A 115343-nucleotide genomic window follows, 5' to 3' on the forward strand; every position below is an offset into this window, starting at 1 on the left:
CCCGAGCATTGTGAAGGTCTCGTTCAGCGGGCCGATCGTCTGGCCGGAGGTGATGAACCAGGCCACGTTTCTCCACACCAGGAGGCCGCCCAGCGTGACGATGAAAGCCGGAATGCCGAGATAGCCGATCATCCAGCCCTGGAAGGCGCCGATCGCGACACCAACACAAATCCCGGCGATAAGCGCGAGAACCCAGATCGCCGGATGACCCAACCCGAGCACATCGGGATGTGCAAGAAGATCCGTCTGCACCACCGCCATGACAGCGGCAACGGTCGCCAGAAGGGAACCGACAGACAGATCGATGTGGCGGGTCACGATGACAAACACCATTCCTGTCGCCATGATCGCGACGGAGACGGTCTGGATCGTCAGATTGAAGATATTTCGCGGCGTCAGAAAGCGGCCGTCTGTGAACACGTTGAAGACGAGGCACAGGACAACAAACGCGCCGATCATGCCCAAAAGACGCGTGTCGAGCTGCAACGCGGCAAACAAGTTTCGGGCCGCCGGGCGGTTCGAGCCGGGCAGAGCGGTGTCGGACATCAGGGTAACTCCTGCTTGGAGACCATTTCGCAAGTGTGCCGGGTGGTCTGCCCGCGGTGCCTTGATGCACCCGTTTTATTGCGGCCCCGATCTTACGTCCGGGGCCGCGCTTTCGGCAAGTCTATCAGTTACAGGGAGCCGGTCCGCCGGACACGCCCTGGCACAGATCGTCCTTGGAGATCCAGCCCGCATCGACTACCGCGCTCAGATTGTCCTTGGTGATCGGAAGCGGCGCCAGGAACTTGGCGGTCAGTTCCGTGCCACCCGGCGACGTCCAGCTGCCGGCACCGTCCACGGCCGACATTTCCGAACCGCCGGCAAGCGCGACGGCGATTTCGCCGGCAGCCTTGCCGAGCTCACGCGCGTCCTTCCAGACCGACACGGTCTGCGTGCCCTTGGCAACGCGGTTCAGGGCCGCATGATCGCCGTCCTGACCGGAGACCGGAATGCCTTCCATGCCCTGTGCGGTCAGTGCAGCGACAACGCCGCCGGCTGTGCCGTCATTGGAGGCGACCACGGCATCGACGTTGTTGTCGTTGGCCGTCAGGATCTGCTCCATGTTGCGCTGTGCGTTCGCCGGCAGCCAGCCATCGGTGTAGGCCTCGCCGACAATCTTGATGTCGCCGGAATCAAGCGCTGCCTGCAGGACTTCCTGCTGACCGCCGCGGAGGAAGTCCGCGTTCGGATCGGTCGGGGAACCCTTGATCATGACATAGTTGCCCTTGGGCTGGGCCGCGAGAACGGCTGCGGCCTGCATGCGGCCGACCTCGACGTTGTCGAAGGTCAGGTAGAAGGCGCGGGAGTCGTCGATCAGACGGTCGTAGCCGACGACCGGGATACCTTCATCGGCAGCAGCCTGGACAGCCGGGCCGATCGCCTGGGCGTCCTGCGCCAGGATGATCAGGGCCGTTGCACCCTGGGCGATCAGAGCTTCGACGTCGGACAGCTGCTTCGCGGAAGAGCTCTGCGCGTCGGCAGAGATGTACTTCGCGCCGGCCGCTTCCAGAGCGCCCTTGATGGCTGCTTCGTCGGTCTTCCAGCGCTCTTCCTGGAAATTCGACCAGCTGACGCCAACAACAATGTCGTCTGCCTGGGCGGCGGTCAGAGCGGTCGCGGACAGCAGAGCGCCCGCCAGCAAAGTGGTAATTTTACGCATTGCGATGTTTCCTCCAGTTGGCGCGGCCTGCGTGTCAGCCGAACCGAAAAATGCACTTTGTCAGTCGGCGCTTTGTTGCAGCGCCGCAAAAGGGACAGCCTTGTTGTTATTTTTTTTGGTGTCCGAAAAAAAGTTGCAGGAAAGCGTCGCTCCTGTCAACATGGTTTTGCAAAACTCTGTCCGAAGCGGCTATAAAATGCCGACGGAACAGAGAAAAACCGGGAGAAACCCGGGACAGAGGAAACACCTTGAGAAGAGCTGAGCGAGCATGACACGCAAGGCGGACCGGGACCAGATCCGGCGGCAAAACCGAAGCATTGTACTCCAGGCGCTGCGCAGAAGCGGCCCGATGGCGCGGATCGATCTCGGCCAGATCACGCGCCTGAGCCCGGCAACCGTGACCGCGATCACCTCCGATCTTCTGGATCAGGGACTGATCGTCAGCCTGGAGAGCGAAGAACCCAAGGCACCGCAGGCGCGCGGCCGTCCGAGAACCCTGCTGAAACTTTCTCCAGGGGCCGTTTTCATTATCTGCGCCCGCCTGTCGGTCAACAATATCGACCTCTCGCTGGTCAATTTCGCCGGTGAGGTTGTCCTGGACCGGCGAATCAAGTTCGACAGCACGGCCGCGGACGCCGGCAGTTTTCCGCAGACCATCATCGCGGCGATCCGAAGTTTCCTCGACGAGGCGGGGGTCGACGCCGCGCATGTCTGCGAGATCGGTGTCGCGGCGCAGGGGGTCGTTGAAACGGAAACGGGGCAGGTCGCCTGGAGCCCGGCCTTTTCGGGGCGCGGCATTCCGGTTGTTGCACCGCTGCAGGAGGCCTTCGGTGCCGAGTGCTACATCTCCAATGATACCAACATGATAACGGAAGCCCTGCACTGGTCCGATCCCAATCGCTATAGCGGCACCTTCGCGGTGATCATGCTGGACTACGGTGTCGGCATGGGCCTCTATCTCAACAACCAGCTGTTCTCCGGTGCCAGCGGCACCGCCGCGGAGTTCGGGCACGCGAATCACATTCCGGGCGGTGCCCTTTGCCGCTGCGGCAAGCGTGGCTGCCTGGAAGCCTATCTCTCGGACTATGCCCTGATACGCGCCGCCAGCCATCTTCCCGAAGACACCGACCCGGTCAGCATCAAGGCCGGGGTGCGTGGCCTGGCGCAGCTCCTGGAGCGCGCGGCTGCAGGTGACCAGGATGCTCTCAAGGCCTTTCAGGACGCCGGCCGGGTTCTCGGCTACGGGATTGCCCGGGTGATCGCGATGATCGATCCGAAACGCGTCGTCCTGACCGGTGCCGCCGTACGCGCCTTCTCCTTCATGGAAAAATCCATGTGGGAGGGTCTTGAGGAAGCGCTTGTCGCCGATCTCAGGAACAATTTCTCGCTCGACGTCATGCCCTGGAACGAGGACTTCATTCGAAGCGGTCTGATCGCGCAATCGATGGAGCGTCTCGACAAGGATTTTCTCGGCGCAGCGTCAACCCGCGGCAATGCTGCCGGGCGTGAAGACAGTCAGGAGTTATCGGCGTGACGGGCCTTTCGAGACTTGCCCTGACGGCGGCCCTTGCCGGGCTGGTCTGGCAGACACCGGCGCTTGCGGATCCGGACCTTCCTCCCTGGAGCGAGAAGGCGATCCAGGAGGATATCGACATCAATCAACTGGCCGCTTCCGGCCAGGACCCCATCGAGGTGCTGCAGCCGCTGGGAGAACATCTCTTCGCCGCCAAGTTCACCAGCCTCGACGGGGCGGGCCGGCCGGATGCGACCGGGGCCATTGTTCCGACCAAGGTCCGCCGCCAGTCGCACCTCACGTTCCAGCGGCTCGCAGGTCCCGACGCCAATGCATGCGCTTCCTGCCACAACGAGCCGGTTGTCGGCGGGGCCGGGTCCTTCACGGCCAACGTCTTCGTTTCCGAGGGGTTCGAAAGCGCCGATTTCGATACGATCGACCCGCAGTTTTCAAACGAGCGCAACACCAACGCGCTCCAGGGCGCCGGCCTGATCGAGCTGCTGGCCCGGGAAATGACAACCGAACTTCGTGCGCAACGAAGCGCCGCGCTGAAGGCTGCACGGTCCGGCGGACAGCCGGAAACGGTTTCGCTCTCCACCAAGGATGTTTCATTCGGCAGCATCACCGCCTATCCGGACGGCACGCTGGACGTTTCCGCGCTCGACGGCGTCGACGACGACCTGACAATCCGGCCGTTCAGCCAGAAGGGCGTGATCGTGTCGCTGCGCCAGTTCACGGTCAACGCGATGAACCATCACCACGGGATCCAGCCGACAGAGCGGTTCGGGCCGATGTGGACCGGCACCGACGATTTTGACGCTGACGGCTATGCCGCCGAGATGTCCGCCGGTCAGATTTCGGCGCTGGTGGCCTGGCAGGCAACACTGCCCGCACCGACGCGCAAAAGCGGCCTGCCCGACATCTGGCAAAGCGCCAGCGCAAAAGGCGAACGGACCTTTGCTGACATCGGCTGTGCCACTTGCCACAGGCCGTCCCTGCCGCTGGACTCGCTGGTTTTCCACGATCCCGGCCCGTTCGACACGGCCGGCACGCTGCGCCAGAGCGACCTGGAACATCCCCTGGCCCTTGATCTTGCGACGCTGGACTGGGTCCAGGCGCTGCCGAAGGACGACAAGGGACGGGTTCTGGTTCCTCTTTTCGGCGACCTGAAACGCCACCGGATCGCGGATGCCCAAACCGATACCTTCGGCAACGAACTCCTTGCGCAGCGGTTCGTTGCACGGGATGTCTTCATAACCGCAGAGCTCTGGGGCATCGGCAGCACGGCTCCCTATGGACACCGGGGTGACCTGACGACCCTCGAAGAGGCGATCCTGGCGCATGGCGGGGCTGCGAAAGCCAGCCGCGATGCCTATGCCGATCTTGCGGAAAGCGACCGTCAATCGATTATCGCCTTCCTGCGCAGCCTGGAGATTGCGCCATGAGGCCCATCGCTCAAGGAAGGCCGGCCTTTCTGGCGTTCGCCGCCTGTGCCGCAATGACGCTCCCGTCCAAGGCAGAGGAAACACGAGGATCCGTGGCCCCTGTGCCGACATTTGTCGAAGAGGCAAGAAGTGCCGGCATTGATCACAGCTACGACGGCGCATGGGAATATTTCGTCGGCGGTGGCTCCGCAATCTTCGACTGCAACGGCGACCGGCGGCCGGACCTTTTTCTGGCTGGCGGGAAAAACCCGGCACAGCTGTTCGTGAACCGGAGCCCGACCAGCGGCGCCCTGCGCTTTTCCGCCACCGACCTGTCCGTCGACGGCAAGAGCACGGCCAAGGTCCTTGGTGCCTATCCCCTCGACTTCGACAATGACGACATTCTCGATCTGGTGCTTTTGCGTCTTGGCGAGAACCTGCTGCTGAAGGGCAAGGGCGACTGCAGTTTTGATGTCGCAAACCGCTCCCTGTCGTTCAACGGCGGACGCGAGTGGACCACCGCCTTTTCCGCGACCTATGAAGCGGGTCTTGAGTTTCCGACGCTCGCCTTCGGCAACTATGTGGATCGCTCGCAGCCCGGTGCGCCCTGGGGCACCTGTCACGACAATTTCCTGTTCCGTCCGGAAAAGGGGGACAACGGCGCGCTTTCCTACCCGGAACCGGTGCGCCTTTCGCCCGGATATTGTGCGCTTTCGATCCTCTTCACCGACTGGAACCGGTCTGGTGAACCATCCTTGAGGGTCTCCAACGACCGTCATTACTATCGCGGCGGCCAGGAACAGCTCTGGGCAGTACCCCCCAATCGGCCGCCGCGCCCCTACCGCAAGACGGACGGCTGGCAGCATCTGAAGATCTGGGGCATGGGCATCGCATCCGTCGATCTGGACGTGGACGGCTTTCCAGAATACGCGCTCACCAGCATGGGCGACACCAAGCTTCAGAAACTGGACGTGGAAACGGATGAGACCGTTCCCGTCTACCAGGATATCGCCTTCGATCTCGGCGTGACGGCGCACCGTCCTTATGCGGGCGAGGATCTCAAGCCATCCACGGGCTGGCACTCCGAGTTCCAGGACGTCAACAATGACGGACTTTGGGATCTCTACATTGCAAAGGGCAATGTAGAGGCCATGCCGGATTTTGCGGCCTTCGATCCTGACAACCTGCTTATCGGTCAGTGGAACGGCAAATTCGTCGAAGCGGGCGATCTTTCCGGCATCGGACTGGACCGACGGGGACGCGGGGCCGGACTTGCCGATTTCAACGCGGACGGCCTGCTCGATCTGGTCGTGGTCAACCGTGCCGCGCCCGTGAGCCTGTTCCGCAATCTCGGGCACGGGTCGGAAACCGGGCCGCGTCCGCTCGGCAACTGGCTGGCGGTCGATGTCCGTCAGCCAGGCAAGGTCAACACGCGCGCGGTCGGCGCAAAGATCAGTGTGAAAACCGGCAACCGGACGGTCGTGAAGGACATCCAGGTCGGCGGCGGGCATGCATCCGGGCAGATGGGCTTCGTGCATTTCGGCCTGGGCGTTGCAGAAAGGGCGAATATCCGGATCAAATGGCCGGACGGCGACTGGAGCCATGCCTACCGCGTTTTCGCCAACGGTCATGTGATTATCGAGCGCGGCGCGGAAAAGGCCCGGCTCTGGTATCCGGAGTAAGCAGTTTCCCCCTTATTGGCCAAGGGAACGTCTGATGGAGTTCAATTTTTTCCATTCCAAACTTGAAGGCGCCGACGCCGAAACGCCAGTGCTGGCAATTCCCGAGATCGGACTGAAGCTGACGGTCCGCATGGAGCCGGCGCAGAGCAACGGCGCAATGAGCATCATCGAAACGGAGAACGCGCCCGGGTTCGGGCCGCCGCTTCACCGTCATCCGGAAACGGAAATCTTCCGCGTGATCGAGGGCCGGTACCTCTACGAAATAGACGGCAAACGTTTTTACGCTGAAACAGGGGATGTCGTGACCATCCCGGGCGGCAGCGTCCACGCGTTCCGCAATGACGGCGACACACCGGCCAGGCAGTTCATCATCATCTGCCCGGCGCTCGACGCGTCCCGCTTCTTCGCAGGCCTTGCTGACGTCATGAAAGGAGGGCGGCCTGACACCGAGGTGCTCAACGCTTTCAGCCGCAAGTGGCAAGTCGAGTTTCTCGGTCCGCCGCTGAAATAAAACCGTCTTTTCTGTGCAAAAAGCAGAATGACCTGTGCGTAAACCTGTCCTTACGGCACTTGAACCACATTCCGCGATAACCTTCACGGGTGCAATGTGGTCGGTGGATGATCGCAGCCGGGCTCGTGGGCGACTTGTCCGTGTTGCGATTGCGTTTCGCCGGAAGTGGGTAGCAAAATGATTATCGGATTTACGATCGGCGCCATGGTCTATGGTGCGGTGACCCTCGTGATTCTGATCCGTTCGACATCCGGGTTTCTGGATGACTTCCAGAACACGCACATCCGTTTCCTCCGGATCTTTTGCGTGTCCGTGTTCTGGCCTTTGAGCCTGCCGGTCCTGGCTGTGCGAGGCCTGGGCGCTCGACTTGCCGCTATGCGGCAAACGCTCATCAGCCGGCGCAGCATCAATGCGTCGCGGCCGCTGCACCATCCAGCCTCATCGGCATGAACCGGAAATTGCGTCTTCTCCTCTGATTTTCCTACCCAATTCGGCCCCATGCCATATATTTGTGCAGGCTGAATTTTTCACCTAACTCCCTGCGACTAAAGCAGTTTATTTCTGACTTTTTTCTTCAAGTTTTTAATTGTTCTAAAAAAAATTTGACTAACTGTTCAAATTTTTGCCCAATACCCCCAGAGCTTCCTCGAAAGAAGGAGGCCAAACCGACATGTGATCGCCAACCTTCCGGAGATCGAAATGACCCAGACCAAAGCCGGCCCGGATATTGCCGCCGGACGCCTGCACCAGGATGCATACGCGGAGAACTTCAGCGACCTTCACCCGCTGCTGGAACCGCACGAAGCGCAGGTCGAAGCCGACCGGTGCTATTTCTGCTACGACGCGCCCTGCATGCAAGCCTGCCCGACAAGCATCGACATCCCCCAGTTCATCCGCCAGATTTCGACCGGAAATCCGGACGGCTCGGCCAAGACGATCTTCGAGCAGAACATCCTTGGCGGCATGTGCGCCCGCGTCTGTCCGACGGAAACGCTCTGCGAGCAGGTCTGCGTGCGCGAAGTCGCGGAAGGCAAGCCGGTCAAGATCGGGCAGCTCCAGCGCTACGCGACGGATCACTACATGTCCGGGCATGACGAAACACCGTTCACGCGAGCGGCTTCGACCGGCAAGAAAGTTGCCGTCGTGGGGGCCGGCCCGGCGGGTCTGTCCTGCGCGCACCGGCTTGCGGTTCATGGCCACGATGTCACGCTTTTCGATGCGCGCGACAAGGCCGGCGGGCTGAACGAGTACGGAATCGCGTCCTACAAATCAGTCGACAATTTTGCCGCACGCGAAGTGGAGTTCATTCTCACCATCGGCGGCATTGAGTTGAAAACCGGCATGCGCCTCGGCGAAAATCTCGACCTTGCCGAACTGCGGGCAACCCACGACGCCGTTTTCCTGGCAGTCGGTCTCGGCGGCGTCAATGCACTCGGCAAGGAGAACGAGAACCATGGCGGCGTTCTGAACGCGGTCGACTACATCTCCGACATCCGGCAGGCAGAAGAACTCGGCAAGCTGCCGGTCGGACGGCACATCGTGGTGATCGGCGGCGGCATGACGGCGGTCGATATTGCCGTTCAGAAGAAGCTTCTCGGCGCCGAGGACGTCACAATCGTCTACCGGCGTGGCCAGGATCGCATGAACGCCTCGAAGTTCGAGCAGGATCTCGCGCAGACGTCAGGTGTGAAGATCCTGACCAATGCCCAGCCGCATGCGCTTTCGGTCGAAGACGGACATATCAGTTCGATCGAGCTTGAGCGCACGACGACCGGCGCAGACGGGTCGCTCCAGGGAACCGGCGAGATCGTGTCGCTGCGCGCCGACATGGTGTTCAAGGCCGTGGGCCAGACGCTCGTCCATGACGACCTCGACGCCTCGCTTTCGCTTGAAAAGGGCCGGATCGTCGTCGATGTGGACCGCAAGACAAGCCTTGGCGATGTCTGGGCTGGCGGTGACTGCGTTCTGGGCGGTGAAGACCTCACGGTTACCGCCGTCGAAGACGGGAAAATCGCCGCGGAAAGCATCAACGCCGCCTTGAGCGCGTAAGCAGCGCGCCGCGTTTCGGATTTAGGGGAGAGGCAAAATGGCTGACCTTCGTACAGATTTCATCGGAATCAAATCGCCCAACCCGTTCTGGCTGGCCTCCGCGCCACCGACGGACAAGGAATACAACGTCGTCCGCGCCTTCAAGGCCGGCTGGGGTGGCGTCGTCTGGAAAACGCTCGGCGAAGACCCGGCCGTGGTCAATGTCAACGGCCCGCGCTACGGCGCCATTCACGGCAAGGACCGGCAGCTGATCGGCCTCAACAATATCGAGCTGATCACCGACCGTCCGCTGGAGGTCAACCTTCAGGAAATCAAGCGGGTCAAGCGCGACTGGCCGGACCGGGCCCTCGTGGTCTCGCTGATGGTGCCGTGCGAGGAACAGAACTGGATCGACATCCTCAGGCGTGTCGAAGAGACCGAAGCCGACGGCGTGGAACTCAATTTCGGCTGCCCGCACGGGATGAGCGAGCGCGGCATGGGCTCCGCTGTCGGCCAGGTACCCGAATACATTGAGATGGTAACGCGCTGGGTCAAGAAACACTCGCGCATGCCCTGCATCGTGAAGCTGACACCGAACATCACCGATGTGCGCAAGCCGGCACGCGCCGCCAAGGAAGGCGGGGCGGACGCGGTGTCGCTGATCAATACCATCAATTCGATCATGGGCGTCGATCTTGACGAGATGGCGCCGTCGCCGTCGGTCGACGGCAAGGGCGCGCATGGCGGCTATTGCGGCCCGGCGGTCAAGCCGATCGCCCTCAACATGGTTGCCGAGATCGCCCGCGACCCCGAAACGCACGGTCTGCCGATTTCCGGCATCGGCGGCGTGACAGAGTGGAAGGATGCGGCCGAATTCATGGCGCTCGGCGCCGGGTCGGTTCAGGTCTGCACAGCGGCCATGACCTACGGGTTCAAGGTCGTCGAAGACATGATCGAAGGTCTCAGCGACTGGATGGACCGGAAGGGCTACACCTCCGTCGACCAGTTCGTCGGCAGCGCGGTTCCGAATGTGTCGGACTGGCAGTATCTCAACCTGAACTACATCGCCAAGGCCAAGATCGACCAGGACCTCTGCATCAAATGCGGCCGCTGCCACATCGCCTGCGAGGACACCTCCCACCAGGCGATCACCAGCATGGTCAACGGCGAACGCCGCTTCGAGGTGATCGACGAGGAATGCGTCGGCTGCAACCTGTGCGTCAACGTCTGCCCGGTCGAGAACTGCATCACCATGGAACCGATGGCCGCAGGCAGCATCGACCCGCGCACCAAGAAGCCGGTCGAGAAGGACTACGCCAACTGGACGACGCACCCGAACAACCCGATGGCCGTCAAAGACGCGGCCGAGTGACCTTGTCCAAAAGAACCGGAGCGCAGGCAAATCCCTCGTTCGCCTGCGCTTTGTCGTTTGTAGCAAGATTGAAGTCTGACGATCAGCCCATTAGCCTAGTCTGCGAATAATCAGGGTGGGCCTTCATGAACGATTCCCGTGTTCTCCTCGCAGCCTCGATCGGCCTGTGCGCCGTCATCGGCATCTGGGGGGTCGCCGATCCGGCCAGCCTGCAGGCGATGGCCAAGGAGATCGTCGATCAGTATTTCATCAGCCGCGGCTGGTTCGTGATGCTGTCCGTGACGATCATGCTGCTCTTCTGTCTCGGTCTCACGGTAACGAAATTCGGTGACATCCGTCTTGGCGCCGATACCGACAGACCGGAATACTCGACGCCGACCTGGATCGCGATGCTGTTCGCCGCAGGCATGGGCGTCGGGCTGCTGTTCTGGGCCGTCGCGGAACCGCTCACGCACTTTTACCTCGCCAGCCAGGCCATCCCCGCACCGATCGCGGCGGAACAGGCGCTGCTGGCCTCGAATTTCAACTGGGGCATACATGCCTGGGCGATCTACGGCACGACCGCACTGACGATTGCCTATTTCAGCTTCCGGCGCGGTACGCCCATGCTGGTCAGCGCGCCGGTCAAGAACCTGTTTCCGGGTGAAACATGGGCAAGTGCAGTCGGCTGGTTCTCCGATTTCATGGCAATCGCGGCGATTGCCATCGGTGTCGGCGGATCGGTTGCCATGGGGGTTTTCCAGGTCGCCGACGGCGTCACGGTCCTATTTGGCGGTGGAGCGACACCCGCCTATCTGGTCTGGGGTGTTTTCCTTGTCATGATCGCGGCCTATATCCCGCCGCTGCTGGTCGATCTGGGCAGCGGCATGGCCAAGCTCTCCAACATCGCGATGGGCCTCGCGATCGCGCTTGTCGCCTACACGATCATTCTCGGGCCGTCCGAGTTTCTGCTCAATTCCGTCGTCAGCGGGATCGGAATGTATGTCGCCGAGGTGATCCCGCGCGGCCTGCAAACCTTCACGTTCTTCGGCGACGAGACGACGCAGTGGTTCCGGGACTGGACGCTGACCTACATGGTCTGGTGGATTGCATGGGGACCGTTTGTCGGGGTTTTCGTCGCCCGTATTTCAAAGGGCCGCACGATCCGCGAATTCGTGCTGGGGGTCCTGATCGGGCCGACCCTGTTTTCAACGATATGGTTCGGTGCCTTCGGCGGCGTCGGCCTCTATGAAACGCTCAACGGCCAGGGCGAACTGCTCGCGATGACCCAGACCAACGTCGAGCGCATGACCTTCGCGCTGCTCGACCGTTTGCCGTTCGCGACGATTACGACGCTTGCGACGATCGCCGCGGCGTTCCTGTTCATCGTCACGAGCGTGGTGAGCGCCGCCTTCGTGCTCGGCATGTTTTCAACCGGCGGCAATCCCGATCCGAGCGCGAAGGTCCGCGTCATCTGGGGCGGGCTTCTGGGGATTCTGGGGGCAGCCATGATCCTCTCCGGATCGATGAATGCGGTCAAAACGCTGATCGCGCTCGGCGCATTGCCGTTCGTTTTCATTACCGTGCTCCTGATGGTCTGCCTGACGAAGGCACTCCTGCAGGACAGCAAGAAGGAGCCAGACCATGCTGATCGGTGATCCCGTCGATACGTTTCTCAACCTTGGGACCTTCGCCTTCATCGGCGCCATGGTCTGGATCCTCATGCGCCGGCCTTCCGAGTGACCAACCGAAGGTCCTTCAAAGCCAGCCGGACAGGTCGGGGCGGGTCAGCATCAGCCAGACAATGGCAAGCACTGAAATAAAGGCCGGGAAACCGAAAGCGAACCAGACCCGGTAGAGCCGGTGATAGGCCGCGGGAAGTGCTTCCGCGTTCTGCGCGGCAAGGACGGCCAGATTGCGCATCCGCAACTGGATCAGGACAACGGGCAGCCAGAAGATACCGACAATCACATAAAGGCATAGCGACAACAGCACCCAGCCTTCCGTAAGCGGCCAGCCGGCCTCACGTGTCAGCAGGTATCCGGTGACGGGCTGCAGGATCGCAGCCGTCGCGGTGAACACCGTGTCGGCGAGCACGACGATACCGGCGACATGCGCGATCAGGGCCGGATTGCCGGAGCGGTTCGACATGACCATGAAAAAGGCGATGCCTGCACCCGTGCCGAGCAGAACGCAAGCCCCGAGCACGTGTGCGAACCGCAGCAATTCGTACCACATCAGCGCTCCTCCAGAACGAGGGAGACGACGAGTGCCAGCACGATGGCCGGCAGAACCTTGACGAAGACCCCGAGCGGGTCCAGCCAGAGATGCGGTGTCAGCACCGTCCCGGCGCCGAGGTATCCAAAGGACACCGCGATCATCCCGATGCACGCGGCCCTGGTCCACTTGCGGAAAAGCACGGTGATGCCGAGGATCAGATCGATGATCGAGCCGCCGATGACCGCCGTTGCCGCAAGCGCTGAAGAAACGCCCTGATCCGTCAGAACAGCTTTTGCGGCCCCCAGCGAAACAAGGCCGAATGCACCCGACAGGATCCAGAACAGCGACAAGCACCCGATCGCAAGCGGAAGCAACAGGTAGAGCCGAGCAAAACTGCGTTCCTGTGCCGTTGACGGCAGGTCCGCCAGCGTCTCGTCCAAGGGTCTGAGAGACGCACCGCCCAGATCCTTCCAGGCGGCAGGGTCTCCGGTAATGCCGCCCTGGAGCGACAGGAGCGCATTCGTCCTGAGCGGCGAACGCCAGCCCAGCCAACCAAGGGCATCCGCGGCCCTGCCCGCAAGCCTGAGCGACCAGTCCGGCAGTGCCAGCCGATACCGCCAGGCCGGATATCCAAGCCAGCTGCGAAAGGTCTGCGTCAACTCCGAAAAGGTCTGCGTTCCGTCCTCGGTGAGATCGGCAACGAACCGGCTGCCGAGCCCGCCATCCGATGCCTCGGCAACGGCCGCTGCCAGATCCTCGACACTGACGGTTTTGATCTCCGCTTGCGGCGCGATCATGGTCTGAACGAACGGAAAGGCCGCCGCCGCGCGCAGAAGGGCCGTGCCGCCATAGGCCTGCGCCCCGATTACCAGAACGGGCCGCAGGACAATCCAGTCCATGCCGGATGCCATCAGGACCGCATCGCCGCGCGCCTTGCTGCGGAAGAAGTCGGTGGGGGATTCTTCGGAAACACCGGCGGCCGAGATCTGGACGAACCGTGTGTCGCTGTCCTTCAGAGCCTCACAGATATTCCGGATCGCCGTTTCGTGGATGGCCGTCAGATTGTCGCGCGCACCATCCTGCAAGGCACCGGACGCATTGACGACAACGTCCGCATTCCGAAGAAGGGTTCTCCAGTCGCTTACGGAGACGTCGGCGATGTCCCTGAAGACCCAGTCGATGCCGGGCAAAACCTTTGCCGCCGCCGTTTTCGACCGGCCAACACCCGTGACGGAAAAGCCCCGGCGTTGCAGCGCCTTCGCGCAAGCCGCTCCGATGAAACCGTAGGCACCGAGTATAACAGCAGTCTTCTTCATCATCGGCATTGCCCCCACGGCGATGTGTGCATGATCATTCGGCTGCGCGCGTGATCCTGTATAAAGCAAAAAGGCCGCCCGGGCAGGCGGCCTTTTCGTCGCTGATGTCAGGTTTTCAAAACCGTCTCAGAGCTTGTCCGTCACCGCCGTGGACGTCGCTCCCTCCGGCTCCTTGGTGATGACCGGATCGGACCCGCCGGCAAGCAGCGACTTGACCGTGCGGTCATAGGCGCTCATGTCCAGCTTCCCGTCGGAGCCATCGACCAGCTTGATGATCTCACCGACCATGCGGATCTGGTGCTTTTCGGTCTGGGCACCCGTTGCGTCGTTTTCAAGGACGATTTCCGCAGCTTCTTCCGGATTATCAGCCGCGTAGGCCCAGCCTTTCATGGACGCGCGCACGAAACGGGCGAGCTTGTCGACCATCTCCGGATCTTCCAGGCTGTCTTCCAGAACGTAGAGACCGTCTTCCAGTGTCGCGACACCCTGGTCTTCATATTTGAAGACAACGAGCTCGTCCTCCGGAATGCCCGCGTCGATCACCTGCCAGAATTCGTTGTAGGTCATCGTCGAGATGCAGTCGGCCTGCTTCTGCAGGATCGGATCAACGTTGAAGCCCTGCTTCAGAACCGTCACGCCGCCATCGCTGCCATCGGTCGGAATGCCGAGCTGGCTCATCCAGGACAGGAACGGGTACTCGTTGCCGAAGAACCAGACACCGAGTGTCTTGCCCTTGAAGTCCTCCGGCGACGCAATGCCCGTGTCCTTGCGGCAGGTCAGCATCATGCCGGACTTCTTGAACGGCTGTGCGATGTTGACAAGCGGCACGCCCTTCTCGCGCGAGGCCAATGCCGACGGCATCCAGTCGATGATGACGTCGGCGCCACCGCCGGCGATCACCTGCGGCGGCGCAATGTCCGGTCCGCCCGGCTTGATGGTCACATCAAGCCCTTCCTCATCATAAAATCCCTTGTCTTTCGCGACGTAGTAACCCGCAAACTGGCCTTGAGTGACCCACTTAAGCTGCAAAGTCAGCTCGTCCGCGGCCTGGGCCGCACCTGAAATCAGGCCTGCTCCCAATGCAGATACAAGCGCAAGACTTTTCAACGTCTTCATTGCCATTCCCCTACTGGTTATGGATCCTGCTCATCCGGCCGGACCCTTCTCTGGTTATGTGCACCACTGCGAACCGCCTGGACGAACGGGTCCCAACCGTCGTCGCGGGCCGCAGCAAATTGGTCAAACCCGACCGTAGGGGCATTTTGCCTTCTCGACAATCGATCTGACCAAATGGTCAAGAAAATTTAGAAAGCTGCCGCACTGCTGGTCAAGGTTATTTTTTGGTCAAGCCCCATTTCCATGCAATTTTGCACGCCGGACGGTATGGCGCGGGGAATCACCCGCCACCCGGACACGCATGACTGCCCTTGCGATCAGGCAGAGGCGGCTGCATCCAGAACGCCCTGAGCTTCCTCCAGCAATGCTTCAATGCGCCCGAGCATTTCCTTGCGCTCGTTGCTGCCATCCGCGGAATAGTTGAGGTTCTTGAACAGGGATGTTTGCTCGGTGAAGAACTTGCGCACGGCGTCCTTGTCCTCGAACGCGAAGCCGGTGGTCGCGATCCTGTACACGAGATTGAACGTCTCCTGCTGGCGCGTCAGGGGCGCGGAGACATCGACGTCGTCGAACGCGTCCTGCTGGAGATAGACCATGTCGAGGAAGAGGGCTTTTTGCTGCAGCACGAAATCCTCGGTGGAAACGCCCTCCTCCCCGGTCACCTGCATCATGCGGGTGATCTCGTCTCCCCGGCGCAACAGGTCGATCATCTCCTCCACTCTCGGCACCCAGTCGGGACCGATGTTGTCTGCGTACCAGTCACCAAGCTGTGCGTGATAGCGGGACCAGGACAGAAGCGGATCGACCGCGGGGTAGAAGCGCTTGTAGGCCCGTTCCGACGAGAGCCCGAGGAAGGTCTTGACGGTGCCGAGGGTCGACTGGGTCACCGGCTCCTCGAAATTGCCGCCCGCAGGCGACACCGTGCCGATCATGGTCAGGCTGCCCGTATCGCCATTGGCCGTCTTCAGGACACCGGCCCGCTCATAGATGCCCTTGATCGAGGAATCGAGATAGGCGGGGAAGGCCTCCTCTCCCGGGATTTCCTCAAGGCGTCCCGAGGTCTCGCGCATTGCCTGGGCCCAGCGCGAGGTGCTGTCGGCGATCAGCAGGACGTCATATCCCATCTGACGGTAATACTCGCCGAGGGTGATGCCGGTATAGATCGACGCCTCGCGCGCCGCCACCGGCATGGACGAGGTGTTGCAGATGATGACGGTCCGGTCCATCAACGTGCCGTCGCCGGACGGGTCCGGCTGATGCGGAAACTCGGTAATGGTTTCGACCACCTCGCCCGCGCGTTCGCCGCAGGCAACGACGATGACAATGTTGACCGCGGAAAACCGCGAGATCAGCGACTGCAGAACCGTTTTTCCGGCACCGAAGGGGCCGGGGATGCAGCCCATCCCGCCGCGGGCGATGGGAAAGAACGTGTCGACGAGGCGCAATGTCGTGATCAGCGGTTCGCTCGGATAGAGACGTTCGCTTTGCCCGGCCTTGACCAGTCCTTCGGGAATCGCGCGCCGCACCGGCCAGTGCTGAACCATGGTGAGGTCCCGGGTTTCGCCACGGTCGTTTTTCAGCGTGACGACGATCTCGCTGATCGTGAACGTGCCTTCGCGAATGCGCTCGACCGACCAGTTTCCGCGCAGCGCAAACGGGACCATGACCCTGTGTTCGAAACGTCCTTCGGGGACGGTGCCGAGCGTGTCACCCGCCTTGACCGGGTCGCCGGACTTCACCGCCGGTTCGAAGGCCCACTTCCTGTTCTCGTCGAGCACGTTGGTCAGAACACCGCGCGGCAGGAAAAACCCGTGTTCGGCGGCGATATTTGCCAGCGGGTTCTGCAGGCCATCGAACACGGTGCTGAGCAGGCCGGGCCCCAGGGCCACGGACAGCATTTCGCCGCTCTGGATGACCTTGTCGCCAACCCTTACGCCCGCAGTGCTTTCAAAGACCTGTGCCTCGGCCGACTTGCCGCGCACGCGCAGCACTTCCGCCTTGAGATACTCGCGCGGTTTGCCGTCGCGTTCGGGACCATGCGGAATGATGTAGACCACTTCGTTCTTGATCAGCGGTGCATCCTCAAGCGGGGCAAGCGTCACCAGATCATCCTGAACGGCAATGATCTGGGCTGTGGGCTCCGGAAGCTGGACATGGCTTGTCATGAAGAGGCTCCCTCAAATGATGGCGTCTTGTCTGAAAGAAAATCGTTTTCCGCTGCAATCGGTGTTGGCGTTTCGGTTTCGCCGAGCGCTGCTGCAACCAGCGCCTGCAGCCGTGCCTTGGCATCCTCTTCGCCGTATCTGGACCAGCGTTCGACGATCACCCAGCGCAGCACATAAATCGCCACGGCTTCGAAATCGAATTCGTGCAGCGCGCCATAATGATCAAGCTGCCGGAACACCTGGGTCAATGTCAGGCGTTCAAGAGCGATGTGGTCCCCGGCCCGCATCAGCCGGTGCGCCTCCGCGATCCAGGGCATGAAGTGCCCAAGACCGAAGGACGGGTCGCTCCAGTTGGCCCTGATCCGGCCCGACCACCGGCCGTAGCCCCACGCGGCAACATCACCCGGCGTTTCCTGACCCGCGTGCCGCCGCCGCAGGGCTGCGATCAGCGTGCGGGTTTCCATGCGGGTGCCGACCAGGTGCTGAAGGTCCGGATAGTCCCTGAGATCGTCCATCACCTGTTTCGCGCGCGCGATGACCTCAAGGTCCGCGTCGTATTTGGCAACCCCCGCCCAGGCCGTGATTTCGACCAGTTCCTTCAGCAAACGCTCGTGCGCCTCCTCGAGCATCGAAAGACGTTGCTTCAACCGGAACTGTGAAATCGGCACTTCCTTCCGCGTGAAAAGTTCCCCCAGATGCGGCAGGCTGGTGACGAGCGAAATGTACTGGTGCGGGTGGGACATGACTACCTGAGCACCCCTTCCATCACCGCCCGCAGACGCGGCTGCAGATGGCGCTTCAACAAGGTGGCGATCGCCTCTTCGGTAAGATCGATCGAGACATTCCGGTCTGTCAGCTTCACCTTGATCCCGTCAAAGCCAGGGGCCGTGGAGAAGGTGACGCCGTCGCGCAAGGCCTCTCCGGCCAGGGCAATGACAAAATGCGTCAGGGTTCCGGGCTCGACCGCCTCCGGCGACTGCTTCAGTTCCTCGAATGTGACCACCTTCTCGGGAAGCACGATCTCCATGGGCTCGGTATCGACGACCGAGGCGTTGTCCTTCGCGTTGGCTGCCATTGCCAGGATGAGTTTCTCCAGGAACTGCTCGTCGCCGAGCGTTGTGCCAACAAGGCGTCCGGCTTCCTGCTGGATCCGGTCGCCCAGTTCATTCCTGAGGCTCAGGACCAGATCGCGCGCCGCGACCTTGAGGCCGTCTTCGGTCGCCGCCTTTTCCTTTGCCGCCTCCGCCCTGGCCTCGGCAAGCAGTGCGTCGGCGCGTTTCTGCGCTGCCGACACGATCTCGTCCGCCTTGGCCTTGGCCTTGGAGAGGATCTCGTCGCCTTCCGATTGTCCGGCGGAGACCCCTTCCGACTTCAGGCGGTCAATCAGGGCCTGAACACCGGCCCCGGCGGCATTTTCCAGATCTGCCGATCCGTTTTCCTTGGACATGACCGCCTCCTAACTCGGGATCGAGCCGGCCAGAACCAGCGCAAAGACCAGTGCGAAAACCGAGAAGCCCTCCAGCACTGCCGCCGGCGCCAGCGATATGCCGAAGATCTCCGGCTTCGCCTTGGACGCGTGGATTGCCGATGCAAGAACCTCGCCCTGGCGAATGCCCGTGATCATCATCGTGAAACCCGACAGCACGCCGATCCCGAACAGCGCCGCTCCGTTCGCCGCGTCCACGCTCGACTGTTGCAAGGAGAACATGATGACGATGCCGTAGATCACCTGCGACGACGGCATGAGCGAGACGCCGATGAACCGGCCGTAGCCGCCGTCGCTGTCAAGCATGGCGCCGATCGCGGCGCTGCCGCCGAGCGCGCACCCCCAGGCGCTGCCGATCGCGCCGAGCGCCACCGGCGCGTAAAGTCCAAACCAACCGAGAGCCACAACGAATTCGTTCACAGGCGTGTCTCCTCTTTCTTGAAAGACCGGAAGGGCTTGCCTTCGTCTTTCAGACCCCAATTGAAAAACTCAATGACATTCAGGCGCAATCCGTGGACGCAGCCCGCGATCAGGCCAAGCCCGATATTGATGGCGTGGCCGATGGCCAGAACCAGGATGGCGATCAGAATGCCGACCCCCGGCACGGCCTGGTTCAGCTGCCCGGACAGCGAATTTATGGTTTCCGCCAGCGACGCGGCCGCCAGGCCCAGTGCAAACAGGCGCATGTAGCTGAGGACGTCGGAAAAGATGTTCACGATGCGCGCCAGCGCCGCCAGGCCGTCAAAGAGCCGCAAGCCGCCGGCCTTGACCGAATCCACCTTGCGGTCGCTGCCGAAGAAACCGACCATGAGCAATCCGGCAACGACGGCGGCCGGGCCCAGTTTGGCCAGGATCGTCGCCTGCCCCAGGAATGTGCCAAGCCCGCCCAGCGCAACGAGGCACCAGCCCAGGGGCTGGAACCGCCCGCTCGGCGTCGTTTCGTGGACCGCGCGCATCAGATTGGCGAGGACGATGTGGACCACACCGATCGTCAGCGTGATCTTCATCATCGTGTCGACATCCTTCAGGTTCATGACCTTGAGGTGGCCGAGAAAACTGTCCGGTGGTGGCGCAATGCCGAAATAGCTGCCGGTTGCGACACCGAAGGCCGTCGTGGAGATCATGAGCCAGGCGGACATGCGGAACAGCCGCTGCCCGAGCGGAGATCCGGTGAAGCGCCGGCGGAACAGGAAGAGCAGAAGCAGCAGCAGCAGCCCGTAACCGGCATCGGTCATGATCATGCCGAAGAACAGGATGAAGGACACGTAGACGATGGCGGACGGATCCCAGTCCCGGTATCCGGGGGTCTGGTAGAACTCGACCAGGTCTTCGCCGCCTTCCATCGGCCGCGCGTTTTCCAGTAGGGTCGGAGGCTTGTCCTCTTCGGACACCTCGTCAAAAAGGACGGCGAGACCGAGTTTGTCCGCAAGATGCTGAATCTCGTCCTTCTGGTCGTTTCGCGCCCAGGCCTGCATCACGAAAAGCCGCTCGCTGTCCGCGGTCTCCAGCGCCGCGCGCCGGCGGCGCGACTGGTCGCGCGCGGCGGCCAGGTTCCGGGCCAGCAGGAAACGCCATTTCGTCAGGAGCTGCCGTTGAAGCTCCAGTTCCTCAAGCTCGACGGCGGCCTGTTCGTACCGGCGTCTGAGTTGCGAGAGCGACAGCGCGCCGACATGAACCCGCGCCACCGGCATGGCGCCGGCCGGCGGTTCCTCCGGAGACAAGAGGACGACATAGGCCCGGTACTTGTCCCGGTGCACGATTTCCATGATCTTGTCTGCCGGATCGACCTGTTTCAGCTTGCCTGACGGCACGACGTAGAACCAAAGCCTGTAGTCGCCGATTTCCGCCAGCTCGGAAAAGCTGAACTCACCCCAGGGTTCGACATCCCGGATCCGGCGGTCCAGCTGTTCGAGACGGTCCCGGCACGCCTTCAGCGCTTTCCGATTGGACAAGGTTTGCGCGACCACCGTTTCCAGATCGAAATCATCGGGTTCGGTCACGGGGCGCCGCTGAACGGGGCACTCCACGAGCCAGCGCAAGGCTTCGACGGATTCGCGGCCGAGCCCGGCAGGAACCGCCTCAAGCTCCTTTTGCGCCGAACTCAACGGGATCAGGTGAAGCATGCCGAACGACTGGGCCGCTTCCAACACGTCATCCTTGTCGTCCAGGATGCCGACCAGACTGACCTTTGTGAGCGGAACGATGGTCACAGCTCAGCCATCCTTTCCTCGGCGCTCCTGGCCGCTGTCTTGCGTTTGGATATCTTGGCGCGCACAACCGCGTCGCGCTCCGCGTCGGCAAGCGCCATGCGGATCTTCTTGATGTTCCGCTCGGCCCGCGGGATGAGAACCTTCTCGAACAGATTGACCCTTCTGGAGATCACCGCCTCGGCCTCGACGAGCTTCGCGATGCGCTCGCGCGCGACGTCCCGTTCGAGGTTCAGGCGCAGGAGATCGCGCATGCCCTCGACATAGGGATCGACCCAGTGCGGGCGCGCGAGAAGCGAGTAGGGCTTCGTCTCGACATCGATGTCGTCAAGGACCGGCAGGATGGTTCCCGACAGGTTCTGCTCGCTGCGCACGGCCTGTTTCAACGTCACCAGCCCTTCAAGCGGAACATGATTGTTTGCGATCATCGGCAAGGACGCCGCCAGATCCGTGAACCGCTGCTCGTAGTCGCGCTCGAGCCGGGCAAGGGTCTCCTTCGCCTTGGCGCGCTCTGCCATGATCTGCAGGCGCTTCAGTTCCAGGGACGGCAGGAAACGCCGGTATTCGGCAAGTTGTGTGCTCTCCCGGGCGAGCGAGGACTTGTTCAGCGCGAGACGGGCCATCAGGCGACTGCCTCGTCATCGGTGCCGACAGTCTGTGAGGTCTCTTTCGGGAAATACTTGTCGATCAGCCCCTGTTTCATGAGGAGCTGCTCCGGGTCAAAGCACTCGGCAAGCGTCTGCCAGCACAGGTCCAGGGCTTCTTCGAGCGGCCTGGACACCTCGATATCCATGAACCGCTTGCGGAAGAGCGCGCCGAACTTGAGCAACTGGTGGTCATAGTCCGAAAGCTCGAAGGCCATGGACTGCTTCTGTTCGGCATCGCGGGCACCGGAATAGAACCGGATCATCGTGTTCATGATCTGATTGTGATCTTCGCGGGTGACCTTGCCGATCACGTGCTGTTTCAGGCGGGACAGCGAGCCGAAGGGATCGATGACACCGCTGTGGAGATAGAATTGTCCTTCGGTGATATAACCGGTGTTGTCCGGCACGGGATGCGTGACGTCGTTACCTGGCATGGTCGTCACCGTGAGGATGGTCACGGACCCCGACCCCTTGAAGTCGCACGCCTTTTCGTAACGCCGTGCAAGCTGGGAGTAGAGATCTCCCGGATATCCCCTGTTCGCGGGCACCCGCTCCATGGCGATCGACACTTCCTTCATGGCATCGGCAAAGGCGGTCATGTCCGTCAGAAGCACAAGCACGCGCTTGCCTTCCTCAACGGCGAATTTTTCGGCGACCGCAAGTGCCATGTCGGGAACCTGCAGCCGTTCCACGACGGGATCGGATGCCTGGTTGATGAACATCACCGTGCGCGGAAACACACCGGCGTCCTCGAACTGTTTCCTGAAAAACGCGTAGTCATCGAAAATCAGTCCAAGACCGCCGAAGACGACGATATCTGCGTCCGCCTGGATGCCGATCCGTGCCAGAAACGGGTTGTACGGCTCGCCGGACACGGAGAAGATCGGAATTTTCTGGCTTTCGACCAGGCAATTGAAGATATCGATCATCGGCACATCGGTCCGGATCATGCGCGATGCAAGGACACGTTTCATGGGATTGGCGGAGGGTCCGCCGATGGGCACGGTCGGGTCGCTTGACAGGTCCGGGCCCTGGTCGATCGGATGGCCCGCGCCGTCAAACACGCGGCCCAGGATATTGTCGGAATAGGTGACCTTGGCGGCTTCTCCGAGAAAACGGACGGACGCGTTGTTGGCCAGGCCCTTTGTGCCGGAATTGACCTGCAGCGACACCATGTCGGATTCGATGTTGATCACCTGGGCCAGCGATGATGCGCCCTCGCCTGTTTCCACCAGCGCGAGATCTCCCAGACACGGCCGCCCTTCCGACTCGGATCCGGATGCCGAAACCTGTATCCGGATGATGTCGCCTACAATGTCGACAATGCGGGTATGAGAGACGAGCATTGATACTCCCCCGGGGATGAAAGGCGTTAAAACTCAATCCTTAAGTGAGCGGTCCGGAAACAGTTCAGACCCCACCCTGGAGCGATATCTTAGGCACCATTGCAGTTTCGACACAACCTGGGGCACCAAAACCATATGCTTCAGACATCAACTTGAACGAAGTTAACCGGGAAACGACGACGCGTGTATGACCTGGATCATTTCCGGCACATGCCTGATCGCGCAGACAGTGTCCAATTTTGCGCCTATCCCGTTTTGCCCCACCCCGCTGCGCGATCCCGGACACCGCCGCGTTCCATGCAACACGGAGGCGATTGCCGCAACCGGCGCTCGCGACGCCCACCCGGCAGAATGCCGTCGATGCAAAAGTTCAAACACGAAGCCTGCGCAGAATAACAGATGTATTCGCGCCCGCCGCGCCAAAACAATAGGCAATTTTCCAGGAACAGATACAACCTGGTATACAATTATTGGTTATAACTTCCCATACGTAACTCTAGAACTGAATCAATGCATTCATTAAAACCTGATTTGCATAAACCTGGGCATGTAATTCACTTTTCTATTTCTTTTTTTGTTAAATTAATGTTCTGTTAACTTGCTGCTAGAGAAAAAAAACAGTTTTGCTCGAATCCGGATGCCGTCGGGATTCTTGCTATCGATGCGTGTGTGGAGAGCGAATTGACGGACCAAGCAAACGACCACAGCCTGGAACTTACCCCGCCGCCAACCTCGACAGACCGCAAGATTTCAAGCGCGTACCGCGCGCGAACGGGTCAGTCGTCCGGTGACCCGGACGACAAAAAAGCTGTTGTGCGAAGCGACCTTGGCACGATCCTGCTTCACTGGACGCTTGTCGTTGCGATCGTGACCAGTCTCGTGACCGGACTGAGATTGTCTGCAGATGCAGAGGGGGCCTGGTTCTCCAAGTTGTTCGAGCCGATCCTGCCCCAGGGCGAGATCTGGACATGGCACTATCTGTCGGCGGTGTTCGTACTGGCGCTGATCTTTGCCTATGCGGCCTACATGTCGGCGGCGCGGCTGAAGCGGCGCATCTCATCCAAGAAGGTCGTCGTCCTGTCCCTGCCGGCGAGCAACAAACTGCGCATCGCGGCTGTCAACGTCATCGCGTACTGGATCCTGTTCGCTGCCGTGCTCACGCTGACCGCGACGGGTGTTCTCCTTTATCTCGGACACGGCGGCCTGTGGGTGACCGTGCATTACATTTCCGCACTGACCGTCATGGGCTACATCGTGGCACATGTTGTCCTGCACTATTTCTATGGCGGCCTCGCTCAACTTCTGCGCCTGTTCAGGCCGCAACCTCTCAGATACTTCCCCGGTATGGGACGTCATCCGCTGCTGAAATCGCTGGCGCTCGGGGCCGTGGTGATCGCCGCCGCCGTTGCGCTCGACCTCGGCACCCGCGGGGATCTTTATGTCACGCAGGCATCGGCGCTGCCGAAACTCGACGGCGTGCTCGATGATGCCGCGTGGCAGGACGCGCGGCCGGTCTTCGTCCGCACGCATCAGGGCGCCGGGCTGGAAGGTACGGGCGAGTCCACGGTCGAGGTTCGCGCGGCACAGATCGGCGACAAGATTGCCTTTGCGTTTCGCTGGGAAGATGCCAACCGGTCGCTGAAAAGACATCCGCTCGTCAAGGAAGAGGACGGCTGGCGGATGCTCAACAACCGGGCCGACATTTCCGACGAGACGGCCTATTACGAAGACAAGTTCTCGGTCGCCTTTTCGAAAACGGACGCGTTTGGCGGCGGCGATTCCACGCACATGGGACCCAAGCCCCTGGGCGACAAGCCGGCTTCCCTGCACAAACGCGGCCTGCACTACACGACCGACGGCAGTCTCATCGATGTCTGGCAGTGGAAGGCCGCGCGCGGCGGCATGCTGGGCAAGGTCGACGACATGTGGTTCGGCACACCGATCGAGCCGAACGAAGCCCAGGTCGCCGGCAAGAAGCGCTACAGCGCCGGGTACGGCGCGGACGAGGGCAAGTCTTTCTACGTTTACAACTACAAGAAACAGCCGGGATCCAACTACAAGGGCACGGTGGATGTCCTGCGCCTGCCTGCCGACTACGTCGAGACGGCAAAGTTGATGGGACATCTCGACCTGTCGATCGAAGCAACGGACGACGAAGGGTCGCAGTGGTGGATGTTCGATGCCGAGAGCGTTCCCTACTCGGAGGACATAGACGCTGATATCCCGATCGGCACCGTCATTCCCGGCGTGCTGATCACGGGCGAATATCTGGGCAGCCGTGCCGATCTCGACGGCGGCGCCAAATGGCAGGACGGCTTCTGGACGCTTGAAGTGATCAGGGACATGGACACGGGAAACCACCAGGATCTGCCCATGGAAGACGGTCTTTTCGTCTGGCTCTCCGTGTTCGATCACAATCAGACCCGGCACACGCGCCATTCCCGGCCGGTGCGCCTGACATTCAACTGACAAAGCAACGCACCAGCACGGACACACCTCATGTCGAAAAGCACCTGCACCGTTACGATCAACGGAAAGAAGATAAAGGCGAATGTCGGTGACACACTGATTGACGCGGGCCTCGGCGGGCGGCTGGTCCTGCCGCATGACTGCTGTTCGGGACAATGCGAGACCTGTCGCGTGCGCGTGCTCAACGGAAATGTCGATGCCTTCGGGACGGAAGAAAAAAGTACCGTTCTGGGATGTCTCGCCGTTCTGGAAGGTGACGCGGAGATTTCGTATGACCCGGTGCCCATCGTGAAGACGGTGAAAGGCACGGTCGCGAGCATCCGCACGATCAAGGACGACTATCTGGAGGTCCGGGTCAAGACGGTCAGGCCAGTCACCTGGTTGCCCGGGCAATACCTTCGGGCGACGTTTTCCGGCTACCCGGCACGGGATTACAGCCCGACCACGCCGCTCAACCTCGATGCGGAAGAGGACGTGGTCGTCTTTCACATCAAGGTGTATCCCAACAGCATCGTGTCCTCGAAACTCGGAACGGAGATCGCGCCGGGGCACAAGGTCAAGCTGCGCGGCCCGTTCGGCAACGGGTTTTTGCGGCGCCAGCCGGAACCGATGGTGCTGACATCGACCGGAACCGGCTTCGCCCCGATCTGGGCGATCGCAGTGGCCGCCATCCTCGGTCAGCCGGACCGGGACCTGAGACTGATCGTCGGTTCCAGGACACGGGACGGCCTTTACATGCGCGATGCCGTCCGCTGGCTTCGCAACCGCGGTGTTTCCGTGACGCTGACGGCAAGCGATGGAGACGGCGACACCGTCATGGCGAGCCGGCCCTACGAGTTGCTCGGGGAGCTGACATCGGACCACGTGATCTATTCCGCTGGTGCCCCCTCCCATGTCGAAGCGACACGGGACATCGCCCGGCAGGCCGGCGCGACGTTTTATGCGGACCCGTTCTTCGTGGCGGAGGAAAGCAGCAATCTGAAGCTGCTTGCGTCGTCCCTGCTTCGCAAGGCAAAGACACCTTTCGCCACCGCCACTGCCGGATAGGTAGTGGGGAAGCGTATAAAGTTCGCGAGGAGCACAAGACTTCGCGAAGCGTTGGGCTGGCATCCAGCTGTCTTCAAAAATTACGACGACTTAGACAGAAATCGACAATCTGTCCAAGTTGTTGCAACACGAGCTTCACCTCGTCCCGAAATGAGTTTGCGGATTTCGAATCGAGCCGGAAAGTCAGGCTTTTTAGATCGCGCTACATTCGCTGAGCAAGGGCTATTTTCAGCCCGGAGGAGACGCTCGCGATTCACTTGGTATCGCGCAAAAGTGCCCTGCCGAATTGTGCAAAGAGAGCGACAAAAACACCGACGCCTGTGAAGATGTAAACGACGGTGAATAGCTTACCTGCTTCGGTTTGGGGCGTCAGATCACCGTACCCCACCGTTGAGAGTGTTGCGGCGCAGAAGTAAAGCGCGTCGATCCAATGCCAACCTTCCACGCTGCTGTAGAACACAGTGCCCGAGACCAGCATGAGAACGCACAAAACAAAGCCTCCCTTGAAATGCGGGTCTTCCCAGGATCGCACGATCGCTTTGAAAAGCCGAAGGGCGTTCAGGAAAAAGGCAAGCATTTCATGGTCTCCCGGTAAGTCTGCTATCCAGACGTTCGGCCTGCAGCCATTAGATTGTCAATGACCCATTATTGCGAGCAAGTACCGATGTGGCTCGGCAGCGATGCTCGCTGCCACCGCATCGGCAGAAGGCACATTGATGAATTTACGCAATTGCGTGGGTGAAGAAACGACTTTTAGTCTCGCTACGGAAGGACGAATTCGGCAAGTCTCCGCTGCTTGCCGCGACCGGAGCGGGAGGTTGATGCATGAGGCTCGGATTTTGGGTAGGTGTTGCTGTTGCGTGCTGTCTTGGAGTTCAAGCGAGCGCCCAAGAGGCGAAACCGAACATCCTGATCAAGAACGTCCATGTCTTTGACGGTGTAAACGAGGCGCGTATCGAGAACGCCAACGTTCTTGTCGAAGGCAATCTTATCGCCTCCGTTTCCACCGCTGATATCGACGCCGCTGGAGCAACGGTCATTGACGGCGGCGGGCGCACAATGATCCCAGGCCTGATCGACGTGCACTGGCACACGACATATGCTTATACGCCCGCAAGTGTCCTCATGCTGAACCAGGGCGACATGGCGGAAGTTGCCATCCGGAGCATGACAGGCGCAAGGGAAACACTTTTGCGCGGCTTCACGACCGTTCGGGACCCCGGCGGAAACCCCTTCGCCATCAAGAAGCTCATTGATAGCGGTGAATATCCCGGACACCGGATCCTGCCGTCCGGCCCGTTCATGAGCCAGACATCAGGACACGCGGACTTTCATAGTCTCCTGGAGAACCCAAGAAGCTCTTATTCGGAATTGAGCTACTGGGAGCGCAACATGATGGCGATGGTGTCCGATGGTGTCCCGGAAGTGCGCAAACGAACTCGCGAGATCCTCAAATACGGAGCCACACAGGTCAAGATCACGACCGGCGGCGGGGTTTCTTCGCAATTCGATCCGCTCGATGTAAGCGAATACTCCGTGGACGAGATCCGGGCTGTCGTTGAAGAAGCAACCAACTTCAACACATACGTGCTCGCACACGTCATGACGGACGAGGGCATTCGCACTTCCGTGGAAAATGGCGTTATGAGTATCGAGCATGGCTTCTTCGCCTCAAGAGAAACCCTTGAACTTATGAAAGAGAAAGGGGCTTGGCTCAGTCCACAGGCCATGTTCGAACCCGATATGGTCTGGGACAGCCCGATCAGTGCAGCCAAATGGAAGCAGGTCACGGATGCGGTCGATCAACTTTACCCGATGGCGGTGGAACTTGGCGTCAACCTCGCCTTCGGGACAGACCAGCTGATGGACCCGACGAAAGCTTACCAGCAGAGTATATACCTCGCCCGCCTCGGAACGTGGATGACGCCCTATCAAGCACTCAAGATTGCGACCTCCGAGAACGCAAAGCTGCTTGAGTTGAGCGGCCCCCGCCATCCGTATCAGGAGGGTCCGCTCGGAGTGATCAAGGAGGGCGCTTATGCCGACCTGATCCTCGTCGATGGCAATCCTCTGGAGAACCTTGAGTTGGTAGCCAACCCCGAGGAAACGTTCGACCTGATCATGAAAGACGGCGTTGTCTACAAGAACGAGCTCTGATCGGAGAAAGCGGATGCGTATGACGGCTTGTATTGTCGGTTTCCTCCTTTTGGCGCTACCCGCCTCCGCGACGCAGATAGGGGCCGACTGGTCGCAACTGATTGATCAGAGCGCCCGGTCTTTCAAGGACCCGTTCAAGGCCCTCACGGTGTCCCAACTAAGCGATGTCGCGACAGTTGTGCGCTTACGGCAAAGACTGAACCGGGAAGACCTGGTGGAAGACGAGAAGGCTCAGGTTTTGGCGCGACTTGAGCTCAAGGAAACGTCGCTCGCAAGGGCAGACATTGATTACGACTGGCTTATCTCCCAGCGATGGATTGTGGCCGATAAGCGAAAGAAAGCCGCGTGGTCAGTGAACAGACAACTGGACGGACAGACCATCAGTATCAAAGGGTACTTCCTGATGGCCGGCTCCATGACCCAAAAGAAGCTGCTGACCTATCTCGTGCCGGAAATCGGCATGTGCGCGCATGTGCCGCCACCAGCGCCCAACAACCTTGTCCGCTTGGCGATGCCAGAGGAGATGGAGCTTCCAGAGAAACTGTTCACACCTGTCGAAATCGTTGGAACAATCAGGTCTGCCCCTGAGAGCATAACTGCACGCGTCGTGGACGGCCCTGTTAAGATGGCCAGTGCCTGGGAGCTATCGGTCGATAGCATGAACGTGTATGAGAGGGTTTCCTCTGAAGCCACTGGAAACTGGCCAGTGGCAATGCAAGCAGGCGGACATATCCAAGTGCCAAATCGCTAGGTTCGTGGCAACAAGGTAAACGTCCGCTCCCCGCCCATTTTGCGAGTTCGGTGCATGACACAATTAGCCCCTTTATCAGGGCCTTTTCGCCAGTTATTCCGTGGTTGGGGGTGTCAAAAACCAATTCCCAGGGTTTGCTGTTAGCCGTGCGTAGGCGAAATTGGTTTCGCCACGTCCGCGAAAACAATTGCGAACGAAACACCTCCTCATCAATTGATTTTACTAGAGGGCGAGCGAAGCATTACGCGCCTCCCTACAATAGGACAGGCCGTCCGACACCGGAGGTGCCGGTTTTCCGCGGCGTCCGGCGCTTGCGCGCAGTCCCGCGGGTTGCCCCCGGGCGGGTCAGATGCGGATTATTGGGCGGCGGTGGAGATGGCGGCCCGGCATTCGAACAGGAGTTCGTCTAGCTCGGATACGGGCATCGGGTGACCGAGGAAATATCCCTGGGCGTCCGTGCAGCCGATGTCTTTCAGCATTTCGAGCAAGAGCTCGGTTTCAACTCCTTCGGCCGTTGTCGTCATGTCGAGGTTTTTCGCCAGGTCTATGACCGCCTTGACGATTGAGACGGATTCGTCCGAATACGCCATGGACCTGACGAAGGACTGATCGATCTTGATCTTGTCGAACGGGAACCGGCGCAGATAGCTCAAGGACGAATAGCCGGTTCCAAAGTCATCCATGGAAATCTTCACACCGAGCGTCTTGGCCTGATGCAGCGCGTCGAGAATTTCCTCCGACTCGATCAGAAGAACGCTCTCGGTCACTTCGAGTTCAAGGCGATCCGCCCTGAGATCGGACTTTGTCAGTGCACTGATCAGGACCGGACCAAAGGAGTGTCCCCTCAGCTGGCGCGGGGACAGGTTGACCGCGACCCTGAGGTGATCGGGCCAGTGCGCCGCCTGCCGGCATGCCTCGTTCAGAACCCATTCGCCAAGCGGCACGATCAGCCCGGTGTCTTCGGCCAGGGGAATGAACTCCATGGGCGGAACCATTCCACGTTCGGGATGATGCCAGCGCACAAGCGCTTCGAAACCGGTCACCGTGTGATTTGCCAGCGAATACTGGGGCTGGAAATACAGCTCGAGCTCGCCATTGGTGATCGCGTAGCGAAGGTCCGTGATCAGCTCTCGTCTTTCGTTGACCGCTGTCCCCATTTCCGCTTCGAAGAAGCGATGCGTGTTCCGGCCGTCTTCCTTTGCCTGATACAGCGCCAGGTCCGCCTGCTTGAAGAGTTCATCGGCCTCGACGACACCGCCCTTCGAAACGGAAATACCGACGCTGACCCCGATGACGATGTCATGGTCGGCGACCTGGAAGGGTTTGGAGAGTTCCCAGATCACCGACTGGGCAAGTTCGTCGATCGCATACAGGTCGGCCGGAAGGTTCGTCAGGATTGCGAACTCGTCTCCACCAAGCCGCACGACGAGTTCACGCTCACTGATCAGTTCTCTCAATCGTTCGGCGACCTGGCGAAGAAGTTCATCGCCGATCGGATGTCCCAGCGAGTCATTGACGGTCTTGAACTCATCGAGGTCCAGACAAAGGATCCCGAACTCCCCGCCCTGAACCTGCTGGCGGTTCAACAGCGCTTCCAGCTGATCCTTGAACTCGATCCTGTTGGGCAGTTGCGTCAGCATGTCGTGACGGGCAAGGAATGCAAGGCGGTCGCGCGCCTCCTGGCGTTCGGTGATGTCCTCGGAAATCGCCACCCAGCCACCATCGCACAGCGGCTGCCGTGTTGTGAGAACGATCCGTCCGGAGCGGATCTTGACCATCTCCGTGCTCTGCGTCGCCCCCTTCGTGCGAACGAGCGAGAAGCTGAGCGTCGAAGGCACAGGCGCTTCCGTTTCCACCAGTTCGACGTCAAGAACGTCGGCAATCTCGGCCGCGGTCATGCCGGGCTTCACGGTGTCTTCGTCAAGTTCGAACAGTTCCACATAACGCTGGTTCGACACGATCAGCTTGCCCTTGGAATCGAACATGCACAGGCCGTGCGACATGTTGTTCAGGGCCGCGTCGAACAGAACGTTCTGTTCTCTCAACTTGGCTTCCTGAGATCGCAGGATCGAGTTCTTTTCATGAACCCGGACACGCAGCGCGTCCCGTTCCTTGACGGACCTTTGCAGGGAAACCACCGATCTCGCGATATCTCCGACTTCGTCGAGACGCTCTGTGCCGACCACCTGGTTCTCGAAGTCTCCGGCAGCGATGCCGGACAGGACGCGGGTGATCTTGGTCAGCGGCCGCGTGATCTGCCGCGAGATCAGAAAAGCAACGGCCGCAAAGGCCACGAGGGCCAGCAGTCCGAACAAGAACAGGCGCTTGAGAAGCTTGGCTTCTTCTTCCGTGCCGATCCTTGTGAGTTCGTTCTGCGTTTCCGTCAGCTGCTCGATCGGCAACAAGGCACAGATCGATATCGGGCTTATGGGGATGCCGCACTTGATGACATTGCTGCCGTTGGAGGTGATGTTGAGGTTTTCCGGCGAGCGCTCGATGTCGCTGATCCTGCCGTCGAAGCTCGCTCTGGAAATGATGTCACCATCGTAGACTACCGCCAGGCCAAAGGCGTTGATCTCGGTGAGATTGGTCAGCATGGGTTCGGTTTCGCGCAGCCACCGCTGCGCAAGAAGTCCGCCGATGACATAGCCGAAATCGTCGTAGACGGGCACGAACATCACCTGCGAGACAGCATTGACATTCTTGCCGGGAACAAAGACCTGCGACTTTTCCTTGGGCAGGACGCCGGAATAGGTCAGGGACTCGCCCGGAAGACTGTCGGCAAGAGACCGCTCGATCTCGTCGAAAAAGACCAGTGAGGGAAGTTTCTGACCCAGCGAAACCAGATCGCTGTCATAGGACGACGCCCCGATGACCCGGGCCTTGTCGTCGAGAACGACAATCCCATCGATGTCGTCAAGTTCGGCGAACGGACCGAGCAACTCGGACATCGCGACGTTGTTGCGCGATTCTATCGCCTTGACAATGTTCGGATCGGCGGCGATGGCACTGACCCTGCGCACCCTGTCCTCGAAGAGGAATTCAAGCCGCTTCCCCGCCAGTTTGACGTCTGCCGTGAGCATTTCCAGCAGCCGGGTCTGTGACAGGTTCAGCAGTTCTCCCTGCTGACGGGTCATGCTGTCCTCAAGCTGATAGGCCACCAGCCCGATCAGGCCGGCAAAGGCGCACAGCGCCGTGAAGACAGCGCCGTACGTGAAATGCCAGAAGAGTGAGGAGTGCCGTATCATGTTTGCTCAGCGCACTACTTGGTTACAGGAACGCCACCGTAATTTTCTATCAGCGCATGCGCCTTGTCCGACCTGCTGAAATCGACAAAGGCTTCCATCTCGCCATCCAGGGTCCCGTCCTTGTAGATGAGGGCCAGCGTGACAGCGCTCGGATAGGCTTCGTCGGTGGGATGATGTCCATCGATTTTGAGAACAGAGAGACCGGTTTCCAGCGGCTGGGAGTAAGGTCCGAACGCGATCGCACCTTCCACGTCCATCGCGGTATTGATCGCGTCCTGCGTGGTCACTGCCGTCTTTGACCGCGGTGCGAATGTCAGGTCCTTCCAGCCCGGCATCGAACCGCGCAAGACCTGCAGCGTGCTGTCGGCATCTTCGCGCCGGACCAGCTTGACGCGCAGGTCTGCGCCGCCAAGCTCGGACCAGTTCGTGATCTTGCCCGAGTAGAGCTTCACCAGCTCTTCGCTGGAAAGGGCGGAAATGCCCGTGGACGGATGCGTGAAGACGGCGCTCGGAATTTTCGCGATCGGCAGATACACCAGACCGGATGCGACTTCGCTTTCCTTCAGGGGCCGGGCGACGCGCCCGAGCCTTTCGGCTCCCGAACTGACTGCCGCGATACCACCACCGGATCCGATACTCGGCGGGATCGAAAGGTCGATATCCGGATGCTCCACGCTGAAACCGTCGCCGATCTCGCGCAGCATTTCCAGACCGTCACCTGTGCCAACGACGTTCAGACCGGATCCGGCAACGGCACCACCGGTGTGGAAAAACACCATGCCCAGCGATACTGCCAGGCCAACAATTGATCTTCGCATTCAGGCCACCCACGTTAATTTTGGCAATCAAGATGCACTCGCCAAGTTAATTAAGAGCTAAAGTACCGATAATTTTTACAATTAACATGTTGTCAGATTTAATGAATGCAATAAATACGAAGGCCATTACAACTCGAATACAACTTTACAATGTGAACTATTTTACCTTGGGTAATATTTTCCTAGTTCCTTTCGCAAACTGCAATCAAAGATAATTTGTAAAGATTCTCGAGAATGCCGTGGAGGCATGCGTTTCATCTGCAACGCCAAATACAACCGGCCTTGAAACCTGCCGGAAAATCGGGAAAGTCGCAGAATGCGCCGAAACCGGAGGCCGTGGCGCTGCCCGCGCCCGTTTTCGACAACCTGTGGTGATTACTCACCGGAAGAACCGCGTGCGGTTCGCGGTGGCGCCGTGCTTTTGCGAACGACAAGGTCGACGCCAACGACGACTGGCTTCAGCCGTTCCGCGCGGCCCGTTGTCTTCGGTTCGATACATTCCAGCAGCAGAGACGCCGCCTTCGTCCCAAGTGCCCGCCGGTCCTGGCGGATCGTCGTCAGGGCCGGGATGTAATAGTCCGATAGTTCGATGTCGTCGAACCCCACAACCGACATGTCTTCAGGCACACTCAGTCCGTGCGCCGTGAGCGTCGACATGAGACCGAATGCCACCTGATCGGACGCGCAGAACACTGCGGTCGGTTTTTCTTCCAGTTCAAGAATGCGCAACGCGGCGCGCCGGCCTGACTCCAGCGAGAAATCCCCGCGCAAGATCCAGTCGTCGCGCACCGGCAGCCGAAGCCTGGCGCGTTCCTCGAGCATGCCCCGCCGCCGCTCGTAGGTCAGGACGTTGTCGCCCGGCCCCGTCACATGCGCTATTTTCCGATGCCCGAGTTGATGCAGGTGCCGAACGGCCAGACGGGCCCCCTCGACATTGTCACTTCTCACCGATGGCAAACCCGCGCTTTGGACCCATTCGCAGGCAAACACGATCCGGTCGGCAACGCCGTTTTTTCTGAACTGCTCAAGTTCCGTTTCGGGCAAGGATCCGTCCAGGCAAATGACGCCATCGATCTGCGAGTTCAGAAAATGATCCACCAGGAACTTGCCCGCCGTGACGAGATCCTTGGTGTCCGCGATCAGAACCGACATGTCATGATCCCCAAAGCTCTCGCTGATACCGGCCAGGATCTGCGAGAAGAACGGATTGCCGAGGTTCGGGACCAGGATCAGGACGGCGCCTGCCTGCCGCGTTCTGAGCGTGCGCGCGGCCTTGTTCACGCGATAGCCCGTTTCACGTATCGCCGCGAAAACGGTATCGCGGGTGCTTTCGGTCAGGAGTTCGGGATTGCTGAGCGCACGGCTGACGGTCGCGGTCGACACGCCGGCCACGACGGCAACGTCGCGAATACGGACATTCTTCTGCGGAAACGCCTTCCCCGGGCCGATTGTTTTGTCCTTGCGCACATTCCGGGTTGACATCGGATCATTTCCCTAGAATTATTGATGTAATCGATTACATGAGAATGATACACCAAAATGTAATCGATTACAAAATGAGGCGAAAGCCGCATTCAGAGATCAATCGAACATTTTCCGGTTCGGTGGGAGGAGAATATGAAAGCACTACGCGTAATCTTTGCCGCATCCACGGCTCTTTGTGCCGCCACTGCCGCGCACGCGACAGATCTTGAAGTCACGCACTGGTGGACGTCCGGCGGCGAGGCCGCGGCCGTTGCCGAGTTTGCAAAAGCGTTCGACGCGACAGGCAACAAGTGGGTCGATGGCGCCATCGCCGGTTCCGGCGGCACCGCCCGGCCGATCATGATCAGCCGCATCACCGGCGGCGACCCGATGGGCGCCACGCAATTCAACCATGGCCGCCAGGCGGAAGAACTGGTCGAAGCCGGTCTGATGCGCGACCTCAGCGACATCGCATCGGAAGGCAACTGGGCCGAGATCGTCCGCCCTTCGAGCCTGCTGGACAGCTGCACGCTTGACGGCAAAATCTATTGCGTTCCGGTCAACATCCACTCCCAGCAGTGGCTCTGGCTGAACAATTCCGTGTTCGAGAATGCCGGACTTGCCGTTCCGACAAACTGGGACGAGTACGTTGCGGCCGCACCGAAGCTCGAGGAAGCCGGCATCGTTCCCCTGGCCATGGGGCAGCAGCCCTGGCAGACCACACTGGCATTCCAGGTGCTTCTTGTCGCCCTGGCAGGCCCGGAAGCCTATACCGCCGTCTTCGGCGGCAAGGACGCCGAACTCGCCGGCGGACCGGAAATGGCCAAGGTTTTTGCCGCGGCCGACAAGGCCCGCGACATGGCGAAAAACTCCAATGTCCAGAACTGGAACGATGCCACCAACATGGTCATCACCGGCAAGGCTGCGGGCCAGATCATGGGCGACTGGGCACAGGGTGAATTTGCCGTTGCCGAACAGGTGGCCGGCAAGGACTACACTTGTCTGCCGGGTCTGGGCGTCAACGAAGTCATCATGACCGGCGGCGATGCATTCTATTTCCCAAAGGTGGATGATGCCGACGTCACCGCCGCCCAGGGTGAACTCGCCAAGGTCATGATCTCGCCGGAAACACAGGTTGCGTTCAACCTGAAGAAAGGATCGCTGCCCGTGCGCGGCGATGTCGACCTCGATGCAGCCAATGACTGCATGCGCAAGGGACTCGACATCCTGGCCGGCGGCAACATCATCCAGGCACCGGACCAGTTGCTCTCGGCAGACAGCCTGACCCAGGTCAACGACCTGTTCGTCGAGTTCTTCAACAATCCGGGAATGTCTGCTGAAGACGCGCAGAAACAGTTCGCGTCCATCATCAGCAGCGCCGACTGATCCGGTAGCGCTCCGCCGCCCGGACAATCGTCGTCAACGCTCGCCCGGGCGGCGTCCTCCAGCCCTGCGCGCAGACTTGCGCGCAGGGAATCCCTGGTGTGTGCCGGATGACCTCTTCGACAAGGACACAATGCCATGGCTGCAGCTGCAGGGCCGACAAGGTGGCACAAGAACCTGAGTGCCAAAGTGGCCGCGATACCGATGATCACGACAGCGCTTGTCGTCTTTATCGGCGGGACCGCCTGGACGGTTCTCTACTCATTCACCAGCTCGAAACTTCTGCCGAAGGAAAAATTCGTCGGGTTTGCCCAGTACGAACGCCTGTGGAGCAGCAGCAAGTGGCTGATCTCCATCGAGAACCTGGCCATTTACGGTGCGTTTTCACTGGTATTCTCGCTGTTGATCGGTTTTGTCCTGGCGGCGCTTCTGGACCAGAAGATCCGCTTCGAGGACACGTTCCGCACAGTTCTTTTGTATCCGTTCGCCCTCAGCTTCATCGTGACCGGCCTTGCCTGGCAATGGATCCTCAATCCGGATTTCGGCGTGCAGCAGGTGGTGCGCAATCTCGGCTGGGAGACCTTCTCCTTCGATCCGCTCTACGATCCGGAAATCGTCATCTACGGCATTCTCATTGCGGGCCTGTGGCAGGGCACAGGTCTGATCATGTGTCTCATGCTGGCCGGTCTCAGGGGAATTGACGAAGACATCTGGAAGGCCGCGAAGATTGACGGAATTCCGATGTGGAAGACCTATATCTTCATCGTCATTCCGATGATGCGCGGCATCTTCATCACGGCCATCGTCCTGATCGCATCCGGCATCATCAAGGTTTACGATCTCGTCGTGGCCCAGACCGGCGGGGGTCCGGGAATTGCCTCCGAAGTGCCGGCGAAATACGTCTACGACGCCATGTTCCTGTCGCAAAACCTCGGACAGGGCTTTGCCGCATCGACGATGATGCTGCTGTCCGTCATCATAATTGTCGTGCCCTGGGCCTATCTCGAATTCGGAGGGAAACGCCGTGGGTAACCTCACCAAGACCTCTGCGGACATCCAGCTTGCCTCCGCGCAGCCGGAGATGACCGGACCACGCGGACGCAAACCGCGTAAGGCCCTGTCGCGCCGTAACATCATGATCTACGGCACGCTGATCATCGTGTCTCTCTATTATCTGCTGCCGCTCTACGTGATGATCGTCACGTCGTTGAAAGGCATGCCGGAGATCCGCCTGGGGAACATCTTCTCGCCACCCGTGGAGATCACCTTCCAGCCGTGGGTGAAGGCCTGGGCCGAAGCCTGCACGGGTCTCAATTGCGACGGGCTGTCACGCGGATTCTTCAATTCGGTCCGGATCCTGATCCCCTCGGTCCTCTTGTCCATCGCGATCGCATCGGTCAACGGCTACGCGCTCGCAAACTGGCGCTTCAAGGGCTCGGAAACCTTCTTCACCATCCTGATCGTCGGTGCCTTCATCCCCTACCAGGTGATGATCTATCCGATCGTGATCATGCTGCGCGAAATCGGACTTTACGGCAGCCTTACCGGCCTCGTGATCGTCCACACCATCTTCGGCATGCCGATCCTCACGCTGCTGTTCCGGAACTACTTCGCGTCGGTTCCGCAGGAACTGTTCAAGGCCGCCCGCGTCGATGGTGCGGGTTTCTGGGGCATCTATTTCCGGATCATGGTGCCGATGAGCCTGCCGATCTTCGTTGTCGCAATGATCCTGCAGGTGACCGGCATCTGGAACGACTTCCTGTTCGGTGTCATCTACACCAAGCCGGATCTCTATCCGATGACGGTCCAGCTCAACAATATCGTCAACTCCACGCAGGGCGTGAAGGAATACAACGTCAACATGGCGGCGACGATCCTGACCGGACTTGTTCCGCTCACCATCTATTTCATCTCCGGCAAACTCTTTGTCCGCGGCATTGCCGCCGGCGCCGTGAAAGGCTGAAGAGGCGTTCCATGGAAAACAACCACAGCATCTCCATCAAGAACCTGGCGCTCAGCTTCGGTGCGCTGGACGTTCTGAAGGACCTCAATCTCGATGTCGGACGCGGTGAATTCCTCGTTCTGCTCGGGTCTTCCGGATGCGGCAAGTCAACGCTGCTGAACTGCATCGCCGGGCTCCTGGATGTGTCGGACGGGCAGATCTTCATCGGCGGCCGGAATGTCACCTGGGAGGAACCGTCGAAACGCGGCATCGGCATGGTGTTCCAGAGCTACGCGCTCTACCCGCAGATGACCGTTGCCGGCAATCTCAGCTTCGGCCTCAAGAATGCCGGTCTGCCCAAAGCGGAAATCGAGGAACGGGTCAACCGCGCCGCAAAGATCCTGCAGATCGAACCCCTGCTGAAGCGCAAACCCGCCGCTCTGTCCGGCGGACAGCGGCAGCGCGCAGCGATCGGCCGGGCCCTGGTGCGCGACGCGGACGTTTTCCTGTTCGACGAACCGCTCTCCAATCTCGATGCAAAGCTGCGTGCCGACCTCAGGGTCGAGATCAAACAGCTCCATCAGAAGCTGAGCAACACGATGATCTACGTCACGCACGATCAGATCGAAGCCATGACACTTGCGGACCGCATTGCGATCATGCGCGGCGGCCAGATCCTTCAGCTTGCAACGCCGCATGAGATCTACAACCGGCCGGCGAGCAAGTATGTTGCCGAATTCATCGGCTCGCCCACCATGAACTTCTTCGATGGCGAAATCATCGCAGGAGACGGGCTGCGCTTTTCCACCGGCGATCACGCGTTTCCGCTCGACGGCTACGGGTTTCGGGACGCCACACCGGTCCAGGGACCCGCATGGTTCGGGATCCGCCCGGAACACATGATCACCGGCCCGGAAGCGGCGGAAGCGAAAATCCGGCTGGACGGGCATATCGAACTGGTCGAACCGCTCGGATCGGACACGCTCGCACGTGTTTCCAGCGGAGGCCGGTCCCTCTGGGTTCGCATGGACGGACAGGCGAGCGTGCGCGACGGAGACAGCATCGCGATCGGGTTTGATCCGGAACGCGCCAACCTCTTCGACAAGACAACCGAAAACCGGCTCTGACCGACACTCTAAAAACACTCAGGCTCCAACCTTCAGGACACCCGTCATGGACGTTTCTTTCCAACTCTACTCGGCCCGCAACTTCACTCCGTGGGACAAGGTGCTCGAAAACCTTGCCGGCCTCGGATTTACGCAGGTGGAAGGCTTCGGCGGCAATTACGAAGACGCTGCCGCCTTCAAGAGTCTGCTCGACCAGAACGGTCTTGCGATGCCGTCCGGGCATTTTTTCCCTCTGGAACAATTCAACGACGATCTCGGCCGCGTCATCGAGACGGCAAAGACCCTCGGCATGGAACGCCTGTTCTGCCCGGCGCTTCCGCCGGAGCAGCGCGTCAGCAATCCGGATGCCTGGGTCAGCGTCGGCCAGAACCTTGAGAACATCGGCAAGAAATTGCGCGATGCCGGGCTTCGTTTTGGCTGGCACAACCATGATTTCGAATTCATTGCGTGCACGGACGGACGGTTGCCGATGGACATCCTGCTCGACAGCGCGCCTTCGATCGAATGGGAAGCCGATATCGCCTGGATCGTTCGTGGCGGACAGGACCCGCTGACCTGGATCGATCGCTACGCCGACCGCATCACCACCGCCCACGTCAAGGACATTGCGCCGCAAGGCGAATGCACCGACGAGGACGGCTGGGCCGATGTCGGCCATGGCGTCATGGACTGGGCGGGTCTCACGGCCGCCCTGCGCAAGGCCGGTGTCGACCTCTTCGTCATGGAACACGACAACCCCTCCGACGTCGAACGGTTTGCAAGCCGTTCAATCGAAGCATTCCGGAATTTCTAAGGATCAGACATGACAGACAAGCTTGGTATCGGCATCCTGGGATGCGGAAACATCTCCGCTGCCTACATGCGTCTGGCGCCTCTCTTCAAGGGGATCGAAGTGCGCGCTTGCGCGGACCTCAACGAGGATGCGGCAAAGGCGCGTGCCGAAGAATTCAACCTCAGGGCCGAAACCGTCGACGGCCTCCTGGCCGCGGACGACATCGACATCATCGTCAACCTGACGGTGCCGGCCGCACATTTCGAGGTGTCCGGCAACATCCTGAAGGCCGGAAAACACGTCTACTCGGAAAAGCCGTTCGTGCTCAGCGTCGAGGAAGGCCAGACCCTTCAGAAGCTGGCCGCAGAGAAAGGGCTCCGCGTCGGCTCTGCGCCCGACACGTTTCTGGGCGGCGCGCACCAGCTGGCCAGACATCTGGTCGACAGCGGTGCCGTCGGTGCCGTCACCTCGGGCACCTGCTTCGTGCAAAGCCCGGGCATGGAAATGTGGCATCCAAACCCGGACTTCTTCTTCAAGCCGGGCGGCGGCCCGATCCTGGATCTCGGCCCCTACTACGTCTCCAACCTCGTTCAGTTGCTGGGACCGGTCAAACGCGTCACCGCCATGAGCTCCTCGGGCTCCGAGTACCGCACGATCACCTCCGAACCGCGCCACGGCGAAAAGATCAAGGTCGAGACACCGACGACGATCCATGCCGTCATGCAGTTCCAGTCCGGTGCGCAGGTGACCTATTGCGCAAGCTGGGATGTCTGGCAGCATGGACACTCCAACATGGAGCTCTACGGCCGCGAGGGAACCCTGCACGTTCCGGATCCGAACTTCTTCGGCGGGGAAATCCGCATGACCGCCAGGAACAGCTTCGTCACGGTTTCGGAAGACTGGAAGCATCCGTTCTCCGTCGCCAATGACGGATCCCATGCCAACTACCGGGCAGCCGGTCTTGCGGACATGGCGCTCGCCATCCTGCAGAACCGGCCGCACAGGTGTTCGCTGGAATTTTCCCTGCATGTCGTGGATGTGATGACATCAATTCTCGCTTCCGGCGAGACGGGTGAGTACAAGGATATTCTCACCACATGCGACCGGCCCGAGGCTCTTGGACCCCAGGCGGCGCAGGACCTCTTGGCGTAGTAGGAATCCTCATGACCTGGCAAGCTGCACAAGCACGTTATGACACCATGGAATACCGCCGCTGCGGGAGATCCGGCCTGAAACTGCCGGTGATCTCGCTCGGCCTCTGGCATAACTTCGGAGGCGACACCGCGCATGAACGCAAACGCGATATCGTGCGCACCGCCTTCGATCACGGCATCACGCATTTCGATCTTGCCAACAATTACGGTCCGCCACCGGGGTCGGCAGAGGAAGCGTTCGGGGACATCCTGAAAACGGACTTCGCGCCCTACCGGGACGAGATGATCATCTCGTCCAAGGCCGGCTACGGCATGTGGCCAGGTCCCTACGGTGAATGGGGCAGCCGGAAATACCTGATCGCCTCCTGCGATCAGTCCCTGAAGCGGCTCGGGCTCGATTATGTCGATATTTTCTATTCGCACCGCTTCGACCCTGACACACCGTTGGAGGAGACCATGATGGCGCTCGACCATATCGTCCGGTCCGGGCGTGCGCTTTATGTCGGCATCTCCTCCTACAATTCCAAACGGACCCGGGAAGCGGCCGCGATCCTGAAGGACCTCGGCACACCGTGCCTGATCCATCAGCCGAGCTATTCCATGATCAACCGCTGGGTCGAAGAAGACGGCCTTCTCGACACGCTGGACGATCTCGGCATCGGCTCCATCGCCTTCACACCACTGGCGCAGGGCATGCTGACCAACAAGTATCTCAAGGGCATTCCGGAAGGCAGCCGGGCAACACAGGGCAAGTCCCTCCGGAACGAATTTCTGAGCGAGGAGACGCTCGAAGCGATCCGCGCCCTCAACGCGATTGCCGAGCGCCGCGGACAGACGCTCGCGCAGATGGCCCTCGCCTGGGTTCTGCGCAACGGACGGGTCACCACGGCGCTCATCGGCGCCAGCCGGCCCGAGCAGGTGAGCGATTGCGCTGCGGTCGTCAACAACATGGGTTTCACCGAAGCGGAACTGCAGGAAATCGAGGCAACGACGGTCGAGGCGAATGTCAACCTTTGGGCGGCCTCGTCCGAGCGGCCGGGACCGTCCCGAAAATGATCCGCAATCCGATCCTGCCCGGGTTCAATCCGGATCCCTCGATCTGCCGCGTGGGCAATGACTACTACATCGCCACGTCGACATTCGAATGGTATCCGGGCGTCCAGATCCACAAGTCGAAAGACCTCGTGAACTGGAGCCTTGCAGGCCGGCCGCTAAACCGGGCGAAACAGCTCGACATGCGCGGCAACCCGGACAGCGGCGGTGTCTGGGCGCCGTGCCTGAGCCATGCGGACGGATGGTTCTGGCTGGTCTATACCGACGTCAAGCGCCTGGACGGCAACTTCAAGGACGCCCACAACTACGTGGTGACGTCCGCCTCGATCGACGGCCCCTGGAGCGATCCGATCTATCTCTCCTCGCACGGGTTCGATCCGTCCCTGTTTCACGACGACGACGGACGCAGATGGTACCTCGTGCTCCAGTGGAACCACATTTCAAGTTCCGTCGGAGGCAAACCGAAAGCCTCCGCCTTTGACGGCATCCTGCTGCAGGAGTGGTCGGAAAAGGAAGGTCTGATCGGGCAGCCGAAGAAGATCTTCTCCGGCAGTCCGCTCGGTCTGACGGAGGGGCCGCACCTGTTCAAACGCAATGGCTGGTACTATCTCACCGTCGCCGAAGGCGGAACGGGATACAATCATGCCGTTACCATGGCGCGGTCCCGCTCGATCGACGGCCCTTACGAGCTGCATCCCGACACGCATCTGATCACGGCAAAGGACGCGCCGGACTGGCCGCTGCAGCGGGCCGGCCACGGCCAGATCGTCGAAACGCCGGATGGCCAGACCTACCACACGCATCTTTGCTCCCGGCCGTTGCCCGGACGCTTTTCACCCATGGGCCGGGAAACGGGATTGCAGAAATGCGTCTGGAAAAACGACTGGCTGTACCTTGCGGACGACGGCCCGCTGCCCCAGGTCGACGTCCCCGGTCTTGGCAACGCAAGCCCGAGACCGGTCCGGAAACTTGAGCGCGTTTTCAACGGCACCATCCTGCCGGAGGAATTCCAGTGGCTGAGGACACCCTATCCCGACCGGCTGTTTTCGCTGACCGGATCAGCCCTGCGTCTCACCGGACGCGAAAGCGTCGGCAGCTGGAACGAACAGGCGTTGATCGCGCGCAGACAGGAACACCACGCCTTTCGTGCGGAGACAACGCTGACTGCGTTCGAACCTGACACCTATCAGCAGGCAGCGGGGCTGACGACCTACTACAACCGGCACAAGTTTCACCTTCTTGCGGTCAGCCGGACCGAGGAACAGGGCCGCTGCCTGATGCTGATGTCCTGTCCCGGCGACTGGCCCGACGGGCGCATGACATTTCCGGCGGCGTTTGTCCCGATCGACGACGGCCCCGTCGGCCTTGCGGTAACGGTCGACGGTGCGCGCCAGCAATTCCACTGGCGCCAGCAGGGCGGCTGGCAACCCATCGGACCGGAGCTTGATGCAAGCGTCATTTCGGACGAAGGTGGCCGTGGAGAACATGCATCCTTCACCGGGGCCTTCGTGGGCATGCTTGCCTTCGACGTGACCGGCGGGGGCAGGACAGCGGAATTCGACCGGTTCACTTATGCACCTGAAGGAACCTGACGGCGCGGCCACGCTGCCCGTTCAAGAACAACTGGGAGGACAAGAATGGCAGGACTGATCAAGGGACCCGCAATTTTCCTGGCGCAATTCGGCGGCGACGAGGCGCCTTTCAACAGCCTGCCCGCGATCGCGAAATGGGCAGCGGATCTCGGGTACAAGGGCATCCAGATCCCGACCTTCGACAGCCGGCTTTTCGATCTCGACGAGGCGGCCGAAAGCCAGGCCTATTGCGACGAAGTCGCGGGCATCTGCGCGGACGCGGGTGTGGAGATCACCGAACTGTCGACCCACCTGCAGGGCCAGCTGGTTGCCGTTCACCCGGCCTATGACCTTGCCTTTGACGGCTTCGCCCCGGCGCATCTTCACGGCAACCCGGCCGGGCGCCAGGAATGGGCGGTCGATCAGATGAAGAAGGCGGCGGTTGCCAGCAAGAGGCTTGGCCTGACCGCTTCGGTCAGCTTCACCGGCTCGCTGGCATTTCCGTATCTCTATCCCTGGCCGCAGCGGCCGGCGGGGCTGATCGAGGAAGCCTTCGCCGAACTTGCCCGGCGCTGGAAACCGATCCTGGATGTCTACGAGGACAATGGCGTCGATGTCGGCTACGAGATCCATCCAGGCGAGGATGTGTTCGACGGCATCACGTTCGAGATGTTCCTTGAGGCGCTCGGGGGCCATGCGCGGTGCCAGATCAACTACGATCCGTCGCACTTCCTGCTGCAGCAACTGGATTACCTGGCCTTCATCGACATCTACCACGAGCGGATCTGCGCCTATCACGTGAAGGATGCTGAATTCAATCCGGACGGCCGCCAGGGCGTTTATTCCGGCTACCAGGGCTGGGTGAACCGCGCGGGCCGTTTCCGCTCGCTCGGCGACGGCCAGGTGGACTTTTCAGGCATCTTCTCCAAGCTTGCCCAGTATGGCTACGACAGCTGGGCGGTTCTGGAGTGGGAATGCTGCCTGAAGTCACCCGAGCAGGGGGCGGCTGAAGGCGCGCCCTTCATCGAGAGCCACATCATCGAGGTCACGGACAAGGCATTCGACGACTTCGCGGGAGGTGATACCGACCAGGAGCAGATCCGCAAGATGCTCGGGCTCTGAGCCGCCTGAAACGTGGGAAGACACGCCGGTGCCTTTCGGAGGCTCCGGCTTTTTGCTGGGATTTTTTTCTCTAACGGCTTTCCTTGCGGCCACCGGCAAAGGTCACCACGCCGACGATGATCAGGCCGGTGAGGATCAGCCGCAGACCGGCTGCTGCGCCGAACGTATTCAACATTGCCACGAGCAGGAACAGGAACAGCGCGGATCCGAAGATGCCCGGGACGTTGGAGTTGCCGCCTGCGATGGACGAGCCGCCGATCACCACGACCGCGATCGAGGCAAGCAGGTATTCCTCGCCCATGTTCAGAGACGAGCCTCCGGAGAACCCGGCCAGGAAAACCCCGCACACGGCGGCCAGCACGGCGGAGAGCGTATAGGTCAGATAGCGAATGCGCTCGATCGGGACACCGGCCAGCCGCGCAGCCCGCGTGTTCTGGCCGAAGGCGGTGACGGAGCGTCCGTAAACCGTTCGGTTCAAAAGCACGGCCATGACGATTGCGAACGCAATCACCAGGAGCGAGAGAACCGGCACGCCCATCATCTTCGACGTGGAAATCCATTCGAGCGCCGCCGGTGGCTTGATCTTGACGCCCCGCCCCAGCGCGATCGCGCTCGACTGTACGAGAAAGCTGGACGACATGGTGGCGATGATCGGCGGGATCGTCAGCACCCGGATCAGGCCGTAGTTGAAGAGACCCACCAGGACGCCGACGGCGACCGCTGCCAGGATGCCCGGCAGGATCATCGCGTTGGTTCCGTCCATGACCATCATGGACACCACCGCCGACAGGGTGATCGTCGACGGGATCGAAAGGTCGACATTGCCGGGCCCGAGCGTGATCACGAACATCTGGCCGATGCCGACCATCACGAAGAAGGTGGAAAAGGAAAGCGCGGTTGAAGCCAGCGCCAATCCGCCGGTGCCGCTGATATAGGCGGCCGTGACGGCCCAGGTCAGGAACGCGGCCAGGAAAGACCAGCTCCACGGGTGTTGGCGCATGTACATTTCGAGCTGTTTCATTTGCGCGCCTCCAGCCGGTTGACGATGGCCCTGAGCGCCAGAACGATGATCAGCACGGCGCCCTGCGCCCCGATCTGCCAGTCCGGAGAGATGCGCAGGAAGGACAGGAACGACGCTGTCAGGGTCAGTGTCATCGCTCCGAGAACCGCGCCCACGGGAGAGATCCGGCCACCGACGAATTCGCCACCTCCGAGAATGACCCCGGCAATGGACAGCAGGGTGTAGCGGAGCGCGATGTTGGCATCCGCCGAGGTCGCCAGCCCGACCAGCGTCAGACCCGCCAGAATGCCGAAGACCGCGGTCAGGGCATACATGGTCATCTTCAATTTGAGCACGGACCAGCCGGCGCGCGTGATCGCCCTTTCATTGCCGCCGACACCGCGCATGAGAACGCCCCACGACGTGCGCATCAGCGCGAAATGAACGACAAGCGCCAGCACCGCCGCCGCGACCAGCGGCATCGGGACATAGGGTGGTTTCAGGGTAACCAGCGATCGGATCCAGTCGGGCGCGCTGCCCCCCGGCGTCGGCAACAGAAGAACCGCGCATCCGGACCAGACAAACGACATGCCGAGCGTCACCACGATGCTCGGCAACTGCCGGATATAGATCAGCGCGCCGATGGCCGCATAAACGGCAATGCAGCCGAGCAGGGCGGCAATGCCCAGAAGCGGCGTCTCGTTCAGCCAGGTCGCGCCGATACAGGCGACCAGCGACACGAAACTTCCGATCGACAGATCCAGGTCATTGACCGCGATCACGAACATCTGGGCAATCGTCGCAAGCGCGATCGGCACGGCCAGATTGAACAGGAGATTCAGTCCGAAATAGCTCATCGCGCGCGGCTGAAGCCAGAACACGCCGAGCAGGACGAAGGTCAGGGACAGCGCCGGCAGCGCCCCCCGCCAGAAACGGGCCGAAGCAAAAAATCCCAATGCCGTCATGCCGCCCCGCTTACCTGTTTGAACGAGGCCCTGAGAACATTTTCCTCGGTGATTTCGGCGCCGGTCAGGGTCTCGCTCACGACGCCGTCGCGAAATACGTAGACCCGGTCGCAGTAATCGAGCTCCTCCATTTCGGTCGTGTACCAAAGGAAAGTGCGTCCTTGCGACGCTTCCTGGCGGATGATGGCATAGACCTCGTTCTTGGTGCCGATATCGACGCCGCGCATCGGGTCGTCCATGAGGACGATGTCTGCCGCAGACCCGAGCGCACGCGCAAACAGGACCTTCTGCTGATTGCCGCCCGAGAGCGACAGGATCGGCGCTTCGACATCCGGTGCCCGAATGCCGATCCGTTCCTTCCAGGCATCGGCGAGTTCGCGTTCCTTCCCGTTCTGGATCAGGAGGCCCGACAACAGTCTTTTCAGCGAGGAGATGCCGATATTCTTGCGGATCGACCAGAGCGGCAGAACGCCGTCCACCTGCCTGTCCCCGGCAATGAAGCAGCAGCCCGTGTCCTGCGCACCGGAAGGCAGCACACCGTGCCCGTCGAAAATCTGCAGCAGTGCCTCCGTCTGGCCCTGACCGGACAGTCCGGCAAAGCCGACGACTTCCCCGGCCTGCGCCCTGATGCTCTGGTCATCGGGCTGCTCGGGCGGGCGCATGTGGATGCGCTCCTCGCTCACGGCCTTGGGTGGCGCGGCATCCCTGCGCGGGGCAACGCCGGCAACGACCGTACTGCCCATGGCCTCGACGAGGCTGCCGCGGTCGAAGCCTGACGCGTCCCTGAAGGCGACGACCCGGCCGTCCTTCATGACGGCGATCTTGCTGGACACCTGGAGGATTTCGCCTAGCAGATGGGAAATGAGGATCACGCTGATGCCCTCAGCCGTGACCCGCCCGACATAGTCCAGGAGCTGCTCGGCAACCCGCGCATCCAGGGACGATGTCGGTTCGTCCAGAATGACCAGCCGGATTTGCGTGTCGGTGACCGTGAAGGCACGCGCGATCTCGACCATCTGGCGCTTGGAAATCGACAGGTCGCCGACAATATCGAAAGCGCTCACGCCGTGCCCGGGGAAGATCAGATCGAGCCGTTCCATGATCAGCGCGGCCGCGCGCGGCCTCCAGCCGAGCCCCTTGAGCACCGGATGAATGATGCGCGTGTTCTCGGCAACCGACAGGTTGGGACAGAGCGACAGTTCCTGAAAGACACAGCGGATGCCGAGCCTGCCGGCATCCTGCACCGCGTAACCCCGGCCGAGATCCGTGCCGGCGATCGACAGGCTGCCGCCACTCGCCTCCAGGGTCCCGGCCAGGATGTTCATCAAGGTGGACTTGCCGGCGCCGTTATGGCCGACAAGTCCGAGACACTCTCCGGTGTGGATGTCGAGATCCACACCGCTCAGGGCCTGTACCGCCCCGAAGACCTTCTGAATTCCCGTTAGGGAAATCAGAGGGCTCACAGTTTCCGTCGTCATTGCTCCTCCGGAAATCGAACGGACGGTACCGGCACGCCTTACTTCACGCTTTCCAGGTAGGCCTTGGCGTCATCGAGAGAGTACTCGACGTTGGAGACGCCGCCCGGCTCGGTGTTGGCGAGCCCCTCTTCAAGGTCTGCCTGGTCGATCTGCAGGAAAGGCACGATCAGTTCCTTGGGAACATCCTGTCCGTCGAGGATCTGCTGCGCAACCCAAAAGGCCAGTGTCGACACGCCCGGTGCGATGGAAACGGACATGGTTTCATAGCCGTTCGCATCTTTTTGTTCCTTCCACCAGGTCAACTCGTCATGGCGGTTGCCCATGATGATGATCGGTGTCGGCCGCCCCGCAGCCGCAAAGGCCTGGGCCGCGCCGTAGCCATCGCCGCCCTGCGTCACGACCGCGACGATATCCGGCATGCTCGGAAGGATACCGGCAACCGCTTTCTGGGCGACCGTCTGCGTCCATTCGCCGTGTACGGAACCGGCGACGTTGAACTTGTCGTGGTTGGCGACGCCTGCCTCGATGCCCGAGTGGATTTCGTCGTCGACGAAGACACCGGCAAGGCCGCGGATTTCCAGAAGCTCGCCGCCATCCGGCAGCCGGCCGGACAGGTAGTCGACCTGGATCTCGCCCATCTTCTTGAAGTCGACCGCGATGCGCCAGGCACAGGGTTCGGTGACGACGCCATCAAACGAGACGACGACGATACCGGCATCGCAGGCTTCCTTTACCGCGCCGTTCAGCGCCGTCGGTGAAGCCGCGTTGACGACGATCGCGTCATAGCCCTGCAGGATCAGGTTCTGGATCTGGGCCGCCTGCTCCGTCGCCTGGTTCTCGGCGGTGGTAAAGGCGTCACCCGCGGCGACTGTGCCGGAGCTGACCGCCTGTTCGGCGTTCTTTCCCCAGGACTTGAGCATGGCCTGGCGCCAGCTGTTGCCGGCATAGTTGTTCGAAAGCGCGATCCGCTTGTCGGACGTGTCAGCAACAGACGGCTGCACGGCCGCGACCGTCAAGGCCAGAGCGGTGGTCGCAAGAAGTATCGATTGACGTATTCTCATGATTTCCTCCCAATCATCAGTCCTTAATTCCAGATAGTCAGAAAGCTCTCCTCCTGGTTGCCCCACGGACACCGACATAAATCGCATAAAGCGACGTCGTGGCCGTGATGAACAGGCGATTGTTTTTCGCACCGCCGAATGTCAGGTTGGCGACGGCTTCGGGAATGACGATGCGCCCGAGATAAGTTCCGTCCGGCGCGAAGACCTGAACCCCGTTACCGGAGCTGGTCCAGATGTTGCCGAACTCGTCCAGCCTGAAGCCGTCCGGCACGCCCGGCGAAATCTCGGCAAAAACGCTCTCGCTCTCGGGGCGGCCGGAAGCGCCGAGCTCAAAGACCATGATGTGATGCGGTCCGCCGGCGAGATGAGAGACACCCGTGTCGGAGACGTAGAGCCGCTTTTCATCAAGCGAAAACGCAAGACCATTGGGTTTCACCATGGTCTTGATGACAGGCTCGACCTCACCCGTTTCCGGATCGAGCCGATAGACATAACAGCCGTCCTGCTCGGGTTCGGCGCGCTCGCCCTCGTAATCCGTCAGGATGCCGTAGGTCGGATCCGTGAACCATACGGACCCGTCGGATTTCACCACGACATCGTTCGGCGAGTTCAGTCGCCTGCCGCCGGAGTGCGACGCCAGCACGGTCCGGGAGCCGTCATGTTCGCGGCGGGTCACGGAACGGGTCAGGTGCTCGCAGCTGATCAGCCTGCCCTCGCAATCGATCGTATTGCCGTTGGCGTGGTTGGACGTCGTCGTCAGGGGCCGCGTTCCAAGGCCTTCGACCCACTGCAGAATGCGGTTGTTGGGAATGTCGGACCAGACAACGCAATCCGTTGCCGCAAAATAGGCGGGCCCCTCCGCCCACAGGCAATTTTCGTAGAGGCGCTCCAGACCGCAGATCGGGATCACAAGATCCCGCATGCGTTCGCACGCGATTTCGACCCCATCATGCAATGGACGCTGTCTCCCTGGTCCGCCGGTTTCAAGGTTCTGATCCGGCGGCGATTGCTTTGTTGTTCAGGGAGCTTTCCATGCCGCCCGCACATTGTATGCTGTAGTTTCGACAAACCTCTTGCGGGAACCCGCAGCCCTTGATGCTGGTTTCAACGGCGACAAAGCGGAAATGACGCAGGAGAGAAAAACCGGAGACCGGTATCCTTGGCGCAAGAAAAAACAAGTACCGGAGCGAACGCCATTAGCACCGAGGCCATGCTGCAGCGGTTTCTGCTGATCTCACGGGCAGTGGCCGGACAACTGGATTTTCAGTCGCTGATCCAGAAGGTGTCTGAAGAGGTCGGTTACTTTCTGCCCCACGATCACATCGACGTCTGCATTCTCACCGGCGAAGGCGACATGCATGTTGCCTACGAGGCTCGCCTGCATACAGGGTGGGGTGACGCGCCCGAGCCGGTCCCGATTTCCGTGAGCCCGATCCGCAGCATTCTGCGCGGCGAGGAAGATTTCATCCTGACCGCGGACGCCCAGCTGGACGAGCGATTCCACTTTGACGGCGCGTTCAGCGATCCGATCTTCGATGCCCGCCTGCGCAGCCGCCTGCACGTGCCGCTGCAGGTGGAAGGCAAGGTGATCGGTGCCCTGTCCTATTCCTGCCACGCGCGCGACATCTATGAAGACAGCCACGTGACGATCGCCCAGTATGTCGCCGACCTGCTGTCCTCCTATATCCATGCCCTGAACCAGGGTGAGCGTGCCCGCAAGGCGGCCATCCGGCAGGCGGAAATCCATGCCCACGCGGAAGGCCTGCGCGCCGGTGCGCTGCGCCTGACGGAAGCACTCGAACTGGAGCGGCAGAGGATCGGCATGGACCTGCATGACCAGACCCTCGCCGACCTGACCCGGCTCAGCCACGAATTGCGCCGGCTCAGGCAGGCCCCGAAGATTCCGGGCGAAACACTGACCACGCTGACCGACCGGCTGGAAGGATGCCTGCAGGAACTCAGGAGCATCATCGAAGATGCCCGGCCGAGCGTTCTGAAGCTGTTCGGCTTCGAACAGGGCATTGAAGCCCTGCTCGAACGGGCGGTCGCCTCCCAGGCAAGACCGATCTCGGTGGAGTTCGCCGACGAAACCGACGGTGCCGGCAACGCGTTGCAGGAAACCCATCAGATCGCCCTCTTCCGGATTGCGCAGGAGGCGGTGAACAACGCGATCAAACATGCGGATGCCTCCCGGATCCGCGTCGTGCTTTCGCAGTCCGAGCGCTTGTTGAGCCTCGCCATATCCGATGACGGCTGCGGGCTCACAGGCGACGACGGCGATCATCTCGGCGGGATCGAGAACATGCGCACGCGTGCAACCCTGATTTCGGCACAGTTCGAAATCGAACCTTGCGCCGACCTGTCGGGAACCCGTGTCCGCGTGTCCCTTCCGCTCGGCGATCCGCCCACATTCCCCTTGCCAGAACAAAATCAGACCAATGCGTATCTTGATAGTTGAAGACGATGTCCTGCACCGCTCCTTCCTGCGGGAGGTCGTGGAACGGGAACTGCCCGATGTGACGGAACTGACCGAAGCGCAGAACGGGGACGAGGGCATCGCGCTTGCCGCCAAGCACCGCCCCGATGCGATCGTCATGGATCTGCAGATGCCGAACAGGACCGGGGTCGAAGCGGCGCGTGCGATCTGGCGGCAGGAACCCGAGACGCGCATCCTGTTCTGGTCAAACTATGCAGACGAGGCCTACGTCCGGGGGATATCCCGGATCGTTCCGCCCGGCGCCTCCTACGGCTATATCCTGAAATCCGCCTCCGAAGACCGCCTGAAACTGGCGCTGCAGGGCGTTTTCGTGGAAGAGCAGTGCATCATCGACAGGACGGTGCGCGGCGTTCAGCAGCGGGCCGACGACCGGCTGCAGGGTCTGACCGATGCCGAATACGAGGTCCTGATCGACATCGCCCTCGGACTGACGGACAGGACGATTTCCAGGCGGCGCGGCATTTCACTGCGCAGCGTGCAAAGCCGGTTGCAGGCGCTTTACGAAAAGCTCGGACTCGATCAGGATACCGACCGCGATCCGGACGGAGCCGCGATCTACAACAGCCGCTCGCGCGCCGTCAGCATCGCGTTCTTGCGGCGGCTCGTGAACGGCAAGGCAATCGAAGCCGCCGAACTCGACTACCAGACCTGGGCGGAAGCAACCAGCAAGACGACCGTCCCCAACTGAAGCTCACCAAGGTTTCAAAGGCTTTGTCCCCATGAAACGGATTGGCAACATGCCGTGTTTCCAGGCTTAGGGCGCCTGTCGGAGTTGGGGTGCCTTGCAAGCTGCATCGATACCCCCACCCCTAACCCCGCCCCACAAGGGGGAGGGGAATGCCGTTCCACCAGAAAGTCATTCTGAGAACATTTTGCCTGATTGACGTTACTGCCGGTCACGTCATGTGCGGCCTCGTCCCCCTCTCCCAGATGGGGGAGAGGTCAGGGGTGGGGGGTAACAAGGCCGTCAGCGGTTCGCGACAGCGTCCGCCTCACTCAAGCACATCGGCGACCGCATATTTTTCGAGCTTCTCCGGGTCCACCTGAACGCCCAGTCCCTTGCCTTTTGGAACATGGACACGCCCGTTCCTGACCGGGAACGGTTCGGTCAGGATATCGTCCTCGGCGTAGTAGGTCGCCATGTAGAATTCGCACTGAAGGATCAGGTCCGGCACGGCCGCCATGAGATGCGCGCCGGCGGTGTGCGCCAGTCCGGTTTCGAACATGCAGCCGCCGTAGACCTCGATCCCGGCGGCGCGGGCAATCGCCGCGACCTCGAGCGCGCGGCGGATGCCGCCTGACTTCATGATCTTGAGCGAGAAGATATTGGCCATGCGGATCTGCGCCGCATAGAGCGCCCCCTTGGGATCGAACACGCTCTCATCGGCCATGATCGGTGCGTCGATCACCTGCGTGATATGCGCCAGGACCTCGCGCTCGTGCATCTTGACCGGCTGTTCCACGAAAGTCGGGCGGAAGGCCTCCAGGTCACGTACCCGCCGCACGGCATCATAGGCCGGCAGGCCCTGATTGTAGTCAATGCGGATATCGGCCTCCTCGCCGTAGATCTCACGCATCTTTTCCAGGCGCATGAGGTCGAAGCGATGGTCTGAAAATCCGGTCTTGAACTTGAAGATCCGGACACCGTCCGCCCACATCGCGGCAACGTCTTCTAGATCCTTGTCAAAGTCGGGATTTGCGATGGAAAAACTCATGCCCATATGGTCGCGCTGTCTGCCGCCGACGAGTTCGGCAACCGAAAGCCCGGAAATCTGGCCGGTGATGTCCAGCAGCGCCATTTCGAGCGCGGCCTTGGCTTCCGGATGTCCGACGATGATCTTGTCCGCCGTCGACATGTGCTTCTCGACCTGCACGGGATCCTCGCCGATCAGGTGGGGCCGCAAATGCACATGAAGGGCCGCGGCGCACCCCTCAGCCGTGCCGGTGAAGACCGGCCAAGGCGAGGCTTCGCCCCAGCCGATGAGGCCGGTGTCGGTGGTGACTTGCAGGATCGCGACGTTGATCCCGGCAACGTCGCCGCTGCCATGCGAGTGGACAGCCTTCGCCGGAATGCTGATGCGGTGAACCCGGATGTGTTCGATCTTGTGGTCGCTCACGCGCGCCTCCGAGCAGAATTGGAAAGGGTCGGCGGGGACAGAACTATTCGGGCCGGACGACCAGAACACTGCAGGACGCAAACCGCGACACGCGTGCCGCGTTCGGTCCGATGAAGAGATCCTTCACGCTCGGCCGGTTCGCGCCGATGACAATGAACCGGGCAGTGAGCTTGTCCGCATGTTCGATCAGTTTTTCATAGACGACGCCGCGCAGGACTTCCGTCGTGCAGGGTACGGACTTCCAGTCAAACCCGGCCGCATAATCGGCCAGATCCTTGCGGGCATCCGTTTCCACCTGGTCGCGCATGTCGTCGGGGATATAGGCCTGGACGTAGGTATTCTGCTGATCCGGAATCACGAAGACCAGTTCGACCCCGGCATCGTGGCTTTGCGCCAGCATGATGGCTTCGCGGACAACACACGCATCGGCTTCCCTGTGGTGCAGATCCACAGCGGCAATGATCTTGACGTTTGCCATGACGACATCCTCCTGGAAAGTATTCCTGTTGGTGCCGGAGACAGCGCTCAGCCATCTCCGGCAAATGTCATCCTCGGGGACCGCGCATGTTGTCTGGCAGGAAGGTGGCCAGCTCGGGGACGAAGATCATCACGAAGACCATGAGCACCATGATCAGGAACAGGGGGATCGCGGTCTTCGCGATGTAGCCCATTTCGTGATTGGTGATGCCTTGCATGACGAACAGGTTGAAGCCGATAGGCGGCGTGATCTGCGCCATTTCAACCACGATCACGATGAAGATCCCGAACCAGATCAGATCAATGCCCGCGCCAATGACCATTTCCTGAACGATCGCCATCGTCAGAACGACGGACGAAATGCCGTCGAGAAACATGCCGAGCACGATGTAGAACAGCATCAGCGCCATCAGCAGCGAGAACTGCGACAGCTGAAGGCTCTCGATGAATTCCGCCAGGGCCCGCGGCAGTCCGGTAAAGCCCATGGCGAGCGTCAGGGCCGTCGCCCCCATCAGGATCAGCGCGATCATCGCCGATGTCTTGGTGGCTCCGAGCAGGCTGTCGATAAAGGTCTTCCTGTTGAGCGATCCTTGCGCCGCCGCCAGGATGAACGCCCCAATAACACCGATGGAGGCCGCTTCGGTTGCCGTAGCCCAGCCGCCATACATGGAGCCGATGACAACCAGGATGAGCAGGATGATCGGGATCAGAAACCGGCTTTCACGCAGCTTTTCGGAAAAACTCATGCGATTGGCAATCTTCGGCACTTCACTCGGCCGCAGGAATGACCAGCCCGCTACATAGGCCATGAACATGCCCGCGAGCACGATACCCGGAAGGATGCCGGCCATGAACAGCTTGGAAATAGACTGCTCGACGGCGACGCCATAGACAATCAGCGTCAGCGACGGGGGGATCATGAGACCAAGCGTTGCCGCGCCGGTCAGCGTTCCGATGGTCATGTACTCGGGATAACCGCGCTTGCGCAGTTCGGGAATGGACATCTTGCCCACGGTGGTCAGCGTTGCTGCCGACGAGCCTGAAACGGCGGCAAAGATCGTGCAGCCGACGATGTTGACATGGACGAGCCCTCCGGGAAGGCGCTGCATCCACGGACTGAGGCCGCGGAACATGTCCTGCGACAATCGACTTCGGAACAGAATCTCGCCCATCCAGATGAACAGTGGCAGTGCCGTCAGGGTCCAGCTGGAAGAGCCGGTCCAGATGCGCGTCAGCATGGCGTCGCCGGCCGGGCGCGAGGTGAACATTTCCAGCCCGAGATAGGCAACGCCGAAAAGGGCGAGCCCGACCCAGACGCCGGTTCCCAGAAGCAGGAACAGGACGAACAGGAAAATGAGAACGAGGTAGATCTCTTCCATGTCTTAATCCCCCTGCGCTTTCTCGCCGGGGGCATGGATATTGTCCCGGCCCGTGAACAGCGTCGTCACAAGATTGTCGAATGCGCAGATCGCAAGAAGCACGGTGCCGATCGCCATGGACATCTGCGGTATCCAGATCGGCCAGGCATCATGCCCCTGGCTGATTTCGTTGAAGCGGTAGCTTTCATAGGTGAACTTGATGGCATAGCGCGCAAACAGGTAGGTCAGGTAACTGGCGATCGCCCAGCACCAGATCTCGCCGAACTTGCGGTACCGACCGAGCGCGGTCAGCAACAGGCTGACGCGAATGTGGCTGCCGCTGTTCAATGCATAAGGCAAGGCCAGGAAGGATGCCGCCGCCATGCAGTAACCCGTGAAGTCGGGCGCGCCGGTGATGATCCCGCCCCCCCACCTTGCGACCATCTGCGAGGCCACGAAGAAGAGGATCAGGATCAGAAAAACCGCCGCCAGATATCCGGCGAATTTGTAGAGCGCATCAAGACCGGTGCGCAAAAGCTTGAAAACAGCCACCGCCATCCCCCTTCATAGGCAAGTGTGCCCGGCGATGGCCGCCGGGCAGATGTTGTCATGCGGGTAGACTACTGTTTTGCCTTGAATGCATCGACGATGGCCTTGCCCTGATCGCCGGCGGTCTCAAGCCATTCTCCCGTCATGGTCTCGCCGATGGCCCGAAGCTCCTCGGCCATGGTGTCGCTCACGCGGCCGGTGGTCATGCCGTTCTTGCCGAGCTCGTTGACGGTGAACTCGTTGTACTGGATGGACCGCCAGTCACCGGCATATTCCGCCATCGCCGCACAGCCGTTGATGACGTTCTTGGTGGTGTCGTCCAGCGCGTTCCAGCTGTCCATGTTGACCATGACATAGTTGCGCGGCAGCCAGGCGTCGGCGGCGTAATAGTGCGACAGGCTTTCCCAGATCTTGCGGTCATAGCCGGTAGACCCGGAAGACACCATGCCCTGGGCGACTCCAGTCGCGAAGGCCTGGCTGATTTCAGCCGCCTCGATCTGGACCGGCTGCATACCGGCAAGTTCCGCCATCCGTGCACTTGCGTTGTTGTAGGTCCTGAATTTCAGGCCCTTGACGTCGTCCAGGGAGTTTACCTCACGATCGAAGTAAAGGCCCTGCGCAGGCCACGGCACGGAGTAAAGCAGGTGCAGGTTCTGCTCCTTGAGAATCTCGGTCAGGGGCTCTTTGGCCACTTCCCAGAGCTTTTCGGAATCTTCGAACGACGTTGCCAGGAACGGCACGGAATCGAACCCGAATATCGCGTTTTCGTTCTGGTGACCCGACAGCAGCCGTTCCCCGATCGGGACCTGCCCCGTCTGGATTGCGCGCTTGATCTCGGCGCCCGAATACAGGGAACCGCCCGGATGTGTCTTGATTTCAAGGGCGCCGCCGGTGCCGAGTGTCACGCATTCGGCAAATTTCTCACCGGTTGCCGAGTGGAAGTTGGTCGCCGCGTACGCCATGGGCATGTCCCAGGTTTCCGCGGATACGGAGCCTGCCGCCAATGTGGAAACGGCGACGCCGGCCATAAGGATTTTCGTTATTCCGGACATGGAGAACCTCCTCGTTATTCTGTCCCCTCATGCCCCGCTTATGCGGGACACGCTGCTTGCGTATCGCCGGCTCAGAACCGTTGCGGATCGTAGGCCGACAGGTCAATGTTCTGACGGTCTCCAGAGATGAGACCCGCCAGAATGCGCCCGGTTTTGGGGCCGGCCGTGAGGCCGACGTGATGGTGCCCAAAGCCGGCAAAGACGCCAGATGCCCCGATTTCTCCGATCAGTGGCAAACTGTCGGAAGGAGCCGGGCGATGACCAAGCCAGCTCTCTTCCTTTTCGAACGTCAATTTCGGAAATGTCTGCGCAACCGTCCTGCGCAGCAGGTCGAGCGGTGCCTTGGAAGGCCTCGCCTCCAGTCCGCCGAATTCAACAACGCCGGCGCATCTCAGCCCGGCTTTCATCGGTGTTGCGACAAACTTGCCCGTGGTGACCATCATGGGCGTTGCAGGGCCGTTTTCGGCGGCCTGCAACACGATGTGGTAGCCGCGTTCGGATTCCAGCGGCACGGCAAGACCGAGCTTCTTTGCCAGGGAGCCGGACCAGACGCCGGTCGCCAGGACCACCTGGGTGCAGTCGATGTCGTCGCCATCCGTGATGACCTGCGTGACCCGGCCATCGGTGAAGGTGAAATCCTTCACCTCGGCCTGGACGAAGCCGGCCCCCAGCTTCCTGGCTTCCTCCGCAAGCGCTGCAACATAGCGGCCCGGATCGCGGACGAAGCCGTGATCGTGCATGACCGCCAGCAGTTTCATTTCCGCCGACAGGTTCGGTTCATAGTCACGGACCGCGTCGCCCTCGAGAATGTCTGGCTCGAAACCGGCCATCCTCCGGATCATCCAAGTATATTCATCCGCCTCGAACGCGGCGCGCGAGGGATAGACGAAACTGTAGTCGGAATGGACCAGCCAGTCTTCGGCACCCGTTCCCCTGGCCAGGGCGTCGTGCTGCGACGGGGAATCGTAAAGGATCGGCGCAAGGCCTTCGGAAATGCGGCGCGTATCCTTGTCATTGGCATGCGACAGGTATTTCAGCAGCCAGGGCGTCAGTTTCGGCAGATAGGACCAGCGCAGGAACAGCGGAAAGTCCGGATTGAGGAGCATCTTCGGGCTTTTGCGCACCAGACCCGGCGCGGTCACGGGCGCAACGGAACAGGCCGCGAGAACCCCGGCATTGCCGTAAGAGGTCGAAGCGGATGTGCCCGCTTCAACGCGGTCGACGATCGTGACGTCTATGCCGGCCCTGCGCAGCCAGATTGCCGTTGAAACGCCGACGACGCCGGCACCGATCACAACGACAAGGGGAGACGCAGCCGGGCCCATCGCTCACCCCATCCAGCGCCGCACAGGGGCGGCGGCTTCTTCGAGTGGCTGACAGATCACGTCGACAAGCGTCGGTCCGTCATGGGCCATGGCCTCGCGCATGACGCCTTCCAGATCCTCGCCCTTCTCGACCTTCCAGGTCTTCAGGCCGAATGCGGCGGCAACCGCGGCCTGGTCGGTCCGATTGAAATCGACATTGTAATAACGCTTGTCGCAGTCGGCATACTGGCTCGCCTTGATCCAGCCGAAGGCGGAATTGGAAAAGACGACATAGGTGATCGGCGCTGCGGATCTCACGACCGTTTCCAGCTCGCCGCAGGCGAACGCGAAAGACCCGTCCCCCATCATGGCAACGACTTTCCTGTCCGGCTGCCCGTACCATGCCCCGAGAGCAGCCGACAGCGAGTAGCCCAACGCGCCGTGCGCACGGTTGGTGATGTACTGACGTCCAGCATGCTGTTGCTGCGAATAGGCATTGTAATAGGGGCAGCTTGTTCCAGGATCCGAAACCACGATCGCATCATGAGGAAGGGTTTTGTTCAAGGTGTCAATGATTTGTTCGGGAATGATCAGGTCCGTGTCGCTTTCGACCAGTGCCTGGAACTTTGCGAATTTGCGGGCCTTGATATCGGCGACCTTTGCTGCGCCGTCGAAGGACGGCAGCACGCCTTCACGGGTGTCGAGACAGGCGTTGACCGCCTCCAGAGCCAGCTTCAAATCGGCGACCACGCCGACCTCGGTCGGATAATTTGCGCCGATCGTCATCGGGTCACTGTCGAAATGCACGATGCGCTGACCGGGCTTGGGTGCTTCCCAGCGCGAGGTCGTGGTGGACCCGGCGCGGCATCCCATGAAGATAACGAGGTCGGCGGCCTCCATCATTTCCCAGGTTTCGTCGGTTCCGCCGTTCGACCCGACCACACCAAGCGAGAGCGGGTGCGTGTCGGCAAGGGACCCCTTGCCTGAAATGGACGTTGCCACCGCGAGATCGAGGCGGCTCGCAATGCGGTCGAGCTCATCCATTGCACCGGCGATCACGACGCCGCCGCCACAGACGATCAGCGGCGACTGCGCCGTCAGGATTGCTTCGACGGCCGCCTCTGCCGCACCGGGCTCCGGCGCGGCGCGATAGGACGGAAACGATTTGAGTTTCGGGTCCGCCCAGATGTCATCGGCGGGAACCGGATCGTATTGAATGTCATAGGGCAGGCCGAGATGCGACGAGCCCGGACGGCCTGTTGTCATGGCGCGGAAGGCCTGACGCACCATGCGCGGTATGTGATCGGCACGCCTGATGACCGTGTTGAACTTGGTAAGGGGCCGCATCAGCGCTTCCTGATCGACCTCCGTCAGGGGATACTTGCCGTAGGACCCGACCGATATGTCGGTCGTGATCGACAGCACCGCATAGGAGCTTTCGTTGGCCTCGATCAGGCCGGGCAGGATGTAGGTCGCGCCGCCGCCTGACGGACCCTCGCACACGCCGACGCGCCCGGTGACGCGCGCATAGGCGTCGGCCATATAGGCCGCGCTGCGCTCATCGCGCGTCAGGACATGGGTGATGCCATGGTCAAGGTTGTGCATGGCGTCGTAGAAAGGCAGCGTGGTGTCGCCGCAAAGCCCGAAGATGTGCCGCACCCCGTGGGCCTCCAGGGACCGCACCATCGCCTCAGCGCCGTTCATTGTGTTTCGCACCATATCCCCCAGACAAGACGCATTCCACGCAGGCAAGATCAGCTGCACTCAATATTGTATACAGCTCTGTAGGCAAATGTGAAGGCGCAAATGTTCACAAAGCGCGGTTTTTGATCTATCAGGGAGCAGACGAACAGACTGTGCACGGCGGGACCACAATGACAAAGCGCCTCAGCAGCGTTGACCGCGTCTACGAGACGCTGCGCGACATGGCGATCAATTTCGACTTCAAGCCGGGCGAGCGCATTAATGAATCCGCCCTGACCACCAGGCTTGGCGCTAGCCGAACGCCGCTGCGCGAAGCCCTGAACCGGCTCGTCGCAGAAGGTTTCCTGACGCTTGCGAAGGGACAGGGCTTCTTCTGCCGCCCGTTGGAACCGGCCAAGGTGCTGGAGCTTTATCAGGCGCGCTGCGCCATCGAGACAGAAGGCATCATCCGGGGGATCGAAAACGCCGGGGACGACGAGATCCAGGCCCTTTGCGACTATCTCGACGATTTCGAGAAGACCTATTTCACCTCGACGGACCTCACCGAAGTGCTGCAGCAGGACGAGGAGTTCCATCTTCGTCTTGCCGCGCTGTCCGGCAATGGCGAACTGGTCAGGCTGCTCAGCAACCTGAATGAACGGATACGTTACGTCCGCCTGATCAATTTCCGTCAGATCCGCGAACAGATGGAAGACGGTGCGCATGAGGATCCGTCCCTGCCCGCCCATCGCAAGATCGTCGACGCGGTGAAAAACAGGGACACGGACACTGCGGTGACGGCCCTGCGCAGCCACATCGAACGGCGCAGCGAGGAAACCATCGAACTCGTCCGCCTCGCCTATTCGCAGCTTTACGTGCCGAGCCTTTGAAGCAGCGCCCGGCTGACATTTCCACCCGGCCGAAAGTCCCTGCTCACCCCCAGCGCGGGTCGTCCAGCTCGTCCGGGAACCTTGCCGGGGCAAGGCTTTGCTGGAACCAGAGCACGTAGTTGTAGATCGAATAGACAGGCAGGCCCGTGAGCCTGCGGATATCGGCCGCGTAGGGCACCATGTTGGTGCATTCCAGGACGATCGCGCCGATGCCCTCATGTTGCGAAACCAGATCCCGGGCCGCGTCGCGCATGTCCTCCCGGCAAGCGGCAAAGTCGATCTCGGGTGCATCGCCGAGAATATCCCGGGTGAACACCCGGCCGCCTTCCGTGCCGACAACAGGTGTATCCAGCGGCACATTTGCGGCGTTCAGATGGTCGGGGGTCAGCGTTTCGCTGGAAATCGTCAGGATGCCGACCCGTTTTCCGGGGGCAAGCGTCGACTGGACCATGGGCACCTGCATCAGCGAAGACGTTGCCAGGGGAACGTCGATTTCCCGGGCGAGTTGATCCTGCAGGATCGACAGGAAGCCGCAATTCGTCGTGATGCCGTCGCAACCGCTGGCAACAAGATCCCTTGCCGCTGCAATGAAGACGTCGAGAAGCGGGCGCGCGTCGGACCTGACCACGAGATCGGGCGACGCGCCGCGGACAACCCGGTACTGAACCGGGAACGGCCAGGTCAGGGCATTGCCCATATCTCCCGGAATGCGCGGAAAGCGTGTTTCCAGCATCAGTATTCCGACATTTGCTCCATAGACGGTCTTGCCGCCGCGCTGAGGTGTCAACGGGTCATCCTTCCCACTCCGTGGACCGTGGTATCAAAATATACAAATTTGAACGCAGGCCTGTATACAGAAATATCGATCCCTTGAAAACTTCCCGGTGTTCCCGGACCGGTCAACGTTCAAAAGACCGGTGTCGGGGCGCGCGGAAGGCGATCAGTCCCCTTCGGCCAGATCCTGCAGGGCATCGCGGTTATCGATGATCAGCCAGCCGTCGCGCAGCGTGACCAGCTCCGCCTTCTGCCATCTTCTAAGGCAACGATTGACGTTCTCGCGAGTGTTGCCGATCATGCCGGCCAGTTCAGACTGGGATTGGGAGAGTTTCTTCAACGGTTTTTCCGGCGATCCCGGCGCGGCCTCGGTCAAGCGGATGACGAGCCGCGCCAGGCGGGCGGGCAGATCCAGAAACGCGATCTCGATCATGCGCTCGTCAGAGCGGCGCACCCGCTGGCACAGCAGTTCGATGAGGTGGATGGAGAGGTCCGGATTGCGGCTGAGCACATCCAGCAGGGATCTTCTTTCCAGAACGATCAGCGCGCAATTCGTGAGCGCCTTGACGCTGGCCGAACGTTCGCCGCCATCCAGCAGCGCAATTTCTCCGAAAACGTCGCCGGCCTGCAGATCGTTCAACGTGATTTCGCGCGCGCTCGGCGTCAGCATACTGACACGGACCGAGCCTTCGGCGATCGCCATCATGCTCTGGCCCGGATCGCCCATGGAGAAGATGACGTCTCCGGACCGGAAACGTTTCACATAGGCGAATGCCGCCAGTTCGCGGCGCGCCTGGTCATCGAGCGCGTCGAACACGAAACTCTTGCCGAGCAGCTTCTCCTTGTCGAATTCGCGATCGGCTTCCATGTTCTAACCTCTTTCTGCCTATATTTGACGCAATTGGCTTCTTACAACTTTAAGCACGGTCTGCTACCGACATGCAGGTATGCTACCAATTGAGCCCGTTTGAAAAGCACTTTCCGAAGAGGTGACAATGAGAAACTTCGTTCTGCCAGCGTTGCTCTCGCTCCTGGTCATCGTGTTGCCTCGCGTAACGGCGGCGCAGACGCTCGCGGGATGCACCGCGGCCGACCTCACAGACCCGCCCCGGATCGCCTATCAATGTCCGGGCGGTCTGGTCATCGAAGCGGAAGCGGCAACTGCGCTCGGCATCGTGACGGCCGCGCCCGACGGCCGACCCACCGATGTCGAGGTGTCTTCAGACGCGGTCCTGATCGAAATGGAACCGGGCAGCGGCCCGTTCCAGATCCGCACGCCGCACGCGATCGCCGCCGTTCGCGGGACCGAATACGCCGTCGACGTGGAAGATGGCAAGACAGCGGTCTTCGTCGCCGAGGGCGAGGTGGCGGTCTCCAGGCCTGATGGCAGCGACACGGTCGTTCTCGGTCCCGGGTTCGGGGTCGACGTTACCCCGGGCGAGCCTCTGGTGGTACGCGAATGGGGCGCTCAGCGTGTCACGAACCTGTTGAACCGCTTCGGGCGATGACGTCTGCGCTGCCGCGCTGGGTTGCTGCTCTCGCGCTGCTTTCGGGCCTGGTCTGGGCGGCGTTGCTCTGCCAGCAGCATCTTTCAGGCACGGCGAGCGTCATCGATCGTTTCGAGACGGTGCTGCTTGATCTGCGCATCTCGCTTGCCGGTGAACGGCCCGCCCCGGAGAACATCACCATCGTCGCCATCGACGACCGGACCGTGTCGGAGGTCGGAACCTATCCCCTCGACCGGAATACGCTCGCGGAACTGGTGACCGGGATCCGCGAGGCCGGCGCGGCCGCGATCGCCATCGACATTCTGCTGTCAGGGGAATCGACGGAAACGGATGACGCCGCACTTGCGGCAACGCTAGAGAGCCTCCCGGCGGTGATTGCCGCCGCTGCACGGGTCGCCGATGCACAGCAGACGGCAAGTGCGGTTCCCGTCGTTCGCGAAGCGCTGGCTCCCGACCCACGGTTCGCGGAAGCCGCCACCGTGGGACTGGTAAATATCGTGACAGATGACGGCGGGACGCCCCGGCACATCCCTCTCCTGTTCCTGTCCGGATCGGGACTGCAACCGTCCTTCGGCCTCAAGGCACTGGAACTCGCTTCGGGGCGGACGCCAAGCCTCACCGAAGAGGGTGTCCGCATTGGCGACCGCGTCCAGCCGCTCGATCTCGGGTGGCATCTCGCCCTCAATTATTATGGCCCGGCCGAAACTGTCGAAACGATCAGCGCGGCGCGCCTGCTTGACGGTGACCCCGTCGACTTGCGCGGCCGCCTTGCCGTTCTCGGCGTCACGGCGACGGCCGTTGGCGACCGGTTCGCGACCCCCTTCGACCCGGTCATGCCCGGCGTCGAGATACAGGCAACGGGCATCGCCAATCTTCTCGACGGATCAGCGCTCCTGCGCACGGGCGCAATCCGCCTCACCGACGCTGCAGCCGCCCTGACAATCACGCTTCTGGGCCTCGCCGCCATTGCCTTTCTGCCGCTCGCCCCAGCCGTCTTTTTCTATATCGCCCTGCTCACCGGCTGGCTCGCGCTCACGATGATCCTGTTCGGGCAGGGGCAATGGATGAATGCGGCGCTTCCCTTTGCCGCGAGCCTGCCGCCGGTCATCGCCCTGCTCCTGTCACGACAGGTTTTCGAACGTCTTCGTTCCCAGAAGCTGGCACGTGCCAGCGCCGCTCTGAGCCGGTTCCAGTCGCCGAAACTGGCCGGCCGTGTCGCCGAAGACCCTTCTTTCCTTGCCGTCCCGAAGGAGCAGGACGCCGCGATGCTGTTCGTCGATCTTTCGGGATATACCGGGCTCAGCGAAGAACTCGGTCCCGTCAGAACCCGGGACTTCCTGAAGGAGTTTCACACCATCGTCGTGGACGTCGTCAGCCAGTATGACGGCGTGGTGCTCGACTTCATGGGCGATGGCGCCATGCTCGGTTTCGGCATCCCGGATGCCGCGGCAGAAGATCCTGTGAACGCTGCCGGCTGCTGTTTTGAGCTGGAGCGCCGTGTCAGCCAGTGGATCGCCGATGCCGGCATGAGCGGGCGTATCAGTCGCGTGCGGGTGGGCGCGCATGTCGGAGAGGTCGTCCTGTCCCGCCTCGGCCATGACAGTCAGCAGCAGATCGCGGCAACCGGCGACTGTGTCAACGTGGCCGCCCGCCTGCTGGAAGTCGCCAAGGACCACGACGCTTCGGTCGTGCTCTCGTCCAACCTGATGCGCGCCGCCTCGGCAATGACCGAAGTGGATTGTTCGCCACCGCGCCAGGCGACGGTTGCGATCCGCGGACGGCAACAGGAACTGACCGTCGGCCTGTGGCGATCAGGCGAGATCCCGCCCGGCTTTGTTGCGCCCGGTGGAACCGGATGAAGGGACGTGCCGTTTATCGTGCAGGGCAAGAACAGGTGGCGGCCGGCACTCCAATGTACCGGCCGCCCACGCGCTTCCTCGGTGCAGCCTCAAGGGCTAAAGTATCTTGTAAAGTGTCTTGTCTCTTTTAATCATGTGGTGAAACAGAACTGCACCGATATGAAGCGCGAACAGGGCGAGCAGGATCCAGGCGCTCCATTCGTGAATGGCGGACAGAGTCCAGGCGATGTCGGGGCTCTTGCCGATGGGGCTCCAGACCTGAACGATCCCGAACCAGTTCAGCGGAAACCCGTGCGCATTGGTCGCCAGGAAACCGGACACCGGCATGATGATCAGGAACGCGTAGAGAAGCCCGTGAACGGTGGCTGCGGCGATGCGCTCGATGGCCGGGCCTTCGTGAGGCGGGGCCCTGGAAACAAGCTTGTTGCCGACCCGTAGAAGCATCAGCCAGAGAATCACGAAGCCGAAGCTTTCATGCAGCAGGTAAAAGCTGGAGACGACATCCTTTTTCGCAAAGCCGATCATGAGCCCAAGCGGCCAGGTCAAAAGCACGAGCACGGCCACGGCCCAATGAAGCAATCGGGCAGCTGACCCGTAACGGGGCGTTGAAATGGTCACGTCTCCCGGTTGGACCGATTGGTCGTTTGCCGTCATGTGCGCTGACATCTCACTCTCCTGTTGCCCGTATCAGGGTCCCCGGTATCCGGCCATCCTGACAGGTTTGACTGAAGATACCGTTGAACAGGTGCACGACCTGCCCTAACGACACTTGAAAAGATAGCGACCAGGTTGACCGCTGACCTGTGACGCACGGCACAGGGCAGGCGATGTGGTGCGAATCCAGGCGCGAGCGGGTGCCAAAACGAAACGGCGCCTGCAAAGCAGACGCCGCAAAAGGATGCCGTTTTGTCTGTTTTGTCAGCCGGCTTTCTGGACGGCGCGTTTGGCCATGACGGTGACGAGGTTTGCGCGGTAGTGGGCCGAGCCGTGGATGTCGCTCAGCATGGAGCCTGAATCCACCTGGATGCCTGCCACCGCGTCCGGCGACCAGTTCGCCGCCAGCGCCGCTTCCATGCCGTCGACCCGGAAGACGCCGTAATGGCCCGCCCCGGTCACCGCCACCCGCACCGAGCCGTCCCGGTGCCTGGCCACATAGACCCCTGCCATCGCGTAGCGCGAAGCCGGGTTCGGGTATTTGGCGTAGGCCCCCTTCTCGATCAGCGGGAACGTCACCGACACCACGATCTCGTCCTCGTCCAGCGCCGTGTCGAACATGCCCACGAAGAAGTCTTCGGCGCTGAGCGAGCGCTTGCTCGTCACCACCGTCGCCCCCAGCGCCACAAGCGCCGCCGGATAGTCCGCGGCCGGGTCGTTGTTGGCAATCGACCCCCCGATCGTGCCCATGTGGCGCACCGCCGGATCGCCGATGCCGCCCGCAAGTCCGGCAAGGCTCGGAAGTCTGGACCGCACGAGATCCGACGCGGCAACCTCCGCATGCGTCGTCGCCGCCCCGATCGACAGGCTGCCATCGCCCTCGCAGATGCCGTTCATCTCCGCGATCTTCGTCACATCGACAAGATCGCTCGGCGACGCAAGACGCTGCTTCATCGTCGGCAGAAGCGTCTGGCCGCCGCCAAGAACCTTGCCGTCCTCAGCCTTCGACATCAGATCCGATGCGTCGGCAACCGAACCGGCGCGGTGATACGTTGTTTCATACATGACGGGTCTCCCCAAAATCTCACTGTCAGATGACCGGGTAGGCAACGCCTGCCCGAAGAACGTTTCTCTTCGACCTTATTCGGCCGCCTGCTTCTCCTGCGACTGGCACAGCTGCCACACCTTCTCAGGCGTTGCAGGCATCGTCAGATCGTTCGACCCGATCGCATCCGTGATCGCGTTGATCACCGCCGGCGGCGACCCGATCGCACCGGCCTCACCGCACCCCTTCATGCCAAGCGGATTGCCCGGGCACAGCGTCTCGTGCGTCGACAGGCTGAACGAGGGAACATCGTCCGCACGCGGCATCGTGTAGTCCATGTAGGACGCCGTCAGAAGCTGGCCGCTCTCGTCATAGGCCGCGTTCTCGAGAAGCGCCTGCCCGATCCCCTGGACAAGACCCCCGTGAACCTGGCCTTCCACGATCATCGGGTTGATCACCTTGCCGAAGTCATCCGCCGCAACGAAGCTCACGATCTCCGTCTTGCCCGTCTCCGGGTCGACCTCGACCTCACACACATAGGTGCCCGCCGGGAACGTGAAGTTGGACGGGTCGTAGAACGCCCCCTCCTTCAGACCCGGCTCCATGCCCTCGGGTAGATTGTGCGCCGTATAGGCCGCAAGCGCCACTTCCGTGAACGACAGCTTCTTGTCCGTGCCCGCGACCTTCAGCTCACCGCCCTCGATCTGGATGTCGCCTTCCGACGCCTCCATCAGGTGCGCCGCGATCTTCTTCGCCTTGTCCTCGACCTTGTCCAGCGCCTTCACGATCGCAGACATGCCCACCGCTCCGGACCGCGACCCGTAGGTCCCCATCCCGAACTGAACCTTGTCCGTGTCCCCGTGAACGATCGACACCGCGTCGCTGTCAAGACCGAACCGCTCGCAGATCAGCTGCGCGAACGTCGTCTCGTGACCCTGCCCATGGCTGTGAGAGCCCGTCAGAACCTCGACCGTCCCGACCGGGTTCACCCGCACCTCGGCAGACTCCCAAAGACCGACACCGGCCCCCAGCGACCCCACCGCCGCGGACGGCGCAATGCCGCACGCCTCGATGTAGCAGGAAAGACCGATCCCGCGCAGCTTGCCCCGGGACGCCGCCTCCGCCTTGCGCGCCGCAAAGCCCGCATAGTCGGCAGCCGACAGCGCCGCATCCAGCGTCGCGTCATAATCGCCCGCGTCGTAGCACATGATCACGGGCGTCTGGTGCGGGAACTCCCGCACGAAGTTCTTGCGCCGGAAGTCCGCAGGCGACAGACCGACCTCACGCGCAGCCGTCTCCATGATCCGCTCAAGAAGATACGTCGCCTCCGGACGGCCCGCGCCCCGGTAGGCATCCACCGCCGTCGTGTTGGTATAGACCGTCTTCACATTCGCGTGGATCGCCGGAATGTTGTACTGGCCCGACAACAGCGTCGCATAAAGATAGGTCGGAACAGCCGACGAGAACAACGACATGTACGCGCCCAGATTGGCGATCGTCTTCACACGAAGACCGACAATCCTGTTGTCCGCGTCAAGCGCAAGCTCCGCCTCCGACACGTGGTCGCGGCCATGCGCATCCGTCAGGAACGCTTCCGTCCGGTCCGACACCCACTTCACGGGACGGCCAACACGCTTGGACGCCCAAAGGCACACCATCTCTTCCGGATAGATGTAGATCTTCGACCCGAAGCCGCCGCCCACATCCGGCGCGATCACACGAAGCTTGTGCTCCGGCGCGACATTGTAGAACGCAGACAGCACAAGCCGCGCCACATGCGGGTTCTGCGAGGTCGTGTAGAGCGTGTGATGCTCTTCCGCATCGTCGTAGCTGGCAAGCGCTGCCCGCGGCTCCATCGGGTTCGGAACAAGACGGTTGTTGCGGATCTCCATCTTCGTCACATGCGCGGCGCCCGCAAACGCCGCATCGACCGCCGCAGCATCCCCGATCTCCCAGTCGTAGATCAGGTTGCCCTCCGCCTCCGGATGCACCTGCGGCGCGCCCGGCTCAAGCGCGGCAACCGGATCGACAACAGCCGCAAGCTCCTCATAGTCGACAACAACCGCATCCGCCGCATCGCGTGCCTGCGCAGCCGTATCGGCAACAACAACCGCAACAGCCTGGCCAACATGGCGAACAACCTCGGGCTCAAGCGCCCGCCAGCCGCCCATCTTCATCGGCGTGCCGTCCTTGGAATGGATCATCCAGCCGCAGATCAGGTTGCCGATCCCGTCACCGACAAGCTGGTCCCCCGTCAGGACCGCATCCACACCCGGCATCGCAAGCGCCGCGCTCGCATCGATCCCCGTCACCTTCGCATGCGCATGCGGCGAACGCACAAACGCCGCATGACCCATCCCGGGAAGAACCATGTCGTCCGTATACCGGCCCTTGCCCGTTATGAAGCGCTTGTCTTCCTTGCGAAGCGCACGTGCGCCAATCCCCTCAATCGCCATCTTCTCTCTCCCAAAACCAAAATCCGGAAACGCGCACCAGACAAACGCACCCTCTCCTCAAAGGCCTCGCAAACCGGGCGGTCCCGCCGTCTCAAAAGCGCGGAAAACCGCACTCAAAACAAACCAGAAAACCCTACTCGGCCGCCTGCGCCATCCCGGCCATCTGGTCCGAAGCCGCCTTGATCGCCTTGACGATGTTGTGATAGCCCGTGCACCGGCAGATGTTGCCCTCAAGCTCGTCACGGATCGTCGCCTCGTCCAGATTGCCAGCACCGTGACGGTTGATCATGTCAACCGCGCTCATGATCATGCCAGGCGTGCAAAAACCGCACTGAAGACCGTGATGCTCCCGGAACGCCGCCTGAACAGGATGAAGCGAATCCGCAGACCCGATCCCCTCAAGCGTCACAACCTCAGACCCGTCAGCCTGCGCCGCCAACAACGTGCAAGACTTAACAGCCTTCCCGTCAACATGAACAACACACGCACCGCATTGCGACGTGTCACACCCAACATGCGTCCCAGTCAGACCACGAACATCCCGAATAAAAGAAACAAGCAACGTCCGGTCCTCAACATCAGCAGAAACAGACTTACCGTTCAAAACCATCGATACCTTCGACATAAATTCCTCTCCCAGTAGAAGGTTCCAGGGCCTCGATCGCAGGCCCGAAACTCGAAAATCCGGCTCAGGGCCGGTATGTGTTCACTCCGCGCGTACCTTCAGAACGCGGCGGCCAGGATGATGACCACGGCGCCCAGACCGACAAGACCCCAGATCAGCGGGCCGCCGAAGACCCGCTCGTTGGCCGCGGGTTGAGGTTCCACGGACCTGGCGGGCTGTGTTTCCACCGCCGCGGCAGCCGGCATGGAGACTTCTTCCGGAACGCTGTCTTCCGCGGATGCCGCCGGCTCCTCCGCCGGGGCAGCGCCGGCCGCGGGCGCTTCCTGATCCGCCACCGTGTCGGAAAACTTGGTGAAGAAGTCCTCGGCCATCTTTTTCGCCGTCGAATCGATCAGGCGGCTGCCGAGCTGCGCCAGCTTGCCGCCGACCTGCGCCTTGGCTTCGTAGGTGAGAAGTGTACCGCCATCCGCGTCTTCAAGCCTGACGTCGGCTGCCCCCTTGGCAAACCCGGCAACGCCGCCCTTGCCCTCGCCCACGATCGTGTAGCTCTCCGGCGCATTGATGTTCTCGAGTGTCACCGCACCCTTAAACTTCGCCTTGACCGGTCCGATCTTCGTCGTCACGGCCGCGCTCATTTCCGTATCGGATGTCTTTTCCAGGCTCTCACAGCCGGGTATGCAGGCCTTCAGCACGTCGGGATCATTGAGGGCTTCCCACACCCTCTCCCTACCGGCTGGTATCAACCTGGTGCCGGAAATATCCATAGTGTCCTCCCACCTGAATATCTTCAAATTGTTTGCATGGTAGAAAAGAACAGTGGCTGTCGGCTGTACACTGTACTTTAGGGCCATGACCCCGGGCTGGGGTGAGATCAGCTTTACAAGCTTCTCCTTCAAGAGCTACAAATTGGGCTTGGCGGCGGACATCGCGACCCAAAGAAGATGCCGGCGCCGGGAGGAGACATTGAACCCGAGATCAGGGACGCGGCACGCGTGCGGTGTGGAGGTCGTGACGACCAGCCAGCCGCACGACCACTCATTCTGGGTTGATATCGGCGCGGCTGCACGGTCAGAGCAGTTCGGCCTCTGCCTGCTGTTTTTCTCGCAGGACACGTTTCCGCCGGATCTGATCACGTCGAAAATGCGCGAATTCGCGGATGGCCTTGCCTATGCCGCTTGTTCGACCGCGGGAGAGATCGGCGTTCCCGACGGCGACACGGGGCAGTGTCTTGCCGTGCTGTTTCCGAAAAACCGGTTCCTGACGGTGCCGCTGCGGATCGAGGGGATCACCTCCATCGGCTTCGACCGGATCGTGACGCAGGTCAAGGAAGCCCGGCAGACCTTCGAAACCGCGATCGCACAACTTCACAACGGCGCGCAGGACGGCGACATTTTCGCCATCTGCCTGATTGACGGCATGTCGGTCGTGGAGGAAATGGTCACGGCCGCCCTTCACTGGGCGCTCGAGGACATTCCGCTTCTGGGCGGCTCGGCCGGCGACAGCATGCGGTTCACGCGCACGTCTCTCATCCTCAACGGTGCGGCCGGCGACGATTGCGCGATCGTGATCTTTTTCAAGAGCACGGTGCCCTTCAAGATCTTCAAGACGGACAATTTCGTTCCGACGGACCGCAAACTCGTGGTCACCCGGTCCGATCCGGAGCGGCGCATCATCTACGAGTTCAACGCCACCGAGGCGGCAACCGAATATGCCCGCGCCGTCGGCATCGACCCCGGTGCCCTGTCGCCGATGAGTTTCGCGTCCCACCCGCTTGTTGTCCGGGTCGGCGGCGAATATTACTGCCGCTCGGTTCAGAAGGTGAACCCCGACGGGTCCCTGTCCTTCTTCTGTGCCATCGACGACGGCATCGTTCTCACCGTGGCGGAGCCCACCGGCATGACGCGCTCGACCAACACCGCGTTCGAGAATGTCGTTCAGGAGATCGGCAGCGTCGATTTCGTTCTCGGCTTTGATTGTGTCCTGAGGCGGATCGATGCGCAGAACCGCCAGGCAACGCAGCGAATTCAGAAGATCTACCAGAAATACAACGTCGTCGGCTTCAACACCTATGGCGAACAATACCTGTCGATGCATCTCAACCAGACCTTTACCGGCATCGCCTTTGCCAGGCAGGAATCGAGCGCGGGAGAGCAGTCATGAGCCTGTCCGACATAGATGATGTCATCCGCCTGCAGAAGATCAACGCAGCCCTGGTCGACCGGGTCGAACAGGCCATGGACCAGCAGCGGAACGCGTTTTCGCTGTTCCAGACCGCGATTTCGCTGGAAGGACAGGTCAGGCGCCGCACGGACGAACTCACAACCGCCCTCCACCGTCTTGAAGAAACGAATATCGAGCTTGCCCGCCAGAAGGACATTTCAGAGCGCGCCAACCGCTCGAAAACGCAGTTTCTGGCCGCTGCAAGCCACGATATCCTGCAGCCGCTCAACGCAGCGCAACTGACGATCTCGTCCCTTTACGATCTGCAGGCATCCGACCAGGCGCGGTCCATGGTCAACCAGGTCGAACGCTCGCTCGACACGATGAACGAGCTGCTGCGCACACTGCTCGACATTTCCAAGCTCGACGCCGGGGTCACGATGCCGCGGTTCGCGTCCGTGCCGATCCCGCCGATCTTATCCAGTCTTCTTTCCGACCTGCGCCCGATCGCCGAGAAGAAAGGCTTGCGCCTTCGTGTGGCCGTGACCAACGACTGCGTCTACACGGACCGGCTCATGCTGCGGCGCGCGCTGCAGAACCTGATCACCAACGCGATCCGCTATACCGACCGGGGCGGCGTCCTGATCGGAACGCGCCGGCAGGGCGACGACATCGCGATCGAAGTGATCGATACCGGACCCGGCATTCACGAGGATCAGCAGGAAAAGATCTTCGAGGAGTTTCACCGGGGCCCGCTGCCCCACGGCGATGCCGAACACGGGACAGGTCTCGGGCTCGGGCTCGCCATCGTCCGGCGGCTGATGACAGCGCTCAATCACGAGGTCAGCGTCCGTTCGACACCCGGCAAGGGAAGCGTGTTCCGCATCCGCGCCAAACGCACCGACGCACCGCCTTCCGTTATCCATGCCGCGCCGGTGGCGCCGGTCTCGGCGCATTCCAACGCCAATCTCACCGGAAAGAAAATCCTGGTCATCGAGAACGACCCCGCGGTGCTGGAAGCGATGGCGGGCCTCCTGTCGAACTGGGGCTGTCTCTACAGGATTGCCCGCTCGACTTCGCAATCGATCGCGGCGCTTGACGGCGGCGACTGGCTGCCCGACCTGATCATTGCGGACCATCACCTGGACTTCGGTGACCTGGGAACCGACACGCTCGAGCGGCTGTTCGATATCCTCCCGGCGCGTGTCCCGGCGATCCTGGCAACGGCCGATGCCTCGCAGGCCCTCAGCGAGCGCGCCAAGCAACTGGGCGTCGAGCATCTGCCGAAGCCCGTGAAACCTGCGCAGTTGCGCGCGCTGGCGACGCATCTGGTCAATTCGAACAAGTAGGGTGTCCCCGGATGTCCCGTGTCAGGTCATCCGCATTCAGCTGTGATGCCTTGGCAGCGTTTGCGCCTCTCCAGCCATCATCGCGTCGAAGGGACCGGCGGACCCCAGTGCTTCGAGTTTCTTGACCTCGATCACCGCCTGCGTCCGGCTGGCGACGCACAGTTTCCTGAGGATTTCCGACACATGCGCCTTCACGGTCGTCTCGCCGACCTGCAGCTCATAGGCGATCTGCTTGTTCAGCAAGCCGTTGCAGATCATGTGCAGGACACGGATCTGCTGGGGTGTCAGGCTGGACAGCCGTTCGATCATCTTCCGGGTCTGATCGTCGAGCGGCTCGTCCTGCGGATCCGTGTAGGTTTCCGGAAGATAGGTCGCGCCGTTCATGACCTGCTGGATCGCTTCGGCCAGTGTCGTCTTCTTGGATGACTTGGGAATGAAACCTGCGGCCCCGTAGGCCATGACCTGTGCAATGATCGGCGCTTCCTCGGCGCCGGACACCACCACGACAGGAAGACGCGGATAGTGCGTGCGCAAATGCAGCAGGCCATCCATGCCCTTCACGCCGGGAATCGACAGGTCCAGAAGGGCGAGATCGAAGCCGGCATCGTCATCCAGCAGTGCACAGGCATCATCCAGCGACGCGGCATCGAGCGTGTCGGAATTCGGATAGGCAAGCTCCACGGCGCTGTGAAGCGCTTCCCGGAAAAGGGGATGATCGTCGATGATCAGGAACTTGGTTGCGCCTTCAGCCTCGATAGACATTTGTCGTGTGCCTCCCGGTTTCGGACGATGGATGCATTGAAGACCCGCGGCCGCGCCGCCCGGCGCGAAGAACGGATCGCTTCCGGCGGTCAGCCCGCCGGAAGCAACGGATCATACCGGCCTAGTTCGAGGATGCCAGCTGCTTGGGCAGTTTGAACACCCAGATCGATCCACCCTGGTTCAGGTAGTTCACCTTCTTGGCGACTTCACCGCCCCAAAGCGGAACCGCACCGCCCCAACCGGACGAGATCGCGATGTACTGCTCGCCGTCCATGTCCCAGGTGATCGGCTGACCGACGATACCGGAGCCTGTCTGGAAGGACCAGAGTTCTTCGCCGGTGTCGGCATCGAACGCCTTGAACTGGCCTTCCGGCATCCCGGTGAACACCAGACCGCCGGCCGTAGTCATGACACCACCCCAGAGCGGCGCATTGTTCTTGTGCTCCCACTTGATTTCACCGGTGTTCGGATCGATCGCCTTCAGGGAGCCGATATAGTCCTCGAAGATCGGCTTGATGGTAAAGCCGGACCCCAGATAGGCAGCGCCCTTCTTGTAGGTGATCGGCTCGTTCCAGATGTCCATGCCCCACTCGTTCGAGGGAACGTAGAACAGGCCGGTGTCCGGACTGTGCGCCATCGGCATCCAGTTCTTGCCGCCGAGGAACGAGGGAACGGCGAAGACCACTTCACCCTTCTTGCCGTCGGCGGCCTTGCTCGGGTCGCCCGGACGATTGTTCTCGACGAATTTCGGACGGCCGTCCTCACCGATGCCTTCCGCCCAGGTGATCTGCTTCACGAACGGCCATGCATTCACGAAAGCACCGTCTTCCCGGTTGAGGATATAGAAGAAGCCGTTCCGGTCGGCGGTCGCGTAGCGCTTGTTGCCGCTGGCGTCGACGAAGGGAATGACCTCGTTGACACCGTCAAAATCCCAGCCTTCGCGGGGCGTGGTCTGGTAGTGCCACTTGATCTCGCCGTTTTCCGGATTGATGCCGATGCGGGACGCGGCATAGAGATTGTCCCCTTCCGTTCCCGACGGATTTCCGGCGGAACGAAGCCAGCTGTTCCAGGGTGCGGGATTGCCGGCGCCGAAGACGAGGGTGTTGGTGTCCTTGTCGTAGGTTCCGCCGAGCCATGTGGCGCCGCCGCCGGTCTTCCACATATCGCCCGGCCAGGTCGCGTTCAGCGTGCCGGTCATGGTGCTTTCTTCGCCCTTGAAGGTGCCCATGTGGCCCTCGATGACGGGCCGGGTCCAGACCAGTTCGCCGGTTTCGGCGTCGCGCGCCTGAACCTCGCCGACGATGCCGAACTCGCCGCCGGAATTGCCGGTCACGATCAGCCCGTTCACGATCACGGGGGCGGCCGTATAGGAGTATCCGGCCTTGTAGTCGGCGATCTTCTTGCGCCAGACAACATCACCGGTTTTCAGGTCGAGCGCCACGATGCGGGCGTCCAGCGTTCCGAAATAGATCTTGTCGCCGTAGATCGCGGCGCCGCGGTTGACGACATCGCAGCAGGGCAGGATGCCCTCCGGCAGGCGTGCGTCATACTGCCAGATCTCCTCGCCGGTCTTCACGTCGATCGCATAGAGACGCGAATAGGAGCCGGTGATGTACATGACGCCGTCATAGATCAGCGGCTGGGTTTCCTGACCGCGCTGTTTCTCTCCGCCGAGCGAAAACGCCCAGGCCGGAACAACATTCTTCACGTTGTCCTTGTTGATGATCTTGAGCGGCGAAAAGCGCTGCTGGTCGCGCCCCATACCGTTGGTCAGAACGCTATCGGTGGTGGTCGCGTCATTTGCCAGATCTTCTTCCGTCACGTCGGCATGCGCGCCGGTCACCGCGAGCGCACTGACCGCTGCCATTGCGAGAAACTTCCTCATCCTGTCTCCTCCCAGATTCAGTTCGGACAGAGCGACGCGTCCGGATCGCAGATCAAAAAACGTTGCCGCCGCCTCCCAGATTTTCAGTCTAGTGGAAGTGCCTGCGCTGGAGAATTGCACCATAGTGCACCTCAGAAAGGGCAGAAATCAGCGACATTTTGAAAGTGCACTGCAGCAACGTCCGGGAATTCACGCCATCCCAACAATTTTGAAAAATGCGGCACCAAGAGCATCAAGTCCCGCTAACGGCGTTTTGAGTTGGTTCCTGTGACGGCTCGCCCTACCGTTCCGTCCACAACTCTCATCGATCCGGAACCTCGCGATGAAATCCACAGTGCTTTTTGCCTTCCTGTTTCTCTTCGCCGGTGCGTCTGCCCCGGCGGCTGCAAGCAGCAAAGTCATGCCCTGTGGCCTGGACGCGGCCTGCAGCGTCGGGGAACGTGTCTACCGCGCCAAACCACCGGAAGGCTGGGACGGAAAAGAGCCGCTGCCCGTCTTGATCCACTTTCACGGATGGAAGCGCGATTCCAAACATCCGCTGAAGAACCACAAAGTCCTCAACGCGATCAACGGCAACGGGGCACTACTGGTCGCACCGGAAGGCCTGCACCGGACCTGGGACTTCTGGGAACGGGACAATCGGGACGTACCTTTTGTCCGCGCCGTTCTGGAAGACGTTGCCAAACGTTATCCGATCGACGGCAACCGGATCTACGCGACCGGGTTTTCCTACGGCTCCGCGATGGCCTGGCGCGTCGCCTGCGATGCCGGCGACCTGATCGCAGGCATCCTTCCGGCGGCCGGGACGCTTTACAGACAGGATGCGATCACCTGTCCGACAGGACCTGTGAATGTCATGCATGTGCACGGCTTCAAGGACAATGTCATGAAAATGCCGCGCGGGCAGGACGGCGACCCGAATGTTGCGGTCGACCTGTGGCGCCGTACCAATCTTTGTGCTGCCGGGCCTGACACAAGCGAGACCGTCAACGGGCATGACTGCCGGACGTGGTCAAGCTGTCAGAGCGGCAAGGAGGTGATGCTATGCGTGCATGACCGCGGCCATATCGTTCCGAAGGGCTGGATCGAAAACGCCCTCGCTATCGCCCTTCAGCGCTACAGGCAGAATTCCGGGATCCACGGTTCGAAATCCCCGGAAGCGGCAAGCAGCACCGCGCTCGCGAACTAGCCGGCCGCGTCCAGCAAATCCACAAGCTGCGCGTCAGACAGGTCCTCCAGATGAAGGATTGCCGCGTAGGGATCTCCGGTCAGGCCGAGAACTCTCGCGAATGCAGGCTCCGTCTTCAGGCCGTCCTGCTTGAGGCCGACAATGCGTTCGCGCAACGTCGGCCGCAAGGCGAGCAGCCTTTTCTCAACGCGAAAATGGCGAACGCCCCATTGATTTTCAGTCGCGGTTTTCTGGCAGAATATCTCGATGTCCCATCCGCAGGCGAAAAACGATGCGATGGTCGCCGGGGCGGGCAGATGATCCGCTGTCCGGATCGAAAAGGAATTCATCGATCCGTATGCACGGCGCACAGTGTGGTCGAACCTGCCGAAGTCCGGCGCGGAACAGGCAATGTCGATGTCGCTCGCAGCCGTCGCTATGCCGAGAGGCGGTGTTCCAATGACGATCGGATCGAACTCCGAAAGCACCCGGAGAAGATCAAGCTTGGCGACAACATCAAGGTAGAACGGTTTCATCGCCACTGTTCGTCAAATGACAGGAACACCGGGATCCTGGAGCATCGGGCGACAAGTCTGCATCATTTGATGTTGGAAAGCAGTTCATTCGGCAAGGCGCGTCGCGCAGAGCGATGCGGTTCATCGGGCAAGCGGCGCAACGCTGCCGATGGGCTGCTTTCCATCACCCGAAGGGCCGGTCTCCTTTGCGCGCTGACATCGTTGGATTGCACTTGTGGTGGGAAACACCGCGGCGCGCAATCCGCCTCCTCAGCAGACAAAGGAGATTCGGTCAAATGGTGCACACTTGTCGCCCGATGCTCTAGTAGATCCTCTGGAACTTCCATTCGTCTGAATCCGGGGTCACGCTTTTCCAGTCGTAACCGTTGTTGCGAAGTTCTTCGGCCGTGTCGAACCCCTGTTCGGCCGAGCGGTCGATGAACTCCCTGCCGAGATCCATGTTCTGCTCGACACCGTATCCGCGCAGCAAGTCGAGGCCATAGTTGAACTCGCCGACCGGATCGCCCGCTTCCGCGGCCTTCCGGTCCCAAGCGGCTGCGGCTTCCGGATCTTCGTCCTGCCCGAGACCATTCTGGTCCATGTAGGCCATCCAGGTCATCGTTCCCGTCCAGCCCTTGTCGGCACAGTTCCGGAAAACCTTGCGCGCGGCTTCATGGTCGCCCCTCTTGGTCATCAGGTAGCCCTGCGCGCACACGACCATGTCGACATCCCCCTCAAGCGCCCGAGAAAGCGACTTGTTCAGGCTCATCTCGTCCGGGTTGAGCGTGCCGCCGCTGTCGATTTCTTCAGCCAGCGCCACCTGAGCGACACATCCCGCCGCCAGTAAAGTCGTGACAAAAACTGATTTCATGTCCGGGTCTCCATGTTTTCAAACCTTGCCCAAGGCGCTCAGGCCTTGCGGCGAACGATCCCGCGTGCCGGATCATACCCCAAAATGCTCAGCCCGAGAAACGCGGCGAAGGCGAGCAGAACCCAGACGAGCGCCATGCCGTTGAACTGGCCGTAAAGCGCAAATCGGATCAGTTCGACACCATGAGAGAACGGGTTGAAGGCGCAGATGTCCCTCAGCAACGGCGAGGCCTCCGCCATTTTCCAGAGCGGATAGAGTGCCGTCGACAGGAAGAACATCGGGAAGATGACGAAGTTCATCACACCGGCAAAGTTCTCAAGCTGGTTGATGGTGCTGGACAGAAGGAGCCCGAGCGCGCCCAGCATCAGTCCGTTCAGGATCAGCGCGGGCAGGATCGCGACGTATCCGGCAAACGAAAAATCTATGCCCGTCAGCGCCGCGATCGCCAGGAAAGTATAGACCTGAAAGATCGATATGGTGGTGCTGGCGAAGAGCTTGCAGAAGAGCAGCCACCAGCGCGGGATCGGACTCGTCAGAAGAAGCCGCATCGAACCCATCTCGCGGTCGTAGACGAGGCTGAGGGATGATTGCATTCCGGAGAAGAGCTGGATCATGCCACACAGGCCGGGAACGATATAGACCTCGTAGGTTATATAGGTCTGGTACGGCGGCTGGATCGACAGACCGAGGGCTGCCCGGAAGCCGGCGGCAAACACGATCAGCCAGACCAGCGGCCGGACGATCGCCGCCAGAAACCGGCCACGCTGAGACACGAACCGCGAGGCTTCCCGATGCACGATGGCGACAAGGCAGATCAGGGCCGCTTTCATTCGCTGCCTCCCGTCATCTCCAGGAAACGGGACTGCAGTGACTTTCCAGCGCCAATATCAGCAGCCTGGCCATCTGCGAGAACAATGCCCTTGTGCAGCACGACAAGGCGGTCGTGATCACGCACTTCATCGACCAGATGGGTCGCCCAGAGGACCGTCAGGTCCTGCTCCGCTGTCAGGTCATGAACGTGCCCGGTGATCGCCGTCCGGGTCGCTGCGTCGAGACCGACCGTCGGCTCATCCAGCAGCAGCACCTGCGGTTCATGGATCAGCGCCCGGGCGATTTCCATGCGCCGTCGATGGCCGCCATTCAGAGCCCGGACCTTCTCGTGCCTACGCTCCCGCATGTTGACCCGTTCCAGCGCCGCGTCAATGCGCCTGTCCGCAAGGGCGCCGGCGATCCCGTGGAGCGCGGCGAAGTATTTCAGGTTGCGCCGGACCGTGAGATCCAGATCGAGGGTCGGCTGCTGGAAGACCACACCGATTTTCGCCAGCGCCTTTCCCGGCTCCTGCGCAAGGGAATGCCCGTCGATGCTGACATCGCCTGCGTCAGGGACGAAGAGACGAGTCAGGATGGAAAACAGCGTGCTCTTCCCGGCGCCATTCGGGCCGAGAAGGGCGCAGAATGATCCCTTCTCCAGAGAGAAACCGGCATTTTGCAGCGCCATTTTCTTTCCGTAGGAATGCGTGATGCCCTGAACGCTCAGGCGCGCTGTCACTTGATGGTTATCTCCAGTTTCTGCAGGTCGCTGCCGGGAACGCCAAAATGGTAGGTTCCGGGCTTGATTGCAAGAAAACTGATTTCAACCGTTCCGGCTTCGTCAAATTCAAGACTGTCGACGCCAAGGGGGCGGATTTCGATGCCTTCAATGACGATCTCGTCGATCCAGATCGCGCGGAAAAAATCCGCGCCCGCCAGCGCCAGTTCCTGGCTGCCGTCTGCCTCGATCTCGATTTCGTAGTAGGTTCCCGACTTCAGATCCAATGTACCGCTTTCATTGAGCGGCGTTCCTGCGGACAAGGTCAGGGGCGCAAGATCCTCACGGTTGTCGCGCGACATGATACCGGCGGCTCCGAAGGCCGGGGCATCATCGTCATCATCATCGCCGTCGGCCATGGCCGGAGCGGACAGGAGCGCGAAGGCGGTGACGCAGGCAAGCAAGAATTTCATGGTTTCCTCCCGGTTCAATTAATTCGTCGGCCGGTATGCCGCGCCCCACGGGAAGCGCCCAACCTTGATGGTCTTGACGGGAGCCAGCTCCGCGACGTCGATCACGGTCACGTCTCCGGAGACTCCATTCGTCGTGAAGAGCAGGCTTTCATCGCCATTGAACGCCATGTGCCAGACCCGGCGGCCGACCAGGATGTAGTCGGTGACCTCATAGGTTTTCGGGTCGACGACGGCGATGTGGTTCGACGGTCCGAGCGCCACGAAGACATGCTTGCCGTCCCTGGTCATCTCGAAACCGACCGGCTGCACCCGGTCCGGGTGAATGCCCTGGATCTCGAAATTGATCTTGGCCTTTTCCGTCTGGCTTTCCCGGTCGAAAACGGTGATCGTGCCACCGATTTCCGAACTGACCCACAGCTCCGAGCCGTCATGGGTGAATTCGGCGTGGCGCGGACGCTGATCGACAATCGTGTTGGCGAAAAGCTCCTGCGTGTCCGTATCGATCCAGTGCGCCATGTTGGTGGTTTCGGAGGTGGTGATCGCGATCTTGCCATCAGGCGATACCGCCATGCCTTCCGGCTCGATGCCGACATCTATCTGCGCGATGACCTTGCGGGTCTCGGTATCGACCACGGTCGTGATCGCGTCATCCTCGTTGGCGATGTAAAGATGCCTGTTGTCCGGATGCAGAACGAACTGTTCGGGATCCTCGCCAGACGGTAGTTCGTGCAGGATCTTGCCCGTTTCCGGATCAATCACCTGGACCGTGTCGCTGTCGGACGCGCAAAGGTAGAGGACCGAATGGTCGATGGCGAAGGTGATGCCGCGCGGGCGTTCGCCGACCTCGATCGTGCGGACGACCTCGAGCGTCTCGATGTCGATCACGCTGATGGTGTCGTCCTTTTCGTTGGAGACCCAGATCTCGTCCGCTGCGGCGGCAGACAGTCCAAGACCGAGCGAAAGCCCGACAACCGTCAAGTACGTACGCATGGTTCACTCCCTGAATGCGGTACAGGCGCTTTCCGCCTCGTCTCTTCCGAGCGTATCGAGCTCGGTTCTTTGATGCAGGAACCCTTCGAAGGGGGCCTGGGCCACGACCGCCCGCGGATTCGTCAGGGGGATCGGCTGGCGCATCTGCCCGTTCCACGTCCGGAAGGTCTGCGGCCGGCCCTTGAAGCCGGCAAGTTCGAAATCTTCCGACAAAAGGTAGTCGCGGATCGGGCCAGCTTCGGCCTGGTTGGTCCGCGTCACGGCCTCGCCGATAGCCCGCATGGCCGCCCAGGCGGCGTAGTCCACGGGCCGCATCGGCCGGCCTGCGGTTTCCGTGAACCGGTTCTGAAGCTGCGCGGCGCCCCATTGCTCGACCGTCCGGTCCCAGGCAGCCGGAACCAGCCCTTCGGTGCCCGCCACGGGACGCGGCTGCCAGGCGTTGAAAGGCACATAGCGGCCGAAGTCATCGGTCTCGTCGGCAACGACTAACAAATGATGTTCGGGAAAATCCTGCGTGAACAGGGGCAGTTCCTGAAAGGCATTGCGGCGCATGTCGGCATCGACATCCCAAACCTTGCTCGCACGGATCCTGATCCCGAACTTCTGCGCGGAGGCTTCAAGCGCCTTGGCGAAGGCCTGATCCTTCGGATTGGGGCCGGCCAGCACGACCCAGTCCACCCATTTCCTGCGAACGCCGAACTGGGCCAGTGCATCCGTCAGCATCGCCCGCGAGGGCAGCGTGTGCAGCACGTTGGCACGGCAGGACGCGTCTCTCAGGCCGGTGTCCGGCGACCCGGCGTTGAAGAGAACAGCCGCGCTTGCTTCGGGCAGGTCCGCCAGCGCGAGCAGGTCCTCGCCCGGCGCCTTGACGATGATGAATGGGGTGATCGCGAGCAAGGCGCGCGCGGCGGCGAGGAAATCGCCATCCTCCTCCACGATCCTCGCTTCCAGGCTGTAAGTCTGCTTGAGGAACCGGCCGGTCGTCGCATTGTCCTTTAGGCCAAGCTCCGCACCCGCCAGACCTTCGTTTTCAGGCACCGGATCGAGATTGGAAAGCACCGGCGGCTGCGGTTCAACCTTTTCAAGATATCCGACAGTCACCGCGACTTCAGCATATGCTGCGCCGCAGCAAATCCATAATATCACTAAGTAATTCGCAATCGCCCTGACGATCATAAGACGGTTCCCGACACTCCGAATACACGCGATCTTCTAACCGATCGAAGGTTAGTCCGAAGACTGGCGGAAGGGCAAGAAAACGGGACTTGTCCCTTGGTACAATAGCGCCCTCGGAAGAGCTGTGCGTATCTAACCGCGATGATCTCGGGAGGAGAGAACTCATGAATTTGCGCAAATGCTTGCTCGGCATCTTTGCGGCCGGAACCGCCCTTTCCCTGACCTCGCTCGATCCGATGGGCCGGGTGGAAGCGCATGGCGATGTCGCGCCACAGGCCGTCGACACGGCAGGCCTTCCCGATCTCGGCGAGGAGTGGCTTGCCGAAAATCCCTGGCGCGATCCCGACAGTGAATTCTGGGCGCTCGCAATCAGGGTCGGCGCATCCGGCTATAACCAGAACTGCGCGCGCTGCCACGGTCTTGAAGTGATCTCCGGTGGGCTTGCCCCCGATCTGCGCTATCTCGAAGCCGATGACTACGGTGACGAATGGTACCTGGAACGCTATCAGCAGGGTTATACGCAAAACGGCATCACCAAGATGCCGGCCTTTGGCGAGTTGCTGGGTCAGGAGGCTGCGTGGGCCATCCGAACCTATGTCGAGACCCGGCCGGACGAGGGTGCGCTCGACCCCCATTCGGACCGGCTGAAAGCGATACGGGACCAGATCAAGGAACTGGCGGACACGACTTCGGCAGCGGACGCGGAAGACACCATTGCACCGCTTCGAGCTGAAATGTCGGAAATCGCCGATTCACTGGAAACAGGGTCCGGTGCGCCGAAAGCCGATTCCGTTGCCTCGCGCGCGGTGTTGCAATTGGACGGCTCCGATGAAAGTCTGAAGAAGACTGCAGAGATACTGACGATCGGATTGTCGGCCGCCCAATAATGATCAGACCTGCGCAACAAGCCGCATTCGCGCTCCTGGCCATGTTCAGCATGGCCGGGACAAGTGCATTTGCGCAGAACTGCGAGAATGTGCGCTTCGGTGACGAGGCCGAACGCAGGCCGCAGAATGTCGGCCGAGACATCGTCGGCCAGAGCCTCGACGACATTCAGGAACGCGGCACGATCAAGATCGCGGTTTACGAGGATTTCCCGCCGTTTTCCTACAAGGAGGGCGGCGTCCTGAAAGGGGTCGATATCGAGATCGGCAAGCTGATCGCGGCCGATCTCGGCGTCGAGGCCCAGTTCATTGCAACGGCAGCGGACGAAAATGTCGACGGCGATCTGCGCAACAATGTCTGGCGGGGAAAACTGATCGGCGGACAGATAGCCAACGTCATGCTGCACGTTCCCTATGATCGCGAGCTTGGCTGCCGGAACGAAATGGTCGTGCTGAACGGGCAGTATTACAATGAACAGCTGGCGATCGCCTATCGCAAGGACGCCTATCCGGAAGACCCGCCTGTTCCGGCCTATTTCCGTTTCGACACGGTCGGGGTCGAGAACGACACGATTTCGGATTTCTATCTCTCCGGCTTCGCGCGCGGCCAGCTTGTCGCCAACATGCAGCGGTTCCCGACAACGGACGATGCCATGCGCGCGCTCGCGGACGGCGAGGTCATGGCCGTCATGGCACCGCTGTCACAGGTCGAGCACGCCCTGACCGACGAACTCGCGGTTCACATGCCGCCCTTTCCCGGCCTGGCGAAATCCTCCTGGACGCTTGGCCTCGCTGTCCGACACAACTGGCGGCCGCTGTCCTATGCCGTGGATGACGCCATCCGCTATGCCGTCGAGGACGGGCGGATGGCGAAGATCTTCGAGGATCACGGTCTGAGCTACACCAAGCCGGACTGGTGACCGGCTGGCCGTGCCGGCGGGCTGTCGTTTTCTGGTTCCGTCAGACGCGGATCAGCCGGCCGTCGCGATCCTCGAACCAGACCGCAGTCGCTCGCCCTTCGAAGACCGCCTTCTCCGCAAGATCCGTTGTCGCCGTGAGCGCCAGTGCCGTCGACAGACCGTCGGCCTCCGCGGCGGTATCCGCATGGACCGTGACTGAGCGCCATCGCGGTTCACTCCCGACGGAGCCGGGCTGAACAATGTGACCGCTGCCGTTCTGAAAACGCGTTCCCCGAGGCGAAGATGTCGCCACCGCTGAATGATGAAGTTCCAGCGTGTCGAGCACGGCGCCACTTGCGCCGCCGATGCCGATACGGGCGGATGTCGAGCCGGCACGGTATTCACCGACATGGACAAGATGCGGATCGAAGCCGTGCGCGTTCAGGACATCGCTGACACGGTCCGTCGCGTAGCCCTGGGCAATACCGTTCAGTGTCATGGCCATGCCGGGCCTCGAGAAGGAAATCTCAGTCCGGCCCTTGCGCACCTTTGTCCAGCCGATCCGTTCGGCAAGCGATTGACGTTCCGGCGGCGACAGCTCTTGCTCGGCCCGCGCAAGGGCAACCATCAGAGGCTGCACCGTCGGGTCGAACAGACCGCCGCTTATCTCATGGACCCTGTCGACGATACTGATCAGACGCGCGAATTCAGGCGGCATTTTCAATATGCCGGAGGCATTCAACAAGTTGAGAGCGGTGCCGGCGCGGTAGAGCGAGAACAGGTTTTCCATGCGCCGGATCGTGTCGCGGGCGGCAAGAAGGGCCTGTCTCGCCCGGTCCGGCTCTGCGCCGAACAGCCTGATCTCCGCCTCCGCGCCAAGCGCGCGTCCGCGCCAGACGACCGGCTCGGCACGCACGGCTGCCGAAGGGATCGCCGACGCCATGCAGCCGGCCATAATCGTCAGGAAACGGCGCCGCGTCGTCATCAGAGCTGCCTCCCGCGCCTGGCCAGGATCAGGGGGACACACTGTTGGTCGTCGTCGTGAATGGTCACGCAATCCAAGCACTGGAAACACTCGTCGTAGCGAATGCCACCCGTCGGCTTGATCGCATTGTAGTTGCATTTGACGCGGCAGAGCTGGCAGGGGCTGCCGCAGGCCGCCCGCCTCGGGATCCAGCTGCGCAATCTCAGGAAACCGCCGATGGCCATGACCGCCCCAAGCGGACAGATGTAACGGCAGAAGCCCTTGAACACCATCATGCTGAGGGCCAGCAGACCGACGCAATAAAGAACGTAGTACCACTCGCGCACGAAGAACGTCGTGATGGCCGTCTTGAACGGTTCGACCTCGATGGCAGCGTCAAGATAGGACGGCGCCACGAAGATCAGCGCGATCATGCAGGCGAGGATGACGTATTTCAGCTTCACCAGCCAGCGGTCGATCCGGTCCGGAACCCTGATCTGCGGCAAGCGCAACAGACGGCCGATATGGTGCATGAATTCCTGCATGGCACCGAACGGACACAACCAGCCGCAGAAGAAGCCGCGTCCCCACAGGACGAAGGTCACGATCACGGCGGCCCAGATCAGCAACGAAAACGGGTCGTAGAGGAGGAACGCAAGGCTCTGACCCTCGAATACGCCGCGCACAACGCCGAGCACCGTCGCGATCGAAAGCTGCCCCTGTCCCCACCAGCCCACGAACCCGATGACCCCGGCCAGAACGGCGAGGCGAAAGGCCGTGTAGTAGCGAAAACCCGCCAGTTTCGACTGACCCAGGAAAAGGAGCGGCACCAGCATGGCAAGGCCGCCCGCCAGAACGATCAGGTCCCCGGAGCGCGCATCCATGGCCTGGCGCCAGACCGGCACCGGCGCCGGCGGTTCGTCGCGGATGAAGAAACGTTCGTCGGTCTTGTGCGGAATGCTGAAGTCGACGGTGCCGACTTCCGGCCTGAAAGACCCGTGCTCCCGAACCGCCCGCACCGACAGCGACCACTCGCTGGTTGGATCAAATCCGAGGCGGCGGTCCGTGCGCAGGATCATGGCGTATTCGCCGGGGATGCCGTCACGCAATTCGACATCGAGATCGGCATCGCGCAGCGAGATCGGCAAACCGTTCTGGCTTGCCGTGATCAGGTCGGGGCTGGTGTTGCGCACAAAATCCTCCGTCACCAGCCCGTGGCGCCCGGCGTCGATCACCAGGAGCGGTTCGTCTTCCGGAGACAATTCCCGGAAATTTTCAAGCTGACGCAGGCTGTCCGGTTCAAGGATCGCTTCGGCGATTGCAGGCGGGCCGAGATCGACCACCCAGAGGTCGAGGTAGATCGCGTCCGGCTCGTTCTTTGCCAAGGGATCGTCATCGGCCCAGATGGTGTCCGCGAACGCCTCATCGACTTCCCGGTTGGTGACGATCCGATGGCCGGCGATTCCCTCCTCCACCAATTGTTCCCAGGTCAGCTCTTCGGTGTAGTCGAGATTCGGCTCGGCCGCGGCGCGGCCGCCAATGCCCTGCATCTTTTCGCGGGCGACCTTGAGGGCCGCGGCAAGAAGGGTTTCGTGGGCGATCCGCACACTGGCCGTCGCCTTGGTGACACCGTCCAGATAGACCAGTGACGAACCGCTTCCCCCGTCGCCATAGGGAACACCGATCACGAGGCTATCGGTAATGGAATAGCCCTTGTATTGCGCGATGAAGTCCTGGAACGGCGCCTCCCCGAGGCCGGAGACGAAGATCGGCTCGTTGTGGGAAACGATATCGACGTCGATCAGCCGCCCTTCCAGCGTCAGTATGACGAAGAGATTGATCGGAGCGCCGGAAAAACCCGGCAGCGGCGCAAGGTGCTGAGTCTCGAAGGCATAGCCTGCCACCCGGCCGTCGAGGTTGATGAGTTCGTAGACATCGCCCTCAATGAGATCGCCCAACTGGTAAGGTGGCTGGATATAGCGGGCGGCGTCTTCCCGCTCCAGTTCCAGGGCGCCCGCCATCGAGACGGCAAACAGGAGTATCGCGGCCGCGCAAGTCAACAGCTGCGCCAGCACGCGACCCGTCCCTCGCGTTCCTGGGTGTCTCTCCTCCATGGTTCGCAGTTTTTCCGCACGGCTCAGCTGACGCAACTGTCCTTTAGTGCAGAGTGGATCGAGCCGCCTGTACCAAAGGCCAAGAAATCCGTTGATGCAGATCAACGTTGCCCAGCCGCTGCGGGCGTTGACTCAGTGCCGACCAGGAGAGGAGAGAACCCATGTCGATCAGGACAGTCTTGCTTGCGGCAGCAGCGTTGACGTTCCCCCATTGCGCAGAGGCGGCCGAGGTGTTCGAACAGGCCAAGATCACGGCGGGGGAAATGCTCTACAGGGTCGAGTGCCGGCGCTGCCACGCACCGGACTCCAGTGACCCGAGTTACGGACCGCCGCTTGAAAACATCATCGGGCGCGGTGCAGGTACGTTTCCGGAATACGACTATTCCGAAGCGCTCGCCGGCTCTGGCATCGTCTGGACACCGGCCGCCCTGCGCGCCTGGATGGAGGACAACACCGGATTTCTGCCCGGCACGAAGATGCGCCATGTCGGCATCGAAGACAGGACGGTGCAGGACATTATCCTGACCTATCTTGCCAGCCTTGATTCCGAAGGGGACGGCCAGACCGCCAAGTGATCATCGACCGGCGGCCTCACACGACGGCCGCCACGACCGCAAGGCAATCCCCGGACTTGATGAGCCCGGGGAAATGCCGGGCCATCAGGATGCCGGATCGTCTCGCCCGGTAGTCCGCCGGAGCAACACCCGTCCTGGCGACCGGCCATACCCTCGCGACCACGTCTCCCTTCGAGACGGTTTCACCCAGATCGACCAGCGGCTCGATCATGCCGCCGCTTTCGCTGAAGACGAAGCAGTCCCCGTCGGGCATATCAAGGGAAATACTCTCTTCAAGCTGCACGCCCCCCGGCAGTATACCGGCATGTTTCAGAAGATTGCGAACACCCCTTTTCGCGATCGCGGCCGAACGGGCGGTTGCCGTGCCGCCGCCGCCGAGTTCGGTCGTCACGAAGATCTTGCCCTTTTCCTCGACCGCCGTGTCGTACATGCCGGTGCTGTCGATCTCGAGCATGATTGCCGTATAGGGCGCGTTGAAGGCACGGGCTGCCGCGACACATGCAGCCTGCTGGTCCTTGTCGTCCAGAACATGCGCGGACGCAAACGGCAGGAAGTCCAGGGTCTTGCCACCTGAATGAAAGTCGAGCACGACATCGGCCATCGGGATCAGGACGCTGTCGAAATAATGCGCGATCTTTTCCGTCACCGTGCCGTCGGGCCGCCCGGGAAAAGACCGGTTCAGATTGCCCTTGTCGATCGGAGAGGTTCGCGTTCCCGCCTGGAAAGCCGGATAGTTGAACGCGGGCACGATGATGACCCGCCCCTGAACATCACTTTGGGTCAGCGATTGCGCCAGATCCATCAGCGCGATCGGCCCCTCATACTCATCGCCGTGATTGCCGCCGGTGAGCAGCGCGGTCGGCCCGTCCCCGTTGCGGATCACGGTCACGGGTATCATGACCGAACCCCAGGCGGAATCGTCGCGGCTGTAGGGCAGACGGAGATAACCGTGATGGACACCGTCCTTGTCAAACGGGATTGTCGGAACGATCGGATTGTGCACCATGATCAGTCCTTCACGAACAGTTTGCGCGGGACGCTTGCGAGACACTCCGGCGCACCGTCGCGGATGACGATGCTTTCGGTGATCTCGAACCCCCAGTCTTCCATCCAGAGCCCGGTCATGAAGTGAAACGTCATGTTCTCCTCAAGGACCGACGTGTCGCCGCTCCGCAACGACATTGTGCGCTCACCCCAATCGGGTGGATAGGACAGGCCGATGGGATATCCGGTCCGATTGTCCTTGGTGATGCCGTATCTCTTGAGAACCGCGAAGAAAGCGTGCGCGATGTCCTCGCAACGATTGCCTGCCCTTGCCGCGTCCAGCCCGGCCTCCATGCCTTCCAGAACGGCCTTCTCCGCATCAAGGAAGGTTTGCGTCGGCTTGCCGAGGAAGAGGGTTCTGGAGAGCGGACAATGGTAACGGTGGTAGGCACCCGCAACCTCGAAAAACGTCCCCTCACCGGATTTCATGGGCTTGTCGTCCCAGGTGAGATGGGGGGCTGCGGCGTCGCTGCCTGACGGGAGCAGGGGCACGATCGCCGGATAATCTCCACCAGCGTTCAGATCAGGGTCGTAGCGCAATCCGGCGTCATAGATGTCCGCGACGAGATCGCATTTGCGCAGGCCGGGTTCCGCCTTGTCGAGAATGCGGGCATGGATCTTTTCCACCAGCTTTGCGGCCGTGCGCATGTAGGCAAGTTCCTGATCGGATTTGACGGCCCGCTGCCAGTTCACCAGGGCGGTCACATCCTGGAAGGTCGCGTTTGGCAATCCTTTCTGCAGCGCGGCAAAGCTGGCGGCGCTGAACCAGTAATTGTCCATCTCGACGCCGATGCGCAATGACCCGGCTCCGCGCTCGCCGATGCGCGCGGCCAGGTAGTCCATCGGATGGCGATCGGTCGACTGCACATAGTGATCGGGGTAGCCGATGATGTCATCCGGATGCATGAAACAGGTTCGAAACGCACCCTGCGCGTCCTGCCCGCGCCCGAACCAGACCGGGTCTCCGTCCAGTCCGAGCAGCACGGCCTGATGCACGTAGAATGACCAGCCGTCATACCCGGTCAGCCAGGCCATGTTGGACGGGTCGGAGACGATGATGAATTCAACACCGGCGGCCTCCATCGCATGGCGCGTTTTGGCAATCCTGATCTGGTACTCTTGCCTGCTGAAATGCAGCGTGGGTTCGATCATGTCACGTTTCCAAAATGCGTTAAGCGTTGAACAGAGTGCCGGCTCCGGCGACTTCTGCCCGTTCCCTTGCGAATGTCGCTATGGCCGTATCCTGAATGCCGGTCCCGGTCAGGTCGCAGATGGTGATCTGCTGCGCATCGGTGCGGCCTTTCACTTTTCCGGCGACGATGTCGCCGAGCTCATCGAATTGGCGGCTTGCCGGGACAATGCCGGCTGAGATCGCATGATGCAGTTCACCAAGCAGTTCGGTCTGCGACTGACTGTCAGGGACATAGAGGTCGGCAGCGGCGAGGCAGGCCGGTTCCAGCTCCAGCTTGTGCTCCTGGTCCGAGCCCATCGCCGTGACATGATGCCCGGCGCGCAGCCAATCTGCCCGGATCAACGGCTCGGCGCTCGGCGTCGTGGTGATGACGACATCTGCGTCCCGAACCGACATTTCCAGGTCCGATGCGGCACTGACGCCGATGCCGAGCGCGGCAGCCATCTCCTCCGCAGCCGCCTGCGCTTTCGCGATGTCCCTTGCCCAGAAAACGGCTTTTTCGATGGGACGCACGAGGCACAGGGCCTGAAGCTGAAGTCTTGCCTGCGCACCGGCACCGACGATGCAGGCCGACCGGGCGGTTTCGGGTGCCAGGTGCCTTGCGGCCACGGCTCCGGCAGCCGCGGTGCGGATATCCGTCAGGTACCCGTTGTCCAGAAGCAGCGCCTCGACGAAGCCGGTGCGCGCGGAGAACAGCACCATCAGGCCCGATGCGCTCGGCAGTCCCTGCTTCGGATTGTCGAAGAACCCGGACGCCATCTTGATCGCGTAGCTGTCGATGCCCGGCACGAAGGCGGTCTTCACGTCCACTTCACCGTGATACGGGGGGATCAGCATGGACATGATCGGCGGCATCTCGACACCGCCGGCAGCCAGAAGTGAAAACGCGCGCTCGACGCAGTCGACGGCCTCGATATCCAGCCTGACACTGTCACGCAGGTCTGCCTCGTTGAGTATCTTGATCTCGGGCAATCCTCAGCCCTCCCCTTCATGCATCACATCCACGGTTTCCCCGCAAATGATGCGCCTGTGCATGTTCATGTCGATGTTGCAGCCGGTCAGCAACGCGACGGCCGGACCTGACAGCTGCGCCTTCCCCGCGACGATCGCGGCCAGGCAGACGGCCCCTGAGCCTTCGACCACCTGCCGTTCCTCAAAATAGGCATGCCGGATACCGTCGGCGATTTCCACCTCACTCAGAAGCACGACCTGATCGACGAGGTCGCGGGTGATGCGGAACGTGTACCGGTTATCGAGACCAATGCCGCCGCCGAGCGAATCGGCAAGCGTCGGCAGCTCCGGCACCTGGACCGGATGCCCTGCATTCAGCGAAGCGGCCATCGCCGCGCCGCGCTCCATGGACACACCGATAACTTTCACGTCCGGTTTCTCGGCCTTGACGGCCGCGGCAACGCCCGAGATCAGCCCGCCGCCCGACAAGGGCACGAGCACCGTCTCGACCTGCGGAACGTCTTCCAGGACTTCGAGCCCGACCGTTCCCTGTCCCGCGATGATATCCGCATGGTCGAACGGAGGAAGGAGCGTTAGTCCCTCTTCCGCCACCAGGCGGTCCACCTCGACCTGGGCTTCGTCCTGGGAGATGCCGACGATACGCACCTCCGCTCCGAGCGCCTTGATCCCGTCGACCTTGTTCTGTGGCACGAGACGGGACATGCAGATGACGCACCTGATGCCCGCCTGTCTGGCCGCGTAAGCGAGCCCGCGGCCGTGGTTGCCGGTCGACACGCCGACGACACCTTTGCTGCGGGAGACCTCGTCGAGTGACAGGACCGCGTTGGTGGCGCCACGCAGCTTGAAACTGCCTGTCGTTTGCAGATGCTCGAGCTTCAGGTGGACCGGGGCGCCACACATCTGCACAAGAGATGGAGACGGAACGGCAGGCGTGCGCAGGACCGTGCCTGCAATGCGATGTCTTGCCTTGATGAAAGCATCTGCGGCGAGCGGAGAGGAATGCAGGTTCATGCAGCGACTCAGGTTATCCGCCAAAGTGGCGCTAGGTCGCGGAATTTTCCGAAACCGGTCGGACGATGATGGAAAAGAACTTCGCGCCAGGTCAAGCGCTGTTTGCTGTCAGGCGCTTCTGGCTGGCCGGAAGCAGGACGGCAAAAAAGAACGGGCACGATGCGTCGCGCCCGTTCGCAAAAGTGGCGAGCCGGGCTACATCTGGTTCGGCAGGAACAGAACCAGGGCCGGCAGCGACAGAAGCAACAGCAAGCGGATGATATCCACCATCCAGAACGGCGTGACACCCCTGAAAATGGTCGCGGTCGGAACATCCCGGACTACGGCGCGCAGGACGAAGACATTCAGGCCGACCGGCGGGGTGATCAGACTGATCTCGGTCACGACGACCACAATGATGCCGAACCAGATCGGATCGTAGCCGAGCCCGGTCACGATCGGAAAGAAGATCGGAACCGTCAGGAGCAGCATGGACAGGCTCTCGAAAACGCAGCCGAGCGCGATATAGATCAGCAGGATGATGCACATGACCACCCAGGGCGGCAGGTCATAGGCCGTCACCAGGTTGCTGAGCGCGGCCGGAAGCCCGGCGACATTGACGAAGTTGGAAAAAATCCACGCTCCAATCAGCACGGCAAACAGCCCGGCCGTTGTCATGGCGGTTTCGCGCAGGGCGTCGAAGGTGTCCGACAGCGACAGGCGGCGCCGGGCGATCGCGATCAGGAATGCTCCCATCGCGCCCATTCCGGCGGCTTCCGTCGGAGAAAAACTCAGGTTGAGCGGCGGAACGTCGAAGACGCCATAAAGACCGCCGATGACCAGGAAAAACAGCAGAAGAACCGCCCAGACGTCCTTCAGCGCGGCCAGTCTTTCCGCAACGCTCGCGCGCGGCCCGGCAGGGCCGGCGTCCGGATCGCGCCAGACCGTGAACTTGACCGCCACCAGATAAAGTACGATGCCGATCAGGCCGGGAATGACGCCGGCGACGAAGAGCTTGCCGATGGAGGTCTCCGTCAGAAGACCGTAGATGACCAGAATGACGGAAGGCGGAATGAGAATGCCGAGCGTCCCCCCCGCGGCGATCGAGGCTGTCGACAGCTTGTCGCTGTAATTGAAGCGGCGCATCTCCGGCATGGCGACTTTGGACATGGTCGCGGCCGTGGCAAGCGAGGATCCCGATATGGCGGCAAACCCGCCGCAGGCGACGATGGTCGCCATGGCAAGACCGCCGCGCAGGTGACCGAGAAACGCGTTCGACGCCGCATAAAGCTCCCGGCTGATGCCGGCCTTGTTCACGAACAGGCCCATCAGGATGAACAGGGGCACCACGGACAGGCCGTAGTCCTGGCTGGTGTCGATGATCAGGCGCGCCGCCATGGAGATCGAGGCCCGGTAGCTGGTCTCGAGCATGAACCCGACCATGCCGACAAAGCCCATCGCGAACGCGATCGGAATGCGCAGCATGACCAGAACGAGCACTGCCGCAAACCCGAGAAGACCTTCAAGCATCCGACCCGCCCATCAGTTTCGGTGCAAACAGATAACCGAGGCCCCGGACAATCAGAACAACGGCGGTGATCGCGGTGACGGCAGCGATGAACCAGCCGACGAAATGGAGCGGCAGCCTGAGATATTCCATGACGTCACCGTAGGAGCGGCTGCGTTCGGCCAGAACATAAACGCGTTCCGCCGGCCAGATCAGGATGACGCCGCAAAACAGGTTGGTGAAGGCATCCCGCCAGCGCGTGAGGTGGTTTCTCTTGAAGACACCGTCGAGCAGGTCAACGCTGATATGCCCCCCTTGCGCCGACACGACCGGCAGCACCGAAAACACCGTGATCGCCATCAGAAGGCGGGTCATGTCCGCAGCCACTTCAATCGGTGCATTGAAAACCGAGCGCAGCACGACGTCGCAGAATGTCATGACCATCAGGACAAAAAGCGCGAGCGCGGCAAGAAGGGCCGGCAGCCTGGCTGCAAGCTTCAGAAATTGCGACACGTCTGTTCCTCTGGAAAGCCGGTGGTCCGGAGGGCTCCGGACCACCTGTTGCGGTCAGTTGCCCGCCATTTCCTTCTTGACCATTTCATAGGCCGCTTCGGCGTCAAGACCGGCTTCGGTCAGCTCCGCCAGCACCTTGGCCTTGACTTCGCCCGCGATCTTCTCGAACGCGGCGACGTCGTCCTCGCTCGCAGGCGTGATCTTGGTGCCTTCCGCGCCCTTGGTCGCCTCGTAGGCGATCTTGTCGGACTTGTCCCAGGCAGCGCCGGCCATGCGGCTCGCCGGTTCACCGAAAACGTTGTCGTCGAGCGCCTTCTGAACATTCTCGGGCAGGCTGTCGAACTTTTCCTGGCTCATGATGATCGCGAACGAACCGCGATAGAGCCCGCCGGGCATGTCGTAGAGGTTCTTGGCAACCTCGTTCAGCTTGAAACCGACCCGTTCGCCGACATTCATGGCAACGGCATCCGCAGCACCGGAATCGAGCGTCTCATAGACCTTGGGTGCGGGCACGTTGATGCCGATGAGGCCCAGCGCCGCTCCGACGTCACCGGCGACACCGCCGCCGATGCGGGTTTTCAGGCCGTCCATGTCGGCAAGGCTTGCGACGTCCTTGCTGGAGTGAATCTGGCCGGGACCGTGCGTGTTGAGAGAGATGACCTTCACACCCCGGTGTTCGTCGAGCTTGTCGAGATGTTCCTCGTGCACGCGCCAGTAAGCAACGGAGGCCGCCTCGGCACTGCCCTCGTAACCGGGAAGCTCGATCAGCTTCGTCGCCACGAACCGGCCGGGCTGGTAACCGTGGAAGATGATGGCAATGTCTGCCGCGCCATCGAGGATCAGGTCCATCTGGGCAGGCGGCGGCGCGAGACCGAAGACCAGTTCACCGGAGACCTCGCCGTCCGTGGACTTTTCCATCATGTCGATGAGGCCTGCGAAGATTTCCGTGTTGATGCCGTGCGTGGGCGGCAGCCAGCTTGAAATTTTCAGAACAGTTTCAGCCGAAAGCGCAGATACGCTCAGGCAGAGCGAAACGGCAGTGGCACCTGCGATCCTTATAAGCGACTTCATTTTCCTCTCCCTCGGAATGTGTCTCAAAAGGGCAATTCCTCCGCGCCCGAGACCGACCTTCAAATCTTCCCTTCAACGCCGCTGCTTGTCAAGAAATATGAAACTGCATATATTTTTCGCAGCGCGTGAAGACGCATATTTCGTTTTGGCGTTGCCTGTCCATATCCTGACCTTCCCGCGTAGTCACTTGACAAGAAACGCGTTTTCCTGCGCTTCTCCCGTTCTGCCTCGCGCGAACGGATATGAAATTCCAGGTGCAAGTCTCCCGGACAGGCACGGTCGTATTATTGACCGACCGGACGATAAATGCAAACACAAATGTTCATTCAGGCAAAATCCGATGCATCCGGGAACCTATCCATTGTATAGGTTGCAGAAAGACTGGGGCGCGGACTCATAAATGAGGCTGAAATGGCAGGCGAAATGGCAAAATCCCGTTAGGAAGCGTGCGCTGAGCGGGCTTTCTGCCCGCTCAAGCGTGCTGACGACACGGGGTGAAGCCATTTCCATGTCCTTCGGATTTGACCGGATTACTCCTCCCCGACGTTGCGAAAGACTTGAAAATGAACCACATTCCCTGCGCTTTCGCGACTTGGCGAAAAGCAATCCGCCTCAAACCATTTCAGCCTCATTTATGAGTCCGCACACTAGTCACCTGAATCTGAAGTTCGTAACATTTTGCAGCGGGCTTCGAACGAACTTCAGATTCAAGAAGGTGACTAGCAAGTTTATGTTTCTAGTGCGGTTTGCGAATTTGAAGCTCGCTTCGCAGACTGCTGCAGCAATGATGCGAACTTCAAATTCACCGCACCAGGGAGGAACGCATTGGAAATACCGTTCAAAACCAAACGCATGCTCAATTTCGGCGACTGCGACATCTCCGGGACCGCCTATTTTCCGTCCTATCTGAATATCCTCAACGGCGTGAACGAGGAGTTCTGGCTGGAACTCGGCTACCCCTGGCACAAGATCATCTGGGAAGAGCGCTGGGGGACGCCGACGGTCCACATCTCCAGCGATTTCTCAAGCCCGTCCTTCTTCGGCGAAGAGCTCGAGTTCGAGGTCACGGTGCAACGCGTCGGCCGGTCGTCGGTCACCATTCACCACGAAATCAGCTGCAAGGGTCAAAAACGCTGGTCGAGCACGCAGGTGCTTGCGGCCAGCAACCTGGATGAACACACCTCGATCCCCTGGCCAGATGATGTGAAGGCAGCGCTGCTTGCCTGCATTCCGGAGACCGACTGAGGTCTGGCGGGCTCACGGCAGAAGCTGGATGTTTCCGAAGGCGGCGTCGCTGTTCAGGATGTCGACCCGCTTGTTCGCGATCCTGATCGCACCATCGACGAGTGCCAGCTCGTGGATCGCGGTCAGGGCCAGCAGGAACTGCTCGTCGAGCCGGGTTTCGACATAGTGCATCGAGGTGTTGGTCACGACGCGGTCTTCGCTCATCTCGTCGATGAAGGGACGCTGGATGACATGGTGGCAGCGGCTCTTGGGCTTCTGGCTGAACGTCCTGGCGCCGTTCAGCCGTTCGACCCGCAACCGCAGCATGAACATGTCCTCGTAGAGCAATGACGTCACCAGGTGCGGATCGGTCTGCTTGTAGTCGAGCGGCATCCAGTAGTGGCCGTCTTCGAGCCAGAGGGACAGCCATTCGTCATAGCGGCCCTCGTCGAGCATGCGCGCCTCGTCATAGATGAAGTCGATGACCTGTTCCCGTGAAACCGGCATCACGCGTCCTCCATCGAGACTGTCATGAACTTCACCCAGGCATCGAACTGGTTGCGCATCTGGCGCTCGGTGGTGCCGTTTTCAACGGCCTCCTCGGCAAAGTCCTCGTCTCCGGTCCTGAGCCTCTGGACGTTGACCCACTCCATGCTGTTCGTCATCAGGCCTTCCTGCGCCCGTTCATACATTTCCAGATCGTCGTGCCCGACAATGGATGTCGGCGCGTTGATCATGCGATTGTACATGGCCGTGCGCGCCAGCAGCTGATCCGGGGCTCCGACGAGCCGGTAGATGTAACTCTCCACGAGGGTCTTGTCCGGCCCGAGCGGAATGAAGTTCCGAAGCTGCTGGATCGGCCCCTTGATCATGATGTTCGGGAAATAGACCGTGTTGTGCCGGTTCTCGTCCAGGATCGCCTTGGCGCGGTCCTCGCCATAGGCCTCGCACAGGGACTCGAAATAGCCGGGGATCGCGGAGTAGTCGGAATGAATGGAATGGTGAACGCCGGTATGGCCGTGGCCGTTCGGCCAGGTGCGGATCCCCATCTTTTCAAAGAACTCGTAGGGCGACATGAAGGGGGCGATGATTTCCATTGCCGGCGGACGTGGCTCCGGGTTGCCCATCTCCTTCCAGATGTTGACCGCGGTTCCGGCAGAACTCTCATGGGCAACCATCGGATGGCAGGTGTCCGTCTGGTTTTCGACGAGCATCTTCCAATTGCACTTGTGCATGTAGCGCAAGGGCGGCCCGGCAATCTCCAGGCGCCCTTCCGGAGACCGGTCCACCATGTTGTCGATCGAACTCAGGCTTCCTCCGAAATAGTCTTCAAAACCGATACCCTCGGGTGCGAGCCTTGCAAACACGAAGCCGCGATAGTTGCGCACGGCCCCTACCGGGGTCATGCCCTTCGCGCTTTCGCTGTCCTCGAAGCCGGTATCCTCGTAACCCTTCTTCAGCGGGATCGCGAGAAGGCAGCCGTTGGTCTTGAAGGACCAGGCATGGTAGGGACAGCGGAAGAACTTGCCGGTGTTGCCTTCCCGGTCGATGGCGATCTTGGTCCCCTTGTGCGGGCACCGGTTGAACAGAACGTATATTTCGCCATCCGAATGCCGGACCTGAATGACGGGCTGATCGCCAACCTGAGTCGTGAAGTAGTCGCCTTTTTTGGGCGTCTGGCTTTCGTGACCGACGAACACCCAGGTGTTCGTGAAGAGATGCGCCATTTCCAGCCGGTAGATCTCCGGACTGGTATAAACGTCCCGGTGCACCTGGGGCCCGGTGAAAAGGGCGGTTATCTCGCTGGCTGTCCGCATGCTGGCTCCTCCTCCGGTCTGCGACCCTGACCGTTTGTAGCGGTTACAGATCAAGCACCAGGCGGGCGGACCTTGCCCGGCTGACGCAGATCTGCATGACCTTGCCGGATGCCTTTTCCGCATCCGACAGCACCACATCACGGTGATCGGGCTCGCCGCTGATCACGTCCGTCTGGCAAATGCCGCAATCGCCGCGCTGGCAATCATACATGACGTCGAGACCGGCCTCTTCGAGGGCCTCGATGATCGTCTGGCCAGGAGCGACGGTCACGACCTGTCCGGTTTCGTGAACCTCCACCTCGAACGACATGTCACCGTCTTGCTGTTCCGGCGACGTGAAAAGCTCGACGTGAACCGAACCATCGGGAATTCCGGCATCCGACGCCGCACTGCGTGCCGCGTCGATCATGCCTTTCGGGCCGCATATGTAAACATCCGTCCCACCGGGCTGGGCCTTGAGCAGTGCGGCGAGGTCGATCGGTTCTGCATCGTCCAAATAGAGATTGACGGCCGCCCCGAACGCCGCCCTCAAACTGTCGGCGAAGCCCATTCTGGACGCGGTGCGGGCCGCGTAGTGCAACTCGAAGGGCAAACCGTCCTGTTGAAGGCGCGTTGCCATCGAGATCAGCGGCGTGATGCCGATGCCGCCGGCCAGCAAGAGCGAAAAACCGGGATTTCCGGCAAGCGGGAAGTCGTTCTTCGGCCCGCTTGCGGACAGTTCCTGTCCGGCAGCAAGACCGTGCATGGCTTTCGAACCGCCCTGGCCTTCGTCTTCGCGCTGCACGGCGATGTCAAACGTGCCGGACACCTGCGGCCAGTCAATCAGGGAATAGGACCGGATCCCTGCCGGCCCGAGATCGAAATCGACATGTGCGCCGGGTTCGTAAGCGGGCAGCGCGGACCCGTCCGCCGCCGCGAACCTGAAGACGGAGATCAGATCCGTTTCCTTCTCCACGCTTTCAAGAACAAGTTTCACCGGCGACTCCTCCCGTCAATAAATATGAAATTTCATATAATTTGAGTCAACCCTCTTTTTTTCCGAAATGTTCCGGGCTAAACGAAAACAGTTTCGCAGATATATCAACGCGGCAGACACACCTCATCCTGAGGAGGACCTGCAAGGTCCGTCTCGAAGGATGGGCCACGAATGCCGATAGTTTGGCCTATCCTTCGAGACGCTGCTGACGCAGCTCCTCAGGATGAGGGAGGTTGTCATAGCGCGGCAAGCTGGACCAACCAACCGATGCAGCTCTTGGGATTGCGGGTCGGAACAACAGCCTTGGACACGGGCGCGCAAGTCGAGGACACTCATTGGCACAGGCACCGGGAAAATTCGTTTCTTCTTACCTGCTCTATCTCCTGGCAGCTTCGAGCGAGGCGGCCAGCCATCAATTCCATGCGCGTGTGCGCGAAATGGGGCTGCGCGTACCGGAATGGCGTGTCCTGGCCTGTCTGTTCGACCAGGACGGGCTGATGATTACCCAGTTGGCGCGCTTTTCGCTCATGGAACAGTCGCGCATGACACGCATCGTCGATCAGATGGAAAAGCGCGGACTGGTTGCCAGAAGAAGCGACGAGGGCGACGGGCGACGGGTTCGGGTCTATCTCACCGAAGAGGGCCGGTCCCTGAGCACGGAGCTTGTCGCGGAAGCGCAGGACCACGAGACGAGGCTGCTGTCGGCCCTCAGCCCTGCCGATGCCGAGCGGATCAAACCGTCGCTGGTCCGGCTCCTGGAAGCCCTTGATTCCTCTCTGATTTCGAACGACTGAACGGGACAGGCGTCAGGCATCGACCGTCAAATCCCGGGACTGCCTGGTCTCAAGAAAGGACCATATCGTCCGGGTGACGCGGTTCGAGTGCGGCCGGTGCCGGAACAGCCTGATTTCGAGCGGCACTTCCCAGTCCGGCGCGCCGGTCTGCACGAGAATGCCGGCTTTCATATCCGGTGCGACGAGGCTCCTTGGCAGCCAGGCCACCCCCATGCCGTCACGGGCGCGGATGCGAAGCGCGCCCGCCATGGAATTCTCGTAGACGATCCGGAGCCGGTCGCCCAGTCCCTCGGCTTTGAACAAGGGCTCCAGATGGCGCGCAATCGGCGCATCCTCCCCAAACCTCAGGAACGGCATCTCGATCTTGTCCGCACTGAAACTGAACAGCGGCGTGCCGTCCGACTGAGGCTTGGAGACGGGGATCAGGCTGTCATAGCCGATGGTGAGTGCGTCGGCGTCGTCGCTCCGGCTCCTGGCAGCGCCCGCCTCCTGGCCGTTATAGCGAATTTGACGGCTCTCGTATGCGATGACGAAATCGACGTCACCGTTCTTGAGATCGCGCATGCAATTGGGCAGATCGTCCGCCCGCAATCGCGACAGAATGGGACCGAAACTCTCCTCAAAGTCTTGCAGCCAGGCCGGATAGAAGCGCCATCCGATCGAATGCTGCGCCCCGAAGGTGACGACATATTTGTCCGGCAGCGATTGCGCCTCGAGGATCTGACTGCGTTCCTGCTCGATCCTGTCCAGCGCCTGCTGTCCGGCCTCAAGCATCTGCAACCCGGCGGCGGTGAGACGGACCGGCTGCCGCGACCGGTCGACAAGCGTAACGCCGATCCAGCTTTCCAGGGACCTGATCCGCCGGCTGAACGCGGACTGGCTCAGATTGCTCAGGTCCGCCGCCTGGGAAAAGTTGCCTGTCTTGTGCAGGCGGGACAGGTCCCGGAACAGATAGATATCCATGAGGACGAAAGATATTGCAAAATTTGCATAATGTCATGCAAACATACTATTGGATTTGCGGCTGAATTTGCCTCAATTTTGAGCTTGAGGAAAATCTAAGCAGAGCCATAACATGTCCGTCGAAAAACTAAAATCGAACGCAACAACGCGGATCGAATTCAACCGGTTCCCGAGGGTGGATTTGTGTCATCAGCCGACGCCCATTGAAGAAATGCCGCGCCTCGGCGCGCTTCTGGGCGGACCGAAGCTCCACATCAAACGCGATGACTGCACGGGACTTGCGACGGGCGGCAACAAGACCCGCAAGCTTGAGTTCCTGATGGGTGAAGCGCTGCGCGAGGGCGCCGACATGATCGTTACCCAGGGGGCGGTCCAGTCCAACCACGTGCGCCAGTCCGCAGCGGCGGCCTGCAAGCTGGGCATGAAATGCCATGTTCTGCTTGAAAGACGGGTCCCGGACCGGGACGAAAGCTACGAAAAAACGGGCAATGTGTTCCTGGACAAGCTTTTCGGAACAACCTTCGAATTCCGGCCAAACGGCCTCGACATGAACGCTGAGGCGATGGCGGTTACAGAGGGCCTCCGGAACGCCGGACACAAGCCCTATTTCATCCCCGGCGGCGGTTCCAACGCGACCGGCGCCCTCGGCTATGCGAACTGCGCCCAGGAGATCGTCGACCAGTCGGTCCAGAGCGGCCTCCATTTCCAATGGCTGGTCATGGGAACGGGCAGCTCCGGCACCCAGGCCGGCCTCGTCGCGGGTTTCCACATTCTGGGGTATGATTTGCCCGTGATGGGGATCAGCGTGCGCCAGCCGAAGGAACGGCAAACCGGCGCCGTTCTTGCCACGACGCAGAAAACGCTGGCGCATCTGGGAGGACCTGACATTGCACCGGACAAGATCCTGGTCGATGACGGTTATGTCGGCGAAGGCTACGGTATCCCGGCTCCTTCCACTCTTGAAGCAATCCGGTTGACGGCGCGTCAGGAAGGCATTCTTCTTGATCCCGTCTATTCGGCAAAGGGCATGGCCGGCCTGATCGGTCTTGTCCGCAGCGGTTTTTTCAAACCGGAGGACAATGTCCTGTTTTTGCATACCGGGGGATCAACATCCCTGTTTGCCTATGAAGATCAGATTTCCGAGGACCTGGCGTAAGCGAAACCATCAAAACCCAAAAAAAACAGGTCACCGGCACCATCCACCAGAGGAGTGAATCATGAAATCAAGTCTTAAGTGTCTTACCGTCGCAACCGCGATGAGCGTCTTTGCCGTGCCCGCCTTTGCGGCCGAGGAAGTGAAGATCGGCGTTCCGTCCTGGACCGGTGCACAGGCAATCGCGCACCTTTTGGCCGCGGTTGTCGAAATGCGCATCGGCGGCAAGGCGGAAATGGTTCCCGGCAACAACGCAACGATTTTCCAGGCCATGGACCAGGGCAAAGGCGACATTGACGTCCATCCCGACGTCTGGCTGCCGAACCAGGAAAGCTTCACCAAGAAGTATGTCGATGGCGCCGGCACGGTGACCCTCTCGTCCAACCCCTATGAAGGCAACCAGGGCTTCTGCGTCTCCAAGGATTTCGGCGAAGCCAACAACATCACGGACATCGCCGATCTCGGCCGTCCTGACGTTGCCGAGAAGATGGACAGCGACGGCAACGGCAAGGGTGAAATGTGGATCGGTGCGCCGGGATGGGCATCGGCCAATGTCAACGAGGTCAAGGTGCGCGACTATGGTCTGATGGACTTCATCGAACCGATCCGCGCCGAGGAAAGCGTCAAGACCGCACGCGTCAAGGACAGCATCGCCAAGGGCGAGGGCTATGCCTTCTACTGCTACAAGCCGCACGCGATCTGGTATATGTTCGACGTCGAGATGCTGAGCGAGCCGACATACGACCCGGCTAAATACGTCATGGTCCAGCCGTCCGACGATGCCGACTGGTTCGAAAAGTCCAATGTCGAAACGAAGGACGCGCTGAAGAAGGTCCAGATCGCCTGGTCCAATTCCCTGGCGGATCGCTCCCCGGCCATCGCCGAGTTCTTTTCCAAGTTCTCGCTGACCGCCGATGACGTCAGCGGCTTCGCTTTCGAGATCAGCGGGAACGGCAAGGATCCGGCAGACGTTGCGCGTGAATGGGTCGAAGCGAACCCGGATCGCGTCGATGCCTGGCTCGGGCTCTGATCCTCTGACCTTGCAAACAAGGCGGTGCCGGTTCGACCGGCACCGCGCAGCCGTGACCAATCAAATCTTTTTATGCTGCGGGGCGCCGTGATCCATGAGTGATGAGACCGTCATCGAGATCTCCAATGTCTGGAAAATCTTCGGCGCCGACCCCAAGGCCGCGCTCAGCGCGATCCTTGAGGAGGGCCTGACCAAGGCCGAGGTTCTTGCCCAGTACAATGCCGTGGTCGGCGTCGCCGATGTCAGCCTGCACGTCAATCGCGGCGAAATCTTCTGCATCATGGGCCTCTCGGGCAGCGGCAAGTCCACGCTGGTCCGTCATTTCAATCGTCTCCTCGAGCCGACCTCCGGCAAGATCCTGATCGAGGGAACGGATGTCATGGCGCTCGGCACAAAGGACCTGCAAACCTTCCGCAACCGCAAGATCGGCATGGTGTTCCAGAATTTCGCGCTGATGCCGCACCGGTCTGTTCTGGACAATGTGGCGATGCCGCTCGAAATCCGGGAAGTTTCCAAGAACGAGCGCATGCGCCAGGCAGCCGCCTTCCTCGAAATCGTCGAACTGGGCGCCTGGGGGTCGAAATACGCGCATGAATTGTCCGGAGGCATGCAGCAGCGCGTCGGGCTGGCGCGCGCACTTGCCGCCAATCCGGATGTCCTGCTCATGGACGAACCGTTCAGCGCCCTCGACCCGCTGATCCGGCGCCAGCTTCAGGACGAATTCATCCGGCTCAGCCAGATTCTCAAGAAGACGACCGTCTTCATCACGCATGACCTTGACGAAGCGGTGCGCATCGGCGACCGCATCGCGATCATGCGGGACGGGCGGGTCGTTCAGATCGGCACCGCCGAGGACATCGTGATGCATCCCGCCGATGACTATGTCGCCGATTTCGTCGCCGGGATCTCGCGGCTGAAGGTTGTCCGGGCCCATGCGGTGATGCAGCCGCTGGCCGATTATACCGGCGCGAATGGGCCCGTTCCGGAGGGCGCACCGCGTGTCGGCGAAAGCGAAACGCTCAGTACGCTCATCAACATGGCGATCGACACGGGCGATGCCATCATCGTCGAGGACAACGGCGCCGATGTCGGCGTGATCACGCGGGAAAACATCCTGCGAACCGTTATTGAGGGGACCGAGGTATCATGATGGACCAGATCAACACGCCCCTGACCGACAACGAGGCGGAAGCCGCCCGGATCTATACCGAGGAACGCCGCAAGAACATCGCCGAGTTCGTGCGCACGAACCCGGAATATTACATCGAGAATTTCGACAAGATCGGCGCGAGCTCCCGCTTTACCGCAACCTTCAACATGATGGCCGGATTGTTCGGACCGGTCTGGTTCGGTGCCCGTGGCCTGTGGTCCTGGGCCCTGCCATTCCTGATCATCGAAACACTTGCCATCGTTCAGATCGCCCGTGGCCTCTTCGGTGATCTTGCAGCAGAGGCCAGGGAGCGGATCGCCTCGATCGAGGGAACGCTCGAACTGCGCCGCGAACAGCTTGCCGCCGCCATCGAGAGCGGATCCGACAAGGCCGACGTCTACCGGCGAACGGTGGAATCGCTGGAAGCAAGTATCGGCGGGATCCGGGCCGAAGCGGACGCGCTTGCCGAGCAGGGCATCTGGATTGCGCTGGCCGGCGTGGCGCTGCTCGTGATCGCCAAGCTTGTGCAGGCCGTCTCCGCAAACTGGGCCCTTGAGAAACGGTTCTCCGAGTGGCTTTCCGACAATTCCATCCGCTCCGGCATGCCTGTCTCGCAGATCGCGTTCAGCGCCGTGTTCATGGCGGTCATCGTGCTCGCATCCGTTCTGCATTACAGCTTCCCGGGACGGTTCTCGCTACTCGACGCGTTTCCGACCAATCCGGAATTCCGGATCGTCAGTATCGAGGGCGTCGAGGCCTTCTTCGCCTTCTGCGTCGCCAACGGGGAAGCGCTGTTCGATGCGATCACCTATTGCATCCGGTTGCTGCTGGATGCGCTTGAGTTGGTCTTTGTCAGCACGCCGTGGATCGTGGTCGCGAGTCTGATCATTCTGCTGACCTGGCTGACGGCAGGTATCCGGACCGCGATCTGGTCAGGGGCGTTCCTGGCTTATATGGGCCTGCTCGGGTTCTGGGACAAAGCGATGACGACGCTGGCGCTGCTCGGCACCGCTGCCTGCCTGTCGATTGTCATCGGCATCCCGCTCGGCATGTTCGCGGCGCGGCGGCCCCGGTTCTACGCCTTCATCCAGCCGATCATGGATTTCATGCAGACCATGCCGGCCTTCGTGTTCATGATCCCGGTCATCGCCTTCTTCGGCACCGGCAAACCGGCCGCGGTCGTCACGACCATGATCTTCGGCGGCACGCCGGTCGTCCGCCTGACGGTGCTGGGCCTGCGCGGTGTCCCGGAAAGCGTGCGCGAGGCGGCGATCGCCTTCGGCGCCAACAAATGGTACCTGCTCACGCGCGTCGATCTGCCTCTCGCCAGCCCGTCGATCCGTGCCGGGATCAACCAGACGATCATGCTGTCCCTGGCGATGGTTGTGGTCGCCTCCCTGATCGGTGCCAAGGGCCTGGGCGAAGACGTTCTCGAAGCCCTGCAATACGCCAATGTCGGACAGGGCATTCTCGCAGGCTTCTCGATCCTGTTCTGCGCCATGATCCTCGACCGGATCGTGCAGGGTGCCCGTAAATGATCCCACTTGTGCTCGTTCACGGGTTCATGGGGGCAGCGACCAGTGGCGCCTACAGGCGCCACTTGCAAACGACGGGCAAGTGGTCGAAATCGATCTGCCCGGCTTCGGCGACAATGCAGACCTGCCGCCGATCAATTCCATCGGGGGTTTCGCGGACTGGGTGCTGCAATATCTCGCAAGCCTCGGGATCGACCGCTTTCATCTGCTCGGACACTCGATGGGCGGCATGATCGTCCAGGAGATGATGCGGCGGCAACCGCAATCCATCGAGCGGCTGATTCTCTACGGCACCGGTCCTGTCGGGATCCTGCCGGGCCGGTTCGAGACGATCGAGACGTCCATGCGGCGCGCGCAGGAAGACGGACCTTCGGCGACCGCCCGCCGTATTTCCGCGACCTGGTTCGTGAAGGGCGAGGATGCCGAGACCTATCCCGACTGCGCGGCCATCGCCGGGAAAAGCAGCCTGGCCGCGATCATGGCCGGACTGGAGGCCATGCGTGACTGGTCCGGCGAAGACGCCCTTGCCGCGATCAGCGCACCGACCCTGGTGATCTGGGGCGATGGCGACCGCACCTATGCGTGGCCACAGGCGGGGGTTCTCTGGAAGACGATACCCGATTGCAGGCTCGCGGTCGTGCCGGGCTGCGCGCATGCGGTCCATCTTGAAGAACCGGAACTTTTCAATCGCATCGTCGCCAAGTTTCTTCGCGAAATGTAAGGACCGGCGCCTTGCCACGGAAGAGCGACGCGGCCTGACACAAGAAGCGGCTCAGAATCTGTAGCTGCTTTCCAGCAACAGGCCGTAGCGCTGGTAGTTCTGCTCCAGAACGGCCTTCGAACCGTCGGAGACCCAGCGGCGATCGAAATTCGACTGCAGCCACCAGTAGCGCCCGCCGATGCCGACATTCCAGTTCCGGGCAAGATCGAAATTCAGCATGACATCGGTTTCAACGCCGTGGGTCCAGTCGCTTTCCCAGGTCTCGACCCGGTTGTAGCTCCAGGGAACAGCGGCAACATCGACCATCCAGCCGAAGCGTTCGCCGATGTCGCCTTCCGCCGTCAATCCAACACGCAGGGCATGCCACTGACGGGTCTGCTCGGCAATGAACCGGCCATCGACCGCATCGATGCTGTCGTTGAGATACTGGTAACCGACATAGCCCTTCAGCCGTATCTGGTTGTTTGCGAATTCGGCGAAGCGGACGCCGCCGTCGACCACCACATATCCCAGTGCGCTGGACTCAAGATCGCCGCTCGGAAAAATATAGAAATCGCCTTCGCCGCCAAAGTTCCGGCCCAGCCCCAGATAGGCCCGCATGAACATGTTCGTGGTCGTGTCCTCGAGCTCGCCGAAAATCTCGGCCGTGTGCGAGGTAACGTCATTCACGGTGTTCCAGTTCAGGTCGCCGGTATCGATTTCCGAATTGTTCTGGCTGTACCAGTAGCGAAGGCCGATACTGCCCCTGAGGACCGAGGTCTGAAACTCTGTCGGTACCGGCGAATTGTAATCTGCGGCATGACCGCCCTGTGGTAGAATGAAAAAACACAATAAAGCTGAAATCGCCCTGAACATTAGCCCTGCCCCAAGTGGAAATATTTCGCTGAATTCGCGTAATAGGTGCAGTCAGTCATTGCAATTTATGGTTAACAGTGGGTGAAGATCTGCATCAAATGAGTGTTCTTCACAACATCATTCAGAGCCGCGCAAGGTCATGGTGCGGGACGGCGCGACGTCCGTTTTTCAGTGACTTATGCCCCGTGGGGTAACGGTTTGACCGCCCCGGCGCAGTCCCGCCCAGTGCGCAAACCCGTTTGCCGTTCGACCTGACCGGTGCTACCGTCAGGAACGCCTGTCACGGTGCCAGGCGGCGGAGACTTTATGTTCACGAATGCGCACAACGGCTGATCTCTGCCTTTGAGACAGCAAATCAGGATCGGCGGAACCCTCCCGGGGTGTCGCCCACCTTTGTGCTGCCGGTTTTCTCGCACCAGAACCTTTTGTGCAGACGGCCGGCACAGACCCTTGCCAGGCGTTTCAATCGCCGCGGCGCAGGCATCGTGAAAGACCATCAGAAATGAATATCAGACCATCCGTTGCGAACGACATTCCGTCCCTGCAAAAGATTGCCGACAGCACCGGGCTGTTTCCGCCCGACCTTTTGCCGGAGATGATAGCCGGCTTCCTTTCTGAAGGAGACGGGAATAGCCTCTGGCTGACCTGTGAAGAGAACGGCGAGGCAATCGCTTTCTGCTTTGCCAGCGCGGAGACCTTTGCCGAAGGCACCTGGAACATGCTGGCGCTTGCCGTACTGCCCGAAAAACAAGGCACCGGCGTTGGCCGCGCCGTTGTTGCAACGCTGGAAAGGCTGCTGCAGTCCGGCGGCAACAGGGTGCTCATCGTGGACACGTCCGGGACCGAGAGCTTTTCCGGAACGCGCCGTTTCTATAGCAGGTGCGGTTACACGGAAGAAGCACGCATCCGGGACTTCTGGGGCCCCGGCGACGACAAGATCGTATTCTGGAAGGCACTCTAGAGGCCGGCCGAAGGCGCGGCCGGAACGGCCGCGCCATTTGGTCTTTACGTCAGATCCTTGATCAGCAACAGGACATCGCCCGTGTAGTAGGGCTGGCACGGATGCGAGCGCACGCGCGCCCTTTCCTGCAGCTTGTAACCGAGGCGCTGATAGAGGCGCACTGCCCCGGTATTCTGGGCATAGACCTGAATGCTCATGGCGGATGTGCCGTTTTCCCGCGCAAGACGTTCCGCCGCAGCAAGCAGGGAACTGCCCAGACCCTGTCCCCGATATCCCGGGAACGCTGCCAGGGCGTTGATGTACCAGGTTCCGACCGAATGTCTTTCAAGCTCCACGAATGGCGCAATCGGTGCGGGGAGCGCGTCGGGATCGTCTTCCGGCATGGCATCGATCAGGTAACTCAGAACCATGCCGGTGACCATTCCCTGCCTTTCCGACACAAGCGCATTCGTGAAGGAAAATCCGCCCGACGGCCGCCTTGCGCGTTCCGTACCGACGTCGAGCGGTGTCTGGTTGCCTTCGCAGGCCCGGCTCCAAAGCCAGTTCGGAATGCCTTCGCCGGCGATGTCGATCAACCTGGCAAGAGCTGCTGCATCCTCGGCGCTTGCTTGCCGGATCAGGGGACTGGACTGAAAATTCATTTTGATTGCTCTCTTTTTTGAAAATTGTTTGGGCCGACCAGGGTACGGGCCCCAGCCTTTCAGGCAGCCGGCCGGCACCGTTCATGTATCGCAATACAGCCGACATGCCTGTGATCCGTGCCACAGCACCCGCCGACGACGCGGATGTTTGGCAGGAAGCGCATCAGTTCGGCATTCAACCGGCCAAGTTCGCCCGGGTCGCCGTCGTCGAGTGTTTCGGCTTCGTCCAGTTCCGCATGGCTCATGCGCGAGGCGTTCGACCTGATGCCGCCGATGCGCGATGCCCAGGCGCCACCCGTTTCCAGAACAGTCCGGAAGTGATCGGGATGGGCGCAGTTGATCATGTAATAGGCGGGGCCATTGCCTGTCGCGGCGTCGACCTCGCCGATCGCATCCGCCAGCGACTGCCCGGACGGCAGCCGTCCATCGGTTTCGAGCGTGAAGGCGATGACAACGGGGATGTCGATTTCCGCCGCCGCGCGCACGATACCGACGGCTTCACCGGCATGGGTCAGCGTCATGGCGCTGATCATGTCCACGCCGGCACGGCCCAGCGCATGAATTTGCGGAGCATGGATCAGGAGGGCATCCTGGCAGGACAGCGTCTCGTCCGGCGCATAGGCGTCGCCGGCAGGCCCGACGAGCCCGTTGACCAGGATCGGCAGCGTGTCCGTTTCATGCCGCCCCCGGATCTCGGAGACGAAGCGCACGGCGCGTTCGTTGGTCTGCAGCACATCGGCGACCGACTGGCCGAGCGGTCCCGCCCAGGCGACACCGGCGCGCCAGGTCGGCGCGTCCAGGACAAATCCGCGGCCGGATTGTCGGGCAATCTGCAGGAAACGTTCGTAATACTCGGCAAGGTCCCGGCGTCCTCTCTCGCTGTCGAGCAGAACCGCTGCGGAAAAACATGGCAGCTCGTAGCCCTTGTCGAAGATCAGATAGGTCTCCAGTCCGCCGTCGGACAGATAGAACCGTTCGGCATGAACAAGGTCATGAATTCGCATGGCGCTTTTCTCCTGTTTCGATGCCAGGAGAGATATGCGTTCCGCCGTCAAGCAGGTAGTGGTCGCGTGGTCCGGTTGCGGGGATTCTTTTTCCGCTTTAGTTTCAGTGCGTAAGGCGTGGTTGTCTCGATTGACTTGCGCCCCGGCGGGGCGTCAACTGGACTCGCGGTACAGTGGGGGAAGCAGTGACCGGGAAAACCGATACACGGACGAGGATCCTCGACATCGCGGAAGCCGCCGTGCTGGAGAAAGGCTTCGAGGCGACATCCATCGAGGAAATCGTTGCAGGCGCCGAGATCTCCCGGGGTGGTTTCTTCTATCATTTCAAGGACAAGAACGCGCTCGCCCGGGCCATGCTGGAACGCTATATCGAGGTCGAGAACGCGCTCTACGACGACCTGTTCGCCCGTGCAAGGGAACTCAATGACGACCCGCTCCATTGCATGCTCATTGGCCTGAAGCTGCTGGCGGAGATGCTGGAGGAAATGCCGACCGGCCATCCGGGATGCGTGATCGCCTCGACCGCCTATCAGGACCGGTTGTTCGATGAAGGGGTGCGGGAATTGAACCGGCAGGCCATTCTCGGCTGGCGCAAGCGGTTTCGGGGGATGTTCGAGGACATCGCGGACCTTTACGAGCCGCGCGAAGAGGTCAATCTGGACGCGCTCGGCGACATGGTGTCAGGGGTTGTCGAAGGCGGCCTCGTCTTGCAGCGCGCGCTGCGCGAACACAACAATGCGTCCGAGCAGATCATGTTGTTCCGCACCTATCTGAAACTGCTGTTCAGCCCGAAACATACCGCGTGAGCGTCAGAACTCGATCGTGATCGGAACATGGTCGCTCAGGCCGTTTCCGACCCAGTCCTCAAAGCTTCCGATCGAGAAGTCCCTGATCCCGCGCAGCCAGTCATTCGGCGCGAAGACGAAGTCTATGTGATAGGTAGGCCCGTCGATGCGCCTGTCGCGCCAATAGTGTGTCGGCGTTGTTTCCTCGCCCTGCGGCTCACCTGTCACGTCATGGTAGGCGCTGCGTATCCCCATCCCTTCCAGGATGTCCACCTTGGCCATGTGATTGATGCGCCAGCCCGGCTTGTCCCAGATCCTATTGCTGTTCCAGTCGCCGCCGATCACCGTCGGACCGGACGTGATGAAGTCACGGTACTTCGAAAATGCCCGGCGAAGCGGTCCGCTCTGGTGTTTGCGGGTCACGCCGGCGCTGGCGTTCTGAGCCCAGACCGCAATCAGATTGAAGGTACGCGGACCCTCGACCTTCACCGGCAGAATGAAGCGGAGCGTCGGATAGAAGGGGTCGAGCCGCGTGACCGTGTAGCCGTTGAAGGCGAAGACCCCAAGGCCCTTGTTGGGGTTGGTTCCCATCCAGAGTGCCGACGCTGCTGAGAAGACTGTTTCGCCGCGTTTTTCGAGTATGTCGGGGCGCGCGCACTCGGATATGACCGCAATGTCCGGACGCTCGGACAAGACGGCATCCGCCTTGCGGTGGAGCGCCATGTTGCAGTTCCAGAAGACGAGGCGCATGTTAGACACACCGTTTCGGGAGCGGTCTGCCCAAGGATCTGAAGCAGGCAGAAAGGGTCCCAATTCGGCGCGACACTCCGTTTTCCATCGGCGATTTCTTCCGCTATTCCTTCCTGAACCGGACGGGCGGCGATTTTTCCGGCAGGAGCCCCGCCCGGAACCGCTGCAGCACGACCTGCAGCAACAGTCCGACCAGAAGCATACGGATGAAGGAACTCCGTGTCGCCCATTCCGGCGGCAGGCGGTTGGTGAAGATTTCCGTCACGGACCAGATCGTCCAGATGCTCAGGGCGCCGAGGATCGCGCCCCTGTTGTTGCCGGAACCGCCCGCCATCAGCATCACCCAGACCAGGAAGGTGGTCAGCAACGGGTCCGTCGCCGTCGGCGACAGAAAGCGGAAATAATGCGCTGAAAGACCGCCGGCGATGCCCATCACCGCGCAGCCGATGACGAAGGTCTGGACGCGGAACTTCTCGACGTTCTTGCCGGCGGCAGAGGCTGAAGATTCATTGTCGCGGATTGCGCGCAGGCTCCGCCCCCAGGGGCTGTCGTAGAGCCGGGTGGTCGCGACGTAAACCAGAAGGACGATCACCCAGACGAAGCCGAGAAAAGCAACGTCCGACATCCGGCCGGTGGTAAAGTCGGCAAACGGCCGCGGGATGCGGGAGATGCCGAGACTGCCGTTGGTCAGCCAGCTTTCATTGACGAACACGAGGCGGAGAATTTCCGCGATGCCGATCGAGGCCATGGCAAGGTAATCGCTTTTGAGGCGCACGCAGATCCTGGCGACCGCCCAGCCGGTCACACCCGCGACAATCGCGGCCCCCACAAGGCCGATCGGAACGGGCATGGAGAAACCGCCAAGGTGCCTGCCGGAGGCCGCCGTCGTCAGGATCGCGGACGTATAGGCCCCGACGCCGTAGAAGCCGGCGATCCCGGCATTGAACAGCCCGCCCATGCCCCACTGGACGTTGAGCGCAAGACAGAGCAGCGCGTAGATGCCGCCCAGGATCAGCAGGCTGACGATGTAGAAAAAGAGACCGGTCAATTCCATCAGAGCAGTCTCCCCTTGAAGAGCCCTTGCGGCCGGAAGATCAGCAGTCCGATCATGATCACGAAGGCAATGGCCGTCTTGTAGGAGGGCGAGATCAGCGCGTCATCGCCGATCCAGTGATACGAGGAGAGTTCCTCCGCCATACCGATGATGAAACCGCCCGCCATCGCGCCCATCGGCTTGCCGATCCCGCCCAGAATGGCGGCGGCAAACATGGGAAGCAGCAGGTTCCAGCCGAGATTGGGATGGGCGCTGGTGTTGAGCGCGGCGAACGCGCCCGCCACCGCGGCGAGCGCCGCACCGATGATCCAGGTCCAGCGCACGACCTTGGCCGTGTCGAGACCGGAGACCTCCGCAAGTTCGGGATCGTCGGCGACCGCCCGCATCGACCGGCCCGTCTTCGTGGCCGTCAGGAAGTAGTGCAGCAGGACGGCGATTATGGCTGTCGTGACAATCGCCTGCAGATGCAGGACGGACACGCGGAACGTATCGAAGAGCACCAGCGGCGGACGCACGCCTGCAACGAGCACCTGATTCTCCGACCCCCAGATGAGCTGGATCATGGAACGAAAGACGAGCGCGATCCCGAACGAGGAGATCACGGTGTAAATGGTCGGCAGATCCCTCAGCGGCCGATAGAAAAACCGGTCGACAAAGAGCGCGGAGAAGATCGTCAGCGCCATGCCGAAAGGAACGAGCAGCAGGGGATTGACGGGCATCAGCGCCGTGGCCGCCATGATGCCGTAGGCGCCGAGGGTCATCAGGTCGCCATGGGCGAAATGGGCAAAGCGCAGGATGCCGAAGATCATCGAGATGCCGACGGCGCCGAGCGCATAGATGCTGCCGATGGTGAGCGCCGGAAACAGGTAGAAATTGACGAATTCGCTCATGCGGCCGTGCCTCCGAGGAAGAGGCGGCGCACGTCCTCGTCGGCCAGCAGTTCCTCACCCGTGCCGCTGAGATGATTGCGGCCATTCACCAGGATATGCCCGTGATCGGCGATCTGCAGGGCCTGGCGCGCGTTCTGCTCTACCATCAGCACCGTTATTCCGGTCTTGCGGATGTCGAGGAGCAGGTCGAAAATGCGTTCAAGATAGGCGGGCGAGAGACCGGCGGTCGGTTCATCCAGCAGCACCAGCTTGGGCTCGCTCATCAGCGCGCGGCCCATTGCGACCATCTGCCTCTGACCGCCGGACAATTCACCTGCCGGCTGTTTCAGCTTGTCCTTGAGGTCGGGAAACAACGCCAGCACCTTCTCGCGGGTCGCCTTCTGGTCGGGAGGCGGTGCGGCATAGGTGCCGACGTCGAGGTTCTCGTCGACCGTCATAGAGGCGAACACGTTCTTGTTCTGAGGCACAGCCGACACACCGAGGGGAACCAGAGCCGAGGTCTTGCACCCGGCCAGTTCCCGTTCCCCGAGCCGGATCGACCCGGCCGAAACGGTCGTCAGCGCGAAGATGGACTTCAGCAGCGTCGACTTGCCGGCGCCGTTCGGTCCGAGCACCACCGCGATTTCACCGGCTTCCACCGTGAGCGAGATGTCCTCGATGATCGGCGGGCCGCCATAGCCGGCCGACAGCCCGGATACGGCAAGCTGTTCGGTCATAGCTGGGCCTCGTATTTGCCACCGCCGAAATAGGCTTCGATCACGCGTTCGTCCCGCTTCACCTCGTCGACGGTTCCCTCCGTCAGAAGAGCCCCCTGCGCCATCACAAGCACGTGGTCGCACAGTCTCGAGACATAGTCGAGATCGTGTTCGATCAGGCAGAACGTCAGGCCGCGCTCCGCGTTCAGCATCAGGATCTTGTCGGCAAGTTTTCCCAGAAGCGTCCGGTTGATACCTGCCCCGATCTCGTCAAGCAGGATGATCTTGGGGTCACGCATCAGCGCACGGCCGAGTTCGACCAGCTTCTTCTGGCCGCCGGAGAGATTGCCGGCCTTCTCGTCGATGACATGTTCCAGTTCGAGCAGGCGCACCGTGTCGCGCGCCGTCTCGTAGATCGCGCGTTCCTCGGCGGAGTAGCGCCCCCGCCGGAAAATCACGTTCAGCACGTTTTCGCCCTGCGGCGCGGACGCGGACGCCATCAGGTTCTCAAGCACTGAGAGCTGTGCAAATTCGTGCGGTATCTGGAACGTTCGCGCCAGGCCCACCTCGGCCCTCTGGTAAGGCTTCAGCCCGGTGAC

At 61.1% G+C, this 115343-nt stretch carries 106 protein-coding genes (2 of these 106 only partly in view); 41 read left to right on the forward strand and 65 right to left on the reverse strand.

The window, feature by feature from the left end; translation table 11 throughout:
• Both ACO08A_RS08810 and xylF read right to left on the reverse strand, forming a co-directional pair.
• Positions 1 to 546, reverse strand: partial view of a sugar ABC transporter permease gene (locus tag ACO08A_RS08810; protein WP_421980841.1) — the beginning only. 750 nt of this gene lie to the left of the window's left edge; only the first 546 of its 1296 coding nucleotides appear in the window; it begins with the start codon at positions 544 to 546; its stop codon lies off the left edge, out of view.
• Between the two features lie 124 nt (positions 547 to 670).
• On the reverse strand, positions 671 to 1702 hold the full coding sequence (gene xylF, locus ACO08A_RS08815; protein ID WP_422040746.1) for a D-xylose ABC transporter substrate-binding protein: 1032 nt from the start codon (positions 1700 to 1702) through the stop codon (positions 671 to 673).
• A 268-nt stretch (positions 1703 to 1970) separates the two neighbouring features.
• Here xylF and ACO08A_RS08820 point away from each other — a divergent pair, with 268 nt between their 5' ends.
• From ACO08A_RS08820 to ACO08A_RS08855, 8 genes are all read left to right on the forward strand, one after another.
• Positions 1971 to 3236: an ROK family protein gene (locus ACO08A_RS08820; protein ID WP_422040747.1), complete on the forward strand. Its 1266-nt coding sequence runs from the start codon at positions 1971 to 1973 to the stop codon at positions 3234 to 3236.
• On the forward strand, positions 3233 to 4660 hold the full coding sequence (locus tag ACO08A_RS08825; protein ID WP_422040748.1) for a di-heme oxidoredictase family protein: 1428 nt from the start codon (positions 3233 to 3235) through the stop codon (positions 4658 to 4660). Before ACO08A_RS08820 ends, ACO08A_RS08825 begins: the two co-directional genes overlap by 4 nt.
• Entirely contained in the window at positions 4657 to 6321 is a 1665-nt protein-coding gene (locus ACO08A_RS08830) for a CRTAC1 family protein (RefSeq protein WP_422040749.1), read from the forward strand. Before ACO08A_RS08825 ends, ACO08A_RS08830 begins: the two co-directional genes overlap by 4 nt.
• Before the next feature lie 34 nt (positions 6322 to 6355).
• Positions 6356 to 6832, forward strand: a complete 477-nt coding sequence (locus ACO08A_RS08835) for a cupin domain-containing protein (RefSeq protein ID WP_422040750.1) — start codon at positions 6356 to 6358, stop codon at positions 6830 to 6832.
• Between the two features lie 177 nt (positions 6833 to 7009).
• Positions 7010 to 7282, forward strand: coding sequence for a hypothetical protein (locus ACO08A_RS08840; protein WP_422040751.1), 273 nt, complete (start codon positions 7010 to 7012; stop codon positions 7280 to 7282).
• Between the two features lie 249 nt (positions 7283 to 7531).
• Positions 7532 to 8881, forward strand: coding sequence for an NAD(P)-dependent oxidoreductase (locus ACO08A_RS08845; protein ID WP_422040752.1), 1350 nt, complete (start codon positions 7532 to 7534; stop codon positions 8879 to 8881).
• A gap of 37 nt (positions 8882 to 8918) precedes the next feature.
• Positions 8919 to 10232, forward strand: a complete 1314-nt coding sequence (gene preA / locus ACO08A_RS08850; protein ID WP_422040753.1) for an NAD-dependent dihydropyrimidine dehydrogenase subunit PreA — start codon at positions 8919 to 8921, stop codon at positions 10230 to 10232.
• A 125-nt stretch (positions 10233 to 10357) separates the two neighbouring features.
• Complete coding sequence (locus ACO08A_RS08855; RefSeq protein ID WP_422040754.1) at positions 10358 to 11869, forward strand: BCCT family transporter; 1512 nt, start codon at positions 10358 to 10360, stop codon at positions 11867 to 11869.
• A gap of 100 nt (positions 11870 to 11969) precedes the next feature.
• Here ACO08A_RS08855 and ACO08A_RS08860 read toward each other — a convergent pair whose 3' ends face one another.
• From ACO08A_RS08860 to ACO08A_RS08905, 10 genes are all read right to left on the reverse strand, one after another.
• Entirely contained in the window at positions 11970 to 12449 is a 480-nt protein-coding gene (locus ACO08A_RS08860) for a DUF2269 family protein (RefSeq protein ID WP_422040755.1), read from the reverse strand.
• A complete protein-coding gene (locus tag ACO08A_RS08865; protein WP_422040756.1) occupies positions 12449 to 13750 on the reverse strand; it encodes an SDR family oxidoreductase in 1302 nt (433 codons plus the stop codon). Before ACO08A_RS08865 ends, ACO08A_RS08860 begins: the two co-directional genes overlap by 1 nt.
• Before the next feature lie 123 nt (positions 13751 to 13873).
• Complete coding sequence (locus tag ACO08A_RS08870; protein WP_422040757.1) at positions 13874 to 14863, reverse strand: ABC transporter substrate-binding protein; 990 nt, start codon at positions 14861 to 14863, stop codon at positions 13874 to 13876.
• Positions 14864 to 15180: 317 nt separating this feature from the next.
• Positions 15181 to 17028 (reverse strand): V-type ATP synthase subunit A, encoded by a 1848-nt coding sequence (locus ACO08A_RS08875; protein WP_422040758.1) that lies wholly within the window; start codon positions 17026 to 17028, stop codon positions 15181 to 15183.
• Positions 17025 to 17771 (reverse strand): hypothetical protein, encoded by a 747-nt coding sequence (locus ACO08A_RS08880; RefSeq protein ID WP_422040759.1) that lies wholly within the window; start codon positions 17769 to 17771, stop codon positions 17025 to 17027. The genes ACO08A_RS08875 and ACO08A_RS08880 overlap by 4 nt, the downstream gene beginning before the upstream one ends.
• Positions 17772 to 17773: 2 nt before the next feature.
• Positions 17774 to 18475, reverse strand: coding sequence for a hypothetical protein (locus tag ACO08A_RS08885; RefSeq protein WP_422040760.1), 702 nt, complete (start codon positions 18473 to 18475; stop codon positions 17774 to 17776).
• A gap of 9 nt (positions 18476 to 18484) precedes the next feature.
• Positions 18485 to 18934 carry an ATP synthase subunit C gene (locus ACO08A_RS08890; protein WP_306142732.1) on the reverse strand — a complete coding sequence of 150 codons (450 nt, stop codon included), beginning with the start codon at positions 18932 to 18934 and terminating at the stop codon, positions 18485 to 18487.
• The gene (locus tag ACO08A_RS08895) at positions 18931 to 20724 is read right to left on the reverse strand and encodes a V-type ATP synthase subunit I (protein WP_422040761.1); all 1794 of its coding nucleotides are present in this window, start codon (positions 20722 to 20724) and stop codon (positions 18931 to 18933) included. The genes ACO08A_RS08890 and ACO08A_RS08895 overlap by 4 nt, the downstream gene beginning before the upstream one ends.
• Complete coding sequence (locus ACO08A_RS08900; protein ID WP_422040762.1) at positions 20721 to 21344, reverse strand: V-type ATP synthase subunit D; 624 nt, start codon at positions 21342 to 21344, stop codon at positions 20721 to 20723. Before ACO08A_RS08900 ends, ACO08A_RS08895 begins: the two co-directional genes overlap by 4 nt.
• Positions 21344 to 22714 carry a V-type ATP synthase subunit B gene (locus ACO08A_RS08905; RefSeq protein ID WP_422040763.1) on the reverse strand — a complete coding sequence of 457 codons (1371 nt, stop codon included), beginning with the start codon at positions 22712 to 22714 and terminating at the stop codon, positions 21344 to 21346. Before ACO08A_RS08905 ends, ACO08A_RS08900 begins: the two co-directional genes overlap by 1 nt.
• A gap of 681 nt (positions 22715 to 23395) precedes the next feature.
• Between ACO08A_RS08905 and ACO08A_RS08910 the strand changes: the two genes are divergently transcribed.
• On the forward strand, positions 23396 to 25183 hold the full coding sequence (locus ACO08A_RS08910) for an ethylbenzene dehydrogenase-related protein (RefSeq protein WP_422040764.1): 1788 nt from the start codon (positions 23396 to 23398) through the stop codon (positions 25181 to 25183).
• Positions 25184 to 25213: 30 nt separating this feature from the next.
• Positions 25214 to 26230: a 2Fe-2S iron-sulfur cluster-binding protein gene (locus ACO08A_RS08915; protein ID WP_422040765.1), complete on the forward strand. Its 1017-nt coding sequence runs from the start codon at positions 25214 to 25216 to the stop codon at positions 26228 to 26230.
• A 253-nt stretch (positions 26231 to 26483) separates the two neighbouring features.
• Here the strand turns inward: ACO08A_RS08915 and ACO08A_RS08920 are convergent, their stop codons facing one another.
• Positions 26484 to 26807 carry a potassium channel family protein gene (locus tag ACO08A_RS08920; protein ID WP_422040766.1) on the reverse strand — a complete coding sequence of 108 codons (324 nt, stop codon included), beginning with the start codon at positions 26805 to 26807 and terminating at the stop codon, positions 26484 to 26486.
• Between the two features lie 248 nt (positions 26808 to 27055).
• Here ACO08A_RS08920 and ACO08A_RS08925 point away from each other — a divergent pair, with 248 nt between their 5' ends.
• Positions 27056 to 28387 carry an amidohydrolase family protein gene (locus ACO08A_RS08925; RefSeq protein ID WP_422040767.1) on the forward strand — a complete coding sequence of 444 codons (1332 nt, stop codon included), beginning with the start codon at positions 27056 to 27058 and terminating at the stop codon, positions 28385 to 28387.
• A 13-nt stretch (positions 28388 to 28400) separates the two neighbouring features.
• Complete coding sequence (locus ACO08A_RS08930) at positions 28401 to 29138, forward strand: DUF3299 domain-containing protein (RefSeq protein WP_422040768.1); 738 nt, start codon at positions 28401 to 28403, stop codon at positions 29136 to 29138.
• Positions 29139 to 29494: 356 nt separating this feature from the next.
• Here ACO08A_RS08930 and ACO08A_RS08935 read toward each other — a convergent pair whose 3' ends face one another.
• From ACO08A_RS08935 to ACO08A_RS08945, 3 genes are all read right to left on the reverse strand, one after another.
• Entirely contained in the window at positions 29495 to 32386 is a 2892-nt protein-coding gene (locus ACO08A_RS08935) for an EAL domain-containing protein (protein ID WP_422040769.1), read from the reverse strand.
• A 14-nt stretch (positions 32387 to 32400) separates the two neighbouring features.
• Complete coding sequence (locus tag ACO08A_RS08940; protein WP_422040770.1) at positions 32401 to 33204, reverse strand: PstS family phosphate ABC transporter substrate-binding protein; 804 nt, start codon at positions 33202 to 33204, stop codon at positions 32401 to 32403.
• A gap of 375 nt (positions 33205 to 33579) precedes the next feature.
• Positions 33580 to 34686, reverse strand: a complete 1107-nt coding sequence (locus ACO08A_RS08945) for a LacI family DNA-binding transcriptional regulator (protein ID WP_422040771.1) — start codon at positions 34684 to 34686, stop codon at positions 33580 to 33582.
• A gap of 135 nt (positions 34687 to 34821) precedes the next feature.
• Between ACO08A_RS08945 and ACO08A_RS08950 the strand changes: the two genes are divergently transcribed.
• From ACO08A_RS08950 to ACO08A_RS08990, 9 genes are all read left to right on the forward strand, one after another.
• A complete protein-coding gene (locus tag ACO08A_RS08950) occupies positions 34822 to 36054 on the forward strand; it encodes an ABC transporter substrate-binding protein (RefSeq protein WP_422040772.1) in 1233 nt (410 codons plus the stop codon).
• Positions 36055 to 36189: 135 nt separating this feature from the next.
• Positions 36190 to 37083, forward strand: a complete 894-nt coding sequence (locus ACO08A_RS08955; RefSeq protein ID WP_422040773.1) for a carbohydrate ABC transporter permease — start codon at positions 36190 to 36192, stop codon at positions 37081 to 37083.
• Between the two features lie 49 nt (positions 37084 to 37132).
• Positions 37133 to 38014 carry a carbohydrate ABC transporter permease gene (locus ACO08A_RS08960; protein WP_306142785.1) on the forward strand — a complete coding sequence of 294 codons (882 nt, stop codon included), beginning with the start codon at positions 37133 to 37135 and terminating at the stop codon, positions 38012 to 38014.
• An 11-nt stretch (positions 38015 to 38025) separates the two neighbouring features.
• Positions 38026 to 39120 carry an ABC transporter ATP-binding protein gene (locus ACO08A_RS08965; RefSeq protein WP_422040774.1) on the forward strand — a complete coding sequence of 365 codons (1095 nt, stop codon included), beginning with the start codon at positions 38026 to 38028 and terminating at the stop codon, positions 39118 to 39120.
• 46 nt (positions 39121 to 39166) lie between these two features.
• Positions 39167 to 39913: a sugar phosphate isomerase/epimerase family protein gene (locus ACO08A_RS08970; RefSeq protein ID WP_422040775.1), complete on the forward strand. Its 747-nt coding sequence runs from the start codon at positions 39167 to 39169 to the stop codon at positions 39911 to 39913.
• Positions 39914 to 39922: 9 nt separating this feature from the next.
• Positions 39923 to 41044, forward strand: coding sequence for a Gfo/Idh/MocA family protein (locus ACO08A_RS08975; RefSeq protein ID WP_422040776.1), 1122 nt, complete (start codon positions 39923 to 39925; stop codon positions 41042 to 41044).
• Between the two features lie 11 nt (positions 41045 to 41055).
• A complete protein-coding gene (gene mgrA / locus ACO08A_RS08980) occupies positions 41056 to 42102 on the forward strand; it encodes an L-glyceraldehyde 3-phosphate reductase (protein ID WP_422040777.1) in 1047 nt (348 codons plus the stop codon).
• The gene (locus ACO08A_RS08985) at positions 42099 to 43691 is read left to right on the forward strand and encodes a glycoside hydrolase family 43 protein (protein ID WP_422040778.1); all 1593 of its coding nucleotides are present in this window, start codon (positions 42099 to 42101) and stop codon (positions 43689 to 43691) included. Before mgrA ends, ACO08A_RS08985 begins: the two co-directional genes overlap by 4 nt.
• 45 nt (positions 43692 to 43736) lie before the next feature.
• Positions 43737 to 44792 carry a sugar phosphate isomerase/epimerase family protein gene (locus tag ACO08A_RS08990; RefSeq protein WP_422040779.1) on the forward strand — a complete coding sequence of 352 codons (1056 nt, stop codon included), beginning with the start codon at positions 43737 to 43739 and terminating at the stop codon, positions 44790 to 44792.
• A 70-nt stretch (positions 44793 to 44862) separates the two neighbouring features.
• On the opposite strand, the gene ACO08A_RS08995 is transcribed toward ACO08A_RS08990, so the two are convergent.
• From ACO08A_RS08995 to ACO08A_RS09015, 5 genes are read right to left on the reverse strand one after another with little or no spacing between them, the layout of a single operon-like run.
• Positions 44863 to 45813 (reverse strand): ABC transporter permease, encoded by a 951-nt coding sequence (locus ACO08A_RS08995; protein ID WP_422040780.1) that lies wholly within the window; start codon positions 45811 to 45813, stop codon positions 44863 to 44865.
• Positions 45810 to 46748, reverse strand: coding sequence for an ABC transporter permease (locus ACO08A_RS09000; RefSeq protein WP_421984407.1), 939 nt, complete (start codon positions 46746 to 46748; stop codon positions 45810 to 45812). The genes ACO08A_RS08995 and ACO08A_RS09000 overlap by 4 nt, the downstream gene beginning before the upstream one ends.
• A 5-nt stretch (positions 46749 to 46753) precedes the next feature.
• On the reverse strand, positions 46754 to 48235 hold the full coding sequence (locus ACO08A_RS09005; protein WP_422040781.1) for a sugar ABC transporter ATP-binding protein: 1482 nt from the start codon (positions 48233 to 48235) through the stop codon (positions 46754 to 46756).
• 38 nt (positions 48236 to 48273) lie between these two features.
• A complete protein-coding gene (locus ACO08A_RS09010) occupies positions 48274 to 49296 on the reverse strand; it encodes an ABC transporter substrate-binding protein (protein ID WP_422040782.1) in 1023 nt (340 codons plus the stop codon).
• A 37-nt stretch (positions 49297 to 49333) separates the two neighbouring features.
• Entirely contained in the window at positions 49334 to 50218 is an 885-nt protein-coding gene (locus ACO08A_RS09015) for an SMP-30/gluconolactonase/LRE family protein (RefSeq protein WP_422041732.1), read from the reverse strand.
• 237 nt (positions 50219 to 50455) lie between these two features.
• Between ACO08A_RS09015 and ACO08A_RS09020 the strand changes: the two genes are divergently transcribed.
• Positions 50456 to 51754: a GAF domain-containing sensor histidine kinase gene (locus ACO08A_RS09020; RefSeq protein WP_422040783.1), complete on the forward strand. Its 1299-nt coding sequence runs from the start codon at positions 50456 to 50458 to the stop codon at positions 51752 to 51754.
• Positions 51735 to 52481, forward strand: coding sequence for a response regulator (locus ACO08A_RS09025; protein ID WP_421980796.1), 747 nt, complete (start codon positions 51735 to 51737; stop codon positions 52479 to 52481). Before ACO08A_RS09020 ends, ACO08A_RS09025 begins: the two co-directional genes overlap by 20 nt.
• Before the next feature lie 304 nt (positions 52482 to 52785).
• Here ACO08A_RS09025 and ACO08A_RS09030 read toward each other — a convergent pair whose 3' ends face one another.
• The 7 genes from ACO08A_RS09030 to ACO08A_RS09060 all read right to left on the reverse strand — a co-directional run bounded on the left by ACO08A_RS09030 (position 52786) and on the right by ACO08A_RS09060 (position 60354).
• Complete coding sequence (locus ACO08A_RS09030) at positions 52786 to 53910, reverse strand: enolase C-terminal domain-like protein (RefSeq protein ID WP_422040784.1); 1125 nt, start codon at positions 53908 to 53910, stop codon at positions 52786 to 52788.
• A 43-nt stretch (positions 53911 to 53953) separates the two neighbouring features.
• Entirely contained in the window at positions 53954 to 54388 is a 435-nt protein-coding gene (locus ACO08A_RS09035) for a universal stress protein (protein WP_422040785.1), read from the reverse strand.
• Positions 54389 to 54455: 67 nt separating this feature from the next.
• Complete coding sequence (locus ACO08A_RS09040; RefSeq protein WP_421980793.1) at positions 54456 to 55766, reverse strand: TRAP transporter large permease; 1311 nt, start codon at positions 55764 to 55766, stop codon at positions 54456 to 54458.
• A 3-nt stretch (positions 55767 to 55769) separates the two neighbouring features.
• Positions 55770 to 56297, reverse strand: coding sequence for a TRAP transporter small permease (locus ACO08A_RS09045; RefSeq protein WP_422040786.1), 528 nt, complete (start codon positions 56295 to 56297; stop codon positions 55770 to 55772).
• Positions 56298 to 56365: 68 nt separating this feature from the next.
• On the reverse strand, positions 56366 to 57346 hold the full coding sequence (locus tag ACO08A_RS09050) for a TRAP transporter substrate-binding protein (protein ID WP_422040787.1): 981 nt from the start codon (positions 57344 to 57346) through the stop codon (positions 56366 to 56368).
• Between the two features lie 71 nt (positions 57347 to 57417).
• Positions 57418 to 58671: an NAD(P)/FAD-dependent oxidoreductase gene (locus tag ACO08A_RS09055; protein ID WP_422040788.1), complete on the reverse strand. Its 1254-nt coding sequence runs from the start codon at positions 58669 to 58671 to the stop codon at positions 57418 to 57420.
• 3 nt (positions 58672 to 58674) lie between these two features.
• Entirely contained in the window at positions 58675 to 60354 is a 1680-nt protein-coding gene (locus tag ACO08A_RS09060) for a thiamine pyrophosphate-binding protein (RefSeq protein WP_422040789.1), read from the reverse strand.
• Between the two features lie 170 nt (positions 60355 to 60524).
• Here ACO08A_RS09060 and ACO08A_RS09065 point away from each other — a divergent pair, with 170 nt between their 5' ends.
• On the forward strand, positions 60525 to 61223 hold the full coding sequence (locus ACO08A_RS09065; protein ID WP_319385182.1) for a GntR family transcriptional regulator: 699 nt from the start codon (positions 60525 to 60527) through the stop codon (positions 61221 to 61223).
• 43 nt (positions 61224 to 61266) lie between these two features.
• Here ACO08A_RS09065 and ACO08A_RS09070 read toward each other — a convergent pair whose 3' ends face one another.
• Both ACO08A_RS09070 and ACO08A_RS09075 read right to left on the reverse strand, forming a co-directional pair.
• The gene (locus tag ACO08A_RS09070; protein WP_422040790.1) at positions 61267 to 62010 is read right to left on the reverse strand and encodes an aspartate/glutamate racemase family protein; all 744 of its coding nucleotides are present in this window, start codon (positions 62008 to 62010) and stop codon (positions 61267 to 61269) included.
• A 153-nt stretch (positions 62011 to 62163) separates the two neighbouring features.
• A complete protein-coding gene (locus ACO08A_RS09075) occupies positions 62164 to 62865 on the reverse strand; it encodes a Crp/Fnr family transcriptional regulator (protein ID WP_422040791.1) in 702 nt (233 codons plus the stop codon).
• A 127-nt stretch (positions 62866 to 62992) separates the two neighbouring features.
• Here ACO08A_RS09075 and ACO08A_RS09080 point away from each other — a divergent pair, with 127 nt between their 5' ends.
• Positions 62993 to 63505, forward strand: coding sequence for a FecR domain-containing protein (locus tag ACO08A_RS09080; protein WP_422040792.1), 513 nt, complete (start codon positions 62993 to 62995; stop codon positions 63503 to 63505).
• The gene (locus tag ACO08A_RS09085; RefSeq protein WP_422040793.1) at positions 63502 to 65364 is read left to right on the forward strand and encodes a CHASE2 domain-containing protein; all 1863 of its coding nucleotides are present in this window, start codon (positions 63502 to 63504) and stop codon (positions 65362 to 65364) included. The genes ACO08A_RS09080 and ACO08A_RS09085 overlap by 4 nt, the downstream gene beginning before the upstream one ends.
• 96 nt (positions 65365 to 65460) lie before the next feature.
• Here ACO08A_RS09085 and ACO08A_RS09090 read toward each other — a convergent pair whose 3' ends face one another.
• From ACO08A_RS09090 to ACO08A_RS09110, 5 genes are all read right to left on the reverse strand, one after another.
• Positions 65461 to 66018, reverse strand: coding sequence for a cytochrome b (locus ACO08A_RS09090; protein ID WP_422041733.1), 558 nt, complete (start codon positions 66016 to 66018; stop codon positions 65461 to 65463).
• 264 nt (positions 66019 to 66282) lie between these two features.
• A complete protein-coding gene (locus ACO08A_RS09095; RefSeq protein ID WP_422038473.1) occupies positions 66283 to 67083 on the reverse strand; it encodes an FAD binding domain-containing protein in 801 nt (266 codons plus the stop codon).
• Between the two features lie 75 nt (positions 67084 to 67158).
• Positions 67159 to 69519: a xanthine dehydrogenase family protein molybdopterin-binding subunit gene (locus ACO08A_RS09100; protein WP_422038472.1), complete on the reverse strand. Its 2361-nt coding sequence runs from the start codon at positions 69517 to 69519 to the stop codon at positions 67159 to 67161.
• A gap of 133 nt (positions 69520 to 69652) precedes the next feature.
• A complete protein-coding gene (locus ACO08A_RS09105; RefSeq protein ID WP_422040794.1) occupies positions 69653 to 70144 on the reverse strand; it encodes a (2Fe-2S)-binding protein in 492 nt (163 codons plus the stop codon).
• A gap of 98 nt (positions 70145 to 70242) precedes the next feature.
• Entirely contained in the window at positions 70243 to 70908 is a 666-nt protein-coding gene (locus ACO08A_RS09110) for an SRPBCC family protein (RefSeq protein ID WP_422040795.1), read from the reverse strand.
• Between the two features lie 199 nt (positions 70909 to 71107).
• On the opposite strand from ACO08A_RS09110, the gene ACO08A_RS09115 reads away from it, so the two are divergent.
• Entirely contained in the window at positions 71108 to 72304 is a 1197-nt protein-coding gene (locus ACO08A_RS09115) for an FIST N-terminal domain-containing protein (RefSeq protein WP_422040796.1), read from the forward strand.
• Entirely contained in the window at positions 72301 to 73653 is a 1353-nt protein-coding gene (locus tag ACO08A_RS09120; protein WP_422040797.1) for a hybrid sensor histidine kinase/response regulator, read from the forward strand. The genes ACO08A_RS09115 and ACO08A_RS09120 overlap by 4 nt, the downstream gene beginning before the upstream one ends.
• A 36-nt stretch (positions 73654 to 73689) precedes the next feature.
• Here the strand turns inward: ACO08A_RS09120 and ACO08A_RS09125 are convergent, their stop codons facing one another.
• Together ACO08A_RS09125 and ACO08A_RS09130 are read right to left on the reverse strand one after the other, a co-directional pair.
• Positions 73690 to 74415, reverse strand: a complete 726-nt coding sequence (locus tag ACO08A_RS09125) for a response regulator (protein WP_422040798.1) — start codon at positions 74413 to 74415, stop codon at positions 73690 to 73692.
• Between the two features lie 121 nt (positions 74416 to 74536).
• Positions 74537 to 76300, reverse strand: a complete 1764-nt coding sequence (locus ACO08A_RS09130) for a PQQ-dependent methanol/ethanol family dehydrogenase (RefSeq protein ID WP_422040799.1) — start codon at positions 76298 to 76300, stop codon at positions 74537 to 74539.
• 322 nt (positions 76301 to 76622) lie between these two features.
• Here ACO08A_RS09130 and ACO08A_RS09135 point away from each other — a divergent pair, with 322 nt between their 5' ends.
• The gene (locus tag ACO08A_RS09135) at positions 76623 to 77489 is read left to right on the forward strand and encodes an alpha/beta hydrolase family esterase (RefSeq protein WP_422040800.1); all 867 of its coding nucleotides are present in this window, start codon (positions 76623 to 76625) and stop codon (positions 77487 to 77489) included.
• Here the strand turns inward: ACO08A_RS09135 and ACO08A_RS09140 are convergent.
• The 7 genes from ACO08A_RS09140 to ACO08A_RS09170 all read right to left on the reverse strand — a co-directional run bounded on the left by ACO08A_RS09140 (position 77486) and on the right by ACO08A_RS09170 (position 82946).
• Positions 77486 to 78004 (reverse strand): DUF4269 domain-containing protein, encoded by a 519-nt coding sequence (locus ACO08A_RS09140; protein WP_422040801.1) that lies wholly within the window; start codon positions 78002 to 78004, stop codon positions 77486 to 77488. The two genes, ACO08A_RS09135 and ACO08A_RS09140, sit on opposite strands and share 4 nt — an antisense overlap.
• A 301-nt stretch (positions 78005 to 78305) precedes the next feature.
• Positions 78306 to 78854 (reverse strand): sel1 repeat family protein, encoded by a 549-nt coding sequence (locus tag ACO08A_RS09145; protein ID WP_422040802.1) that lies wholly within the window; start codon positions 78852 to 78854, stop codon positions 78306 to 78308.
• A gap of 38 nt (positions 78855 to 78892) precedes the next feature.
• Positions 78893 to 79684 carry an ABC transporter permease gene (locus tag ACO08A_RS09150; RefSeq protein ID WP_422040803.1) on the reverse strand — a complete coding sequence of 264 codons (792 nt, stop codon included), beginning with the start codon at positions 79682 to 79684 and terminating at the stop codon, positions 78893 to 78895.
• Positions 79681 to 80352: an ABC transporter ATP-binding protein gene (locus ACO08A_RS09155; RefSeq protein WP_422041734.1), complete on the reverse strand. Its 672-nt coding sequence runs from the start codon at positions 80350 to 80352 to the stop codon at positions 79681 to 79683. The genes ACO08A_RS09150 and ACO08A_RS09155 overlap by 4 nt, the downstream gene beginning before the upstream one ends.
• Positions 80353 to 80399: 47 nt before the next feature.
• Positions 80400 to 80855: a hypothetical protein gene (locus ACO08A_RS09160; protein ID WP_422040804.1), complete on the reverse strand. Its 456-nt coding sequence runs from the start codon at positions 80853 to 80855 to the stop codon at positions 80400 to 80402.
• An 18-nt stretch (positions 80856 to 80873) separates the two neighbouring features.
• Positions 80874 to 81845: a YVTN family beta-propeller repeat protein gene (locus ACO08A_RS09165; RefSeq protein ID WP_422040805.1), complete on the reverse strand. Its 972-nt coding sequence runs from the start codon at positions 81843 to 81845 to the stop codon at positions 80874 to 80876.
• 3 nt (positions 81846 to 81848) lie between these two features.
• A complete protein-coding gene (locus ACO08A_RS09170) occupies positions 81849 to 82946 on the reverse strand; it encodes an ABC transporter substrate-binding protein (protein WP_422040806.1) in 1098 nt (365 codons plus the stop codon).
• A 239-nt stretch (positions 82947 to 83185) separates the two neighbouring features.
• On the opposite strand from ACO08A_RS09170, the gene pedF reads away from it, so the two are divergent.
• Together pedF and ACO08A_RS09180 are read left to right on the forward strand one after the other, a co-directional pair.
• Positions 83186 to 83908 carry a cytochrome c-550 PedF gene (gene pedF, locus ACO08A_RS09175; protein ID WP_422040807.1) on the forward strand — a complete coding sequence of 241 codons (723 nt, stop codon included), beginning with the start codon at positions 83186 to 83188 and terminating at the stop codon, positions 83906 to 83908.
• A complete protein-coding gene (locus ACO08A_RS09180; protein ID WP_422040808.1) occupies positions 83908 to 84825 on the forward strand; it encodes a substrate-binding periplasmic protein in 918 nt (305 codons plus the stop codon). The genes pedF and ACO08A_RS09180 overlap by 1 nt, the downstream gene beginning before the upstream one ends.
• Before the next feature lie 40 nt (positions 84826 to 84865).
• Here the strand turns inward: ACO08A_RS09180 and ACO08A_RS09185 are convergent, their stop codons facing one another.
• Both ACO08A_RS09185 and ACO08A_RS09190 read right to left on the reverse strand, forming a co-directional pair.
• Positions 84866 to 85789: an FAD:protein FMN transferase gene (locus ACO08A_RS09185; RefSeq protein ID WP_422040809.1), complete on the reverse strand. Its 924-nt coding sequence runs from the start codon at positions 85787 to 85789 to the stop codon at positions 84866 to 84868.
• Entirely contained in the window at positions 85789 to 87843 is a 2055-nt protein-coding gene (locus tag ACO08A_RS09190) for a 4Fe-4S binding protein (RefSeq protein ID WP_422040810.1), read from the reverse strand. The genes ACO08A_RS09185 and ACO08A_RS09190 overlap by 1 nt, the downstream gene beginning before the upstream one ends.
• A gap of 200 nt (positions 87844 to 88043) precedes the next feature.
• On the opposite strand from ACO08A_RS09190, the gene ACO08A_RS09195 reads away from it, so the two are divergent.
• Positions 88044 to 88457, forward strand: a complete 414-nt coding sequence (locus ACO08A_RS09195; protein WP_422040811.1) for a c-type cytochrome — start codon at positions 88044 to 88046, stop codon at positions 88455 to 88457.
• 16 nt (positions 88458 to 88473) lie between these two features.
• Here ACO08A_RS09195 and doeB read toward each other — a convergent pair whose 3' ends face one another.
• From doeB to ACO08A_RS09230, 7 genes are all read right to left on the reverse strand, one after another.
• Positions 88474 to 89463: a N(2)-acetyl-L-2,4-diaminobutanoate deacetylase DoeB gene (gene doeB, locus ACO08A_RS09200; RefSeq protein WP_422040812.1), complete on the reverse strand. Its 990-nt coding sequence runs from the start codon at positions 89461 to 89463 to the stop codon at positions 88474 to 88476.
• A 2-nt stretch (positions 89464 to 89465) separates the two neighbouring features.
• Positions 89466 to 90653, reverse strand: a complete 1188-nt coding sequence (gene doeA / locus ACO08A_RS09205) for an ectoine hydrolase DoeA (RefSeq protein ID WP_422040813.1) — start codon at positions 90651 to 90653, stop codon at positions 89466 to 89468.
• Between the two features lie 19 nt (positions 90654 to 90672).
• Complete coding sequence (locus tag ACO08A_RS09210) at positions 90673 to 91665, reverse strand: cyclodeaminase (protein WP_422040814.1); 993 nt, start codon at positions 91663 to 91665, stop codon at positions 90673 to 90675.
• A gap of 3 nt (positions 91666 to 91668) precedes the next feature.
• Positions 91669 to 92676 carry a hydroxyectoine utilization dehydratase EutB gene (gene eutB, locus ACO08A_RS09215; RefSeq protein WP_422040815.1) on the reverse strand — a complete coding sequence of 336 codons (1008 nt, stop codon included), beginning with the start codon at positions 92674 to 92676 and terminating at the stop codon, positions 91669 to 91671.
• Between the two features lie 195 nt (positions 92677 to 92871).
• Positions 92872 to 94185, reverse strand: a complete 1314-nt coding sequence (locus ACO08A_RS09220) for a TRAP transporter large permease (protein WP_421980756.1) — start codon at positions 94183 to 94185, stop codon at positions 92872 to 92874.
• Positions 94178 to 94675 (reverse strand): TRAP transporter small permease, encoded by a 498-nt coding sequence (locus ACO08A_RS09225; protein ID WP_422040816.1) that lies wholly within the window; start codon positions 94673 to 94675, stop codon positions 94178 to 94180. Before ACO08A_RS09225 ends, ACO08A_RS09220 begins: the two co-directional genes overlap by 8 nt.
• A gap of 54 nt (positions 94676 to 94729) precedes the next feature.
• Complete coding sequence (locus tag ACO08A_RS09230) at positions 94730 to 95746, reverse strand: TRAP transporter substrate-binding protein (RefSeq protein ID WP_422040817.1); 1017 nt, start codon at positions 95744 to 95746, stop codon at positions 94730 to 94732.
• Positions 95747 to 96571: 825 nt separating this feature from the next.
• Between ACO08A_RS09230 and ACO08A_RS09235 the strand changes: the two genes are divergently transcribed.
• A complete protein-coding gene (locus ACO08A_RS09235) occupies positions 96572 to 96991 on the forward strand; it encodes an acyl-CoA thioesterase (RefSeq protein ID WP_421980753.1) in 420 nt (139 codons plus the stop codon).
• Between the two features lie 12 nt (positions 96992 to 97003).
• On the opposite strand, the gene ACO08A_RS09240 is transcribed toward ACO08A_RS09235, so the two are convergent.
• From ACO08A_RS09240 to ACO08A_RS09250, 3 genes are read right to left on the reverse strand one after another with little or no spacing between them, the layout of a single operon-like run.
• The gene (locus ACO08A_RS09240) at positions 97004 to 97477 is read right to left on the reverse strand and encodes an aromatic-ring-hydroxylating dioxygenase subunit beta (RefSeq protein ID WP_422040818.1); all 474 of its coding nucleotides are present in this window, start codon (positions 97475 to 97477) and stop codon (positions 97004 to 97006) included.
• Positions 97477 to 98787 (reverse strand): aromatic ring-hydroxylating dioxygenase subunit alpha, encoded by a 1311-nt coding sequence (locus ACO08A_RS09245; RefSeq protein ID WP_422040819.1) that lies wholly within the window; start codon positions 98785 to 98787, stop codon positions 97477 to 97479. Before ACO08A_RS09245 ends, ACO08A_RS09240 begins: the two co-directional genes overlap by 1 nt.
• Positions 98788 to 98830: 43 nt before the next feature.
• Entirely contained in the window at positions 98831 to 99763 is a 933-nt protein-coding gene (locus ACO08A_RS09250; RefSeq protein ID WP_422040820.1) for a PDR/VanB family oxidoreductase, read from the reverse strand.
• Between the two features lie 335 nt (positions 99764 to 100098).
• On the opposite strand from ACO08A_RS09250, the gene ACO08A_RS09255 reads away from it, so the two are divergent.
• Positions 100099 to 100557 (forward strand): MarR family winged helix-turn-helix transcriptional regulator, encoded by a 459-nt coding sequence (locus ACO08A_RS09255; RefSeq protein ID WP_422040821.1) that lies wholly within the window; start codon positions 100099 to 100101, stop codon positions 100555 to 100557.
• A 12-nt stretch (positions 100558 to 100569) separates the two neighbouring features.
• Here the strand turns inward: ACO08A_RS09255 and ACO08A_RS09260 are convergent, their stop codons facing one another.
• A complete protein-coding gene (locus ACO08A_RS09260) occupies positions 100570 to 101520 on the reverse strand; it encodes a LysR family transcriptional regulator (protein ID WP_422040822.1) in 951 nt (316 codons plus the stop codon).
• A gap of 112 nt (positions 101521 to 101632) precedes the next feature.
• Between ACO08A_RS09260 and ACO08A_RS09265 the strand changes: the two genes are divergently transcribed.
• The 5 genes from ACO08A_RS09265 (at position 101633) to ACO08A_RS09285 (ending at position 107109) form a co-directional block, all read left to right on the forward strand.
• Complete coding sequence (locus ACO08A_RS09265) at positions 101633 to 102676, forward strand: D-cysteine desulfhydrase (RefSeq protein WP_421980747.1); 1044 nt, start codon at positions 101633 to 101635, stop codon at positions 102674 to 102676.
• A 61-nt stretch (positions 102677 to 102737) separates the two neighbouring features.
• Entirely contained in the window at positions 102738 to 103703 is a 966-nt protein-coding gene (locus ACO08A_RS09270; protein ID WP_422040823.1) for a glycine betaine ABC transporter substrate-binding protein, read from the forward strand.
• Positions 103704 to 103797: 94 nt separating this feature from the next.
• Positions 103798 to 104853 (forward strand): quaternary amine ABC transporter ATP-binding protein, encoded by a 1056-nt coding sequence (locus tag ACO08A_RS09275; RefSeq protein ID WP_422040824.1) that lies wholly within the window; start codon positions 103798 to 103800, stop codon positions 104851 to 104853.
• Positions 104850 to 106391, forward strand: a complete 1542-nt coding sequence (locus ACO08A_RS09280) for an ABC transporter permease (RefSeq protein WP_422040825.1) — start codon at positions 104850 to 104852, stop codon at positions 106389 to 106391. Before ACO08A_RS09275 ends, ACO08A_RS09280 begins: the two co-directional genes overlap by 4 nt.
• A 79-nt stretch (positions 106392 to 106470) precedes the next feature.
• Positions 106471 to 107109, forward strand: coding sequence for an alpha/beta fold hydrolase (locus ACO08A_RS09285; RefSeq protein WP_422040826.1), 639 nt, complete (start codon positions 106471 to 106473; stop codon positions 107107 to 107109).
• Positions 107110 to 107160: 51 nt separating this feature from the next.
• Here the strand turns inward: ACO08A_RS09285 and ACO08A_RS09290 are convergent, their stop codons facing one another.
• On the reverse strand, positions 107161 to 107940 hold the full coding sequence (locus ACO08A_RS09290; RefSeq protein ID WP_422040827.1) for a hypothetical protein: 780 nt from the start codon (positions 107938 to 107940) through the stop codon (positions 107161 to 107163).
• A 526-nt stretch (positions 107941 to 108466) separates the two neighbouring features.
• On the opposite strand from ACO08A_RS09290, the gene ACO08A_RS09295 reads away from it, so the two are divergent.
• On the forward strand, positions 108467 to 108925 hold the full coding sequence (locus ACO08A_RS09295) for a GNAT family N-acetyltransferase (RefSeq protein ID WP_422040828.1): 459 nt from the start codon (positions 108467 to 108469) through the stop codon (positions 108923 to 108925).
• A 44-nt stretch (positions 108926 to 108969) separates the two neighbouring features.
• On the opposite strand, the gene ACO08A_RS09300 is transcribed toward ACO08A_RS09295, so the two are convergent.
• Positions 108970 to 109566 (reverse strand): GNAT family N-acetyltransferase, encoded by a 597-nt coding sequence (locus tag ACO08A_RS09300; protein WP_422040829.1) that lies wholly within the window; start codon positions 109564 to 109566, stop codon positions 108970 to 108972.
• A gap of 59 nt (positions 109567 to 109625) precedes the next feature.
• A complete protein-coding gene (locus tag ACO08A_RS09305) occupies positions 109626 to 110570 on the reverse strand; it encodes a homocysteine S-methyltransferase family protein (protein WP_422040830.1) in 945 nt (314 codons plus the stop codon).
• 185 nt (positions 110571 to 110755) lie between these two features.
• Here ACO08A_RS09305 and ACO08A_RS09310 point away from each other — a divergent pair, with 185 nt between their 5' ends.
• Entirely contained in the window at positions 110756 to 111376 is a 621-nt protein-coding gene (locus tag ACO08A_RS09310; protein ID WP_319385135.1) for a TetR/AcrR family transcriptional regulator, read from the forward strand.
• A 3-nt stretch (positions 111377 to 111379) separates the two neighbouring features.
• Here ACO08A_RS09310 and ACO08A_RS09315 read toward each other — a convergent pair whose 3' ends face one another.
• The 5 genes from ACO08A_RS09315 to ACO08A_RS09335 form a co-directional block, all read right to left on the reverse strand.
• Positions 111380 to 112105 (reverse strand): endonuclease/exonuclease/phosphatase family protein, encoded by a 726-nt coding sequence (locus ACO08A_RS09315; RefSeq protein ID WP_422040831.1) that lies wholly within the window; start codon positions 112103 to 112105, stop codon positions 111380 to 111382.
• Between the two features lie 103 nt (positions 112106 to 112208).
• The gene (locus tag ACO08A_RS09320; protein ID WP_422040832.1) at positions 112209 to 113159 is read right to left on the reverse strand and encodes a branched-chain amino acid ABC transporter permease; all 951 of its coding nucleotides are present in this window, start codon (positions 113157 to 113159) and stop codon (positions 112209 to 112211) included.
• Positions 113159 to 114049: a branched-chain amino acid ABC transporter permease gene (locus ACO08A_RS09325; protein ID WP_421980736.1), complete on the reverse strand. Its 891-nt coding sequence runs from the start codon at positions 114047 to 114049 to the stop codon at positions 113159 to 113161. The genes ACO08A_RS09320 and ACO08A_RS09325 overlap by 1 nt, the downstream gene beginning before the upstream one ends.
• Complete coding sequence (locus tag ACO08A_RS09330) at positions 114046 to 114765, reverse strand: ABC transporter ATP-binding protein (RefSeq protein ID WP_422040833.1); 720 nt, start codon at positions 114763 to 114765, stop codon at positions 114046 to 114048. The genes ACO08A_RS09325 and ACO08A_RS09330 overlap by 4 nt, the downstream gene beginning before the upstream one ends.
• Positions 114762 to 115343 carry the 3' portion of an ABC transporter ATP-binding protein gene (locus ACO08A_RS09335; RefSeq protein ID WP_422040834.1) on the reverse strand. 192 nt of this gene lie beyond the right edge of the window, so 582 of the gene's 774 nt are visible here — the last part of the coding sequence; its start codon lies beyond the right edge, outside the window; the stop codon is at positions 114762 to 114764. Before ACO08A_RS09335 ends, ACO08A_RS09330 begins: the two co-directional genes overlap by 4 nt.

The organism is Roseibium sp., from assembly GCF_965232425.1.
Lineage (GTDB): Bacteria > Pseudomonadota > Alphaproteobacteria > Rhizobiales > Stappiaceae > Roseibium.

Bases quoted from the DNA above. Each gene is read 5' to 3' on its own strand.
- xylF (WP_422040746.1), bottom strand. From the start codon at position 1,702: ATGCGTAAAATTACCACTTTGCTGGCGGGCGCTCTGCTGTCCGCGACC.
- ACO08A_RS08820 (WP_422040747.1), top strand. From the start codon at position 1,971: ATGACACGCAAGGCGGACCGGGACCAGATCCGGCGGCAAAACCGAAGC.
- ACO08A_RS08830 (WP_422040749.1), top strand. From the start codon at position 4,657: ATGAGGCCCATCGCTCAAGGAAGGCCGGCCTTTCTGGCGTTCGCCGCC.
- ACO08A_RS08835 (WP_422040750.1), top strand. From the start codon at position 6,356: ATGGAGTTCAATTTTTTCCATTCCAAACTTGAAGGCGCCGACGCCGAA.
- ACO08A_RS08840 (WP_422040751.1), top strand. From the start codon at position 7,010: ATGATTATCGGATTTACGATCGGCGCCATGGTCTATGGTGCGGTGACC.
- ACO08A_RS08845 (WP_422040752.1), top strand. From the start codon at position 7,532: ATGACCCAGACCAAAGCCGGCCCGGATATTGCCGCCGGACGCCTGCAC.
- preA (WP_422040753.1), top strand. From the start codon at position 8,919: ATGGCTGACCTTCGTACAGATTTCATCGGAATCAAATCGCCCAACCCG.
- ACO08A_RS08855 (WP_422040754.1), top strand. From the start codon at position 10,358: ATGAACGATTCCCGTGTTCTCCTCGCAGCCTCGATCGGCCTGTGCGCC.
- ACO08A_RS08860 (WP_422040755.1), bottom strand. From the start codon at position 12,449: ATGTGGTACGAATTGCTGCGGTTCGCACACGTGCTCGGGGCTTGCGTT.
- ACO08A_RS08865 (WP_422040756.1), bottom strand. From the start codon at position 13,750: ATGATGAAGAAGACTGCTGTTATACTCGGTGCCTACGGTTTCATCGGA.
- ACO08A_RS08870 (WP_422040757.1), bottom strand. From the start codon at position 14,863: ATGAAGACGTTGAAAAGTCTTGCGCTTGTATCTGCATTGGGAGCAGGC.
- ACO08A_RS08875 (WP_422040758.1), bottom strand. From the start codon at position 17,028: ATGACAAGCCATGTCCAGCTTCCGGAGCCCACAGCCCAGATCATTGCC.
- ACO08A_RS08880 (WP_422040759.1), bottom strand. From the start codon at position 17,771: ATGTCCCACCCGCACCAGTACATTTCGCTCGTCACCAGCCTGCCGCAT.
- ACO08A_RS08885 (WP_422040760.1), bottom strand. From the start codon at position 18,475: ATGTCCAAGGAAAACGGATCGGCAGATCTGGAAAATGCCGCCGGGGCC.
- ACO08A_RS08900 (WP_422040762.1), bottom strand. From the start codon at position 21,344: ATGGCCCGTCTCGCGCTGAACAAGTCCTCGCTCGCCCGGGAGAGCACA.
- ACO08A_RS08905 (WP_422040763.1), bottom strand. From the start codon at position 22,714: ATGCTCGTCTCTCATACCCGCATTGTCGACATTGTAGGCGACATCATC.
- ACO08A_RS08915 (WP_422040765.1), top strand. From the start codon at position 25,214: ATGTCGAAAAGCACCTGCACCGTTACGATCAACGGAAAGAAGATAAAG.
- ACO08A_RS08920 (WP_422040766.1), bottom strand. From the start codon at position 26,807: ATGCTTGCCTTTTTCCTGAACGCCCTTCGGCTTTTCAAAGCGATCGTG.
- ACO08A_RS08925 (WP_422040767.1), top strand. From the start codon at position 27,056: ATGAGGCTCGGATTTTGGGTAGGTGTTGCTGTTGCGTGCTGTCTTGGA.
- ACO08A_RS08930 (WP_422040768.1), top strand. From the start codon at position 28,401: ATGCGTATGACGGCTTGTATTGTCGGTTTCCTCCTTTTGGCGCTACCC.
- ACO08A_RS08935 (WP_422040769.1), bottom strand. From the start codon at position 32,386: ATGATACGGCACTCCTCACTCTTCTGGCATTTCACGTACGGCGCTGTC.
- ACO08A_RS08940 (WP_422040770.1), bottom strand. From the start codon at position 33,204: ATGCGAAGATCAATTGTTGGCCTGGCAGTATCGCTGGGCATGGTGTTT.
- ACO08A_RS08945 (WP_422040771.1), bottom strand. From the start codon at position 34,686: ATGTCAACCCGGAATGTGCGCAAGGACAAAACAATCGGCCCGGGGAAG.
- ACO08A_RS08950 (WP_422040772.1), top strand. From the start codon at position 34,822: ATGAAAGCACTACGCGTAATCTTTGCCGCATCCACGGCTCTTTGTGCC.
- ACO08A_RS08955 (WP_422040773.1), top strand. From the start codon at position 36,190: ATGGCTGCAGCTGCAGGGCCGACAAGGTGGCACAAGAACCTGAGTGCC.
- ACO08A_RS08960 (WP_306142785.1), top strand. From the start codon at position 37,133: ATGACCGGACCACGCGGACGCAAACCGCGTAAGGCCCTGTCGCGCCGT.
- ACO08A_RS08965 (WP_422040774.1), top strand. From the start codon at position 38,026: ATGGAAAACAACCACAGCATCTCCATCAAGAACCTGGCGCTCAGCTTC.
- ACO08A_RS08970 (WP_422040775.1), top strand. From the start codon at position 39,167: ATGGACGTTTCTTTCCAACTCTACTCGGCCCGCAACTTCACTCCGTGG.
- ACO08A_RS08975 (WP_422040776.1), top strand. From the start codon at position 39,923: ATGACAGACAAGCTTGGTATCGGCATCCTGGGATGCGGAAACATCTCC.
- mgrA (WP_422040777.1), top strand. From the start codon at position 41,056: ATGACCTGGCAAGCTGCACAAGCACGTTATGACACCATGGAATACCGC.
- ACO08A_RS08985 (WP_422040778.1), top strand. From the start codon at position 42,099: ATGATCCGCAATCCGATCCTGCCCGGGTTCAATCCGGATCCCTCGATC.
- ACO08A_RS08990 (WP_422040779.1), top strand. From the start codon at position 43,737: ATGGCAGGACTGATCAAGGGACCCGCAATTTTCCTGGCGCAATTCGGC.
- ACO08A_RS08995 (WP_422040780.1), bottom strand. From the start codon at position 45,813: ATGAAACAGCTCGAAATGTACATGCGCCAACACCCGTGGAGCTGGTCT.
- ACO08A_RS09005 (WP_422040781.1), bottom strand. From the start codon at position 48,235: ATGACGACGGAAACTGTGAGCCCTCTGATTTCCCTAACGGGAATTCAG.
- ACO08A_RS09010 (WP_422040782.1), bottom strand. From the start codon at position 49,296: ATGAGAATACGTCAATCGATACTTCTTGCGACCACCGCTCTGGCCTTG.
- ACO08A_RS09015 (WP_422041732.1), bottom strand. From the start codon at position 50,218: ATGCGGGATCTTGTGATCCCGATCTGCGGTCTGGAGCGCCTCTACGAA.
- ACO08A_RS09025 (WP_421980796.1), top strand. From the start codon at position 51,735: ATGCGTATCTTGATAGTTGAAGACGATGTCCTGCACCGCTCCTTCCTG.
- ACO08A_RS09035 (WP_422040785.1), bottom strand. From the start codon at position 54,388: ATGGCAAACGTCAAGATCATTGCCGCTGTGGATCTGCACCACAGGGAA.
- ACO08A_RS09040 (WP_421980793.1), bottom strand. From the start codon at position 55,766: ATGGAAGAGATCTACCTCGTTCTCATTTTCCTGTTCGTCCTGTTCCTG.
- ACO08A_RS09050 (WP_422040787.1), bottom strand. From the start codon at position 57,346: ATGTCCGGAATAACGAAAATCCTTATGGCCGGCGTCGCCGTTTCCACA.
- ACO08A_RS09055 (WP_422040788.1), bottom strand. From the start codon at position 58,671: ATGGGCCCGGCTGCGTCTCCCCTTGTCGTTGTGATCGGTGCCGGCGTC.
- ACO08A_RS09060 (WP_422040789.1), bottom strand. From the start codon at position 60,354: ATGAACGGCGCTGAGGCGATGGTGCGGTCCCTGGAGGCCCACGGGGTG.
- ACO08A_RS09065 (WP_319385182.1), top strand. From the start codon at position 60,525: ATGACAAAGCGCCTCAGCAGCGTTGACCGCGTCTACGAGACGCTGCGC.
- ACO08A_RS09075 (WP_422040791.1), bottom strand. From the start codon at position 62,865: ATGGAAGCCGATCGCGAATTCGACAAGGAGAAGCTGCTCGGCAAGAGT.
- ACO08A_RS09080 (WP_422040792.1), top strand. From the start codon at position 62,993: ATGAGAAACTTCGTTCTGCCAGCGTTGCTCTCGCTCCTGGTCATCGTG.
- ACO08A_RS09085 (WP_422040793.1), top strand. From the start codon at position 63,502: ATGACGTCTGCGCTGCCGCGCTGGGTTGCTGCTCTCGCGCTGCTTTCG.
- ACO08A_RS09090 (WP_422041733.1), bottom strand. From the start codon at position 66,018: ATGACGGCAAACGACCAATCGGTCCAACCGGGAGACGTGACCATTTCA.
- ACO08A_RS09095 (WP_422038473.1), bottom strand. From the start codon at position 67,083: ATGTATGAAACAACGTATCACCGCGCCGGTTCGGTTGCCGACGCATCG.
- ACO08A_RS09100 (WP_422038472.1), bottom strand. From the start codon at position 69,519: ATGGCGATTGAGGGGATTGGCGCACGTGCGCTTCGCAAGGAAGACAAG.
- ACO08A_RS09105 (WP_422040794.1), bottom strand. From the start codon at position 70,144: ATGTCGAAGGTATCGATGGTTTTGAACGGTAAGTCTGTTTCTGCTGAT.
- ACO08A_RS09110 (WP_422040795.1), bottom strand. From the start codon at position 70,908: ATGGATATTTCCGGCACCAGGTTGATACCAGCCGGTAGGGAGAGGGTG.
- ACO08A_RS09120 (WP_422040797.1), top strand. From the start codon at position 72,301: ATGAGCCTGTCCGACATAGATGATGTCATCCGCCTGCAGAAGATCAAC.
- ACO08A_RS09125 (WP_422040798.1), bottom strand. From the start codon at position 74,415: ATGTCTATCGAGGCTGAAGGCGCAACCAAGTTCCTGATCATCGACGAT.
- ACO08A_RS09130 (WP_422040799.1), bottom strand. From the start codon at position 76,300: ATGAGGAAGTTTCTCGCAATGGCAGCGGTCAGTGCGCTCGCGGTGACC.
- ACO08A_RS09135 (WP_422040800.1), top strand. From the start codon at position 76,623: ATGAAATCCACAGTGCTTTTTGCCTTCCTGTTTCTCTTCGCCGGTGCG.
- ACO08A_RS09140 (WP_422040801.1), bottom strand. From the start codon at position 78,004: ATGAAACCGTTCTACCTTGATGTTGTCGCCAAGCTTGATCTTCTCCGG.
- ACO08A_RS09145 (WP_422040802.1), bottom strand. From the start codon at position 78,854: ATGAAATCAGTTTTTGTCACGACTTTACTGGCGGCGGGATGTGTCGCT.
- ACO08A_RS09150 (WP_422040803.1), bottom strand. From the start codon at position 79,684: ATGAAAGCGGCCCTGATCTGCCTTGTCGCCATCGTGCATCGGGAAGCC.
- ACO08A_RS09155 (WP_422041734.1), bottom strand. From the start codon at position 80,352: ATGGCGCTGCAAAATGCCGGTTTCTCTCTGGAGAAGGGATCATTCTGC.
- ACO08A_RS09160 (WP_422040804.1), bottom strand. From the start codon at position 80,855: ATGAAATTCTTGCTTGCCTGCGTCACCGCCTTCGCGCTCCTGTCCGCT.
- ACO08A_RS09165 (WP_422040805.1), bottom strand. From the start codon at position 81,845: ATGCGTACGTACTTGACGGTTGTCGGGCTTTCGCTCGGTCTTGGACTG.
- pedF (WP_422040807.1), top strand. From the start codon at position 83,186: ATGAATTTGCGCAAATGCTTGCTCGGCATCTTTGCGGCCGGAACCGCC.
- ACO08A_RS09180 (WP_422040808.1), top strand. From the start codon at position 83,908: ATGATCAGACCTGCGCAACAAGCCGCATTCGCGCTCCTGGCCATGTTC.
- ACO08A_RS09185 (WP_422040809.1), bottom strand. From the start codon at position 85,789: ATGACGACGCGGCGCCGTTTCCTGACGATTATGGCCGGCTGCATGGCG.
- ACO08A_RS09195 (WP_422040811.1), top strand. From the start codon at position 88,044: ATGTCGATCAGGACAGTCTTGCTTGCGGCAGCAGCGTTGACGTTCCCC.
- doeB (WP_422040812.1), bottom strand. From the start codon at position 89,463: ATGGTGCACAATCCGATCGTTCCGACAATCCCGTTTGACAAGGACGGT.
- doeA (WP_422040813.1), bottom strand. From the start codon at position 90,653: ATGATCGAACCCACGCTGCATTTCAGCAGGCAAGAGTACCAGATCAGG.
- eutB (WP_422040815.1), bottom strand. From the start codon at position 92,676: ATGAACCTGCATTCCTCTCCGCTCGCCGCAGATGCTTTCATCAAGGCA.
- ACO08A_RS09220 (WP_421980756.1), bottom strand. From the start codon at position 94,185: ATGCTTGAAGGTCTTCTCGGGTTTGCGGCAGTGCTCGTTCTGGTCATG.
- ACO08A_RS09230 (WP_422040817.1), bottom strand. From the start codon at position 95,746: ATGAAGTCGCTTATAAGGATCGCAGGTGCCACTGCCGTTTCGCTCTGC.
- ACO08A_RS09240 (WP_422040818.1), bottom strand. From the start codon at position 97,477: ATGCCGGTTTCACGGGAACAGGTCATCGACTTCATCTATGACGAGGCG.
- ACO08A_RS09245 (WP_422040819.1), bottom strand. From the start codon at position 98,787: ATGCGGACAGCCAGCGAGATAACCGCCCTTTTCACCGGGCCCCAGGTG.
- ACO08A_RS09260 (WP_422040822.1), bottom strand. From the start codon at position 101,520: ATGGATATCTATCTGTTCCGGGACCTGTCCCGCCTGCACAAGACAGGC.
- ACO08A_RS09265 (WP_421980747.1), top strand. From the start codon at position 101,633: ATGTCCGTCGAAAAACTAAAATCGAACGCAACAACGCGGATCGAATTC.
- ACO08A_RS09270 (WP_422040823.1), top strand. From the start codon at position 102,738: ATGAAATCAAGTCTTAAGTGTCTTACCGTCGCAACCGCGATGAGCGTC.
- ACO08A_RS09275 (WP_422040824.1), top strand. From the start codon at position 103,798: ATGAGTGATGAGACCGTCATCGAGATCTCCAATGTCTGGAAAATCTTC.
- ACO08A_RS09280 (WP_422040825.1), top strand. From the start codon at position 104,850: ATGATGGACCAGATCAACACGCCCCTGACCGACAACGAGGCGGAAGCC.
- ACO08A_RS09295 (WP_422040828.1), top strand. From the start codon at position 108,467: ATGAATATCAGACCATCCGTTGCGAACGACATTCCGTCCCTGCAAAAG.
- ACO08A_RS09300 (WP_422040829.1), bottom strand. From the start codon at position 109,566: ATGAATTTTCAGTCCAGTCCCCTGATCCGGCAAGCAAGCGCCGAGGAT.
- ACO08A_RS09305 (WP_422040830.1), bottom strand. From the start codon at position 110,570: ATGCGAATTCATGACCTTGTTCATGCCGAACGGTTCTATCTGTCCGAC.
- ACO08A_RS09315 (WP_422040831.1), bottom strand. From the start codon at position 112,105: ATGCGCCTCGTCTTCTGGAACTGCAACATGGCGCTCCACCGCAAGGCG.
- ACO08A_RS09320 (WP_422040832.1), bottom strand. From the start codon at position 113,159: ATGGAATTGACCGGTCTCTTTTTCTACATCGTCAGCCTGCTGATCCTG.
- ACO08A_RS09325 (WP_421980736.1), bottom strand. From the start codon at position 114,049: ATGAGCGAATTCGTCAATTTCTACCTGTTTCCGGCGCTCACCATCGGC.
- ACO08A_RS09330 (WP_422040833.1), bottom strand. From the start codon at position 114,765: ATGACCGAACAGCTTGCCGTATCCGGGCTGTCGGCCGGCTATGGCGGC.